General features: G+C 41.5%; 101 protein-coding genes, 1 tRNA gene and 1 pseudogene. 47 read left to right on the top strand and 56 right to left on the bottom strand.

Annotated elements, in window-relative coordinates:
• Positions 1–282: 282 nt before the first annotated feature.
• The gene (gene ftsE, locus H6G86_RS11820) at positions 283–1,029 is read left to right on the top strand and encodes a cell division ATP-binding protein FtsE (RefSeq protein WP_163927653.1); all 747 of its coding nucleotides are present in this window, start codon (positions 283–285) and stop codon (positions 1,027–1,029) included.
• A gap of 49 nt (positions 1,030–1,078) precedes the next feature.
• Here the strand turns inward: ftsE and H6G86_RS11815 are convergent, their stop codons facing one another.
• Together H6G86_RS11815 and H6G86_RS11810 are read right to left on the bottom strand one after the other, a co-directional pair.
• A complete protein-coding gene (locus H6G86_RS11815) occupies positions 1,079–1,876 on the bottom strand; it encodes an armadillo-type fold-containing protein (RefSeq protein ID WP_190934467.1) in 798 nt (265 codons plus the stop codon).
• A gap of 179 nt (positions 1,877–2,055) precedes the next feature.
• The gene (locus tag H6G86_RS11810; protein WP_190934466.1) at positions 2,056–2,640 is read right to left on the bottom strand and encodes a hypothetical protein; all 585 of its coding nucleotides are present in this window, start codon (positions 2,638–2,640) and stop codon (positions 2,056–2,058) included.
• Between the two features lie 506 nt (positions 2,641–3,146).
• On the opposite strand from H6G86_RS11810, the gene H6G86_RS11805 reads away from it, so the two are divergent.
• Entirely contained in the window at positions 3,147–4,043 is an 897-nt protein-coding gene (locus tag H6G86_RS11805; RefSeq protein WP_190934465.1) for an alpha/beta fold hydrolase, read from the top strand.
• A 408-nt stretch (positions 4,044–4,451) separates the two neighbouring features.
• Positions 4,452–6,386, top strand: coding sequence for a type I restriction enzyme HsdR N-terminal domain-containing protein (locus H6G86_RS11800; protein WP_190934464.1), 1,935 nt, complete (start codon positions 4,452–4,454; stop codon positions 6,384–6,386).
• A gap of 2 nt (positions 6,387–6,388) precedes the next feature.
• Here H6G86_RS11800 and H6G86_RS11795 read toward each other — a convergent pair whose 3' ends face one another.
• The 4 genes from H6G86_RS11795 to H6G86_RS11780 all read right to left on the bottom strand — a co-directional run bounded on the left by H6G86_RS11795 (position 6,389) and on the right by H6G86_RS11780 (position 10,324).
• Positions 6,389–6,976 (bottom strand): Uma2 family endonuclease, encoded by a 588-nt coding sequence (locus tag H6G86_RS11795; RefSeq protein WP_190934463.1) that lies wholly within the window; start codon positions 6,974–6,976, stop codon positions 6,389–6,391.
• Between the two features lie 146 nt (positions 6,977–7,122).
• A complete protein-coding gene (locus tag H6G86_RS11790; RefSeq protein WP_190934462.1) occupies positions 7,123–8,331 on the bottom strand; it encodes a PDDEXK-like family protein in 1,209 nt (402 codons plus the stop codon).
• Positions 8,332–8,472: 141 nt separating this feature from the next.
• Positions 8,473–9,093 (bottom strand): pentapeptide repeat-containing protein, encoded by a 621-nt coding sequence (locus tag H6G86_RS11785; RefSeq protein WP_190934539.1) that lies wholly within the window; start codon positions 9,091–9,093, stop codon positions 8,473–8,475.
• Between the two features lie 268 nt (positions 9,094–9,361).
• A complete protein-coding gene (locus tag H6G86_RS11780; protein ID WP_190934461.1) occupies positions 9,362–10,324 on the bottom strand; it encodes an orange carotenoid protein N-terminal domain-containing protein in 963 nt (320 codons plus the stop codon).
• A gap of 721 nt (positions 10,325–11,045) precedes the next feature.
• On the opposite strand from H6G86_RS11780, the gene H6G86_RS11775 reads away from it, so the two are divergent.
• Together H6G86_RS11775 and H6G86_RS11770 are read left to right on the top strand one after the other, a co-directional pair.
• Complete coding sequence (locus H6G86_RS11775) at positions 11,046–11,258, top strand: CAB/ELIP/HLIP family chlorophyll-binding protein (protein ID WP_163929691.1); 213 nt, start codon at positions 11,046–11,048, stop codon at positions 11,256–11,258.
• A 64-nt stretch (positions 11,259–11,322) separates the two neighbouring features.
• Positions 11,323–11,562 carry a hypothetical protein gene (locus tag H6G86_RS11770; RefSeq protein WP_190934460.1) on the top strand — a complete coding sequence of 80 codons (240 nt, stop codon included), beginning with the start codon at positions 11,323–11,325 and terminating at the stop codon, positions 11,560–11,562.
• 822 nt (positions 11,563–12,384) lie between these two features.
• Here H6G86_RS11770 and trpE read toward each other — a convergent pair.
• From trpE to H6G86_RS11755, 3 genes are all read right to left on the bottom strand, one after another.
• Entirely contained in the window at positions 12,385–13,914 is a 1,530-nt protein-coding gene (trpE, locus tag H6G86_RS11765) for an anthranilate synthase component I (RefSeq protein ID WP_190934459.1), read from the bottom strand.
• Positions 13,915–14,109: 195 nt separating this feature from the next.
• Positions 14,110–14,532, bottom strand: coding sequence for a photosystem I reaction center subunit II PsaD (locus H6G86_RS11760; protein ID WP_190934458.1), 423 nt, complete (start codon positions 14,530–14,532; stop codon positions 14,110–14,112).
• Positions 14,533–14,697: 165 nt separating this feature from the next.
• Entirely contained in the window at positions 14,698–16,707 is a 2,010-nt protein-coding gene (locus tag H6G86_RS11755; protein WP_190934457.1) for a DICT sensory domain-containing protein, read from the bottom strand.
• 846 nt (positions 16,708–17,553) lie between these two features.
• Between H6G86_RS11755 and H6G86_RS11750 the strand changes: the two genes are divergently transcribed.
• Positions 17,554–19,836 carry an amylo-alpha-1,6-glucosidase gene (locus H6G86_RS11750; RefSeq protein ID WP_190934456.1) on the top strand — a complete coding sequence of 761 codons (2,283 nt, stop codon included), beginning with the start codon at positions 17,554–17,556 and terminating at the stop codon, positions 19,834–19,836.
• A gap of 211 nt (positions 19,837–20,047) precedes the next feature.
• Here H6G86_RS11750 and H6G86_RS11745 read toward each other — a convergent pair whose 3' ends face one another.
• The 3 genes from H6G86_RS11745 to apcA form a co-directional block, all read right to left on the bottom strand.
• Entirely contained in the window at positions 20,048–22,693 is a 2,646-nt protein-coding gene (locus H6G86_RS11745; RefSeq protein WP_190934455.1) for a cation-translocating P-type ATPase, read from the bottom strand.
• Between the two features lie 100 nt (positions 22,694–22,793).
• Positions 22,794–23,243: a pyridoxamine 5'-phosphate oxidase family protein gene (locus H6G86_RS11740; protein WP_190934454.1), complete on the bottom strand. Its 450-nt coding sequence runs from the start codon at positions 23,241–23,243 to the stop codon at positions 22,794–22,796.
• Positions 23,244–23,592: 349 nt separating this feature from the next.
• Entirely contained in the window at positions 23,593–24,075 is a 483-nt protein-coding gene (gene apcA, locus H6G86_RS11735; protein WP_190934453.1) for an allophycocyanin subunit alpha, read from the bottom strand.
• Positions 24,076–24,836: 761 nt separating this feature from the next.
• Here apcA and mgtA point away from each other — a divergent pair.
• A complete protein-coding gene (gene mgtA, locus H6G86_RS11730; protein ID WP_190934452.1) occupies positions 24,837–27,356 on the top strand; it encodes a magnesium-translocating P-type ATPase in 2,520 nt (839 codons plus the stop codon).
• Positions 27,357–27,482: 126 nt separating this feature from the next.
• On the opposite strand, the gene H6G86_RS11725 is transcribed toward mgtA, so the two are convergent.
• From H6G86_RS11725 to H6G86_RS11715, 3 genes are all read right to left on the bottom strand, one after another.
• The gene (locus tag H6G86_RS11725; protein WP_190934451.1) at positions 27,483–30,002 is read right to left on the bottom strand and encodes a GUN4 domain-containing protein; all 2,520 of its coding nucleotides are present in this window, start codon (positions 30,000–30,002) and stop codon (positions 27,483–27,485) included.
• 537 nt (positions 30,003–30,539) lie between these two features.
• Positions 30,540–30,612: transfer RNA gene (locus H6G86_RS11720), tRNA-Arg, on the bottom strand.
• Between the two features lie 66 nt (positions 30,613–30,678).
• Positions 30,679–31,881, bottom strand: a complete 1,203-nt coding sequence (locus H6G86_RS11715; RefSeq protein WP_190934450.1) for a murein hydrolase activator EnvC family protein — start codon at positions 31,879–31,881, stop codon at positions 30,679–30,681.
• A gap of 530 nt (positions 31,882–32,411) precedes the next feature.
• On the opposite strand from H6G86_RS11715, the gene H6G86_RS11710 reads away from it, so the two are divergent.
• The 3 genes from H6G86_RS11710 to ylqF all read left to right on the top strand — a co-directional run bounded on the left by H6G86_RS11710 (position 32,412) and on the right by ylqF (position 35,405).
• Complete coding sequence (locus H6G86_RS11710; RefSeq protein WP_520449230.1) at positions 32,412–33,992, top strand: NAD(P)H-hydrate dehydratase; 1,581 nt, start codon at positions 32,412–32,414, stop codon at positions 33,990–33,992.
• Between the two features lie 36 nt (positions 33,993–34,028).
• Positions 34,029–34,442 carry a VOC family protein gene (locus H6G86_RS11705; protein ID WP_190934449.1) on the top strand — a complete coding sequence of 138 codons (414 nt, stop codon included), beginning with the start codon at positions 34,029–34,031 and terminating at the stop codon, positions 34,440–34,442.
• Positions 34,443–34,523: 81 nt separating this feature from the next.
• Positions 34,524–35,405 carry a ribosome biogenesis GTPase YlqF gene (gene ylqF, locus H6G86_RS11700; RefSeq protein WP_114081538.1) on the top strand — a complete coding sequence of 294 codons (882 nt, stop codon included), beginning with the start codon at positions 34,524–34,526 and terminating at the stop codon, positions 35,403–35,405.
• A gap of 51 nt (positions 35,406–35,456) precedes the next feature.
• Here the strand turns inward: ylqF and H6G86_RS11695 are convergent, their stop codons facing one another.
• Positions 35,457–36,710: an RNA-guided endonuclease InsQ/TnpB family protein gene (locus H6G86_RS11695; RefSeq protein ID WP_190934448.1), complete on the bottom strand. Its 1,254-nt coding sequence runs from the start codon at positions 36,708–36,710 to the stop codon at positions 35,457–35,459.
• 224 nt (positions 36,711–36,934) lie between these two features.
• Positions 36,935–37,180 carry a site-specific integrase gene (locus tag H6G86_RS11690; protein WP_242064780.1) on the bottom strand — a complete coding sequence of 82 codons (246 nt, stop codon included), beginning with the start codon at positions 37,178–37,180 and terminating at the stop codon, positions 36,935–36,937.
• Positions 37,181–37,229: 49 nt separating this feature from the next.
• On the opposite strand from H6G86_RS11690, the gene H6G86_RS11685 reads away from it, so the two are divergent.
• Positions 37,230–37,859, top strand: coding sequence for a TenA family protein (locus H6G86_RS11685; protein WP_190934447.1), 630 nt, complete (start codon positions 37,230–37,232; stop codon positions 37,857–37,859).
• Positions 37,860–38,666: 807 nt separating this feature from the next.
• Entirely contained in the window at positions 38,667–39,578 is a 912-nt protein-coding gene (locus H6G86_RS11680; RefSeq protein ID WP_190934446.1) for a S1C family serine protease, read from the top strand.
• Positions 39,579–39,616: 38 nt separating this feature from the next.
• Here the strand turns inward: H6G86_RS11680 and H6G86_RS11675 are convergent, their stop codons facing one another.
• Entirely contained in the window at positions 39,617–39,958 is a 342-nt protein-coding gene (locus tag H6G86_RS11675) for a hypothetical protein (protein WP_190934445.1), read from the bottom strand.
• 77 nt (positions 39,959–40,035) lie between these two features.
• Here H6G86_RS11675 and H6G86_RS11670 point away from each other — a divergent pair, with 77 nt between their 5' ends.
• The 3 genes from H6G86_RS11670 (at position 40,036) to H6G86_RS11660 (ending at position 43,382) form a co-directional block, all read left to right on the top strand.
• Positions 40,036–40,872, top strand: coding sequence for a S1C family serine protease (locus H6G86_RS11670; RefSeq protein WP_190934444.1), 837 nt, complete (start codon positions 40,036–40,038; stop codon positions 40,870–40,872).
• Between the two features lie 8 nt (positions 40,873–40,880).
• Positions 40,881–41,501 carry a response regulator transcription factor gene (locus tag H6G86_RS11665; protein WP_199338246.1) on the top strand — a complete coding sequence of 207 codons (621 nt, stop codon included), beginning with the start codon at positions 40,881–40,883 and terminating at the stop codon, positions 41,499–41,501.
• Between the two features lie 246 nt (positions 41,502–41,747).
• Positions 41,748–43,382: an alpha-D-glucose phosphate-specific phosphoglucomutase gene (locus tag H6G86_RS11660; RefSeq protein ID WP_179073111.1), complete on the top strand. Its 1,635-nt coding sequence runs from the start codon at positions 41,748–41,750 to the stop codon at positions 43,380–43,382.
• Positions 43,383–43,617: 235 nt separating this feature from the next.
• Here H6G86_RS11660 and zwf read toward each other — a convergent pair whose 3' ends face one another.
• On the bottom strand, positions 43,618–44,997 hold the full coding sequence (gene zwf / locus H6G86_RS11655) for a glucose-6-phosphate dehydrogenase (protein WP_190934442.1): 1,380 nt from the start codon (positions 44,995–44,997) through the stop codon (positions 43,618–43,620).
• A gap of 34 nt (positions 44,998–45,031) precedes the next feature.
• Here zwf and H6G86_RS11650 point away from each other — a divergent pair, with 34 nt between their 5' ends.
• The 3 genes from H6G86_RS11650 to H6G86_RS39500 all read left to right on the top strand — a co-directional run bounded on the left by H6G86_RS11650 (position 45,032) and on the right by H6G86_RS39500 (position 46,797).
• Positions 45,032–45,220 (top strand): hypothetical protein, encoded by a 189-nt coding sequence (locus H6G86_RS11650; protein WP_190934441.1) that lies wholly within the window; start codon positions 45,032–45,034, stop codon positions 45,218–45,220.
• Between the two features lie 699 nt (positions 45,221–45,919).
• Positions 45,920–46,339, top strand: coding sequence for a hypothetical protein (locus H6G86_RS11645; RefSeq protein ID WP_190934440.1), 420 nt, complete (start codon positions 45,920–45,922; stop codon positions 46,337–46,339).
• A gap of 323 nt (positions 46,340–46,662) precedes the next feature.
• Positions 46,663–46,797: a hypothetical protein gene (locus tag H6G86_RS39500; RefSeq protein WP_256874564.1), complete on the top strand. Its 135-nt coding sequence runs from the start codon at positions 46,663–46,665 to the stop codon at positions 46,795–46,797.
• A gap of 101 nt (positions 46,798–46,898) precedes the next feature.
• On the opposite strand, the gene H6G86_RS11640 is transcribed toward H6G86_RS39500, so the two are convergent.
• The 3 genes from H6G86_RS11640 to H6G86_RS11630 all read right to left on the bottom strand — a co-directional run bounded on the left by H6G86_RS11640 (position 46,899) and on the right by H6G86_RS11630 (position 49,290).
• Positions 46,899–47,465: a hypothetical protein gene (locus H6G86_RS11640; protein WP_190934439.1), complete on the bottom strand. Its 567-nt coding sequence runs from the start codon at positions 47,463–47,465 to the stop codon at positions 46,899–46,901.
• A gap of 127 nt (positions 47,466–47,592) precedes the next feature.
• A complete protein-coding gene (locus H6G86_RS11635) occupies positions 47,593–48,873 on the bottom strand; it encodes an LbetaH domain-containing protein (protein ID WP_190934438.1) in 1,281 nt (426 codons plus the stop codon).
• Between the two features lie 189 nt (positions 48,874–49,062).
• Complete coding sequence (locus H6G86_RS11630; protein ID WP_190934437.1) at positions 49,063–49,290, bottom strand: hypothetical protein; 228 nt, start codon at positions 49,288–49,290, stop codon at positions 49,063–49,065.
• A gap of 599 nt (positions 49,291–49,889) precedes the next feature.
• Here H6G86_RS11630 and H6G86_RS11625 point away from each other — a divergent pair.
• Both H6G86_RS11625 and H6G86_RS11620 read left to right on the top strand, forming a co-directional pair.
• Entirely contained in the window at positions 49,890–50,123 is a 234-nt protein-coding gene (locus H6G86_RS11625) for an EF-hand domain-containing protein (protein ID WP_114081552.1), read from the top strand.
• 46 nt (positions 50,124–50,169) lie between these two features.
• Positions 50,170–50,352: a hypothetical protein gene (locus H6G86_RS11620; protein WP_190934436.1), complete on the top strand. Its 183-nt coding sequence runs from the start codon at positions 50,170–50,172 to the stop codon at positions 50,350–50,352.
• A gap of 162 nt (positions 50,353–50,514) precedes the next feature.
• Here the strand turns inward: H6G86_RS11620 and H6G86_RS11615 are convergent, their stop codons facing one another.
• Both H6G86_RS11615 and H6G86_RS11610 read right to left on the bottom strand, forming a co-directional pair.
• Positions 50,515–50,712, bottom strand: a complete 198-nt coding sequence (locus tag H6G86_RS11615) for an NblA/ycf18 family protein (RefSeq protein ID WP_114081553.1) — start codon at positions 50,710–50,712, stop codon at positions 50,515–50,517.
• Between the two features lie 227 nt (positions 50,713–50,939).
• A complete protein-coding gene (locus tag H6G86_RS11610) occupies positions 50,940–51,218 on the bottom strand; it encodes a hypothetical protein (RefSeq protein ID WP_190934435.1) in 279 nt (92 codons plus the stop codon).
• A gap of 86 nt (positions 51,219–51,304) precedes the next feature.
• Between H6G86_RS11610 and H6G86_RS11605 the strand changes: the two genes are divergently transcribed.
• Entirely contained in the window at positions 51,305–51,811 is a 507-nt protein-coding gene (locus tag H6G86_RS11605; protein WP_190934434.1) for a DUF1993 domain-containing protein, read from the top strand.
• A gap of 284 nt (positions 51,812–52,095) precedes the next feature.
• On the opposite strand, the gene H6G86_RS11600 is transcribed toward H6G86_RS11605, so the two are convergent.
• From H6G86_RS11600 to ilvD, 3 genes are all read right to left on the bottom strand, one after another.
• Positions 52,096–52,617 carry a Rossmann-fold NAD(P)-binding domain-containing protein gene (locus H6G86_RS11600; protein ID WP_242064779.1) on the bottom strand — a complete coding sequence of 174 codons (522 nt, stop codon included), beginning with the start codon at positions 52,615–52,617 and terminating at the stop codon, positions 52,096–52,098.
• A 202-nt stretch (positions 52,618–52,819) separates the two neighbouring features.
• A complete protein-coding gene (locus H6G86_RS11595; RefSeq protein ID WP_369009468.1) occupies positions 52,820–53,014 on the bottom strand; it encodes a VOC family protein in 195 nt (64 codons plus the stop codon).
• Between the two features lie 15 nt (positions 53,015–53,029).
• Positions 53,030–54,718, bottom strand: a complete 1,689-nt coding sequence (ilvD, locus tag H6G86_RS11590; protein WP_190934433.1) for a dihydroxy-acid dehydratase — start codon at positions 54,716–54,718, stop codon at positions 53,030–53,032.
• 105 nt (positions 54,719–54,823) lie between these two features.
• On the opposite strand from ilvD, the gene H6G86_RS11585 reads away from it, so the two are divergent.
• A complete protein-coding gene (locus tag H6G86_RS11585) occupies positions 54,824–55,741 on the top strand; it encodes a LysR family transcriptional regulator (RefSeq protein ID WP_190934432.1) in 918 nt (305 codons plus the stop codon).
• A gap of 108 nt (positions 55,742–55,849) precedes the next feature.
• On the opposite strand, the gene H6G86_RS40155 is transcribed toward H6G86_RS11585, so the two are convergent.
• Positions 55,850–55,951, bottom strand: coding sequence for an IS1/IS1595 family N-terminal zinc-binding domain-containing protein (locus H6G86_RS40155; RefSeq protein WP_520449225.1), 102 nt, complete (start codon positions 55,949–55,951; stop codon positions 55,850–55,852).
• A 43-nt stretch (positions 55,952–55,994) separates the two neighbouring features.
• The gene (locus H6G86_RS11580; RefSeq protein WP_190934431.1) at positions 55,995–56,576 is read right to left on the bottom strand and encodes a hypothetical protein; all 582 of its coding nucleotides are present in this window, start codon (positions 56,574–56,576) and stop codon (positions 55,995–55,997) included.
• 73 nt (positions 56,577–56,649) lie between these two features.
• Here H6G86_RS11580 and H6G86_RS11575 point away from each other — a divergent pair, with 73 nt between their 5' ends.
• Both H6G86_RS11575 and H6G86_RS11570 read left to right on the top strand, forming a co-directional pair.
• Positions 56,650–56,907, top strand: a complete 258-nt coding sequence (locus tag H6G86_RS11575) for a helix-turn-helix domain-containing protein (RefSeq protein ID WP_190934430.1) — start codon at positions 56,650–56,652, stop codon at positions 56,905–56,907.
• 291 nt (positions 56,908–57,198) lie between these two features.
• Complete coding sequence (locus H6G86_RS11570; RefSeq protein WP_190934429.1) at positions 57,199–57,762, top strand: IS630 family transposase; 564 nt, start codon at positions 57,199–57,201, stop codon at positions 57,760–57,762.
• 6 nt (positions 57,763–57,768) lie between these two features.
• On the opposite strand, the gene H6G86_RS11565 is transcribed toward H6G86_RS11570, so the two are convergent.
• Together H6G86_RS11565 and H6G86_RS38625 are read right to left on the bottom strand one after the other, a co-directional pair.
• On the bottom strand, positions 57,769–58,362 hold the full coding sequence (locus H6G86_RS11565) for a hypothetical protein (RefSeq protein ID WP_190934428.1): 594 nt from the start codon (positions 58,360–58,362) through the stop codon (positions 57,769–57,771).
• Positions 58,363–58,644: 282 nt separating this feature from the next.
• Positions 58,645–59,979: a two-partner secretion domain-containing protein gene (locus tag H6G86_RS38625; RefSeq protein ID WP_190934535.1), complete on the bottom strand. Its 1,335-nt coding sequence runs from the start codon at positions 59,977–59,979 to the stop codon at positions 58,645–58,647.
• A gap of 257 nt (positions 59,980–60,236) precedes the next feature.
• On the opposite strand from H6G86_RS38625, the gene H6G86_RS11550 reads away from it, so the two are divergent.
• Positions 60,237–60,575 carry a hypothetical protein gene (locus H6G86_RS11550; protein ID WP_520449223.1) on the top strand — a complete coding sequence of 113 codons (339 nt, stop codon included), beginning with the start codon at positions 60,237–60,239 and terminating at the stop codon, positions 60,573–60,575.
• Between the two features lie 27 nt (positions 60,576–60,602).
• Here H6G86_RS11550 and H6G86_RS11545 read toward each other — a convergent pair whose 3' ends face one another.
• From H6G86_RS11545 to mnmG, 3 genes are read right to left on the bottom strand one after another with little or no spacing between them, the layout of a single operon-like run.
• On the bottom strand, positions 60,603–61,916 hold the full coding sequence (locus H6G86_RS11545) for a hypothetical protein (protein ID WP_190934427.1): 1,314 nt from the start codon (positions 61,914–61,916) through the stop codon (positions 60,603–60,605).
• Between the two features lie 60 nt (positions 61,917–61,976).
• On the bottom strand, positions 61,977–62,099 hold the full coding sequence (locus tag H6G86_RS39490) for a hypothetical protein (protein WP_265578540.1): 123 nt from the start codon (positions 62,097–62,099) through the stop codon (positions 61,977–61,979).
• 47 nt (positions 62,100–62,146) lie between these two features.
• A complete protein-coding gene (mnmG, locus tag H6G86_RS11540; protein WP_190934534.1) occupies positions 62,147–64,069 on the bottom strand; it encodes a tRNA uridine-5-carboxymethylaminomethyl(34) synthesis enzyme MnmG in 1,923 nt (640 codons plus the stop codon).
• 378 nt (positions 64,070–64,447) lie between these two features.
• Here mnmG and H6G86_RS11535 point away from each other — a divergent pair, with 378 nt between their 5' ends.
• The 4 genes from H6G86_RS11535 to H6G86_RS11520 all read left to right on the top strand — a co-directional run bounded on the left by H6G86_RS11535 (position 64,448) and on the right by H6G86_RS11520 (position 68,631).
• Positions 64,448–65,320, top strand: coding sequence for a D-alanyl-D-alanine carboxypeptidase family protein (locus H6G86_RS11535; protein ID WP_190934426.1), 873 nt, complete (start codon positions 64,448–64,450; stop codon positions 65,318–65,320).
• Between the two features lie 103 nt (positions 65,321–65,423).
• Positions 65,424–65,606 (top strand): hypothetical protein, encoded by a 183-nt coding sequence (locus H6G86_RS11530; RefSeq protein ID WP_190934425.1) that lies wholly within the window; start codon positions 65,424–65,426, stop codon positions 65,604–65,606.
• 311 nt (positions 65,607–65,917) lie between these two features.
• The gene (locus H6G86_RS11525) at positions 65,918–67,327 is read left to right on the top strand and encodes an efflux RND transporter periplasmic adaptor subunit (protein ID WP_190934424.1); all 1,410 of its coding nucleotides are present in this window, start codon (positions 65,918–65,920) and stop codon (positions 67,325–67,327) included.
• 98 nt (positions 67,328–67,425) lie between these two features.
• The gene (locus tag H6G86_RS11520; RefSeq protein WP_190934423.1) at positions 67,426–68,631 is read left to right on the top strand and encodes an ABC transporter permease; all 1,206 of its coding nucleotides are present in this window, start codon (positions 67,426–67,428) and stop codon (positions 68,629–68,631) included.
• 46 nt (positions 68,632–68,677) lie between these two features.
• On the opposite strand, the gene H6G86_RS11515 is transcribed toward H6G86_RS11520, so the two are convergent.
• From H6G86_RS11515 to H6G86_RS11500, 4 genes are all read right to left on the bottom strand, one after another.
• Entirely contained in the window at positions 68,678–69,409 is a 732-nt protein-coding gene (locus H6G86_RS11515; protein ID WP_190934422.1) for a SagB/ThcOx family dehydrogenase, read from the bottom strand.
• Between the two features lie 180 nt (positions 69,410–69,589).
• Positions 69,590–70,900: a YcaO-like family protein gene (locus tag H6G86_RS11510; RefSeq protein WP_190934421.1), complete on the bottom strand. Its 1,311-nt coding sequence runs from the start codon at positions 70,898–70,900 to the stop codon at positions 69,590–69,592.
• Positions 70,897–72,024: a TOMM precursor leader peptide-binding protein gene (locus H6G86_RS11505; protein ID WP_190934420.1), complete on the bottom strand. Its 1,128-nt coding sequence runs from the start codon at positions 72,022–72,024 to the stop codon at positions 70,897–70,899. Before H6G86_RS11505 ends, H6G86_RS11510 begins: the two co-directional genes overlap by 4 nt.
• A 352-nt stretch (positions 72,025–72,376) precedes the next feature.
• Positions 72,377–72,754, bottom strand: coding sequence for a hypothetical protein (locus tag H6G86_RS11500; protein ID WP_190934419.1), 378 nt, complete (start codon positions 72,752–72,754; stop codon positions 72,377–72,379).
• An 823-nt stretch (positions 72,755–73,577) separates the two neighbouring features.
• Here H6G86_RS11500 and H6G86_RS11495 point away from each other — a divergent pair.
• The 3 genes and pseudogenes from H6G86_RS11495 to H6G86_RS39975 form a co-directional block, all read left to right on the top strand.
• Positions 73,578–75,395: an ABC transporter ATP-binding protein gene (locus tag H6G86_RS11495; protein ID WP_190934418.1), complete on the top strand. Its 1,818-nt coding sequence runs from the start codon at positions 73,578–73,580 to the stop codon at positions 75,393–75,395.
• Positions 75,396–75,449: 54 nt separating this feature from the next.
• A complete protein-coding gene (locus H6G86_RS39485; protein ID WP_277883579.1) occupies positions 75,450–75,572 on the top strand; it encodes a hypothetical protein in 123 nt (40 codons plus the stop codon).
• A gap of 48 nt (positions 75,573–75,620) precedes the next feature.
• Positions 75,621–75,749, top strand: a pseudogene (locus tag H6G86_RS39975) (hypothetical protein); the annotation flags it as partial.
• A gap of 239 nt (positions 75,750–75,988) precedes the next feature.
• Here H6G86_RS39975 and H6G86_RS11485 read toward each other — a convergent pair.
• A complete protein-coding gene (locus H6G86_RS11485; protein WP_163933060.1) occupies positions 75,989–76,351 on the bottom strand; it encodes a hypothetical protein in 363 nt (120 codons plus the stop codon).
• Between the two features lie 252 nt (positions 76,352–76,603).
• Here H6G86_RS11485 and H6G86_RS11480 point away from each other — a divergent pair, with 252 nt between their 5' ends.
• Both H6G86_RS11480 and H6G86_RS11475 read left to right on the top strand, forming a co-directional pair.
• Positions 76,604–77,659, top strand: coding sequence for a DMT family transporter (locus H6G86_RS11480; RefSeq protein WP_190934417.1), 1,056 nt, complete (start codon positions 76,604–76,606; stop codon positions 77,657–77,659).
• Positions 77,660–77,872: 213 nt separating this feature from the next.
• Positions 77,873–78,532 carry a DUF2996 domain-containing protein gene (locus tag H6G86_RS11475; protein WP_190934416.1) on the top strand — a complete coding sequence of 220 codons (660 nt, stop codon included), beginning with the start codon at positions 77,873–77,875 and terminating at the stop codon, positions 78,530–78,532.
• Between the two features lie 60 nt (positions 78,533–78,592).
• On the opposite strand, the gene H6G86_RS11470 is transcribed toward H6G86_RS11475, so the two are convergent.
• Positions 78,593–79,087: a TM2 domain-containing protein gene (locus H6G86_RS11470; protein ID WP_190934415.1), complete on the bottom strand. Its 495-nt coding sequence runs from the start codon at positions 79,085–79,087 to the stop codon at positions 78,593–78,595.
• 366 nt (positions 79,088–79,453) lie between these two features.
• Here H6G86_RS11470 and acsF point away from each other — a divergent pair, with 366 nt between their 5' ends.
• Both acsF and H6G86_RS11460 read left to right on the top strand, forming a co-directional pair.
• A complete protein-coding gene (acsF, locus tag H6G86_RS11465; protein ID WP_190934414.1) occupies positions 79,454–80,530 on the top strand; it encodes a magnesium-protoporphyrin IX monomethyl ester (oxidative) cyclase in 1,077 nt (358 codons plus the stop codon).
• Positions 80,531–81,007: 477 nt separating this feature from the next.
• Positions 81,008–82,051 carry a RelA/SpoT domain-containing protein gene (locus H6G86_RS11460; RefSeq protein WP_190934413.1) on the top strand — a complete coding sequence of 348 codons (1,044 nt, stop codon included), beginning with the start codon at positions 81,008–81,010 and terminating at the stop codon, positions 82,049–82,051.
• A 473-nt stretch (positions 82,052–82,524) separates the two neighbouring features.
• Here the strand turns inward: H6G86_RS11460 and H6G86_RS11455 are convergent, their stop codons facing one another.
• Entirely contained in the window at positions 82,525–83,397 is an 873-nt protein-coding gene (locus H6G86_RS11455; protein ID WP_190934412.1) for an MBL fold metallo-hydrolase, read from the bottom strand.
• A 230-nt stretch (positions 83,398–83,627) separates the two neighbouring features.
• Between H6G86_RS11455 and H6G86_RS11450 the strand changes: the two genes are divergently transcribed.
• Both H6G86_RS11450 and H6G86_RS11445 read left to right on the top strand, forming a co-directional pair.
• The gene (locus H6G86_RS11450) at positions 83,628–83,894 is read left to right on the top strand and encodes a Precorrin-3B methylase (protein WP_190934533.1); all 267 of its coding nucleotides are present in this window, start codon (positions 83,628–83,630) and stop codon (positions 83,892–83,894) included.
• A 145-nt stretch (positions 83,895–84,039) separates the two neighbouring features.
• Complete coding sequence (locus H6G86_RS11445) at positions 84,040–84,864, top strand: alpha/beta hydrolase (protein ID WP_190934411.1); 825 nt, start codon at positions 84,040–84,042, stop codon at positions 84,862–84,864.
• Between the two features lie 631 nt (positions 84,865–85,495).
• Here the strand turns inward: H6G86_RS11445 and H6G86_RS11440 are convergent.
• From H6G86_RS11440 to rbp, 3 genes are all read right to left on the bottom strand, one after another.
• On the bottom strand, positions 85,496–86,476 hold the full coding sequence (locus H6G86_RS11440; protein ID WP_190934410.1) for an aldo/keto reductase: 981 nt from the start codon (positions 86,474–86,476) through the stop codon (positions 85,496–85,498).
• A gap of 219 nt (positions 86,477–86,695) precedes the next feature.
• A complete protein-coding gene (locus tag H6G86_RS11435) occupies positions 86,696–87,199 on the bottom strand; it encodes a hypothetical protein (protein ID WP_114083333.1) in 504 nt (167 codons plus the stop codon).
• Positions 87,200–87,329: 130 nt separating this feature from the next.
• Positions 87,330–87,632 carry an RNA-binding regulator gene (gene rbp / locus H6G86_RS11430; RefSeq protein ID WP_190934409.1) on the bottom strand — a complete coding sequence of 101 codons (303 nt, stop codon included), beginning with the start codon at positions 87,630–87,632 and terminating at the stop codon, positions 87,330–87,332.
• 398 nt (positions 87,633–88,030) lie between these two features.
• Here rbp and ilvA point away from each other — a divergent pair, with 398 nt between their 5' ends.
• A complete protein-coding gene (gene ilvA, locus H6G86_RS11425; RefSeq protein WP_190934408.1) occupies positions 88,031–89,542 on the top strand; it encodes a threonine ammonia-lyase, biosynthetic in 1,512 nt (503 codons plus the stop codon).
• A 139-nt stretch (positions 89,543–89,681) separates the two neighbouring features.
• Here ilvA and H6G86_RS11420 read toward each other — a convergent pair whose 3' ends face one another.
• The 5 genes from H6G86_RS11420 to H6G86_RS11400 all read right to left on the bottom strand — a co-directional run bounded on the left by H6G86_RS11420 (position 89,682) and on the right by H6G86_RS11400 (position 94,234).
• Positions 89,682–90,707, bottom strand: a complete 1,026-nt coding sequence (locus tag H6G86_RS11420) for a hypothetical protein (protein WP_190934407.1) — start codon at positions 90,705–90,707, stop codon at positions 89,682–89,684.
• A gap of 10 nt (positions 90,708–90,717) precedes the next feature.
• Positions 90,718–90,963, bottom strand: coding sequence for a hypothetical protein (locus H6G86_RS11415; RefSeq protein ID WP_114083336.1), 246 nt, complete (start codon positions 90,961–90,963; stop codon positions 90,718–90,720).
• Positions 90,964–91,172: 209 nt separating this feature from the next.
• Positions 91,173–91,352, bottom strand: coding sequence for a hypothetical protein (locus H6G86_RS11410; protein ID WP_190934406.1), 180 nt, complete (start codon positions 91,350–91,352; stop codon positions 91,173–91,175).
• Between the two features lie 532 nt (positions 91,353–91,884).
• Entirely contained in the window at positions 91,885–92,382 is a 498-nt protein-coding gene (locus tag H6G86_RS11405) for an Hsp20/alpha crystallin family protein (RefSeq protein ID WP_179072362.1), read from the bottom strand.
• A gap of 400 nt (positions 92,383–92,782) precedes the next feature.
• Entirely contained in the window at positions 92,783–94,234 is a 1,452-nt protein-coding gene (locus H6G86_RS11400; protein WP_190934405.1) for a TonB family protein, read from the bottom strand.
• A 342-nt stretch (positions 94,235–94,576) separates the two neighbouring features.
• Between H6G86_RS11400 and H6G86_RS11395 the strand changes: the two genes are divergently transcribed.
• Together H6G86_RS11395 and H6G86_RS11390 are read left to right on the top strand one after the other, a co-directional pair.
• On the top strand, positions 94,577–95,230 hold the full coding sequence (locus H6G86_RS11395; protein WP_114083339.1) for a MotA/TolQ/ExbB proton channel family protein: 654 nt from the start codon (positions 94,577–94,579) through the stop codon (positions 95,228–95,230).
• On the top strand, positions 95,214–95,615 hold the full coding sequence (locus tag H6G86_RS11390; protein ID WP_163935129.1) for an ExbD/TolR family protein: 402 nt from the start codon (positions 95,214–95,216) through the stop codon (positions 95,613–95,615). Before H6G86_RS11395 ends, H6G86_RS11390 begins: the two co-directional genes overlap by 17 nt.
• 166 nt (positions 95,616–95,781) lie before the next feature.
• On the opposite strand, the gene H6G86_RS11385 is transcribed toward H6G86_RS11390, so the two are convergent.
• Positions 95,782–96,546 (bottom strand): thioesterase II family protein, encoded by a 765-nt coding sequence (locus tag H6G86_RS11385; RefSeq protein WP_190934404.1) that lies wholly within the window; start codon positions 96,544–96,546, stop codon positions 95,782–95,784.
• Positions 96,547–96,611: 65 nt separating this feature from the next.
• Here H6G86_RS11385 and H6G86_RS11380 point away from each other — a divergent pair, with 65 nt between their 5' ends.
• The 3 genes from H6G86_RS11380 (at position 96,612) to H6G86_RS11370 (ending at position 99,391) form a co-directional block, all read left to right on the top strand.
• Positions 96,612–98,744, top strand: coding sequence for an NACHT domain-containing protein (locus H6G86_RS11380; RefSeq protein ID WP_190934403.1), 2,133 nt, complete (start codon positions 96,612–96,614; stop codon positions 98,742–98,744).
• A 50-nt stretch (positions 98,745–98,794) separates the two neighbouring features.
• Positions 98,795–99,016 (top strand): type II toxin-antitoxin system HicB family antitoxin, encoded by a 222-nt coding sequence (locus H6G86_RS11375; RefSeq protein WP_190934552.1) that lies wholly within the window; start codon positions 98,795–98,797, stop codon positions 99,014–99,016.
• Positions 99,017–99,232: 216 nt separating this feature from the next.
• The gene (locus H6G86_RS11370; RefSeq protein ID WP_190934402.1) at positions 99,233–99,391 is read left to right on the top strand and encodes a hypothetical protein; all 159 of its coding nucleotides are present in this window, start codon (positions 99,233–99,235) and stop codon (positions 99,389–99,391) included.
• Here H6G86_RS11370 and H6G86_RS11365 read toward each other — a convergent pair.
• On the bottom strand, positions 99,378–99,839 hold the full coding sequence (locus H6G86_RS11365; RefSeq protein ID WP_190934401.1) for a globin domain-containing protein: 462 nt from the start codon (positions 99,837–99,839) through the stop codon (positions 99,378–99,380). The genes H6G86_RS11370 and H6G86_RS11365 overlap by 14 nt on opposite strands.
• A 169-nt stretch (positions 99,840–100,008) precedes the next feature.
• Between H6G86_RS11365 and H6G86_RS11360 the strand changes: the two genes are divergently transcribed.
• The 3 genes from H6G86_RS11360 to miaB all read left to right on the top strand — a co-directional run bounded on the left by H6G86_RS11360 (position 100,009) and on the right by miaB (position 103,536).
• Complete coding sequence (locus H6G86_RS11360) at positions 100,009–101,442, top strand: carotenoid oxygenase family protein (RefSeq protein ID WP_190934400.1); 1,434 nt, start codon at positions 100,009–100,011, stop codon at positions 101,440–101,442.
• A 119-nt stretch (positions 101,443–101,561) separates the two neighbouring features.
• A complete protein-coding gene (locus H6G86_RS11355; RefSeq protein ID WP_190934399.1) occupies positions 101,562–102,143 on the top strand; it encodes a Uma2 family endonuclease in 582 nt (193 codons plus the stop codon).
• Between the two features lie 28 nt (positions 102,144–102,171).
• Positions 102,172–103,536 carry a tRNA (N6-isopentenyl adenosine(37)-C2)-methylthiotransferase MiaB gene (gene miaB / locus H6G86_RS11350; protein ID WP_190934398.1) on the top strand — a complete coding sequence of 455 codons (1,365 nt, stop codon included), beginning with the start codon at positions 102,172–102,174 and terminating at the stop codon, positions 103,534–103,536.
• Between the two features lie 63 nt (positions 103,537–103,599).
• On the opposite strand, the gene H6G86_RS11345 is transcribed toward miaB, so the two are convergent.
• The 5 genes from H6G86_RS11345 to H6G86_RS11325 all read right to left on the bottom strand — a co-directional run bounded on the left by H6G86_RS11345 (position 103,600) and on the right by H6G86_RS11325 (position 115,213).
• Positions 103,600–105,978, bottom strand: coding sequence for a hypothetical protein (locus tag H6G86_RS11345; RefSeq protein ID WP_190934397.1), 2,379 nt, complete (start codon positions 105,976–105,978; stop codon positions 103,600–103,602).
• Positions 105,979–106,151: 173 nt separating this feature from the next.
• Positions 106,152–110,306, bottom strand: a complete 4,155-nt coding sequence (locus tag H6G86_RS11340) for an Ig-like domain-containing protein (RefSeq protein WP_190934396.1) — start codon at positions 110,304–110,306, stop codon at positions 106,152–106,154.
• Positions 110,303–111,853: an isopeptide-forming domain-containing fimbrial protein gene (locus H6G86_RS11335; RefSeq protein WP_190934395.1), complete on the bottom strand. Its 1,551-nt coding sequence runs from the start codon at positions 111,851–111,853 to the stop codon at positions 110,303–110,305. Before H6G86_RS11335 ends, H6G86_RS11340 begins: the two co-directional genes overlap by 4 nt.
• Positions 111,854–111,998: 145 nt before the next feature.
• Positions 111,999–112,562, bottom strand: a complete 564-nt coding sequence (locus H6G86_RS11330; protein ID WP_190934394.1) for a DUF11 domain-containing protein — start codon at positions 112,560–112,562, stop codon at positions 111,999–112,001.
• 170 nt (positions 112,563–112,732) lie between these two features.
• Positions 112,733–115,213 carry a beta strand repeat-containing protein gene (locus tag H6G86_RS11325; protein ID WP_190934393.1) on the bottom strand — a complete coding sequence of 827 codons (2,481 nt, stop codon included), beginning with the start codon at positions 115,211–115,213 and terminating at the stop codon, positions 112,733–112,735.
• Positions 115,214–115,343 lie beyond the last annotated feature (130 nt).

Here is a 115,343-nt window from a genome sequence, read left to right as displayed (position 1 = left end):
TACGCGTAGCGTCTCGCAGAGAAGTATTGGTCATTAGTAAGGACTTTGCGTAACATAAGTTTGTTTCTTTCTAAAAACTTACTTGGTTAAGAGTTTTGCTAGCAGTAGCGGGGCGTTCACTCTGTGTTATTACTTAGTTAATACTGAAGTCTTCAAAAAATTTTAAATTTTCTTTGTTGAATTTTAAATTCCCAGGCAAAACCTGGGAATCCTTATTTTGATAGGCAATGTCACATCTAAGTCGGCAAATTGTTTAGTTGTGGTTATGAGGAAAATTTAACAATGCCAGTATTAACAACTCAAGTTAAAACAGATAAATCCGTTCAGAGAGAGGACTCTGCAACTCAACAGCATGGTAGTAATACTACTGCAAAGGTGACATTGCAATCTGTAAGCAAGACTTATGCTAACGGCACTCACGCCTTGTTGAATGCGAACCTTGAGGTAAAAAAGGGAGAATTTCTGTTTATCACCGGGCCAAGTGGTTCTGGTAAATCAACGCTCTTGAAACTGTTGTATGGCCAGGAGTTGCCTACACAGGGAGAAGTAATTGTTGATGAGTGTAATATAGCGGGTTTACGGGGCGATCGCTTGTCATTATTCCGGCGACGGATTGGCATTGTGTTTCAAGACTACAAACTGATTAGCCAACGAACAGTAGCAGAAAATGTAACTTTTGTGCTGCAAGCTCAAGGGTATACCCGTAAAGAAATTCAACGACGTTTAGAACCAACTTTAAAGCTGGTGGGTTTGCTGAGTAAAGCTGATTGCTTCCCAGATCAACTATCTGGAGGAGAGCAGCAACGGGTGAGTATTGCCCGTGCGATCGTTGGTACACCACCACTACTGTTAGCAGACGAGCCTACTGGAAATCTCGATCCTGATAATTCCTGGCAAGTAATCCAGATTCTTCAGAAGTTAAATTCCTTTGGAGCTACGGTAATTGTTACCACCCATGATGAACAATTGGTACGGCGGTGCAATCATCCAGTAGTGCAAGTTACTAATGGACAGTTGTCTCGAAAATAGTTATTTGTCATTAGTCATTTGCAAAGGACAAAGGACAAATGACAAATAACTAATAAACGTGATGCTTGACTTTTGCTGATACGGGTACAAAAGGTGCTGCTGTTTTCGGGGGTAGCACTTGTAGGCGATCGCCTCCGACCGACCGGAGACCATCGCAAGCTTGTAAACTCTTAAAAGCTGCCTCTCGGATTGCAACTTCTTCCTCTCGACTGAGTAAGAGTTGCAAGCATTCAGCAATTTCTTGCTGTACTGAAGAATCAACTCGCTGACGACTGATGAATTTAGTTAGTTGACGTAGGGCAATCAACCGTTTCAATGGATCTTTGTCTGTTAAATTGACCAACAATCGATCGAGGTAGTCTTCTTCTCGATTTTCATAGAAGTTGACAATTTGCCAGACTAATAAAATCAAAGTTGACAGGGTTCCCACGCCTTGGATAATAGCACCAGCTGCAATCCAGGAACTGTGAGAGTCAACCCAAATTGCAGCGGCCATATAAGTGCTGACAGTAGCAAGACCGCCACTAATGACTGCTAAGACTAATCGGCGATTTGAACTGTTTAAGAATTTATGTATCTTAGACCAGTGCAATTGCCAGTCCCACTTCTGCATTGAGTAAACCAATACCATTACCCCAATGCCCATTAAGAGAGCCAATAGCAGCATCCAGTTCCACAACAACATAGCAACGACAATTGTCAGGAACCCAAGAAAGCCTCCAGGCCCAGAGAAACGCTGAAATGTTTGCTGCTTTGTAGCTCCTTTTGTCTTGAACAATGGATGCGACCAGTTCCAGTTGTGGATCTGGTTGATCAATTGCTGCCAAGAAGACGAAGCCTGTGCCACAGTGTTTACCTACTTGATTACGAAATTACCTATTGTATAAGTTTTACTAGGGAATGAAGAAAAGGTGAAGACCCAAACCACAAGATGCCTGCTTTGCATCGACGGATAGTAGACTAGTACAGCACGGCGGAAATAAAGATACCATTTTAGATGGCTTAGAGCAAGGGCATAAAGGCTTTTTAAAGGCAAAAACGAAAGTTATCAATAGTGAATTGACCATCAAAAGCACAGAAGGTAACGCTATGGATGTTATTCACATTTATAAATAATAAGGTATTGGGGGAAATTGCTGAGTCTGAATTGGCAAGATTAGACCCTGGGAGTGCAGTTTGACCGAGCAGTTGGCGATCGCGATCGTAAGCAGAAAGTACTAGCCGTTGAGAACTTGTGACAAAGGCACTAACCGAGTTAACCGGACGCAAGAAAGTAGCTTCTAAAAATCCGCTTTTGGGCGCTCCCATTAAAACTGTTAGCCCTGAAGAAGCCGGAAATGCTGGATTTGATGGTTGTATTGCTAGAGAATTGTGAAAAATTACTCCCCAACGTTCATACTGGCGCTCTACTGTTTCAAAACACTTCAAGTCTTCTAAGTCTAAAAAGATACAAGTAGGTACAGTAATTCTGGCAGCATCAATGACTGACTCGGCCTGATCCCTGCAAGCTGAAGCTTTAATCTCATTTTGTATATTAAACTTGTCAAGCGCAAATTCAGCGTCTTCAATCGTTGGTAGTTTATTTGATTGAAGAGTAGCCTGCTTTACCATGACATCCCGCCTTACCATTACTTAGATAATAATTAGATTGGTTATACATCAAAAGCAATTTATCTTACATATAGAAGTAGAATAAATAGCCTATTAAAATGAGCGTTTCAACTGTTTTTAACGCTCAAAATTATTTATGAGTTTTTTGATAGATTACCATAAAAACTTATGCTGGATTCAAGCTTTAGTGATACTCGCTACCATAAAAAACCTTGTAATACAGTAATTTCAAGGTTAATTTCCTTTTTATTGGAAAAAAAATCACCAAATCTTTATAACTAATCCAGTAATTTTACATCTGCTTAATCTGACGGTGGTGAGAAGTCTTAGAGCAATTGATTCGCTGATAATAACAATGAGTGGAAGTTTGAACTAAACATCTAAGCATCCAGTGTAACGAAAAAAGACTTGGGGACGCAAAGACAGGAGCAAAATTCTCTCTGCGTGTAACCGCATCACTACTTTCACTTATGCCAACAAATGACTACAGTCAACAAAAAATACTTATGTTTCAACCACAAGGATTTGACCAACGCTCCATAAATACCTCACTAGGTAGAATGGTGTATTATTCTGCTGATGGAGCGCCTTGGCAGAATAATGTAACTGCTAGAGATGATCGGGAAACTTTGGTGTTCTTGCATGGCTTTGGTGGTGGATCTTCTGCTTATGAGTGGTCGAAGGTTTATCCGGCTTTTGCCGCCGAATATCGGGTCATTGCACCCGATTTGATCGGTTGGGGTCGGTCTGAGCATCCGGCACGGAATTATAATATTGAGGATTATTTGACCACGATTCGGGAGTTTTTACAGCAGACTTGTACTGGCCCTGTAACTGCGATCGCTTCTTCTTTGACCGCAGCATTTACAATCCGAGTAGCAGCAGCTCATCCTGATTTATTCAAGGCTTTAATTCTCACCACCCCCGCCGGACTTTCCGACTTTGGCGAAGACTACTCACGTAGTTTTTTTGCCCAGTTAATCAGTGTTCCTGTTGTTGACCGTTTAATTTACAGTACAGGGGTAGCCACCAGTGGGGGTATTCGCAGTTTCTTAGAGCAACGGCAATTTGCTAAGTCTAATCGAGTGTACCAAGAAATTGTAGATGCTTATTTGCAATCCGCCCAGCAGCCTAATGCTGAATATGCAGCACTGTCCTTTGTCCGTGGCGATTTATGCTTTGATTTATCCCTTTTCATTCAAGAATTAACAACTCCCACTGCCATTATTTGGGGACAAAAGTCACAATTTACAGGGCCTTCAATTGGTCGCCGCCTTGCCGAAATTAATCCCCAAGCAATCCGATTTTTTCAAGAGTTGGAAGATGTGGGGTTAACACCACAATTGGAATTGCCGGCAGTCACAATTGGGTTAATTCGCCAATTTTTGCCTTTGCTTAATTAGTGGTTTTTCATTAGTCCTAGCCCTGTCGTATGCGGATTTCCTTTGTGTACTAGCGTACTCCTGCGGAGAAGCAAGCTATGCGTCAGCGTGCCGGAGGCTCTACTCTATAAGGCTGTTGGTCACAATTCACGATGGGTTAAAATCACCAGCCCTAAAACCTTGGTGAGAGTGTTGCTTTCCCAGTTTGCAATACATTGCGGGCTAATAGCTAAAGTGTGTTAAAGCGCACTGAAATTAAATAAATTAATTCGCCAACAGTCTTATTCTATTTGCTCAATCCTTTACATCAAGATGAAGGGTTCATTATAGTATTCAAAATCACGATACTATTCCACCTGAATTGATAAATTGCTAATTATATCAACAAAATAAGGCATAGCAAATTTATACTAGCAGGTAGATTATCTGATGACTATTCCAGAGTCAATTAAAAAATTTATTACATGGATACAAGGTTTTGACCATCGGATTTTACAAAATGAAGATGATGTCAAAGAAAAGTTTATTTTACCAATGCTTCACTATCTCTGTTATCCAGAGAGATGTCGTCGTGAATACCCTTTAACAACATCTAAATCAGGAAAATCTCACAGAAATACCGGAGTTATTCAGGTTTATTATTCAACAGATGATATTAATCAGCAAAATATAAATAACTCACTTATTGCTATTAAAGCAATAGCACCAGATGAAACTAAATTAAATGACTTTCTTCAACAAACTAAAATTTATAGTAATCTTTTTAAATCGCTGTTTTTTATAATCACTAACGGATATCAAATAAAGGTTTTTAAACGGGTTCATTACTATAAAGAAGAGTCTAGTTTTGATCTAAATATAGATATACTAAAAGATAATTATATTGCCTCAGACTTTTATAATAAGCTAAACTTTGAATTAGTTAAAAATATCGATAAAAAAACAAGCAGTTTATTAAATACTAAATATGAATTAATAGAGAGATTTTTAAGACAACATCCAGATTTACAGGATATTTTAGAAAAATGTGATTTTGAGCATTCTACTACAAGGCAAGGCTATCGCTTAGTTGTTGTGAAAAAGAAAGTAGCGATCACATGTAATTTACCTAAAGCTTTTGGAGAGGGTAATTGTGAAATAGAGTTCAGCAGCATCATTTTAAGAGGTCTAAAAATTTACTTAAATCATCAAGATATTTTAAGTCAATTAATGACTGGATTACACACCCAGCCAGATTGGGGATGTCGTCGGTTTTTTAAACAGTTAGATAAAAATACTTTTGAGGTTTATTTAGGTCAAACAACTCTAATTTTATCAGATATAGAAGCAGCAGACTTATGTTTATGTATTGATGGAGTTTGCCAAGAATATAAAAACTTACTACTTAAATTTGAAAATATTTTAGAAACATGGAATTTTAAATTTGTAACCTTTTCAGGACGTAGAGGGTTTATCCTATTTTCTGTAAGACAAGAATTATGGAATCTAATGCAGCAATTTGCTAATGAATTTGATTATATTAAAGGTAAGTCAGAATGGCATTTGTTTCATACAAAAGCTATATCAATTCGAGTGAGTAGAGGAATTCACGATCATACATTTATTTCCCACCAAACTGATATAAATTTATCTTCATTACCTAACAATCATCAAGTTAACGTAATTTATGAACTAAATGATGTTAACTTACAATATATTGATACAGATGAATTTACCTTATGGCAGCAAGATATTGGTTCTTGGGGAACCTGGACGGCTAAATATACTAAACAGTGGTTGTTAGAGAAATATATTCCAAAAGTTATTAACTATTACTCACAAAAGTCTCAAATATCTGAAGCTGAATTTCTAGCAAAAATTACAAATTATACAAATGGTCGTATGCTGATTCAAGAAATTGATAATATCAGAGATTTAGCACCTTATCTTCACGACATTCAATCTTGGCTAAATATATATGTAGAAAATGTTGCTGCCTCTCTGTTGAAATCATATTACCAAGCCTATACAAATTTGGTACGTAACACTGACTCTTCTATAACAGGCATAGACTATATTATAGGAAATTTGCGTAGGATCGAGTGGAAAAATACGCAAGAAGAAATTTATAACAATCGCACAGACTGGAAAAACTTGACTTTTAAATATGCTATTGATTGCTTAGATAAGCAAGTAGCAAGAATAAATAATTGTGAATACGAGAATAGTTTAAAGGCAGATTTAATAACTCGGATATTTATTTGGATTATAGAAAATGGGAAAATATCTTTTTCGCAAGCTCAATTAAATGCTGCTAAACAGGCTTTGCTACCACTTTGGGAACAAAGTCGCTTTGAAATGCGTTATGTTTATCCTAATCGATAAAGCTACATAATTTGCTGTAAATTCAACACAAATCCGGGTAGAATATTTTCTCCTGATAAACTAGCAGGATTGTCTAATATCTCTACATCTTTACCTGGACGATAAATTTCTACTTGCTTGTTTTTCCGGTCAATTAACCAGCCTAATTGAGCGCCATTTTCTATATATTCTTGCATTTTCTCCTGTAAGTCTTTCAACAAATCAGTATGAAAACGCAACTCTACTACAAAATCAGGACAAATTGGGGCAAATTTTTCTTGTTGTTCTGGGGTTAAAGCATTCCACCGCTCAATTTTTACCCAAGAAGCATCGGGAGAACGTTCTGCACCATTGGGTAGAGTGAAGCCAGTTGAGGAGTCAAAAACTTCGCCTAAATTACTCTCAGAGTTCCAAATATCTAGTTGGGTTGTAAGTTTAACGTTACGTCTGCCAGTATCACTACCTGTAGGTGGCATAATTAATAATTCCCCTGATGCTATACGCTCAAATTGATAATCGCGGTTTTTCTGACACATCTCGAAAAATTGATCGTCAGTTAAGTCGATTTTCAACTTGAGTGTAGAAGGTAAAGTGGTTGTAACAGCATTCATAAGCTATCCTGAGCATCTTACTTTCTAGTTTAGTGTTGTGTGGGGTGCGATCGCATCAACATAAGTCGGCTTAGTATATATGCAAAATTGCTAGTATAAATTTTTACTAATTTAGGCTATTCAGGAGCGATCGCTAAACTTTATCTTCAGGATTCAGGATGAACGGAGATATCTTTACAGATTATCTCATCTATATTTGTATTAATTATATTCTCGATAATTACAAAGTCATTTTTAATAAAGTGCCGCCAAAATTCCTCTACTTTATTCATTAATTCCTCAAGATCAGCATCTTCATAATCTTTAGGCTTAAGAATAGGTTTTGTATAAATAGTTGTCCATTGTGCTGTTAAAGGTTTCTTCTTAAAAAGAGGTATATTTTTTTGGGATATTTTATATATTTTTTCGCGTATGGATTTATCCTCATTAGGGCAAATTAGCATTCTTATTATTAACTCTTGAGGAGAATTTTCAAATTGCAAATGCAGATTTAATTTATTGTCTTCCCATCTTTTAGGGATGATGCCTATGTATCCCTTACTCCAAAAATATATAGATATTTCTTTAGAGTCAGTCTCTCGAATTAGTAATTCGTGAATTTTTGTAGCAATTTCTGATTGTAAGTCTGGACGATGCTCAAAAATTAAATCCAGAGCTTGTTGATGCTTAGTGTATATTTTTCGGCAGAGTTTGGCTACTTCTGAATCACTCACAATATGTCTCCTGATTAATATAGAATAATGAGTCATTAATGTGTAAATATCTGTACCAAGTGTAGATTTATGACTTATACAAATGCTATCGATTATCTCAGCTATTTTAGAGTAGTTATATATTCTCCAACTTTTTTGAGAAGGTGGATCACCTATTGGTGTTAAATAAATTAAAATTGCTTGACAATCTTTAAATTCTTCCTTAACAGTCCTTTGATATTTTATTAATTGATCTATACCTTCTCCAGCGTCAATTTTATTTTCTATCGCACATACTAGTTTATTGCGCGGAGAGTGTATGAGGATATCAATATTTTGCCACTCACGTCTAACATCAGTATCTGTAAAATCAGCTATATCTATATCAACTGGACTAACTTTTGTATATTTTTCGTCTGTAGGCTCGTACTCTTCTAACAGCACTCGTTTAAGAAATCGCTTGAGGAAAATATCATCAAGCCTATGGTTTTCAGATGGATTTAACAGAAATGCTAAAAAATTTGAATGACGTAATTCTTGACGTACTACACCAATCGCTTCAAAAATATTAAACTGAGCGAGTTTTGATTCCAGCTTTTCTAAGTCTTCATTCTCAACAATCAAACTTTCTAGCAATGCTCGTTCTGTTGCAGGGGTTGTCATTACTAATGAATTTTTCCTGGGACGACAGTTGTATTGTTCCCATAAATTCAGCAATAATTACTCTTTTAGGACAAAATTAGACAAAAACAGAGGTTTTCGCAAGATCAAAATTTTAAATTTTTAATTAGACCACAGCAACACTCAACCCGCTTCAATTAAGCTTCGTTCAGGTAGCGTGACTCCGTTAAATAAGCAGTGGTGCAGATTGACCCCAGTCAGGTCTACTTCGGTGAAATCAATGTCAATTAAATCCGTTTTACATAAAATAGCTTTGGTGAGACTGGCATGACTCAGGTCTGTGTTGCTCAACTTTGTGCCAGTCAGATTTGCACCACTGAGATTTGCTCCAGCCAAGTTTACACCACTGAGGTTAGCATAGCGCAAGTCTGCTCCAGCTAAGTTTGCACTACTGAGGTCAGCATCATGTAAGTCTGCTAAACGCAGGTCTGCTTTCATCAGGGAAGCCTTATGCAAGTTCACCTTCCTAAGAGTTGCCCGAATCAGATTAGCAGCCTTGAGGTTTGCTAATATCAGATTTGAGCCACTTAGATCGGTTCTCCATAAGATCGCCGCAGTCAAATTTGCTTCAATTAAGTTTGCTCCGCGCAGGTTGGTCTGTGATAAAGTCGCGTTAGCTAAGTTAGATCGATTCAAGTTGATTCCAGCTAAACACACCTCGCTGAGGTTAACTAAGTGCAGGCTTACTTGAGTGAAATTTCTCTCTCCTGCACAATAGCGGTTGAGAAGTTCATTAGCATCCATACAGCCTGCCTTCCACATTTCCATTTTTCACCTGAAAATTACAGTATCTAATCAATAATTTCTGAAAATTCTTCTTATTAAAAGACTTTTAAAACTTCGCACCAAGATTAAAATTATTTAACAATCTTTTACAATATTGCCGATGAGACTGTTTGCTTTCAAAAAGTATTAGAGGAAGCCGTTATCCTGATAAGTTTCTTTTACTTAAGCGTGGTGAGGTGGCTTGCTCTTTCACTCATCCACGCTTAAGCAGTGACTAATCTAGCTTTTACTTACGTACTAGGTTCAGCAGTTCTTTAGGAGAAGCAAGCAAGTCAATCGCTACGAAGAAAATTTTGCCTTGGGGATCGAGCAAAAATCGCCATGCAATATTCATACCCACACTTGCACCGAACCAAGGGGTTTGGACTTTGCCGGTGACTTTAACTTGGGTATAGCCATCTTCTACTGGCTCGGATATACCACGCTCTGGTATCATTTTTAATCCCTGGCATTCTTCACGCATATAAGCGCGGATTGCATCTTGACCAATAATCGGTCTTTCAAAGGGAGGTTGCAAACCACCTTCAGAGGTAAACAGAGCAACAGCAGCATCAAAGTCATTAGCATTCATGTTGTTGATATAGCCAAGCACTGTAGGGTTGTTGATACCTTCAATGGTGACTTTAGTCCGAAATGCTGGTGCTGTGGGTGGAGCCACAGGTTCTGTGACTTTTTTGTAACTACCGGGAGCGTTCGGGTCAAATCCCATGCTCACTACGGTATTGCGGAGAATTGTGATTTGTTGACCTGAATCAGCATTTCTGATTGCTTCTAACACCTCAGCAGCCTTGGGAGAAAGCTTGTAGCCTTCTGGAATAGGAGCAACGATTCCCTGAGCCATCCATTCTCCTAACTGATACCAAAAGCCCAACTTGATGTTTACAGTGAAGGATGCATAAGAACGGCAGAGGGGAGTGTCAGCACGATTAGCTAAATCATACATGACTCGTGTTTGAGCCTCGAAAGGCATCTGCTTAATTTGTTCAAGTAAGCCTTGTGCGAGTACCATGTTAGCTGCTCCGGGAGCGGCAACCGTAATACTTCTACCCATCTCGGTATAAGCAAACCAGAGTAATGCTAGCTGATCTTCAGCATTGAGTTGAGAGAATGATTCGACAACAGTTGGAACAACGTCAGCAACTAGCGTGCCGGGAAAAATACTTTGAGCCGACTTGATGGTAAAAGACATAGCTGATGTTCCCAAAAAAAATTACAGTTCTATCAAATGTGAAAAAACGGAGGGTAAATGCGTTTAGGTGTTACTAAAGGAACTAAGCAGTCTGACCATAGGCCGCCTTAGACATCACTCTATCAAAGGCATAATGATAGTGTTGCCGTTGAGTTTCGATACTCGGCAAAGCACATCGTAGGCTTAACTGCATAGTTATTTAGAAAACCTTGACCAACAGTGCTTTAACGCATTTATGTTGTTTATATTTCTATATGTAAAGAAACATAACAAGTTCGTTACAAATAAGCAATACTTCCTCAGCTATACTTTGATAATTTCTCTTTATGTAAATGATAAGTTTTACTGAAGTCAGGCTAAAGGTAATTAATGCCTTTGTGTGTATTCACTTTTAAGAGCGTAGGCGTAGCGCATCATAGAGATCGCATATCTCTCAATACAGTTCAAAGGGCTACTTGTACAAAATCGTGGGTTTTAAGACGCGATAAATCGCCGTCTCTAAAAGTGTTTTGGTTGTATTGGCATCTCTTTTGTATCAAATTTTACAACCAATTCTTCGCTCAACTATTGTGTCTACACATCGCTTACTTCTCGCATGAAGCCAAAATACCCTATCTGGTTAGTACGGTTCTTACTACCTTTTTTATAGTGTCAAGTACTTGCAAAAAATATTTACAACAAGTTACATTCATTTACACAACACAACAATAAAAAGTAAAAGATGACAAATAAAGGCTTTACTATTAACGAACGCGGTCAACTCAACAGATTTGCGATTGAACCCAAAATTTATATTGATGAAACCCCACGGACAGGCTTCACCGAATATGCCGAAAAACTCAATGGTCGTTTGGCAATGATTGGTTTTATCTCACTCATCGCGTTGGAAGTTTTCACCGGACACGGTTTGATTGGATGGCTAACTAGTTTTTAGAAAAGACACTTCAGATTTACGAATTTTCTCCAGTTGACAAATAAAACAATTTCGAGGCAAACTTATGAAAACTGATTTTGATTACCCCAGAAAAGACTTGATTGGAACAGTCGTTTTTAGACCTGATTTCAACAATTTTGAGACCATCAATGCAAATCAAGCGTGGTCATTGTTTTTTAGTGGCGGTCAAGATGACAAGGGACTGGGACAAGAAATTGAATTCGGCAGATTTTTCACTAATCTCTTAATCGCTATTGGAGTAACTGGAATGCTTTGGGCGATTTATTTCACTAAATTAGGATGAACAAGTTTGTTCATTTTTTTTAGTAACTTCAATGGAGGTCTTGGATTTGGATACCAAGACTTATTTTTGCTTTTCAATAAGTCTAAAAAAGTCTCTTTAGCTTTGGGAAAATTTCGATGTTGATTGGATTTATAAAGCTTCCTAATTTGTCACGGTATTGTGGATATATGGGCTTAGAAGTAGCAGAAATTGTTTCCAAACATCTTGCTGTTCAAAGTAAAACCTATGTAATTCAAAATAGAAGAATATTGATCAATCAACTGTTAAAGTCTGGTCTAGATTCTCATACAGCAAATCGAACTGTTACTGTACTTGTATCAAGTCCGGTTTTACAACTAACCAATAAAAACCAGTTGGCCATTAATTGCAAGCGATAGTAACTATAAAGCCATTACATAACGATATAATTTTTATTTATTTGAATTTGTAGTGTAGCATGTTTGTGTTACACTAAGAATTCTATTGCATTTCTTTCAGATGACTAAATAAGAATTTTAGTTACAGCGTATTTCAGGTAAATGAAGTACACAGGTAGGGGTAATTCATCAATTGCCCCTACGATTGTCTGTACCTCACCCAATACGGTTCGGATAAGCATTTTTCACTTTCCTTGTGGTCTGGGTAAAGGGTAAGGGGTAAAGGGGAAAGGATGTATTCAAAACCTTTTCCCTTTCCCCTTTACCCTTTAACCGAACCGTATTGGTACCTCACCAAGTTGCAATCTGCTGTATCTTGAACACTTGAGCGGACTTTAATTATGAGCCGCAGAACTTCAATTACCTGTTAAAGCTAGGCAAAGTTCCGTTACTACTAGCCCCCAGTTCAACGCAAACAACGAATTGCTTCTAATAAACCTCTAGCTTTATTCAACGTCTCTTCGTATTCTTTTTCTGGCTCAGAATCAGCCACTAAACCTGCACCGGCTTGTACGCTAACCGTCTTGTCATGTACTACCATTGTGCGAATTGCGATCGCAGTATTTAATTGTCCTTCAAAATCGTAATATCCATACACACCAGAATAAACACCGCGCCGACTAGACTCTAACTCGTGGATAATTTCCATCGCCCGAATCTTGGGTGCGCCACTTACCGTACCTGCTGGGAAGCAAGCTTTCAATAAATCCCATGCTGTTTTATCAAGTGCTAATTTACCCACAACATTGCTGACAATGTGCATTACATGGGAGTAGCGCTCAACTACCATTAATTCATCAACTTTGACGCTACCATTTTGACAAACACGCCCCAAATCATTCCGCCCTAAATCTACAAGCATCACGTGTTCGGCAACTTCCTTGGGATCTTCGAGTAAATCTTGAGCGAATGCTGCATCTTCCTGGGAAGTTTTACCGCGTGGACGTGTCCCAGCAATGGGGCGTACTGTTGCTATAACCCCACCATCTGGATCAGTTTCGGCTTTCACCATCACTTCAGGGCTGGAACCAATGATTTGCCAATCTTGGAAGTTAAAGTAAGCCATGTAAGGCGAAGGATTTATCTGACGTAGGGAGCGGTAAAGGCCAAAAGGGTCGCCTATATATGGTGTTGATAGTCGCTGAGAAATTACTACTTGAAAGATATCGCCTGCTTTGATATATTCTTTGGCCTTTTGGACACTGGCACAAAAATCAGGGCGGGTAAAATTACTTTTATACTCCTCTGCCCCTCTGCTCTCCTGCTCCTCTGCCTCTCTGCTTCCTGGCGGTTTCCATTCCAACCGAGTTTTTTCGGGCGATAGGGGAAGAGATAGCTTTTCGAGCATTTGGGTGACGCGATCGCACGCTTGTTGATAGGCTGCGTGTAAATCTACATTGGGGTCACGTAAATCAGCATAAGCGATCGCCCAAATTTTTCGCTTCACCTGGTCAAAAATCAACAGGTGGTCTACCTGCATCCACAAGCCATCAGGGATATTTCGCTCATCTGGTGGATAGATTGGCACGCGCGGCTCAATCCAGTTAATCAATTCATACCCCCAAAACCCAAACAAACCGCCAATCCCTGGCGGTAGCTGTGGTAACTTGACTGGGTGATAAGGCGCTAAACATTCGGCTAAAGTTGCAAAAGGATCGCCTGCAAAAACGACCTGCGAACCATCGCGGTTTAACTGGGTGGTGCGATCGCCCCTTGCTTCCAAAACCCAAAGCGGATCGCAGCCCACTAAACTATAGCGTCCTAGTTTTTCCCCACCTTCTATCGATTCCAACAAAAAGCTATAGGGCTGACCTGCACAGACTTTATACCAAGCAGATACGGGCGTATCTAAGTCCGCTACCCATTCTTGATATACCGGAACAAAGTTGCCTTGTAAAGCTAGCTGAGAAAATTCAGAGAAATCGGGGAATACCATAAAGAGCTAAGAGGTTGGGCATGGGGGAGCCACTGCGTTGCGCGGGTTCCCCGCGTTGTAGCAAGTGGCATCATTGGGCATGGGGCATGAGGCATGGAAAAGAGGCAGGGGGCAGGGAGCAGGGGGTAAAGGAAAAAACTCTTCTCCCTTGCTCCCTGCTCCCTGCTCCGTTGCTTCTTCCCCAGTCCCTAGTTCCTATGCGTCGTGGGTAGCTTTACCACTGAATTTGAGTTGTGATGGATTGGGGTTTTGCCCAATGCTGCGTGGGACATAACGCACTTTTTCACGACCTTCATTCACTTTTTCGGGGAAGACACCATCAGCTGGGTGCAGTAAAGTAGTTTCTCCGTTGGGTAAAATCCGGTAAACTTTGTAGTCTGTGATTTTGAGTTTACGAAGTTGCTGACCGCCCAAAGCGATGCCATATTCTTTCCGAGCTATGTACAGCAGGTTTTCGCCTTTCCGCATAGTAGCAGCACCACCTGTAGGCAGTTCAAATACTTGCTCCTTCGGGCTAGTCCAAGTGATAGCGTACTTTTCTTCAACTTCTGCTTTCTTTAGCAAGCCACCAGTGCTGCCAGCAAATAGCGGGGTTTGTCCAGAGAGTGTTTCTGCCATAAAGATGATTCTCTCAACGTTTTTAGGGAATCCTAACACCGCAACAAGGATCATATTGCGATCGCGTTATAGACTGTAACAGTTTTTAGTCATTTGTTCTTTGTTCTTTGTCATTTGTCCTTCATTAAAACCGATGCCCCATGCCCAATGCCCAATGCCCAATGACTATTTACTCTTGACTTTTGCCCGCTTTTCCTCGTGGCTATTCTGAACAATGGGGATGGTGAAGTGAAACTGGCTACCCTGGTCTTTGCCGGTTGACTCAGCCCAAATTTCTCCGCCCCAGCCATTCACAATTTGACGACAAATTGCCAAACCAAGTCCTGTTCCGCCAGTGGTGCGGCGTAGCGCTCCCTCTTCTTGATAGAAGCGGTCAAAAACTACTTCTAAGCGATTTGGTTCAATGCCGCGTCCAGTGTCAGCCACAGTCACCTCGACCATTTGATGGCTGTTGGAAATGGCTTTAATGGTGATTTCTCCTTGGGGTGGCGTAAATTTACAAGCGTTGTCCATGAGTTTTGCCAGTACCTCTACTAGCCAATCACCATCAGCCCTTACTAGAGGTAGATTTTCGGCAATTTGAGTTTTGACTTGGGGCGGCTTTTCCGTTGAAGAACGCGTGCGATTGCGGCTGAGTGCTAAATCCACACACTCTTGTAAAGTCAGGGATTCTGGATGCCATTGCACTCGCCCGCTTTCCAAGTTGGAAAGCGTGAGGAAATCTTGTACCAATTTTCGCATCCGTTCTGAGTCGGAAAGAGCTGTGTTGAGCATAATTTGCTGCAACTCCAAGGGCATATCCGGCTCACTAGCAAGACTTTCTAGACACACTTGAATGGTGGATAGGGGAGTACGCAGTTCGTGTCCAGTGATGGCTATAAGGTTGCTGCGGGTGCGGTCTAGGGCTTCTAGCTGCTGGTTCAGTTCTTCTAGGTTGGCGTAGGCTTCCGCTTGAATTAGGGCTGCTCCGACTTGGGTGGCGATCGCTTCTACCAAATCCAACTCCCCAGGTTGGCATTCGTGCGGTGGCATTCCACAGTAATGCAACTCTACGATGCCCAACAACCGCCCCTGATAAAAGACTGGTTCCATCAGCCAAGAACGAATGGCAAACTTTTTGGCAATTAAGGAAAGCCCTGGCGAATTGTTCACACGAGGGTCATTGAGCGTATCGCTAATACAAACACCTTCGCCTTGTTGCACGATGTCCTGAAATAGGGAATTTTTCTCTAATTCCCAAGTTTGCCCACGAACCGATAAAATACCGGGATTCAAAAACTCGTGTTCAATTATGGCTTGGTTATCTGTAGCTTGAGCGCGGTAAATTAGACAGCGACAAGCTTCTAGGTGTTGCCCTAATTCTTGTGCTGCCACCTGGAGAACTTCATGAGGGTCGAGCGATCGCCGAATAGCTGTGCTAATTGAGTTGACTAATCGTTCTTTTCGTGCTTGGGCAGCAATGGAACGGTAGGCTTTGTGCAATTTGTACTGACTAGCTTGCAAGTAAGTTACTAAGCGTTGCACAAAGGGATCTGTATCAATGTCACAAGCATATTCGTTGATCTGTTCTGCTCCAGAGTGGCTTCGCGGCTCTCCTATACTAAACCTCTGACGTGCCTCGTTTATTTTACTTGCCAGTTCTGGTCTGTAAACCAAAATCCTGTCTAACAGCAATTCAGCGGCTTTGAGGCTAACTCCCCTTTCCGATGTCCAAACTCCTTCAAATCTTCGCGCTGTGTCTATATCCAGATTAGGGCTTAGTTCTGGTAGTTGCTTGTTTTTGGCAATAGAACCAAGACTTTCCCGGCAAACCAGACAAGTAGCATAATTGTCAGCAATCACTACCAAATGCCACTCTTGACTTAAGCCATCCGTTGGCTCAAAAGCGATCTTTTCGTAGTGTTCCGAACTATTGGCGAAATCCGTTTCTGGAGCAGCTAATACGTATATTTGGTTACTCCGCAAGGCAAGTCGCAGGTAGCGATGAGCTTCTTGGCGGTAGAATCGCTCTCGCTGGAAACTAGCAATTACAAGGGGTTGTGCTAAAGTCGCAGCCAAAACTTGATCTTCCATCGCATGGGAGAGCGCTGTTAGCGAAGCCTTAAAATATAGCTGGGGCCGCAAGTATGGTAGGGACTTTAGCAGATCACTCAGCACAGAAGTCGAAATGCTCATGAATTATTGTTAAACGCTCAACCTCGACAAGATCCACGTCACAGCTGCATTGTACAAATTCCAAGGCACTCTCAAGTTAAATAGAGAGTTGCAATATGTAAAGAACGCTAAAATGCACTTTTCGCCAAAGCAGGCGCAACATTTTGTTACCAAATTGATCTATTTATTGACAACCTACTACGCCCAATATACATTCTTGACTAACTTTGAAATATGCTTGCACAGCTAAAATCTTTCATTACTAAGTACCAGTCACATAATTTTTGTATTGTTTTAACTGCTAAATTCACTAATCTTTACCCACTCAGCACTCTTCATTCAGCATTGATTGATAGTCCACGCCTTGGCGTAGTGCGTCATAATATTTACACTCACTAAATAGAATTTTCTTACCCAAAAACGATTACTGCTACATACCATATAATTTAATCAGTAATGATTGATTAAAATTAATCAATCAATTGAATATGGAAAATTTTTCTAATCTAACGCCAAAGATATTTAAAACAAAATCGTATAATGGTTTAGTCAATAAATGCTAGCTTTACTAATATAACTGGGAACATCGCATTTTTGCTGAGTATACTATATATCTTGTATCTTGAGAAAGTTCGACAACTAAGGACTTATCTAAAAATTCTGAGTTTTCAGTCTTGAGTTTAGACTTATACAATACTTATATAGATTTGGACACTGCTACTTTGTCAACAGTACGTAAAAATTATTTTGGCTAGAATAGCTCAAACAAGTTTTACAAAGAGTCTTTTTTTTGCAAGTTGTGAGGGGTAAAGACCTCTACTCTGAATACCACAAACAATCTACGACCTGTACACGGAACTTTGGCTAATGACACCGGATACGCTAATGACCCCGGAAAAAATTTTCCTGGATGGAAAAACTTTTATTCCTGCTGAACAATTACCTATCCCGGAGTGGCCTTGTGTTGTGAGTGAAAGACCACAACCGACACTGACGGTTAAAGATGATGATTTATTTTTCGTGACAGATACTATCGGGAATATTTCTGGCTGTTCCCTCAGTGATGGTAATCCCAGCATGGGGCTGTTTTGCTGTGATACGAGATTTCTCAATCGCTTAGAGTTGCAAATTGAAGGGCGATCGCCTGTACTTCTCAGTAGTACTGCCGGAAAAGGGTTTTCACTCTCAGTTTTGTGTACTAACCCCAGAATTGACGAACGCCTAAGAGCCGAAACTATCGGAATTCGGCGAGAAATAGTACTCAATGGCGCTCTATTTGAAGAAATAGAAGTATCTAACTACAGCACAACAACTGTCAATTTTGAACTAAGTATCAGCTTCGATGCAGATTTTGTTGATTTATTTGAAGTCCGGGGTTATGACAGAGAAAAACGCGGTAGGCTTTTACGTCTACTAGAACCCACGACTGAAGAAGGAATTGTCGATGGCGTTTCACCATTACCTAAAGACCCATCAACTTTTAGGGAACAATCCTTAACACTTGCCTATCAAGGTTTGGATGGTTCGGTGATGGAATCTCGGATTTTATTCCAGCATCGTCAACCAGACTATTTCAAAGGTTACACTGCGGTTTGGCAGCTAGAGTTGGCTTCTCACGAAACCCAAAAGCTGGGTTATCGGGTGAATATGTTGAAAAATAACCAATCTAGTTCAACCGTAAGCGCCGCCATCACTTTAGGACAGGCGAAAGCTGCTGAGTTGATGGAGGAGCAACACTGGGTACAGCAAATTACCCGCATTAGCTCAGATAAAAGTACTTTCAATCGAGTGATTGAGCGGGCCGAGCAAGATATGTATTTGTTGCGCCAGTCTTTTGGAAAGCATAAGACAGTTTCGGCTGGAGTACCGTGGTTTTCTACACTATTTGGGCGGGATTCGCTGATTACAGCTTCCCAAACCCTGATGTTAAACTCGCAAATCGCCAAAGAAACCCTAATATTACTGGCGACATACCAAGGCAAAATCGACGACGAATGGCGCGAAGAAGAACCGGGTAAGATTTTGCACGAGTTACGTTTGGGAGAAATGGCTCGTTGTCAAGAAATTCCTCACACGCCATACTACGGTACAGTTGATGCGACTCCCCTATGGCTAATGCTGTATGCCGAACATTATGCTTGGACTCACGACCAAGAACTCCTAGAGTTACTTTGGCCAAATGCTTTAGCAGCAATGGACTGGATTGATCGCAATACCAAACAAACCAGTTACCTCAGCTACTACCGTAAATCTAAACGCGGTCTTGCTAACCAAGGTTGGAAAGACTCTGGCGACTGCATTGTCAACCATAAGGGAGAATTAGCTAACGGCCCAATTGCCCTTTGTGAGGTGCAAGCTTATGTCTATGCTGCAAAAATGCGCCTAGCAGAAATAGCGAGGATGAAAAAGCGCCTTGATTTGGCAGATCGTTGGCAAGAAGAAGCTAGAAGTCTCAAGCTTCGTTTTAATCGAGATTTTTGGGTAGAAGACCAGGATTTCTGCGCCTTGGCTTTGGATGGAGATGGTAAACCTGTAGACAGTATTACCTCAAATCCTGGTCATTGTCTCCATTTGGGTCTTTTCACCCACGAAAGAGCCTACAGTGTCGCAGAACGGTTGCGGGCACCAGATATGTTTAATGGTTGGGGCATTCGTACCTTGAGTAGTTTATCACCCGCTTACAATCCAATGGGTTATCACATTGGTTCGGTTTGGCCCCATGATAACGCTCTGATTGCAATGGGATTGCGATCGCTCGGTCTTATCGATCAAGCCTTAGAACTTTTCCAAGGTTTATTCGACATGACCAGTCAGCAGCCTTATGAACGTCCTCCAGAACTCTTCTGCGGCTACGAACGGAACGGTGATAATGCCCCTGTGCAGTATCCAGTTGCTTGCACTCCCCAAGCTTGGGCGACTGGTAGTATCTTCCAACTGCTGCAAATGATGGTCAATTTGGTGCCTGATGCTCAAAATAACTGCTTGCGAATAATCGACCCTGCTTTGCCAGAATCGATAAATCGCCTGTCATTTCACAATTTGCGAGTCGGCCCCACCATTCTCGATTTAGAATTCGAGCGTTCTGGTACAACTACTGCTTGTCGCGTTGCGAAAAAACGGGGCAATTTGCGGGTAGTTATTGAAGCATAGAGCGAGTAGGGAGTGGTAAACGATCTACTCCCTATTTTATGATTGGTGCGTAGGCGTAGCCCGTCGTAGACATCCCTCGTTGAACTTCACTTTTATCTTGCAATACAGTTCAGTTAAGGCTAAAACTATTTGTCAAAGTCTATTTTTTTAACGCTTCAAAAGATTAAAATGTTAATCGAACCGTATTGATAGTATAAGGAAAGTAAATTATTTATAGATTTTCTTGGCTAGGTTTTATTGATTTAGATTGAACAACTCGTTGGGGTCGATTGAGAAACTTTAACTGTTCAAACCAAAGCAGAGCGATCGCCCCACCTCCTAAACAAATTGCTAGGTCGATGGGATGTAAAAAAGAAAAGCTAAACAATTGACGCAAGAACGGAACATACAGCACGAACGCCAGAAAAACCAGTCCCCCACCAACGACCCACCAGAGAGCATTATTGGGAGATTTCAGGATTTTTAGACTGAGGCGTGATGAAGAACTTTCGCTCAAAATTAGGAATAAATTTGCCAAAATCAACGCTGTAAATGTTAAAGCACGGGCATCAAGTTCACCTTGTCGGCGATATAGCGCCACCACAAAGATGGCGAGAGTAATTACCAAAATCCCCACCCCTTGTAGCACTGCCAATCCTAAAGTTTTCCTACCAAATAATGGTTCTTTGGGGTGGCGAGGAGGACGCTGCATTACTGTTGCTTCTGCGGGTTCAGCTTCTAAAACAATGGAGCAAGCTGGATCAATAATTAAATGGAGAAAGGCAACGTGAACAGGAAGCAATACTAATGGCAACTTAAACAACACTGGAATCAAAGACATTCCAGCGATCGGGATGTGAATCGCTAGCAGATATGCCATTGCTTTGCGGAGATTATCAAAAATTCGCCGTCCAAGTTTGACTGCTTCCACGATGGACGAAAAATCATCATCCAATAACACTAACGCCGCCGATTCACGGGCAACATCCGTACCTCGCTGTCCCATTGCAATCCCGATTTGGGCAGATTTGAGAGCAGGGGCATCATTCACACCATCCCCAGTCATAGCAACAACTTCACCCTTAGCTTTCAAAGCATTTACCAACCGCAATTTTTGTTCGGGAACGGCTCGTGCAAAGATATTTGTACTTTGAATACGTTGTTCGAGTTCAGCGTCACTCATCAGATCCAATTCCGCTCCCGTCAGAATGCCTCCCATTTGCATCAATCCAATCTGACGAGCAATAGTTTGAGCCGTTGCGGGATAATCACCCGTAATCATCACCACTCGAATACCTGCGGTATAACATTCTTGAATTGCCGCCGCAACGTTTGGACGTACTGGATCAGACAGTCCTACCAATCCGAGAAATTGAAAAGGAAAGTCATGTTGCTCATCGGGTAAATGATCGGGATTGAGGGACGGATGAGGCGGTAAAAATGGCGGTGGCGCATCAAGAAGAGACGCTTTGGCAACGCCTAACACACGCAAGCCTTGATTGGCCATTTCACTGATTTGGGCTGCCATAATTTTCTGCTGTTGGGGCGTAAAATGACAGAGATCCGCGATCGCTTCCGGCGCTCCTTTCGCTGCAATTTCATACTGCTTACCATCGCCTGACTGCCAAACATGAGACATTGCCAATAGATGGGGTGAGAGGGGATATTCTCGTAACAGTATCCAATCGTCATGCAGATGTTCAGTATGTGCGAGATAGCGATCGCCCAATTCCTTAAATGCTTTCTCCATTGGATCAAAAGGATCTCTTTGGCTCGCCAGAATGCAAAACTCGACTAATTTATGAACTGCTTCGGGGAGCGACTCTCGTGAATGTAATTCCAAATTATATGGATGAGAGTTTTCTGCATGGTTGTATGCAAATAGCTGTTGCACAGCCATCTGATTCAGGGTCAGTGTTCCGGTTTTATCCACACACAGAACCGTTGCAGAACCCAAGGTTTCCACGGCTGAGGCGCGACGAGCTAAGACGTGTTTCTGAGAAATACGCCATGCTCCCAAGGCTAAGAAGATGGTAACAACAACCGGAAATTCGTTTGGCAAAATTGCCATCGCTAGGGTAATACCTGCGAGAAATCCTTTGAGCCAATCTCCTCGCGTGATTCCATAAATAACAACGATCGCCACACACAATAATAAAGCTATGCCAAATAAACGGCTTACCAACCGAGTCATTTCTTGTTGTAGCGGAGTCGGTTCCGGCTTCACTTTTTGCAAAGCGTTGCCAATCTTGCCCATCTCTGTTTGAGCGCCCACCGCTTGAACTTTAGCAATTCCCTGTCCCTGAACCACCAAGGTTCCAGAATATACAAAGGGCAACTCATCTCCCCCTGGACGTGCCATTTCCACGGTACCGGCGGCAGCAACTTTGCGAACAGGTAGGGATTCCCCAGTGAGTAACGACTCATCAGTTGAAAGGTTTGTGCAAGATAGTATCATTGCATCGGCAGATATGCGATCGCCTTCTGCTAGCACTAAGATATCTTCTCGAACGACTTCTCGCCCCGCAATCCGTTTTTGCTGTCCATCCCGAATTACCAAGGCGCGAGGACTGGAGAGATCGCGCAAGGCTTCTAGGGCGTGTTCGGTTTTACCTTCCTGGTAAAGGCTAATTCCTGTGATGAAGAAGACGAAACCCAGCAAAATCAGGGCTTCTTGTAAGTCGCCTAAAATCCAATAAATGATCCCGCCGCCGACCAGCAAGAGGAAGATCGGATCTTGAACGGTTTCCCAAGCGAAGGATAAAATACTGCGAGAGCGAGCCGAGGAAAGTTCATTGTAGCCATCCTGTTTAAGCCGAGCGATCGCCTCTTGCTCAGATAACCCAGCCACGGTATTGAGATCGACGGTCGAAACCATAATTCTGCTTTTTCCTATGAGACATAAAAAACAGATCAATCCACTTGATGTTAAATGCCAAATTTGAGGAAGTCGTGAGGTAACATAAACGGTGCAAAAGTTACCGACTGCTAACTCCATCTGTGGTTCGCCCGGTCATCTCAGTAGGATGGATACAGTAGAGCGCCATCACCTCTGCACGACCCCAGGCATCAATCCAGGTTCGATTAATCGCGGGCGAAAGCGTTGGATTGTTGGTTTTGACAAATTGCATCACGCGATCAATGTCTTGCCCAAGAGTGATGTGTTCGGCAATACCTGTCACAGTAACGCTGCGCCAATGCTTGAGATTGTGGACATCTTCAACTTGCAAACAGACTTCAGGATTCGCATCCATATACTTGGTCTTCATGCCAACCGTAGTAAAGATGTAGATATTTGGCTCTTCAAAATAATAGCGCATAGGTACAACATAAGGATGTCCTTCAATAGCACAACCTAAGTGCCCATATCCTACTTTATGCAAGAGTTCATGTATCTCTTTTTTGCCCATTTCATCTATATCTAACATAGTCATTCTCCAGAATAAATATTTAATTGATTAATCGAGTTACAAATGTCTTGTTAAGATTTTTTATGCTTAGTTTTCTCGTTAGTATTCAGGGGAATGTAATCATTAAAAAATATTAATTTTTAAAATTTACATAACAAAATTAAATGAGGTTTTTGATAATTTTTTAAAATAGCAATACTAAAATATGCCGCAAATACCTGCTTTTCACGACTTAGTTCTTTATTTCTAGGGACTTGACCCAAAATCCGTTGAGCGATCGCAATTGCAGATGATGACTGTTGGCACGCTAAACAGGCAATTCAGCTTTAGTGATAGCGATCGCTCTTTAAGTGATTACTGTTATCTACTAGAGAACACTAATTAGGTAGTCAAAGTAAGTGTTAACAACAGTTGCATCTTCCCCAGACAAAATTGAGGTAGCGATGTTCTTCATAGCACGAACACTTTCGGCAACGGCATCAATTGGAGTACCTAGGGATTTGTACATTTGGCGAACACCAACGACTCCGATCTCCTCAAGTGGCGTTGTATCTCCAGCAGCAACACTGTAAGTGATCAAGCGCAGGTAGTAATCCATATCCCGCAGACAAGTGGCAGTCATCTCTTTGCCGTAAGCATTGCCACCTGGAGAAACAAGGCTTGGACGCTTCTGGAACAGTTCCTTTCCAGCTTCTTTAATAATGCGATCGCGGCTTAGAGTTAAAGCTTGCACAAGGCGTAGACGGCGCTCACCACTGCTAATAAAGTTCTTGATCTGATCCAGTTCTCCAGGACTGAGATAGCGAACTTCGGCATCTGCATTCACAATCATCTTCGTAATAATACTCATTAACAAACTCCTGAAATTAAATTAGGTCTATATGAAACGGTTAAATTATTGACAGCTTGAACTAAAAAAGAGCGGCTTGGACAATTTATCATCCTCAATTGCTTCTCTTTTAGAGAGTTGAGTATCTGTCTCTATTGAGCTTAAGGCTTTTTTCTAAAACAGCTTTTTATGGCATAGTTAATATTCCAGATTTTATAAAGGTAAAAAATTACTCAGTTATGTAGATTAAGCATTAATCTTTTTCCATCAAGAGAGCAAACAATACTTGATTATGAGGTTTATTTTCTACACCGTGACATAGTGTCGTTTGATTTATCGGGTTATTTGTTTGATTACAATATAAAAATTAAGAAAAATTTCCGAGATGAAGTACTTTTTTTGTAGAGCCGTAAATTTTAAAGAGCTTATTATATCAAACTAATGAGATTTTATGGGATAATTGCTTAGGAAAATTACGTTGACCAAATTAGTGAGAGGGATAGCCAATTTTTTGAGGTTAAAACTTTCGTAAAGACTTTTGTTGCATCTTCAGGCTTTTGATTACAATTTATATCGTAATCAATTAATTCACGCAGTAAATCAAACGGTAGTAGGTAGGTTGGCGCAATTAAAGCTAACTTGCAAGGGCTGTTATTGGTCATTAATAAGGACTTTAGGACTATTTAAGTTCCGTAACATAATTTGGTTTATTTCTACCAACTTACTTAGTAGAGAAGCAAGGTTATCTATTCAGGATTTAAAAAAATTGGATACTGACATCTATGCCTCAAGTCATCCCCTCATTTTGGAGCCTACCTGCTGAACAGGTATTAGATCAGCTCAAGAGTAGCCACCAGGGTTTGAGTCGCCAAGAGGCGCAGCAACGGCTCACTCAATATGGTGCAAACGGTCTGAAGCAGAAGCGAGAGTCATCCACACTACTCCTGTTGCTGAACCAGTTTAAGAGTCCGATTATTTTGATTTTAATGGCGGCTGCGATTCTCTCCAGTTTTCTTGGAGATGTCATTGATACTATTATTATTCTGACGATCGTACTAATTAGTGGGCTATTAGGATTTTGGCAAGAGCGAGGTGCTAGAGATGCCGTAACGAAGCTACTGGCTTTAGTGCAAGTAAAAGCCACAGTTTTGAGAGATGGTCAATCTCAAGAAATCTCTAATGAAGAGGTGGTTCCAGGTGACATTGTGTTGCTTGCTGCTGGCGATAGTATCCCTGGTGACTGCCTGATTTTAGAGTCGAAGGATCTGTCAGTCAATGAAGCAGCACTTACGGGAGAAACCTATCCTGCTGACAAACTAAGTGGCGTATTGCCGAACGAAGTTGGACTCAGCCAGCGAACAAACACCCTTTATATGGGTACTAACGCAATCAGTGGTACAGCGAAAGCGGTTGTGGTGCAGACCGGAAAGCAGACTGAATTTGGCAAGGTATCAGAACGCCTGAAACTCAGACCGCCCGAAACCGAATTTGAAAGGGGACTGGGCAAGTTTGGCTATTTTCTCATGGAAGTGACGTTGATTTTAGTTGTTCTAATTTTTGTCGCCAACGTCTACTTGCAACGCCCTGTTTTACAATCTTTTCTATTCTCCCTAGCGCTTGCAGTCGGTCTGACTCCCCAATTGTTGCCCGCGATCGTTAGCGTTAACTTGGCTCGCGGTGCTAAACAAATGGCGAAAAAGCAGGTGATTGTGAAACGACTGTCCGCAATTGAAAATTTTGGCAGCATGAACGTGTTTTGTACAGATAAAACGGGCACGCTGACGGAAGGAGAAGTGAAAATTCACGCTGCGGTTGATGTGGGGGGGAAAGAGAGCGATCGCGTTTTGCTTTATGCTTATTTAAATGCTGCGTCTGAATCAGGCTATGTAAATCCCATCGATGCCGCAATTCGTCAGCACAAGCAATTTGACATTTCTGCTTATCAGAAACTAGATGAAGTACCTTATGATTTCAACCGTAAACGCCTCAGCATTCTGTTGAAGAAAGATAATAGGAATCTGATTGTCAGCAAAGGTGCGCTAAAGGCAATTCTTGATGTTTGCTCAACCGTCGAAACTGGTGACGGAAAGACAATTGACATTGCTATACAGCAAGACAAGATTCAACAACGGGCAGAGGAACTTGGTAGTGAAGGGTTTCGGGTCTTAGGAGTAGCTTACCGCAACTGCGATCGCAATTCCTTCACCAAAGACGATGAAACAAACATGACGTTTTTGGGTTATCTTGCTCTTTTCGATCCACCAAAAGCAGATATTGCTGATACGCTCAAAGATTTGGGACTACTTGGAGTTACCACAAAAATGATCACGGGCGATAGTCGAGCGGTTGCCATCAGTATCATTGAACAGGTGGGATTACCAAAACCAAAGGTTTTAACTGGTGGCGAATTGCAAGAGCTTTCTGATGAAGCCCTAATGCATCGTGTTGGCAAAATAAATGTCTTTGCTGAGGTTGAGCCAAATCAAAAAGAGCGGATCATCATTGCGCTGAAAAAAACCGGAAATGTAGTCGGTTATCTTGGCGATGGCATTAACGATGCCTCAGCGCTTCATGCTGCCGATGTGGGTATTTCTGTTGAGAGTGCGGTTGACGTAGCCAAAGAAGCCGCAGACATCGTGTTGATGCAAAAAGACCTAAATGTTTTGGTCGAAGGCGTGAAAGAAGGACGGGTAACGTTTGCCAATACGCTCAAATACGTGTTTATGGCAACAAGTGCTAATTTCGGCAATATGTTTAGCATGGCAGGTATTTCTCTGGTTCTACCCTTCTTACCCTTGCTACCTAGCCAAATTTTGCTCACAAACCTGTTGACAGATTTCCCAGAAATGACGATCGCAACCGATCGCGTAGACCGGGAAATGGTCAACAAACCCCGGCGGATGAACATCACATTTATCCGTAACTTTATGGTGGTGTTTGGGTTGCTGAGTTCAGTCTTTGATTACCTCACCTTTGCGGCACTCCTATTGCTGCTGCACGCCAACTCAGCGCAATTTAGAACCGGTTGGTTTATGGAATCAGTGATTTCTGCATCTATGATTGTGCTGGTAATTCGCACACGGCAATCTATCCTCACGAGCAAGCCAGGAAAGTACTTATTGACGGCAACGATCGCGATCGCCATTGCTACCCTCCTGATTCCTTATACTCCAGTTGCGAGTTTACTAGGGTTCCAACCTTTACCCATTGAATTCCTTTTGGTGCTGGCAGCAATTGTGGGACTTTATATCATCTGTGCAGAAAACGTTAAACGGATTTTTTATCAACACGTCCAGTCTTAACCAAAGAAAGCGTAGCTGTTGCAGAATCAGCCTATCTGAGTAGAAATAGCCTAGACAATAATTGTCAATCGAAATATAAAAAACGAGCGAAGAGGGATTTTAACCCCAGACCCACCTAGAGAATAATTACTGTTTTGAAATATTGCCAATACCACTAGCTTCTAAATGGTAAAAAAGAGTAATCAATCTGTCCCTTCTATTTTCAAACCAGACATCATTAATACCTGCCCACAAACAACTAGGAAGATGTCCTCTTAGTGCAATGTCAATATAATAATGAAAATCGTCTGAATTACGCCAGAAGTAGTTACCATCCTTATTACGGGTTCTCCATCCTACTGATACTCCAAATTTATCTCGTATTTCACCATTAAATTCTTTAGTTCCACCTAAACTTTGATAAATTTCTTTTTGTACAGAAAATCCAAATTTCCCTTGACTGTAATTTAGCCAAAGCTTATCAATTGTATTTAAATCTATAGCTGGTATTTTAACAATTTGTTCATTATTCAACTCTGTATATGCTCTAGCATCCTTCACAATTATATTAAGTCTTTTATCATGATTAGTAACTGCCAAACACATGAGTTTTGCTGTTTCTATATCAGCTTCTCTCCATTTATTGTCTGCTAATAGTTTCTTCAAATTACTATAATCTACACCAACAGATGATTGCATCAATGCTATAAATCTTTCATCATTTTTTAGGTTATCAAATCTCGGACTAACTGTTATTGCTTTTTGTGAATTTTCTGGATTTAATATTATGGCTTCTTTTATATTTTCTAGAGCAATTTCTAAATCACTCATACATATCATACAGGCAGGTTTCTGTATAAAAAACTGATATATTTCAAGACTAAAAGAATAGATTGATATAGCTATATCACAAATTTCAATTGCTTCTTGGTATCTTTCTAATTTATAAAGAGAAAAGCTTTTTGCAGACAAGATATTAAAAGTGTTATAACCTTTAGAAATAGCATTATTACATAGTAAAAGTACAGTCTCATGTTGTTCTAGATGATATCCTAGAAGCATTATTTTACTTTCCAAAGGCATAATAAGTTCACTATTAATTTTAAGAGATTCATCAAAGGCATGAATTGCTTCTTCATACTTACCTAATAACACTAAAGCCCAACCTTTATTGCACCAAGCTCCGTAATAATGGGGATTTAAGCTGACAGCTTTATCGTAACAATGAATAGCTTCTATAAGATTTTTACTTTCTATTCCTTGTCTATTAAGTTCTTCTGCTTGTATAAAATATTGATATTTAATAAGATTTATTTTATATAAACTATTAATTAACTTAGAAATATCCTCATAACAATTTTGGAATAGAATTTTGAATTCCTCATTTAGTTTTGTTTTTGCTATATCATATTTGTTAATAATTTCCTCCACTCTCTTTTGTTCCTTATTACCAGCAAACCACCCTCCAACAGCACCACCAATTACACCCCCTAATCCTGGTATAATAAGATTACCAATTACGCCCCCTACAATTACTTCTGTAAATTTAATTCTTCCTGTAAGACCATCTACGGCTCCTTCTACGGCTCCTTTAAAGAAGGCTTTTAACTCGTTTGTTTCTTCAGGAAAATTAAAATTTAAAACTTCCTGTATAGCTTTTTCCATCTGTTTAATTGCATTTTTTAGATTAGAAAACCTATAATTTGAAATATCATAAAATATTCTTTCTACTTGGTTTATATCTAAAGTGAGACAGAACTTATCTTCTAATGTTCTTACAATTTGCTTTTCTATTTGCCTTATGGACAGCTTGATATCTTCTTCTAGAGTATAAATATTAAACGGATTCACTATCCCATGAATTGTATTTTCTTCTTCTTCAGCTTTGAACCTAACTGATAGAGGTTCATATATTCTATTTTGTAGAAATTCGTAATATAGATAGTTTGATAATTTGACAGAATCTACATTTTCAATTTGACTGAAGCTTGCATTTATCATATCTTTTACTTCAGTCTCGTTAATTGAGACTAAAGCTAAAGATTCTACTGTTTTTTCTGAGCTGTTAGTTAGTAAATTATAGTTAATTTCTTGATGCCATCCTGGAAATTCTTCATTAGTTTGTTTGCCATATACTATTAATTTATTAATAGATTCGATGGTTAACTTTTTCAATTCATTAATTAGTATTGAGACTATTAATTCTTGATTTATAGCTTCTTGTCCTTCCAGCATTACTCGCAAGCAACTATCTTTTAAATTTACTTTTGCTATAACGCCTTGATTTTTTAAGCACTGATTTATCACAATAGTTATTGATTGAATATCACCAGATTTAGCCATTTTAAATAGTTCTTGTCCTAGTGCTTCTACTAAATCAAACAATTCATGCCAATCAAAAAATACTTCTCCCGGTCGTTTTCCATAAACTTTAATAGTTTTGATTGCAGTAGCACCCAAGTTTGTGAAAGACTTACGGAAGTATTCAACTATAATGTGTTGTGGCGGCAATTGAATTGCTTCTATAAGAATTTGTAAGCAGTTATCTTTTAAATCAACTTGAGCAATGATACCTTTAGGCTCAAGTTGTCTGTTTATTATAGTCGCAATAGCTTTTGGATTGCCTTGTTTAGCAAGTTGCAGTATATTAGGTTCTGGTTGTGCCATAACACCTTCTTTCTAGGTAGTAAATGCCTTATATCTTATTTTTTCCAGTTGCAGTCGTTAAATAACGCATGGAAAGTAGAAATTAGACATTTTCTAACAGTTATGCCTTCTTATTAATTAGGAGTCCCGTTTCCTTTAGATTCCCTAGCAAGCATAAAAAGTTCGATGAAAATATACTCAAGTATGTAAGGTATGCAACTTTTTGCACACTAAAGTACATACCTATAAACATAGGTGATAGCACTCTAATGCAGAGACAGCACCACTATAAAATCAACCTGAAGCACAAAATTTAAAAAAAGTCAAGTTTGGTATTAATTATATTAAATATTTTCTAGCAAGTTCTTAGGAATTATCAGAGACAGGTTTTATAAATTAATTATAAGCAAAAATTATATTAACAAGTCTAACCTATAAATTTTCTGTATTGCAGCTATCCGTCGCAATTCTGTCTCATAGGGTAGATTGGTTTTATCCCGTGATAGAAAACTGAGATAAAATAACCTCTCGATTTTGTGGTTAGTCTTGTAAAGGTAACGAGCGCGGAGGGATTTGAACCCCCGACCCACAGAACCGGAATCTGTTGCTCTATCCACTGAGCCACGCGCCCTTAATCTTCCTCATGATAGCACGTCTATGATAAAATTTTCGGCCTAGAAAAACTTGGTTTATAAGTTCACAGATAATTAGCTGGGTCTACTGGTGTACCATTCCGACGGACTTCAAAGTGGAGGTGGGGCCCAGTTGAGAAACCTGTGGAACCCACAGCACCAATCGCTTGTCCGCGTTCAACGGCTTGTCCTTCAGAAACATACAACTCGCTGGTATGTCCATAGAGTGTAGTAATGCCATTGCCGTGGTCAATAATTACCGCTCTGCCATAACCACCATACCACCCAGCAAAAATCACTCTGCCTGAATCGGCTGCCCGAATTTTACTACCATAGCTAGCGGCAAAATCTAACCCGGCATGAAAGCGACGATAGCCAAGGATTGGATGTATCCGCCAGCCGAAGGGACTACTAGTAGAAGCGTCGCTAGGATATGCCATTACACCGGTTCCTCGAATGATCGCAGTCCGGCTGTTGGTTTTTGTTTGCGCCTCTTCTGTTGCTCTGGCTTCTCCTACCTTTTGTTGAATCAAGACTTCCAGATTTTTGGATTCCCTCTCTAGCTGGTTTTGGGCTGCTTCCAAGGCTAGGCGATCGCTATTGAGGCGTTGAATCAATTCTGATTGTGACTCCGCCTGAGTTTGATAACCGACTTTTTGTGCCAGTAATTGCTCACGAATCAAGGCAATTTCGTTTTTTTGTTGTTCTATGCCCGTTTTTTGTTGATTTATCAGGTTTGCTTGGGCGTTGAGTTTCACCAAAATTTGCTCGTCTGCCTGATACACTAATTTCAACTGATGACGACGACTGATAAAATCGCTGATATTTTCACTTTGGAGCAAAACTGCCCAGCCAACAGATGCAGGCGATCGCTGGAGATAACGCAATCGTGCTACTGTTGCTATTTGCCGCTCCTCGTAGGAACGTTGTGCTACAGCTAAATCAGTTTCCAACTGCTGGAGGCGTTGGGTGGCGAGTTGTAATCGAGATTCGCTCTCGTGAATATAGCTATCTGTAGTTTGCAGATTTTGCTTTAAACCAGTGAGGTGTTTTTGGGCCTCTTGTTGGAGATTTGTTAAGCGATTGCGATCGTTAACCACACTCTGACGCTGCTGGTTCATTTGTTGCTGCTGTTGTCGCAGAGTATCAATAGACCCTGCGGAAGTTGCGTGTACTGGAATTAATGACAAACAAATCCACAAGATACAGCAAAATACAAGAAATAAACAGCCAAAAATCAGATTTTTACCTAGAAATCGCGCTCTCATAGCGTGAGCCTAACTAAAACGATGCCTTCAAACACTATGAGGATTATTCCCAAAATTTGATTCACCCACTCCATGTATCAAATTGATCTGCCAAGTTGTAACACAAAGATTCTTGCTATGTCAGCATTGAACAGGTAAACCTAGTAGCCCTAGATCACAAAGACGCGATTTATCGCGTCTCTTGCCTTAACCGAACCGTATTGAGAGTATGCCTACCATCGCACCTACATTCATCGCATCAATGTATTTGCTGATGGAACTTGGGGATTACTGGGAGGAGTAATTACAGCGCTAGGGATACATGGATTAGTCACGGTTAAGGATTGTCCAAGAGATGAATTAACCACAGAGGCGCAGAGAACACAGAGTGAGGAGAGATAGAAAAGATTTTGGCGTTAGTTTTGAGATATTTTTTGATGGGGAAGTCCTTTAGAGATAATTGTGTGAAATCTGCTAAAGTTCAATTAACCTAAAACTTATAACTTAGCACGGGCTAAATATCCCGCGATCGCTAATAGGACTTAGGGCTGATGCAAAGGCAAGAAAAAATTTCACAAGTGATAGTGACTGCTGGGCAGATGCGCGATATTGAAGATCGGATCTTTGCAGCAGGAATGCCTGTAGTCGCTTTAATGGAAAAGGTGGCGGGATTAGTTGCCCGTCGGATTCAAGAGATCCCCCCAATTCCTCGTAAAAAGGGGTTGCCGCAAGCGGTGGGATCTCGTGTTGGAATTCTTGTCGGCCCTGGTCATAATGGTGGGGATGCTTTAGTAGTAGCCCGTGAATTACACTTTCGTGGGTATGAGGTTTGGATTTATTCTCCTTTCTCTAAGTTTAAGGAATTAACTTCGCACCACTTGCAGTATGCTCAGAGTTTGGGCATTCCAATTTATCAAACAATTGAGCAACTGCCAGATTCTGATTTGTTGATTGATGGCTTGTTTGGGTTTGGTTTAGAAAGAAACCTGACTGATCCTATTGCCTCTGCAATTAATCAGCTAAATGAATTGTCTGTGCCGATTTATAGCATCGATTTACCTTCAGGTTTACACACCGATACTGGCGTTGTATTAGGAACTGCCATTCGCGCCACTCACACTTTTTGCTTAGGTTTATGGAAACTAGCTTTCTTCCAAGATCGGGCGCTGGAATATGTTGGCAAAGCTGAGTTAATCGATTTTGATATTCCTTTAGCTGATGTAGAAGCTGTTCTCAAAGATGCACCCAGCATTAAACGTATTACACCAGCAACGGCACTCGCTACTTTGCCCTTACCTCGCCCACCTGTTACCCACAAATATAAAGAAGGACATTTACTCCTGATTTGCGGTTCGCGGCGCTATGCTGGTGGAGCAATTTTAACTGGTTTGGGTGCTAGGGCTAGTGGTGTGGGGATGCTTTCTATTGCTGTGCCCGAATCGCTAAAATCTCTTTTAGTGTCGCACTTGCCAGAAGCGCTAATCATCGGTTGTCCAGAGACGGAAAGTGGAGCGATCGCTCAATTGCAATTACCCGAAAAAACCGATCTGACTTCCTTTAATGCGATCGCTTGTGGCCCAGGTTTAACACGAGATGCTACTCCCATTGTCCAAGAGGTCATAGAAAGCGATCACCCTTTGATTCTCGATGCCGATGGTTTAAATATTTTGGCACAAATGGGAGCGATCGCTACTTTAAAAAAACGTCTTGCCGTAACCGTACTCACACCCCACACTGGCGAATTCCAGCGATTGTTTCCTGATGTCACCGATGCTAAACATGACACAGTTAAAGCAGCACAGGAAGCAGCCTTACAAAGTGGGGCGGTGGTGTTATTGAAAGGGGCGAGAACTGCGATCGCAAACCCTCAAGGTGGCATTTGGATGATTACTGAAAGCACACCCGCTCTGGCACGTGGAGGTAGTGGTGACGTATTAACTGGGCTACTAGGTGGATTGTTGGCACAAGCCGCAACTAAACAGATTTCTGTAGAAGATATTGTGGCAACTGCCGCTTGGTGGCATTCACAAGCTGGGATTTTAGCAGCCCAAGAGCGTACTGAATTGGGTGTAGATGCGTTTACGTTGACACAATATTTGCTCAAAGTTCTCAGTTTAGTTACCATACCTTAGCCAAAATAAGATGTTGGGATAAGGCAATAGGCAAATATGGTTTTCGAGTACACTAAGGCATTTGTCACCATAGGATCGGTTAATTTTGATAAATTAGTAGATTTTTATACTAAACTTCTGGAGCAAAAAGCAGTTATTTTGATTCCGAATGTCTATGCTGAGTTTAATTTAGTTGGTATGCGATTAGGTATTTTTAAACCCAAGAAGACAAACGAATCGGAATTTGAAGCGATGTCTAACGACAGCTCACTTGGTGTCTACGCCAAAAGTAAGATAAGTTTGTGTTTAGAAGTGAGTAACTTAAAAGATGCGATCGCTCACATAACAGCTTTAGGCTATCCTCCACCAGGAAATGTTTCCACTGCTTCTCACGGCAGAGAAATTTATGCCTATGACCCTGATGGCAATCGTCTGATTTTACATCAAGCTGCTACTACAGAGAGTCATTAGTCATTGGTCATTAGTCATTGGTTTTGGACAAATGACAAAGGACAAAGGACAAATAACAAAGGATAAAGGACAAATAAAAAAATGGCTATAACTCAAAACTATAGATTAAACGTAATTCAATGGTATCCAGGTCACATTGCGAAAGCGGAAAAGAAGCTAAAAGAACAGCTTAAGCGCGTAGATGTGGTATTTGAGGTACGAGATGCCCGAATTCCCTTAGCGACTCATCATCCCCAAATAGGTGAGTGGGTAGAGGGTAAGACACGGGTATTGATACTTAACCGAGTAGATATGATTACGCCGCAAATGCGATCGCTGTGGATAGATTGGTTTAAACGTCAAGGGGAAGTCCCTTATTTTACCAACGCTCAACATGGTAAAGGTATAGCAGAAGTGGCGCGGGCAGCGCAAGCGGCTGGAGTAGAACTCAATCAAAGAAGAAGCGATCGCGGAATGTTACCTCGTCCAGTCCGGGCTGTGGTAATTGGTTTTCCCAATGTTGGTAAATCAGCTTTGATTAACCGCCTTTTAGGACGGCGAGTAGTGGAAAGTGCAGCCCGTCCTGGGGTAACTCGCCAATTGCGCTGGGTGCGAATTTCTGAACATTTGGAATTGTTAGATGCTCCTGGTGTCATCCCTCTAAGGTTGGAAGACCAAGACGCAGCATTGAAACTAGCCATTTGTGATGATATCGGCGAAGCATCTTACGATAATCAGCTAGTAGCAGCAGCCTTAGTGGATTTATTCAACTACTTGGAAGCTGTAACTACAGATTTGTTACCGAGGAAACCATTACAGTCCCGCTACCAACTCGATTCGACCTCAGACACCGGGGATACTTATCTACATGCTTTAGCAGAGCATCGTTACAAAGGTGATGTAGAGCGTGCTGCAAGGCAACTTTTAACAGATTTTCGTAAGGGGTTATTAGGTGAAATGAGTTTAGAATTGCCACCCAACTAGATTAAAACGATTTTTAGCCCATTTTTGAGTAGCAGGTGAGTAGCATGTGAACTACCCCAACTTACCGAGTACGGTTGAAGTTGGGGCTTCTGTAATCACGGGAGAGTGCCTAAACTTAGACTTTCGCCCAAGAATAGGACTTACCTCTCCTCCTACAGCAGAGACGGCTGAACCTTCCGCCTTTATTATTCTGATGCCTTCTGCTCTAATGTTCTGCGCGGCGTTCGCGTCACGCGAATGATGAGTGCCGCAGTGTGGACAAGTCCATTCACGGACATCCAACGGCATCTCACCTATTTGATAGAAACAATTAGAGCAGAGTTTGGAACTAGGGAACCATCTATCAATCTCAACCAACTTTCCACCTCTGCGTTCTAGCTTATAAGCTAAAAAGTTAGTGAATGTTCCCCACCCTACATCAGATATTGATTTCGCCAATTTATGATTACGAACCATGCCTCTGACATTAAGATTCTCTACTATGACAGCTTGGCTATCGCTGACCAACTTGTAACTAAGTTTATGTAGGAAATCTTTCCTTGAGTTACTAACTCGCTCGTAGACTTTGGCAACAACTTTTCTATATATATTTCTTGACTTGCTCCCTTTAACTTTACGTGCTAATTTTTTTTGCTTACGTTTTAGATTTTTCTCGTGTTTGGCAAGGTGCTTGGGATTATCGTAAATGGATACCTTTTCGCCGTCAGTGACGACAGCAAAGTGTTTCAAACCTAGATCAATCCCATATATCTTACCTTCTGAAATAACTAGATTTTCGCCAACTCCAGTCGGAGACGCTACGCGAACAATCTCAGTCAAGATGGATGCAAGGTACTTACCTGATGGCGTTTTGCTCACAGTAACAGTTTTGATTTTCCCCTCAATAGGTCTGTGTATTTTGGCTTTGACTATCCCAATATTTCCAGGGAGTTTGACATTACCATCTACAATCTTGACGTTTTGAGGGTATTGGATAGACTGTTTGCCATGCTTAGATTTGAATTTGGGAAAACCAGCACGTTTCTCAAAAAAGTTCTTATATGCAGTGGTTAGATTGAGTGTTATAGCCTGTAAAACTTGGCTATAACACTCAGATAACCATATTGTCTCTTCAGCTTTTTTGAGTGCAGGGAGAAATGCGTTGAGTGCAGCACGTCCAAGCCCCTTACCCGTCTCTAAATAATTCTCAATTGACTTATTTAGGGCATAATTCCACCACCACCTAGCACACCCAAAAGTTTGAGCTAGTTGATTTTGCTGTTCATCTGACGGATATAAACGGACTTGTACAACCTTGTGTAACACTCAGCACCACCTCCTTGATGTGCTTACTTTAACATAAATACATATTGCGGTAAAGTACTTAAACAAAATAATTAGGGATTCGTCATACATCTGAAATTTGTTTTTGCTTGATGCAAAAAAATCAATTCCAGATGCAATCCTCATCCCCCGCTTCCTATCCCCACCTTATGAGTACATTGTTCGCGTTAGCGTCTCGCAGAGAAGGTGGAGACTTCCGCGACACGTTAAAAATCTGGACATTCAGCCTTGGTGACATCTGGGTGACAGTAGTACCGCAAAACTGTTTGGACGTTATCGCCGATCCAGTAGGCTACCTTTTCCGGCGATGCCCCAAATGCGATCGCCCAAGTAGCGAAGGTATGCCGAGTGCTATAAGCCTTTAGGTAGGGAACAACTTTCAGAAGATCAAAACAGGACAGAGCCACCGCCGAGTAAATATAGCTACGCCACGCTGCCCGAACAGAAATCAAACCGGACTCCTATACCATTAAATAACAGTTGACAAATGACTTTTAACAAATGGCTTTATCTAACGAATTATGGGCAGCAAATCAAGACTTAGCCCAAGCTTGCCTAAAGCATCCTTTCGTTCAAGGTATTGGCAATGGTATTCTTGAGCAGGTAAAATTTGCCTACTACGTGGGGCAAGATGTTTTTTTCTTAGAAGCTTTTGCGCGGACGTACAGTATCGCCGCAGCTAAAGCACCAGACTGGTTAGGTTTTACCACATTTCATAACTTAGCGAGTTCAGTTTTAGAAGAACTACGGCTGCATAGTAGCTATGCTTCCCAGTGGGGAGTGAATTTACATTCTGTTGAAGCTGGCTATGCCACCCGCCGCTATACTGATTTTTTGTTAGCAACTGCTTGGGGTGGAGATGTGGGTTTGACTGCTGTGGCGATGTCTCCTTGTATGCGTTTGTATGGTTTCTTGGGAAAACGGTTGGCTCTTCATGGTATTCCTAATCATCAATATGCAGACTGGATTCGTACTTACAGCAGCACAGACTTTCAATCACTAATAAAACAATTAGAAACTTTAGTTGAGAATTATGCTACTAACAATGCTGTAGTGAATTCAACCTACCGTTATGCGATGTTTTGTGAGCATGAATTTTTTCAAGCTGCGTGGATTTCTGCTAATAAATAAGTAATTATATAGGACTCATATTTGATTTTTGAAAAAACTCCGTATAACTCAAAAAGAGTATAAGAGGATGTTTGAAAAGTCCTCTTCTCGGTAGTGAAAAGTTCTAGATCCCCCTAAATCCCCCTTAAAAAGACGTGTGTTCGACAAGTCTTATTTGACCTCTCCCCCAGCCCCTCTCCGACGCGGACAGGGGAGCAAAAAGCGGAATTTTTCTTGCTCCTCCCTTTCCGTTTCGGAGAGGGAGGCTGGGAGGGAGGGGTTCATCGAACTCACGTTAAAAAGGGGAACTTTGATTCCGATTCCCCCCTTTTTAAGGGGGGTTAGAGGGGGGATCAATAAGTACCTAAAATCACAGCTAACCACTTTTCAAACATCCTCTAAGGGAACTCCAATCAATAATTGAATATTTTTTTATTCCCCAAGCATTATTAGAGAATAAGCAGCCTATAGCGCAATACAGTACTTGTAGAGACGGCGATTTATCGCGTCTCAAAACCCACGATTTCGTACACAAATAGCGCTTAACCCAAGCGTATTGGTCTATAGCGCTTTAACCTACGTAACTAGGATTGGCGTAGGTGTGTAGCCCGCACTTTCTCTACAAGACGCTGCGCGTAGCTTGCTTCCACGTTCGCGTAGCGTCCCGTGGAGAAGTAACCCGCCGCAGGCATCGCTCTTTAGGAAAAACTTTTTAGTTTACCGATCCTAGCCATTTTTCTAGGATGAGTTCTCCCCATTTTTCCGATGTCATCTGTGTTGAGAAAAGGACACGATATGAACATCTAAGAATGTTTTTGGAAAAATCTTATGTCTTCATTAATGGCTTTGTCCAACAGTTTAGCTGACACCGTAGAAAAAGCTGGAAGTGCTGTGGTTGCTGTGAATGGGGGTACTCGTGTTTCCCCAAGTGGTATTCACTGGCGTAATGGCATCATTGTTACCTCTGATGAGTCTCTCCAGCGCTATGACGACATCACAATCACTCTATCAAATGGTAGTACTGTACCAGCAACACTTGTTGGTCATGACTCTAGCACCGATATAGCTGTTTTTAAACTAGAAAATTTAGAAATATCTGTGGCAAAAGTTGGCGATGCTAAAATGCTCAAAGTTGGTCATCTGGTGTTAGGACTGGCGAGAGGTAGCGAAGGTGATTTAAGGGCGGCGATGGGTGCAGTGAGTGTAGTTAGCGGTGCATGGCGCAGCATGAATGGCGGAAATATTGACCAATTTATCCGCCCAGACATCACCCTTTACTCTGGTTTTGCAGGTGGGCCACTCGTAGATGCTGCTGGTTTTGTGGTAGGTATGAATACATCGGGGCGGCGTGGTACTGCTCTGACTATTCCCAGCGCTACAGTCGATCGCGTGGTTGACCAATTGGTAGCAAAAGGACGCATTTCAAAAGGCTACTTGGGTGTAGGAATGCAACCTGTACGTTTACCAAATAACCTGAAAACTGCTCTCAATTTAACTTCTGCAACTGGGGTAATTGTCGTTAATGTTGAGTCTTCTGGGCCTGCTGATAATGCAGGTGTGTTGCTTGGCGATGTTTTGGTAAGGTTCGATGGCGTAACTGTGGGCGATACAGGTGATGTGTTGGCGCTGCTCAATAGTAGCGATCGCATTGGTAAAACTATCAACCTGCAAGTTGTCCGGGGTGGAGTGTTAATTGAGTTAGCGATCGCAGTTGGCGAACGACCTACTAAGGAAGAATAATCCCAATTAGGGATGGGTTTAACTAGCTGTGTCAAAATTTATCTAAATTTTCTATCCATTCGAGCCTCTGAACTCGGAACTTCAACCTTTTTACTCGAACGTTGAGCCTCTAAACTCGGAACTTCGACCTTTTTGCTCGGACGTTGAGCCTCTGAACTCGAAACTTCGACCTTTTTACTCGGACGTTGAGCCTCTGAACTCGAAACTTCGACCTTTTTACTCGGACGTTGAGCCTCTGAACTCGGAACTTCAACCTTTTTGCTCGAACGTTGAGCCTCTGAACTCAGAACTTCGACCTTTTTGCTCGAACATTGAGCCTCTGAACTCAGAACTGTCAAAATTTGCTTTCCAAAGTTGGGTTGACTGATATTTTGCAGCATTCTCAATTATCCCAACCCGACTAAAAACAATTGTCAGCCAACAGATTCTACTTTGACATGGGGAAAAATTGTATAACATGGCAAACACAACATTAACTAATATCGCTGCTGAATTAACAGAGGTAGCTGCTAAACTACGCCTACGCACTGTCAAAGTGAAAAGTGGCTCTCTAGGAATCGGTTCCGGTGTCATTTGGCAATCTGACGGGCTAATTATCACTAATGCCCATGTTGCAACCAGCAACCGTGCAACTGTGGAATTGGCAGATGGCAGAGTATTTGATGCGGTGCGTACACAGTTTGATCCACAGCAGGATTTAGCAGCGCTGAAAATTGTCGCCACTGATTTAACTGCTGCAAGCATTGGCAATTCTGAGGCGCTACGAGTAGGTGAATTAGTCTTGGCGGTGGGTAATCCCTTTGCTGACAGTGGTGCTGTGACAACTGGAATTATCTATGCAAATAATTCGCGGGCTGTTATGGCTGATTTGCAACTATATCCTGGAAACTCTGGGGGGCCACTTGCCGATTGTCTCGGTCAAGTTGTGGGAATTAATACGATGATTGTTAATGGTTTAGCTGTGGCAGTTCCCAGCAATACCGTTGAGCGTTTTTTACAGGGAAATAGTCGTCCGCAACTAGGAGTCACGCTGCAACCTGTGCTTTTAGGTAGGCGTAGCTTGGGTTTATTGGTGTTGTCAATTTTACCTGGCAGCATTGCGGAAACTGCTGATGTGCAAATCGGCGATATTTTAATTGGAGTTTCGGGGCGATTATTCACTAGCGTGAATGATTTAACTAAATATCTCCATGACAGTAAAGGATCTGTGCCGCTACAACTCCTACGCGGTGGGCAACAATTAGTGATTTATGTTGCGGTGCAGTCTGGAAAAACTGCTGTGGAGGCGACGTGATTCGGGTAATGGTAGTTGCCACTTCTCCTGTTGTGCGGGCAGGGTTATCAGCTGTGGTGACTACCAATCCTCGGCTGACGGTTGTGGGGAGTGCATCCGATTTGGATGAATTGGCAAGGGAAGTTGGTCAATTACAACCAGATGTGGTGCTGGTAGATTTGAGTAGTAACCTTCAACAATCGGTGTGGGAAAAATTGCTGCTTATTCAAGAACAGCAATACCCATTAGGAACGATCGCCATTATTGAGGAACTCGATAGCATCGACTTAGAGACGGCGTTACGTTCTGGTATCCGGGGGATATTGCCCAGTACTAGCACAGAGTCAGAAATTGTCGCTGCTGTGGAAGCGATCGCTTTTGGTTTGGTGGTGCTGCACCCGGATGCTATAGAATTACTGTCTATTCGAGAAAAAGTGGTGGCGAATCCTGTACAAACATTGACACCACGCGAGATAGAAGTTTTAGGTATGCTTGGTTCTGGGTTGGGGAATAAAGCGATCGCTAAACGGTTGCAGATTTCTGAGCATACCGTCAAATTTCATCTCTCATCTATTTTTCAAAAGCTCAGTGTCTCCAGCCGTACCGAGGCTGTTGCTGTGGGTGTGCGACTGGGTTTGATTATGCTGTGATTACAATACTTGTAGGTTAAAGGGAAAAGGGTAAGGGGAAAAGGAGTGGAACGCTTGATATATAAAGTTTTTTCCCTTTTAACCTTTTCCCTTTCCCCCAAAACCTGACAAGTATTGTAACCCCACCTCTAAAAAGTTAAATCAGGGATTTACGCCTGCCATTCGGTACATGATACGTGGCAATTTTTTGTAACAAACTTATGTAAAGCTGTAAAAAGAAAATGCCTTGTTAAATAAACAGTATCTATGAACATACGTAAAGTCTCTACTACTCCCTTAAGCGACCAAAAGCCTGGTACTTCTGGGCTGCGGAAATCAGTTAAGGTTTTTCAGCAGCCCCACTACCTGGAAAATTTTATCCAATCCATCTTCGATTCTGTGGGGGACTTGCACTCTCAAACTTTAGTCTTGGGTGGTGATGGTCGTTATTACAATCGCCAAGCTATTCAAATCATTTTGAAAATGGCTGCGGCCAATGGCATTGGGCGGATTAAAGTTGGTCAATGGGGAATTTTGTCTACTCCTGCGACTTCCGCGATTATTCGCAAGTATCAAGCTATTGGTGGCATCATCTTGTCTGCTAGCCATAATCCGGGCGGGCCAAATGGTGACTTTGGCGTGAAATATAACATTAGCAATGGTGGCCCAGCACCGGAAAAGGTGACAGAGGCGATCTACGATCGCAGTAAAGTCATTGATAGCTACCAAATTCTGGAAGCACCAGATGTAGATTTAGAAACTTTAGGTGAGTCACATTTGGGAGAGACGGTAGTTGAGGTAATTGACTCCGTACAGGATTATCAAGAGTTAATGGAATCCCTGTTTGATTTTGAACGGATTCAGCAACTGTTGACAAGAGGAAATTTTCGGTTCAGCATTGATGCCTTGCACGCCGTAGCTGGCCCTTATGCCCATGCCATTTTTGAGCAACGTTTGGGCGCACCAGTGGGAACTGTGCAAAATGGTACACCCCTGGAAGACTTTGGGGGCGGACATCCTGACCCAAATCTAGTTTATGCTCATGATTTGGTGGATATTTTGTACGGAGAGAATGCGCCAGATTTTGGGGCAGCTTTTGATGGAGATGGCGATCGCAATATGATCTTAGGGCGTAAGTTCTTTGTCACCCCTAGCGATAGTCTTGCAGTGTTAGCCGCAAACGCCAAGCTAGTCCCTGGTTATAGTGAGGGTTTAGCCGGGGTAGCGCGATCGATGCCTACTAGCCAAGCAGTAGATCGAGTTGCGGCTCAGATTGGGATTAAATCTTACGAAACACCCACTGGCTGGAAGTTTTTCGGCAATCTCTTAGACGCGGGTAAAGCAACTCTCTGCGGTGAAGAAAGTTTTGGTACCGGTTCTAACCATATCCGCGAAAAAGATGGGCTATGGGCTGTGCTGTTTTGGCTGAATATCCTAGCAGTCCGGCAACAATCTGTTGAGCAGATTGTACGGGAACACTGGCAGACTTATGGACGCAATTATTACTCCCGCCATGACTATGAAGAGATACAGACAGAGCAAGGCAACACTTTAATAGAAAGACTGCGTTCTTTATTGCCAAATCTCAAAGGCAAGCAATTCGGAAACTATCAAGTTGAATACAGTGATGACTTTAGTTATACCGACCCTGTTGATGGCAGCATTAGCGAGCAACAAGGTGTTCGCATTGGCTTTACCGATGGCTCCCGCATTGTAGTGCGACTTTCTGGTACGGGGACTCAAGGTGCAACCCTAAGAGTTTATCTAGAAAGCTACGAGCCAGATCCCGCCAAACATGATCTCGATCCACAGCAAGCACTTGCTTCTTTAATCACTATTATCCAAGATATCGCCCAGATCCGCGAACTGACAGGACGGGAACAGCCAACCGTGATTACCTAATACTTTGCTCCCGCTAGTTTTGAGGTTTGTAGTAAGGACTAAAGTTCTTACTACGAACTTGCTTACCATTGCCATTAATTGGTGAAGCCCCGATATTATATTGTCAAGTCTGTGAGTAATATATCCCAATACAGTTCAGATAAGACCAAAACACTTGTAGAGACGGCGATTTATCGCGTCTCAAAAACCCAAAATTTTTGCCAATAGCCCTTAACGAACCGTATTGTAATATATCCTACTCTTTAGCTAGGGGATTATACCAATCATCCATTGGCGAGAGCAGTTTATCTGACTCAGGTGGGCCCCATGTATTTGGCTCATACTCGTAAACGGGTGTAACATTATCGAGAATTGGCTGGACAATCCGCCATTCCTCTTCTACCGTATCTTCGCGTACAAACAAGGTAGGATCGCCCCGCATGGCATCACCCAATAAACGCTCATAGGGTTCCATCTCGTCCCCACCTCCGTAAAAGGCCAGGAGTTCAACCGCAGAGCCGCTCATATCTTCTCCAGGGATTTTAGTGCGAGCGCCTAATCCCACAATTACCTCTGGGTCTAGTAAAAAACGAACATAATTAGCGTTTTCTTTTCTTCCTTCCTGGAACACATTTAAAGGTGGACACTTGAGTTTGACCATCACCTCAGTAGTTTTAACAGGTAATTTCTTCCCAGCCCGGATGTAGATGGGAACTCCTGACCACCGCCACGTATTAATAAATAACCGCACGGCAACAAATGTTTCTACTTGAGAGTCAGGAGAAACACCTTCTTCGTTGCGGTAATCAGAAAATTGACCGCGAATAATATCATCGGGTTGCAGTGAAGGTATAGCTTTGAGAATACGTTCTTTTTCATCCCGAATGGAATCGGGAGCAGTACTGGCGGGAGCATCCATGCACACTGAAGCCAATACTTGCAGCATGTGGTTTTCCACCACATCCCGAATTGCACCAGTCTCTTCATAGAAGCGCCCCCTTCCTTGAATGCCAAAGTCCTCTGCCATCACAATCTGGATGCTTTCAACATAGTTGCGATTCCAGATAGGTTCAAGAAAAGAGTTGCCAAACCGAAAATAGAGTAAATTCAGCAGTGGTTCTTTGCCCAGGTAATGGTCGATGCGATAGATAGATGATTCGGGAAAAACTGATGCCAGAATTTGATTTAACTCGCGTGCCGATTCCAAATCCCGTCCAAATGGTTTTTCAATTACCACCCGCGCATTTTTAGCACAGCCTGATTCACCCAATCCTGAGACTACTTGTGCAAACAAGCTCGGTGGAATTGCCAAATAGTAGAGGGGATGAGTGGCATCACCAAGGGCTTGACGTAATTTTTCGTAAGTTTCTGGTTTGTTGTAGTCACCAGCAACGTACTGGAGTAGACCAGAAAGTTTCTCAAATGCAGCTTGATCTATACCACCATTATGTTCTAGGCTATCACGTGCCCTTTCCCTAAGTTGATCCGTCGTCCAAGGTCGTCCGGCAACCCCAATTACTGGGACATTAAGATTGCCCCGCCGTACCATTGCCTGAAGGCTGGGAAAGATTTTCTTGTAGGCCAAGTCACCTGTTGCCCCAAAAAATACCAGTGCGTCTGAATCAGGAGTTCCCATGACTAACCTCTCTAAGAATTAGCTTTTTAAAGTTGTGACTTCTGAATTCTTGCTTGTGGATTCTTTTGCAATTGGTATCAGAAAGCGCGACACTGATCAGAATTATACTCAGGGATTTCCGGAAAATAAATCATACCAATTTGGGATTTTAGATGAAAAATCTTTGCAACTTCTCAAAAATCTTAAAAATAACACTCCGGTAGATAGAAGAGACAGCCAATAGAATGTGCGGCATTACGATGAGGAATTTCTAAGAAATATTTAACAAGAGTTTTAGCATTAGCTTAAACTTATATATCAAAAATTGAATTTGACTTTTTAGAAGAAATTACTTTTTTTTCTTGATAAACATACTTTTATAGACTCGAATCTTGAGTTATTTTAGTACTAATGAATAGTGATTCAGCTTCAGAAATACTTCATTTATTTTATTTATCATTTCACTAAATTTTACAATTATCTATATAATTCTAAAATTTTTCTTAGTTTTTATTAGTAAATTAAGGTGCGTTTTCCCTATGGTGTACATCAGTCTAAAAGAGCTAGCAAACCGAATCTTGACCTAAGATTTCCCACCAACACGCCATTTATCGCTCCAATAGCCCACATCAGCAGCACTTTTGGTAATCACTCGTGAGAATCAATTGAAGAGGCCATGACTACGCTCCACCTAGCGAAGCGATCGCTCTTTGAGGAAAAACTTTTTGGTTTACTGTTTTTTAGCTAATGTGTCAGTTTAATTATTGTCCACTCAGTAAATGCAACAGGCTTTGGGCTAAAATTACGTTTTAGTGTGTGTAATTATCCAAATATCCTTATTTTAGATAACATTGCTATTGTCTAAAAATTAGATATATGAGGATTAGCGATCGCACTGAAATTTGATTGTTCACCAATCGTAAGATTTTTAGAGGGTACTACCATGCAATATCTGCTAAAACGCGCATTCCTACCTGGCTTGATGGCTGCTACTTTAGCTGGTACTAGCTTAATCCCGATTCAAACTGCTTCTGCTGATGACCGAGTTATTAATAATGCAGCCATTGGAGCCGGTGCAGGTGTATTAAGTGGAGTTGTAACAAATTGTGGTTCCGTATTAGACAATGCTTTTAAAGGTGCTGCTGCTGGTGCTGCTGTTAATGCTGCCAATGGTGCAAGAAGCAACAGAGCCAGAAGAAGAAACGGACGTTTACCTGTTCAAGATATCGCTGTAGGTGCTGGTGCTGGTGTATTGGCAGGTGCAATTTCTGGTGGTTGTAGAACTACCTGGAAAAATGGTGTCAATGGTGCTGCTGCTGGTGCTGCGGTTAATTTATTAGATAGAAGACCCAGAAGAAGATAAGAAGATCAGCAACAACCAGAAGATTAACGAGAGTTCGTTTCCTCCATGTCCTGTTCTCCCTATGGGGGAAATTGGTCAGAGGACTGTTGTTGTATTTCACCCGCAATTCATATCACATCTCACCCGGAGGGGAGTGTGATATGAATTGCGGTTTCAGCTAAATATTCAAGCGACCCTGGAGTAAACATTAGATACGTTTGCCCTACTACGGCTAGAGAGATCGCTGCTACTGTTTTTGATTCTTTCTGATAGGCGCAGAAACTGACCCCGTTTTTAATTGGAGTAGGCGCTGAGTCAGGTCGGATTGAGTCAGCAAATGTAATATGGCTGGAGTACAACAAGGACAAAACAATGGTTCAAGGGGAAGCATGACTATTACTGTCTCAGATTTGTATATTGAGTTAGGCATTCATGGTGTATGTACTAACGACACCAGTATATGTGACGAACTAATTTAAGGGACTCTTATCAATCTTCTCGTTTTTCATGATGAGTTTAACGATTAGAAAAACTCACTCCCGGTGCGATCGTTAGTAACACAACCACTATCACAGGTGTTTTAGGTACCATTCAATTCAGAAGTAGTAGTTGCACCGACTGCCATTACTTGAGACCATTCACTGACGCGGTTGTTATCTAAGACGGCTCGCACTCGATAACCAAGCTGAATTTTATGCATTAGCAAGATCAAATCACGGTTGAGTAATCCTTGTGATTTTTCGTTTTCATTAGATGCAGCTTGTATACGAAAGCAGCGATCGCTTTGTCGTTTCAACTTGGGAGACTTGCCTTCCATCAGCACCGTTTGCAGTTCGTATGCTTCAGCTTCAGGATATGCTTCCCAGCAAAGTTGCCAGTAAGTCGACCAGCGAATTAACTGGGCTGGTAATTCCTCGACTTCATCCGACAATGTAGACACAAGTCGGGTGACTGAAGGTTGTACGACTTGAGGCTGACTGGAGGTGATATCAGCAGTTACAGGGTTTATAAATCCTAGTTGCCCAACCTTCTGTGCAGCTATAGATGAACCATCATCAACAATTACTATCAGCCCGAATATCAAAGTTAACAGCAGCACCAATCGTAGGCATTGTAATTGCACTAACGACAAGATTTTCAGATTCATAATTATGCAAAAGTTAATTGCTTAGGCACAAGCCAAGAAAAAAGATACCAGCCGTCATAAAAGAGAGCCATGCTACACAATGAGCAGCTAAGAACACGGCTGGTATAGGACTGAAAGCGGTCTCCCTTTACCACTCGACAGGTAGAATGATGCTGCCGTTGTCGGCATAGATTGTTCGAGAACGGATCTCTGTTCTGGGAGCTACTGTAGAATTGAAGACTGCGCTTCTTTGCCCAAGTGCTGAGTCGTTGCCGATGCTGGCGCGGAAGATAACGGAGTTTGGCCCTAGCCCGACGTTATTACCTACGCTAGTCTCAGGGCCATTAGCAACGCCATTGACAACCTGCCTACCGCCATGAACCAAAGCGCGAGGCCCATAACCAATTCCATTACCAAGAGTCAAACTAGTTGTTTCTAAAGCGTGAAAGACAACATCGTTTGCCATCCCAGCAATTGACCCAACATTAAAAGGTTCACCTTCATCAGCACGCAGCGAAATTCTATTACCTATTTTGTTGTTGAGGTTGTCAAAAGAATCTTGCAGAACAATATTACCGATGATGCGGTTACGGAAGTTTGGATCACTAGTCAGAATTCCACCTATCTTCGGCCGACCTCCAGAGTTAAAAGAGGTGGCAGGAGCATAATTTATCCCTTGTACGCTTGTCAAGTCTGCTCTGGCTAAGTCTGTATAACCTTTGGCAAAGGCTTCATTGACTTCAATAATGCCTTCCATTAATGCAACGTCGGCTTGGGTCAGGTTTGCCACTTTCCCCAAACTGCCGCTAGTAGCTTCAAAGTTATTTGTGACGTTTTTACCCGGTAGCACAACTTTCCCAGCAGGTAAGGTAACACCAGGGCCAACCCGCGAGAGAAAGTTAACTACAGTGTTTTTTTCTATAGTTGCACCATCTATTTCGCAGTTGAAGCTGAGAAATGTCTCTGGAATATCGTTGTTGAACTGAGCATTGGTAATCGGGTTGGTAAAAGGCCCTGTTGAACCTTGAATACCAACTTTGGCTGCACCTTTGATAGTGGTCATGTGTGCCATAATGACTCGTGACCCAATCTGCACTCCCGTCCCCGAAGCTGTAATTTTCACTTGGTCTTGGACATTAGAATCTTCTGCAATGCTAATGGGAGCAGTAGTAGCGTCTAACTCGGCAAATGGTGCAACAAAGACTTTTTCGCCCAAGCTAATATTTGTTGGATTTCTAATTGTTGCAGTTGGGTCAATGAAACTAGCTGACTCTGAAGGTGCTGTGCTTGGACATACAGGTAGGTTATTCACCGTTGGATTACAAACCCCACCAGCAGCAACTGCGGGTTGTTTATGTATTTGTGTACCAATGACAAACGCTAGGATAATTGCAACTAAGGCGCTAAAAATTGGGCGAGGTTTGAACATGGAAAGAAAACTCCTCACGTTTTTGGAATATTTGGCTATGGGATAATCTGCGCTCTTCAAGCAAGAGATATAGTCAAGCAATTGCCTACAGTTGGCGAAACGCGATCGCAACCGCAGGAATTACTAAAAAATTACATTGCAAAATTCTTTATTTAGGCTCTTTCTCTGTTTGAGTATGAGAAATGCGGGTTAACCACCCCAATAACCTGCCAATTTGAAGACTACTTGCAAGATAGATGATAATAAGGAGTTCAAAAGTGGAACTGTAACTATCGTTGTTGCCCCAGCAACCGCCTCATTGTAGACACTTTGCCAAGCTTCTGGCCCGCTAGTAGATTGTCCATGAACTTGTGTACTAACGGCTAACGTTAAGCCAAGCGCAGCTAAACCAACTAGTATTGTGCGACGTTTCAACATTATTTCTTGATACCTAATAGTTCGCCAAATTTATTGGGTAAGGTAAAGCGAAAAGGTACAGGACATACTTAAACTTTTCGGTTTACCTAACCTAATAACTTTCAAATTTAATTTAATCAAGTACAAATTGCTACATCCAGCAATTAACAGTTCATTGTAGCCTTATTTGCTGTTTAACACTAGAGTTTTAGATATTGAAAAAATTTATGGAAATAATAAAAATAGTAATTAAATTGATAATGGAAAACTGTGTTTACAGGATAGTTTTTTAATTTAAAAAGTCATCTACCTTAAGGAATAAAATTAGATTAATTTTTGCTAGTAAATGGCACTTCCTCCACTGTCTTAAGTCAAGTGACTTCCGTGCTGTTCAACGAGTTTCTTGTGAATCATCTGTTAATTGCCGTGTTTGGGAGACATTAAATCTTTTGTTACTCAACGGTCGATACGGTGTAACCCCTGTAACCCACAGCGTACACCCGATCTAAGCCCCAGGGGTAGCCGTTTCTACGTCTAAAGATACAAGTTTATTTAATTTTGAGAGATTAATCAGAGATTAATGAGATATTAAGTTGAAAAACTAATTCAGATAGAAACTTATGACAACCGAGCAAGAGCTTCAATCTCTTTTTAATACCTTAGATAGCGATCAAGACGGCAAAGTATCCATTAATGATCTTTTTTTAAGTCCTGGCTTAAGTGCAATCGTCTCATCCGAAACAAATACCACTAGTCCCCAGGAATTACTAGTAAATTATGATTCAGACGAAGACGGTAGTATTACTTTTGAAGAGTTAAAGGAAGCAGTTGAGAAAGCAAATAATTTAACCTAGCAACCTAATTCCTAACACCTAATACCCAAAAATCCTGAAGCTGAAATTGCAGCAAGGTTTGCACAGTGCTGGTCAGTTTTACCAACAGCTAGTCTCCACAATAGGCTCGGCTGTTGGCATTGCTGATTTTGAGCCTTACTGGAACGCATACCTGGGGCAGTGGCAGATTTGGGTTAACTTTAGGAGCGGGTGTACGTCTATGGTGTGCAATTGGTTGGTGGTGGTGTAGGTAACAGTAGTACACTATTCCATCAAAACTGTTACTGTGAGTCAGTTATTGTACAGTTTCCTCTTTTGGAAGCAAATAATCTCTATTGCCTTGCCCTTGAAAAAGACAATTGTGTGTTCGTTATCTTCTGAGTCGCTTAAAGTAACGGGAGCAAGGTTTGTTTTAGCCCAAGATTGAACCTGAATCAACTTCCCACTGATGTTTGAGCAATTCTTGGTAAGTCTTTTCCCTTATCATCATCTGCTGATACAGCATCAGCAAAAACTCTTGAGCTTGTTCACGGGACATCTGCTGCACTTGATCAGAGAAAGTTCTAAGGCTAAATTCTTGTTCTAAAGATAATTCAATGGGTTGATTCATCGCTTTTATTACCTACTCTTTTATTTGAGTTTGCTTATGTAAGCAAATATTGCTTTATATAAATAAATATTACGATGGCTTTACAAAAATTAGAGGGGTGTAAACCGTACCGACGTAGGTTAAAAATGCCGTATCTGCTGCTGAAAACCTTGATATCACTCCATTGTGGCAACTCAAGTAAAAATCTAAGTTCTAAAGTTTCTTACTTTTAGGTTTTTAAAGCATTTTTAGCCTCTGCTTGCGGCTGGCGATCGCCTACGGCGGGCGAAACAGCACCATCGCTGTTGGAGAAGATGGGCAATACTTTGGGCAAAAGTGGTGAGCGTCGCGGCGTGATGCTGGAGTTTGAGAATGTGAATATGACAAATTTGCTCAACTGGTGACAGATGCGCCACATTGGAATGAATGGATGGCGTGAGAAAGGGGCGATGAAAGATCGTCCAGAGTTGTATGAGTTCGTTCAAAACATTCAGTATCTTTGGATCTGTGACTAAATTTGGTTCCATATTCTTTGACACAACATCACAGTCAATACCCCCTAATATTAGATGGGCGGCTCAAAGTCGTTTGAACTTTTTCTGGAGAAATTTCAATGACCATTTCAATGTACCAAGCTTTAATACCCGTGTCTATTCGCACACTGAATAACCTTACAAACATTCTTGAAAAAGGTGCTGCTTATGCTGAAACTAAAAAAATAGATCCTTCTGTGTTGATTAATAGTCGTCTATCCCCAGATATGTTTCCATTATCAAAACAAGTGCAAATTGCCTCTGACATAGTAAATAGAGGTGCCGCACGGTTAGCTCTTATAGAACCACCTAAATTCGAGGACAATGAAACTACATTTCCTCAACTTATTGACCGCATTCAAAAAACTATCTCTCATTTAAATACGTTTAAACCTGAACAAATTAACGGTTCAGAAGAAAGAGAAATTACCCTACAAATGCGTGACAATACTCTCTCTTTTGAAGGAATGCCATATCTGTTCTATTTTGTTTTACCAAATCTTTATTTTCATGTCACAACAGCATATAACATTCTCAGACACTGCGGTGTCGAACTTGGCAAACAGGACTTCCTTGGTCAGCCTTAATTAGAACAATATCTAACGTAATTTTTTCGAGAATGTCCGATCTTGCTTGGGTTAGTAAAAAATAGATTTCTTGACTTCTTGGCATTGTGGGGAAAAGTTTTTTCTTCTTCAACATTTCCCTTCTCTCTTTCTCGATAATTACACTGGCTTGAATCTTGCCGATTAATTAGTAAAATCTAATACTATAGGACTAAGAGCTTGCCCCAGACTCCCCATACCAACAATTCCCAGTGTTCGGTTTGCTAATCCCACGCCGTATAGATCAATACGGTTCAGTTAAGGCTTTACTCTTTGTCAAAGTGAATTTTTTTAACGAACCGCAAAGGACGCAAAGGACACGAAGGAAGAGAAGAAATAGAAGAAAAAATGCTTAACTGAACTGTATTGCCGTATAGATGGGGCCGCCAACCTGCAAACGTGCCTTGACGAATTAAGCGATCGCCTGGCAACATCTGACGGGCTAACCCGATGATCAGTCCAATGGTCAACTCAGCTGTTGGCACAGCCAATAAGCTAGGGACGATGGTGAACCAAACACCTTGACGAGTGCAGGCATCAACATCAAAGTTATCGTAGCCTTTCAATGCTCCGGCGATAATCTTCAATTTTGGACAAGCTTTCAGAAACGCCTCATCGATTTGATCTGGCATAAAAACCATCAAGGCTTCAGCGTCCTGCGCCAACTGGAGAATTTCTTCACGCGGTAAAGTCTCTCTAGTTGGATTTGCAACTACCTCACAATACTCACTTAAGTTTGTAATAATTTCTGGATGAACCCAGTGGGTAATTACAACTTTAGGTTTCATCAGCAACCCCCTAGTCACCGTAAGGCGGAATTAAAAATTAAAAATTAAAAACGTTTTTTACTCACTGTATCAAAGCCAATGTGTTGACAATTAAGGCTTGATTGAACTAAGGAGTCTCTTAATTCTGTTGTGATTTGAACAAGAAAGGGAGAGGTTGTCCACTTTCTTGTTCAAGTCATACTTACCTAGTTGGGATGCCAAGTTAGACTTCTTCTTTGCTGTCAAACAAGACTTTAATTCGTTCTTCGATCTCTTCGGATGAAACATCCTCTTGATGAGTCGCAATCCACCAATAATTTCCGTTTGGGTCTTTCACAGCCGCATGGCGATCGCCCCAAAATTCATCATTTGGCTGCATCATTGAGGTAGCACCCGCTTTGAGAGCATTGTCATAAATTACCCGAATCTATTATCATTTGAACAAATCTAAATCTGTGACTGCACCGATACTGCTAGAAGATACTAATTTGGCATATTTCGCCAACACGCCCTTGGTGTAACGTGGTGCAGGAGGTTGCCAATTAGCACGACGACGGGCTAATTCTGATTCAGATATATTCAACTGCAATAAACGAGCCGGTGCATCAATAGTAATACTATCGCCTTCTTCTACAAGCGCGATCGCACCACCAACTGCTGCTTCTGGTGCAACATGACCAACCACCATACCGTAAGTACCGCCAGAAAAGCGCCCGTCGGTAATTAATCCTACCGCATCACCCAAACCAGCCCCGATAATTGCCGAAGTGGGAGCCAACATTTCTCGCATTCCAGGGCCACCCTTGGGACCTTCGTAGCGGATAACCAAAATATCACCAGCTTGAATTTTACCCGCCAAAATTGCATCTAAAGAGGCTTCTTCTGATTCAAATACCCGTGCAGGCCCGGTAATTACTGGTTTTTTCACCCCGGTAATTTTAGCGACAGCCCCTTCCGTTGCCAGATTACCTCTGAGGATGGCTAAGTGTCCTTGAGCATACATTGGGTTATTCCAAGTCCGAATCACATCTTGATTGGCAGATGGTTGTTCGGGGATGTCTGCTAATATCTCTGCAATGGTTTGACCGCTAATGGTGAGGCAATCACCATGTAATAAGCCATGCACAAGTAACATCTTCATAACTTGGGGAATGCCACCAGCTTTGTGCAAATCTGTAGCGACATATTTACCACTGGGTTTTAAATCACACAAAACGGGAACACGGGCGCGGATTGTCTCAAAGTCATCCAAGGTTAACTCTACATTCGCAGCACGAGCGATCGCTAAAAAATGCAATACGGCATTGGTCGAACCACCGACTGCCATAATCACAGAGATGGCATTCTCTATAGATTTGCGGGTGATAATTTGCCGGGGCAAGATTTGCTTCTTGATGGCTTCGACTAACACATGAGCTGATTTTTCGGTGCTGTCAGCTTTTTCGGCATCTTCGGCTGCCATTGTCGAAGAATAGGGCAAACTCATTCCCATCGCTTCAAATGCTGAAGACATGGTATTGGCTGTGAACATTCCTCCGCAGGAACCGGCACCAGGACAAGCGCGACTTTCGACTTCTAATAATTCCTTGTCGTCAATTTTTCCGGCGCTATATTGACCAACTGCTTCAAAAGAACTGACAACGGTTAAATCGCGTCCGTTGTAGTGACCGGGTTTAATTGTGCCACCGTAAACGAATATTGCAGGGATATTCATCCGAGCGATCGCTAACATTGCCCCTGGCATATTTTTATCACAACCACCAATGGCTAGTACACCATCCATACTTTGTCCGGTACAGGCGGTTTCAATGGAATCGGCGATGACTTCCCGCGATACGAGGGAATATTTCATCCCTTCGGTTCCCATCGAAATCCCATCGCTAATGGTAATCGTGCCGAACATTTGCGGCATCGCTCCGGCGGTTTTAATCCCAATTTCTGCCCTTTGCGCCAGTTGATTGATTCCCATATTGCAGGGGGTGATGGTGCTGTAACCGTTGGCTATACCGACAATGGCTTTGTTGAAATCTTCATCTTTAAAACCAACTGCACGCAGCATGGCTCGATTTGGCGATCGCTGCACTCCTTGCGTTACAACTTGGCTTTTCAAATTATCCGACATAGTTACATCATCCTCTGACTTGCATGTATGAGTATGATAGGTAGCATTTTTTGGGATGTCCAATATATATTTATGAGTATTTAAGACTTATAAAATATCAAAACTATGGAACTGCGACACCTGCGCTACTTCATTGCTGTAGCTGAGGAACTGCACTTTACTAGAGCAGCAGAGCGACTTCACATCGCTCAACCTCCCTTAAGCCAGCAAATTCAGCAGCTAGAAGCATCCCTTGGGGTAGAACTTTTTCAACGCAAAACTAAACGCCAGGTGCAGCTAACGGAAGCCGGACAAGTATTTTTGCAAGAAGCTTATCAGTTGTTCGCTCAACTGGAAAAAGCAATTGATCTGACTCAACGGACAGGTAGGGGTAAGAAAGGACAACTACGAGTGGGTTTCACCAGCTTGGTAACTTACGATTTGCTGCCTGTGATTTTGCGATGGTTTCGAGAACAGTTTTTAGAGGTAGAGTTAGTATTGCAAGAATTAACGACAACTCAGCAAGAACAAGCGCTATTCAATCGCCGCATCCATGTAGGTTTTGCCCATCCACCTTTAGAAGACAACACTCTCAATCAAGAATGTATTCAGCAAGAAGGACTAATCTTAGCTTTGCTAGAAACTCATTTCTTAGCCAGACAAGAAAATATTTCAGTGCGATCGCTCTTGAACGAAAATTTTATTATGTTCCCCCGCCATTTGGGCCCCGGACTTTACGATCAAATCCTGAGTCTTTGCCAGCAAGGAAATTTCAGCCCAAAAGTGACTCAGGAAGCAATCCAAATGCAGACAATCATCGGGCTAGTGTCAGCGGGAATGGGGATTGCGATCGTACCGTCTTCTTTGCAAAATCTTCAAAGGGCTGGTGTAGTTTATCGCACTTTAGAAGAAAAAACACCATTAGTAGAAACGGCTGTAGTGTGGCGACAAGAGAATATGACACCTGTTTTACGGGAGTTTCTACAAATTGTCAGAAGTGTCTGTGGTGAATTAATCAGTGAAAAAGGCGATCACCTTCATTAGATTGCTTTGATGTAACAAAGCTGTGGTGAAGATTGGTAATTACGGTTTTTCCAGATAGAAGATTGCACAAAAATCTCAGGGTAAGCGCATATAAATTTGTATCATAAGCTACAGATAATTTTGCATAATTTTAACACATATGTAGTTTTGTTTACCACGTTGCCGCCCATTCTTACGAATATGGGTTGATTCACACTTTGGACATTTCATAGTGATCGCCCTAATTCATATTTCTATTCTGCAACGCCAAAATTCAACTTGCAGGGAACTGTGCTAGGAGGTCTTTGCCGTCAATAATGGTACTAGTGAAGGTGAAACTACGGTTAGCTTGGTAGCGTGGGTCTGACTTAACGATAGCCATGAACTCGCGATGTCCCTGTTTTGTTCTACCTACTTGACAGCCAGCGCTCCATCTTCCTACGTCGGACTTAGGATTATCACCTCCCCAATGTTGATTAATGCCAAAATGACCTGAGTCAATGGAGTCACCTGCATCGCGCGTGCCTGACCGATTTGCATCACGATGGACAGTGACCGAACCACCAGTTTGCACAAGAGCTTCATGGGGAGAAGCCTGTCCGTGAGTTCCTACCTGCCATGCGGTGTATTGCCCGAAGGCGATAATCGCCGCACCTTTGGAGTTCAAGGGATTGTACGTATAGTACTTACCAGGGTTTGTTGTGGCTTCCCAACAGCCAATCATTTTAGACTTGCCGTCTTTAAACTCAATCACGATACGGAGGTCGTTCCAGACATTGAGGGCGTTGTTATTGAGCGTTCCGTCCGGATTCATGCCTTCGATGTAGATAATATAGCGGTTCTCAGTTGGGTGCAATATATAGCGGTTCCTGCTTGAGTGAAATACAGTATGGGAGAATGGAGTATATTAACGTCCAAGTACTTAGGGAATGAAACCTTACTCTTGTGATCTCCGCCAAAAAGTGATCAATGCATATAACAATCAAGAAGGCTCTCAACGACAATTGGCAATAAGATTTAGTGTCAGCTTGAGTTTCGTTCAAAGTTTACTGAGACGATATCGTAGCAGTGGGACAGTTGAGCCAAAGCCTCATGGTGGAGGTCAAATATCAAAGCTCAATAATGAGCATCTGGCATTTGTAGGGTTATTAGTTGAGTCAAATAATGATGCAATACTTGTCGGTTAAAGGGGAAAGGGGAAGGGGAAAAGGGAAATAAAAAACCTTTAACCCTTACCCTTTAACCTTTTCCCCAAACCAAATTCTGAGTTGAAAATGCAAAACCCGAGTAGTATTGAATAATGATTCTACTTTGGTGGAATTGTGCGTTAGCGAAGCTTACCGAAGGTATCGCTTAGAACAACAGACTCAAGTAAAGATAAGCCGTTCCTCAATGGGCAGAATCACCCAAAAGCTGAATCTGACACGCAAAAAAAAACATTACACGCGAGTGAAAAGTATACAGAACGGGTGTAAAAATTGAGGGCAGAGTATTGGACAATCATCGGAGAAGTAAACTTAGCAGACTTAGTATTTATCGATGAAGCTGGAGTAAATATTGCTATGACCAGACGCTTCGCTCGTTCGCCTCAAGGCAGTCGTGCTTATGGTCATTGTCCTGACGGCCGGGGAAAAAATGTGACGATGATTGGAGCGATGTCAACTGAAGGCATTATTGCTGCGATGACTTTTACTGGTGGTACTAATGCATCGGCGTTTGAAACCTATGTTACTCAAGTTTTAGTTCCTAGCCTTTGGCCAGGTGCAACTGTTGTTATGGATAACTTCAGTTCTCATAAAGTTACAGGTATCCGCGAAGCCATTGAATCTGTGGGAGCAAAATTGGTTTATTTGTCTCCCTACTCTCCAGATTTTTCACCAATTGAAAACTGCTGGTCAAAAGTGAAAGAATTTTTACGTTCGCAAGCGGCTCGAACCTATCAAGAGCTAGATGAGGCCATTACAAATGCCTTAGAAGCTGTGACTAAAAAGGACATTATTGGATGGTTCACCCACTGCTGTTACTATATTGCACCCAACTGAGAACCGCTATATAAGGGATAGTTTGTCGCTAGCATTGATTGTGATATTTCCTGCAATTTTTGAACTATTACCATCAGTATTTATTTCAGATTTATTATCAATAACAAAGCTTTTAGGCGTATATTTATCGCCAACGAATATGCTTCCAAAATTTCCCTTACTAGATATATTACTGGCATTTATAAGGGATATTTGGTTACTAGCATCAATGCTGATATTTCCTGCTTTTTTTAAACCATTATCATCAGTATTTATTTCTGAATTATCAATAATAACGCTCTTAGGGTTATCTATATCATTAAGACTAATCAATACTAATTTAAAAGTTTCCCGTAATATTTTATCATTAATACCAATCAATAGTAATCCATTATTTCCCTGACTCAATATTTTGCTGCCGTTAAGAAGGGATATTTTGTCACTAGCATTAATCATGATACCTCCTGCCTCATCTGAACCATTACTATTTGTATTTATTTCCGATTTATCAATAATAATGTTTTGAGGCATATATATCTTATTAGGATCAACATCAATTTTTGTTTCTACATAATCCTCATTATCATCATTAGTCGATATTTTGAGATTAATACCAATCAATAGTAATCCATTATTACCCTGACTAGATATTTTGCTGCCGTTGAGAAGAGATATTTTGTCACTAGCATTAATTATGATATATCCTGCATAGCCGACAGCATTCTTGTTAGTGGTATTTAATTGAGAATCATTTAAATCAAATGAACCTTTCGTAGAATTAATGGTGATGTTATTATTATATTTTTCGATATCATTATTACTAATGGCTTCTATACTGCTATTAAAAACAGATATATCTCCTAACGCTTGAATCGTGATACTTCCAGCAGTTCCGTTGGGAGCTTAAGATTTAATATCCGCCTTTATATCAATTCCTGCTTCCTTACTATTCAGGTCAATATTACCACCATTGCCATTAACGCTATCATTTACATTAGATAACAGCGGATTCTGAATCAAGATATTCTGATTTGCTAGCAGCCTAATATTACCAGCTTTGAGATTAGGTAGTACAAATTCATTAATACTAGTATCAATTTTCCCCTTAGTTGTAATATCATCCCGCGAATCAATAGTGACATCACCATAAGTAATGATTTCTCCTGTTGTAATATTACCCAGCAATTTATTGGGATGATACTGATTAGTTATAAGTATCTGTCCACTGTTATATTCAGAGCCTGAAGTATTATCAATACTACCTTTAATGGTAATATTTGCATTTGTTGGTTCATTGGTTGTATTAGGATTTTGCCCATTGAATCCAATCGGCAGATTGGGTGTAAATCCTGGAGTTCCAATATCATTGGAATTTATCCCTGCTCTGATATCGAGTTTTGGTGTAGCGCTACCATCAATATTTATATTTTTTCCATCCGACAGCGTGATGGTTTCTTTAATAGAATTGCTTGTGCTGTCTACATCATTGATTGTAACGTCACCCGAAATATTGACACTCCCACCCGCCAGAATGTGCAAAGATGCCCCTTCGTAACTATCAAAACTCACATCTCCAGTAGCGCGAATTACTAGATCATAAGGACTAAACAGATTACCTAAATTGCCATTCAACTGTTCAATTCTAAAATTACCCCCAGCCCAGTAATGTGCATCGCCGCCAATGGTGTTTTCAGACTGCAACACCATATTGCCACCAGAGAAAAAACCACTATTGGGGTTATTTAAAGCAAAAATATCTACTTTCTGATTACCCTGCGTCAGCAAATTCCCACCCGCAGCCGCAATGAAGGGATTACTTGCACTATCTCTTACTTTTAAAGTATCCTGTGCCTGTAAGATTAAATCACCACCAGCCTGGAGTGTTCCCTGTAAATCTAGATTTCCTGCACTCAGCGTCAAATCCTTTCCTGTTACCAAATTTCCTTGATTAGTAATACTTGCCGTTTGCTTTAAACCATATTGCACACCCACAGGTACACTCATTGTTAACAGTAGCGGCGCTTGAGGATTAGTAGCACTAAATTCACTACTATCAGAAAACTGAAAACTGTTAGCTGTGGTAGCCAGGAATGAACCTTGAATATCTAGCTGGGCATTTGGCCCAAAAATAATGCCATTGGGATTGAGCAAAAATAGATTAGCTGCACCATTTACGCCCAAAGTACCCAAAATATTAGAGGCGTTACCGCCAGTAACTCGACTAAAAATATTAGCAATGCCCGTAGGGTTGGCACTGACATTTCTTACGTAAGATACTTAAATTATTGCAACTTCTACTTTGAATAAATGGTAAATTTTTTAGGCTAAATTTAAATCCCAAGCAAGCAGTAGTAGCAGTTACGGTATCTGAAACCGCAGAGTTAGGGAAGGCGCTAGAGCAATTAGGGCTAAGTAATTCTCGTCCCGTTTTAGTGATTGTAGAGGGCACTAGTCAGATTAGCGAATTTGACTTTTTGCGTATCCAAAGCCTATTTGTGAAAATCTTAGCCCCAATTGCCGAAAGCTTGGGGGCTTATGTAGTAACCCAAGTTGCTAGTTACTCTGATGGGCGATCGCTTTGGGACAATGAAACTGGCATGATGTGCGATATTTACTTACCCCAAAAAAATGGGAATTTTGGTGGTATTGTTTGGTCAAGTTCTAACTACAATCGAGATGCTGCACGAGCTATTCTCAAGTCGATTACTAATCAAAAGCTGGTACGGGCAGTCTTTTTCAACGATCAACAGCTAATTAAAGAGAGACTTTGTGTGTCTCTAAATGGTCACGACAATCATATTCATTTTGAAATTAACCCACCAGTCAGGAGCTAATTGTTGATGAGTTAGATGCCTTGGATTTTACAACTTCTGCCCTGTGTAAATGGATCGCACTTCACCATTGCGGCGGATGACAGCTTCGCCATTACTAACCTCTACCAGTGTCCAACCGCTTTGGCCAATGCTTTCACCCATATTGATGCGGCGAGTCACGCCGTCAATTTTAAACAAAGCGGCAGATTTGTTACCTAACTCTAGCAATCCTTCGAGAGTATTACTCGGGGCAACTGCGATCGCAGTTGCCGGATATACTTGTTCCTGGGTAATAGTTGGTTCTGACTCTGGCGCAAGTGCTGCACGTAATGGAACCACTGGTAATGCAGGTAGAGGCTTGGGTGTTTGCCGCACGGTAATCGGTGCAGTTCGTCCAGCTACAGGTTTAAGTTCTGCTCGTACAGCCGCCGCTAACATATTGACAGTTACAGGCTTGGCAGCTTGTCGCACCGTATTTAGGGCACTTTTCACCACATTAGGTTGAGATGCCTGCAATGCATTGGCAACTTGTGGTAGAAGTGCGGGACTACCAGGAATTGCTGGCAGCGCATAGCGCATTGGCGACGGTGCTTGATAAACGGGAACATAGATCCGCTCAACAACACTTCCAGAACGGTTAGGGGCTGGTGGTGTATTATTTGCCAGAAGTGGAAATGGTGGTAAATTCCCACTTGTTTGCCCGTTACCAAGGGCTATTTGATTAGTATTTGTCTGACTGGAGAATCCCGAACTGAAAGATTTTTGATTGCTTTTTAATTCTTGCTTGTCTATAACTGCCAGCGCTCCCAGCATATAATCAACCAAATCTGCCTCAATTTCTGTTTTTCCAGGCAATTGTGACTGCGTTTGCGGTGCTAGAAGAGCTTGCTGGGTTAAGTTGGGATTTAAAAGATATACGACTCCAGACTGCACTAGATAGAGAATACCAGCGATCGCCACGCCTAAAGTTGTTCCGACAATCAGCAGTTTGCCCAAAGTCCGGCTGCTTTTTTGACGCTTTCTAATAACTGGTTTAATGGTGGCGTTATCAAAGACAACGGTACTCAAGTGCTTGTTATTATTTTGAGTAACTGACTGTCCGTTTGGTAAGATAATCTGCGGTATCGTAACTGTTTGCAGAGGCACGTATTCTGGAGGCGAGTGGCGTTGAGCTTTGTTCTGCCTACCATGCCTAACGGTTTGAGAAGGCAGATTATCACTAACATCCAGAATGTAGTCGATATCGGCAAAGAGTTCATCCATGAGACCATCAGCATAGTTTTCTATCGACCAAGGCTCGTTGGCGATTAAGTCTTCTGATGGTTCTGGTACTATGAGACGGGTACTGGCTTCTTGTAACATAGACGTTCTGGGTTATTGCTAGGACGAGGAAACGCCGCGCCTACTGCCTGGGAGTTAGGATTACAGATGAGATATCCAATCCGCCGTCTTATTGAGACGAGTTGGTTGAGCGTTGGTATTAAAATCAACTTTAATCTGGGGATTGTTGATGATAGCAGTACTAATAGTTATGTCATCTATCATACCAATCTCCCTCCCTACTACTATACTCAGTCTTTATCAAGTTTGTGTTAAGCTAACGCTGGAAAGCCATGCTGGCTCTTGGTTTTACGCAATTCTAAATATAATAATAAAGCGTTAATATCGGCTGGGTTTACACCACCGATACGTGCAGCTTGACCAAGAGTGAGTGGTTTTACGTGAGTCAGCTTTTCCCGCGCCTCTTTGGAAAGGGTATCAATTGTTGTATAATCCAAGTCCGCAGGTAATTGGCGGTGGGCTTGACGGGCAATTTGGTCAATCTGATTTTGTTGCCTAGCAAGATAGCCATAATACTTGATATCAATTTCTGCGCCTTCTTTCTCGGCGCGGTTGAGGTTGGGGTTTCCTAGTCCGAACCTGTCGAGGTCAACGTAATGGAATCCCGGACGGCGCAGTAAGTCGTTGAGGGTAATTGAACCTTTGATTGCTTGTTGGGTATCAGATGCGATCGCTATTCCCATTTCATCATGTTCTTTGACTCGTGTAGCTTGCAATCTTTGTTTTTCTGTGATAATGTTCGCTTGTTTTTGGGTAAATAGATCCCATCTGCGATCGTCAATTAAACCAATTTCTCGTCCCAAGGTTGTCAAACGTTGGTCGGCATTGTCAGAACGCAATAATAAGCGGTACTCTGACCTACTGGTAAGCATCCGGTAAGGTTCCCGTAAATCCTTGGTACACAGGTCATCAACTAGCGTTCCAATGTAACTTTGCTCACGGGCAAATACAATCATTTCTTGAGAACTAACAAATCGAGCGGCGTTAATTCCTGCTACCAGCCCTTGGGCTGCGGCTTCTTCATAACCTGTCGTGCCGTTAATCTGCCCAGCACAAAATAGTCCAGCAACCTTTTTGGTCATCAGTGTGGGGTAACATTGAGTTGCAGGTAAATAGTCATATTCCACAGCATAAGCCGGACGCAGCATCACACATTTTTCTAAACCGGGGAGAGTCCGCAACATTTGCAACTGCAAATTTTCGGGCAACCCTGTAGAAAATCCTTGGATATAAAGTTCGGGTATATCTCGTCCTTCTGGTTCAATAAAAATTTGATGGCTTTCCTTATCAGCAAAGCGCACAATTTTATCTTCAATACTGGGACAATAACGCGGCCCTTTAGCTTCTACCCAACCGCCATAAACTGGCGACAGGTGCAAATTATCTTGAATTAGACGATGGGTTTCGGTGGTGGTGCGGGTAATGTAGCAGGGTATCTGTTCCCGTTCGACCCATGCCTCTGGGTCGAAGCTAAACCAGCGCACATTCTCATCTCCTGGCTGGATTAGCATTTTACTATAATCCACCGATCGCTTGTCTACCCGTGCTGGGGTTCCAGTTTTGAGTCTTCCGGTTTCAAATCCCAGGCGATTTAAGGTTTGTGTCAATCCCTCAGCCGCAAATTCCCCAGCGCGTCCGGCTGGCATTGATTTGTTGCCAACCCAGATTTTGCCCCCCAGGAAAGTGCCAGTTGTCAAGATGACAGCTTTACATTGGAACCCTACACCAAAATAAGTTTCTACGCCGATGACTTCATCATTAGCACCCAGCACCAAATCTGTCACCATACTTTCGCGGATTGTCAAGTTTTCTTGGTTCTCGACAATATTCTTCATCACTGCTGCATATTCGCGCTTGTCCGTCTGGGCGCGTAATGCCCAAACGGCAGGCCCCCGTGAAGAGTTGAGGATACGTTTTTGCAGGTAGGTGCGGTCTGCTACTTTACCTATTTCCCCACCGAGTGCATCTACCTCATGAGTCAACTGAGATTTGGCCGGGCCACCCACTGCTGGATTACAGGGTTGCCAAGCGATTCTATCCAAGTTGAGCGTCAATAACAGGGTACGACAACCGAGGCGTGCAGAGGCCAGAGCCGCTTCGCAACCGGAGTGACCTGCACCGACGACTATGACATCAAAAGCGTCTTGGAATTGAACGGAATTGTGCATGGTCATACTTACAGGATCGGCAAGCTTAGAGTTCTTTTCAATTTTAGCTGTTCCAGTGGTTTCATGGATGTAACTTTCTAATAAAAAAGTTATCAAATTTACTAGTACCCAATCAGAGACAAGTTTCTATTTTTAAACTTGAGTATTCAATAAAAAATATTATATTTTTTAAAATTTGTGACAACATTCCGGTTTGTTTGTCACAACTATTGTTCACATAGCTAGTAATTAGCACGAATTGTTTTCTTGCTGATATATTAAATACTTTTCTTAAATCTATGAAAATATAGTTTGGCTCTAATAAATTGTTCTAATTTATCAACAATAGATATTTAAACAAGGCTGTTGCATTTACCTTTGAATCAACTAATTAATTATTTAAAAATGAAACTCACCATCAAAAAGCATAAAGATATTACTAGATTTATTAGAAAGGCAAGTTTCATCAGTATAGTTATCGGAATGATTTTTGTTTTAGTAGCTAGTAATGAGATTACCCACCACCAATTTACTAGAACTTCCCAACCATTAAATGTATGCTCTCCAACTGTTTCATCACCTTGTATAGAGACCTCTAAAGAGATAACACCAAAACCATTTATTCCCAACCCAGAATTAAATAGTAAACAGCGTTTTTTATCTGCGATTAGCCAGAAATTACCTACAATTCCCCAGACTGGTACTTATGAATATACTTTGCTGCGAGCTTATGGTGCAGTTTTTGTAAATCAAGATTTCGGAATTAAACTGCCGCCAAAAGATATCTTTGCTAATGAACAAGAAACCCAAGAATTTCAAGCTACTTTAACAATGGGTCATGTTGATGGCACAAACGATTGTTATTTACAAAAATCGGCGGCTGACGCTCTAAATAAAGCGCGGTTTCAACAACATATACCACTAAAATCTGGTTATGGCTCTGGTGATTGTACTCGCACTTTCAACACGAATTTAAGATTTTGGCAAAAATATGCTAACAATCAAATTTTGGCAAAAGTTCAACAGGGCAAAGAAACAAAAATTCTTGGTTTAGTTGCACCTCCCGGAACTTCACAACATCTTTGGGGATTAGCCATTGATTTGCGGGTAGGTAGTAAAGAACAAAGAAAAGCTCTTAATCAAAATGGTTGGTTTCAAACTGTAGAAAATGATGTTCCACATTGGACTTATGTGGGTTTAACTGAAGATAATTTACCTTTATTTGGTTTTAACAAACAAGTTATTAGAGGCATTACTTATTGGATTACACCACTTTAATTGTTAGATAGCATGAAAACTTGGGAATACTAACCTACAAGATTTATTATTAGGAATTTAGCTATGCCCAATGAAGCTGCTAACCAGGAGCAAAACTTCCTAATTGATTTATTATTTATTAAGAGCAACTTATAAAAATCAGGAAGTATATACAATTCTGCAACATAACTTAAGTAAACTCAACGATGATTTAGCTTTAATGTTGCGAAAATGGGTAAGCGATCGCTTTGCGAAAGAACCTGCCATTGCTATTAATTTAGCTAGAGCCATGTTTACCAAAAAGTAACTATTGCACCAATATGTAAATCTTTGCAGACAGATGTACTGCAATAGGTAGATTTTTGGATAACCGAAAGTTGGAATTTCAGCTTATTAAAATACAACCAGAGAATAATTTAAATAAGAAATAGATTGTTTATAAGTAATAGCAGAGATTTAATAATTTTTTAGACAAATTTAAGGCAAAATTATGTCAGACAAAATTGCCAATAAGGCTGAAGTGCTGACAGAAATATATACTGAAAAACAGCAAGTTCTAAGTGAGTGGGGTTGCTATGGTAGCTGGGGCTATCTATTGCGCCATTAAAAACATTAATTTTGGTTTCTAGTAAATTTTTTATTATTGATACTTTATTTATACAAGACTTATCAGGAGTTAATTTTAGTGACTACATCAAACTGTATAATCGGATGAAGAAATTTAGTCCTTGGATTTTCGGTATCTTGTTAGCCAGCACCTTGGGAAGTATGGCGACAGTTTACTGGAAAACTCAAGAAACTTCCTCCCAGCCAGATTTAACTAGTCAAACTATCTTAGTGCAAACTAAAGATTGGGTAGTGCAGATTCAAGCTAATGGCGTGGTGCAAGCATTACAAAAAATCAATCTTAGCCCAGAAGATTCTGGACGCATTGCTAAATTGTATGTGAATGAAGGTGATCGCGTCCAAAAAGGACAAATTATTGCCCTTATGGATAGTGAAAGATTACAAGCACAGGTAAATCAGTATCAAGCATCACTAAATAAAGCTGTGGCTGATTTGAAACAAAAAGTTGCTGGCACTCGACAAGAAGACATTGCTGAATCTAAAGCTAGAGTTGCTTCCGCAGAAGCATTTGTAGCTGCATCTCAAACTCGATTGAATCGAGCAATCGTAGAGATGCAACGCAATCAAGTGTTGGTGCAAGAGGGTGCTATTTCCCGCAATGCCTTTGAAGAGTTTGTCACTAAAGCACAAGAAGCTAGAGCTAACTTAGAAGCAGAACTAGCACGGCTCAAAGAACAACGTGAAAGTTTGAAGAAAGCCAAAAATGGATTACGTCCCGAGGAAATTGCCCAAGCTGAAGCCGAGGTAGCACAGGCTAAAGCTCAGTTAGTTTTTTATCGAAGTCAGTTGAATAATGCTATCATCCGTGCCCCATTTGCGGGAATTATTACCCGTCGCTTTGCCCAAGAAGGGGATTTTGTTACACCTACCACATCAGCTTCTAATACTGAAGGTGCAACCTCGACCTCAATTGCTGAACTCTCTAGTGGCTTAGAAATTGAAGCCAGAATTCCTGAAGCTAGCATTGCCAAAATCAATCGCGGTCAGTTTGTAGATATTCAAACAGACACCTATCCTAATGAAACCTTCAAAGGAAAAGTAAGTCTAATTGCACCAAGAGCAGTGCAGGAAAACAATATCACTTTTTTTCGAGTTAAGGTAGTTTTATCGAATGGGCAAGACAAGTTGAAATCAGGAATGAATGTACGCCTGACATTCCACAGTCAGACTATTAAGAATGCTCTAGTAATTCCTCTGGCGGCTGTAACAACTCAGCCCAATGGTCAAACCGGGGTATATGTTATTGATAGTCAAAATGCTGCCAGTTTCCAACCAGTGAAAGTAAGTGCTACTAGTGGTGATCAAGTGCAAGTTTTGGCAGGACTTCAGAAAGGCGATCGCGTGTTAATGTCTCCCCCCAGTACAGAAAAAATTGAAGGTGTAGATAAAATTGGATTTTAGAATAGCCGAATCTTCAATTGGTACTGATATTTTTCGATCATTCAACAATATTTCCCTAGTTGTAATTATCGACTCAGAACTACGAATTACGAATTATTATGAATTTACTAGAAAGTACACAAATGGCAGTCAAAACATTGGCTGCGAATAAGCTCCGTAGCATGTTGACCATGCTTGGTATTATCATTGGCAATGCCTCTGTGATTACAATGATCGCTATTGGGCAAGGGGCGCAAAAATTTACGCAAGAAAAGTTGGAGTCTCTGGGGCCAAATCAACTATCAGTGTTCGCTGGTGGCGATAATCTAGAGGGGTTAAGCTCTGATGTGCCTTCACTGTTCTTGGCAGATGCTCAAGCGATCGCAACTATGGCTCCCGCCGTCCGAGAAGTTGCCCCGCAAATTAGCAGCAACTTGCAATTATCGCGTCAGGGACGCATCAGTAAAGTTAATGTTACAGGTACAACGCCAGGAATTCTTTATGTCCGCAATCTCCAGGTACATCAAGGCCGTTTTTTTGACCCTATCGAGCTAAATCAAAATTCTCAGGTGGTGATTTTAGGGCCAGTAGTTGCGCGGAAACTTTTTGGTAATGAAAATCCCATCGGTCAGTTACTACAGATGAATAACTTGAGTTTTCAAGTTATTGGGATTATGCAAGCTAAAGGTGCATTTATGGGGAATAACCCTGATGATATAGCTTACGTGCCAATTAGTACTATGGCAGATCAGCTAGTCGGTAGGCGATCGCCTAATGGTATTCCCATCGACTACTTAGAACTGTCAGCAAAAAATCAAGATAGCATTCGCGCAGCGGCATTTCAAACAATTAATATTCTGACACGCAGACGGGGCAGAAAAGATTTCACAGTTGCCGCCAATAAGTCAGTCCAAGACTTGATCAATCAAGTGACGATAAATTTAAGTTTAGTCTTGGCGGCGATCGCTGGTATATCTTTATTCGTTGGTGGAATTGGCATCATGAACATTATGCTAGTGTCTGTCACCGAACGTACCCAAGAAATTGGACTACGCAAAGCAATAGGCGCAACAGAAAAAGCAATTCTTACCCAATTCTTAATTGAGGCGATTATCCTGTCCGTAGCAGGCGGTTTAGTCGGAACTGGTATTGGCGTTAGTGGCGCACTTATAGTTGCTATGTTCTCCCCCTTACAACCATCAGTACCAATAGGAGCCATATTTCTCACAGCTAGCATTTCTGGTAGCATTGGTCTAATCTTTGGTGTAGCGCCAGCTAGAAAAGCAGCACGACTCGATCCTATAGCTGCATTAAGAGGTATTTAAGTCAACGAAGAGGCAAGGGGAAGGGGGTAGGGAACTTGGCGCACCACTACTTCTTCGCAGTACCGACGGCAACACAATAAAGTGCCGCATGGCGTTTCCCATCAATACCCAACATGGCGTTCAGACTCATATCATAGAATCCACCTATGCACAGACTATCCAGCCCCAATTGCACAGCCATTAGACATATATTTTCAGCTTGATGACCAGTTTCCAAAAGTGCAAAACGGTAGCCACGCGCACCGTATTTGCACATTGAGCGCATAAAAACAGATGTGAACAGAAACAGAGCATTGGCATTTACAATGTAATCCTGCTGCAATAAAGATTCTACAAAGTCTGTTGGCACTGCATCATTCACCCGATGTAAGCCATGACCGCGTGGTTCGTAGTGATATAGTCCATCTGCTAAACCTTCTACCGCTTGTGTCGATACAAAAATCTCAATCGGATAAAGTCCTCCCGCAGACGGTGAGTTTCGGGCTTCATAGGTATAACCATCTGTTTGACGCAGCCCATTGAGACCGCATCCTGCATCAAGCAACTGAGCTAATGTAATCATTGGCATGATCGACTTATCAAACGATCGCACAGAAGACCGTCGCTCTAACAGCTTACTCAGCAGGTTATCGTGTGGTGCTTTTGGAAGTTCTAGAAAAGGAGCCTCCGGCATATACCGCAGTTCAGTAGCTGGAACACGTTTGACAGAACTTTTAGGTACTGGGGAGTTCAAATGATACAACAGAGCTAACTCCAGTGGCTCATTGGCTGTGTACATTACGCTAATTTCCTCGTTTTAAGCCAATTTAAAAAATGGGAGTTGCTGATCATGGGATGATTTAGCCAAATTTGGAAGGATTTATCAATGCTTTTACCTGCCAATTCATCCCGCATTTATGCAACGCCAAAAAATGATTGCGACAAGAAAGTAATTCCTAATCCAAAATCTAAAATCGTATTAAGCCATAGGATGTGGACACGGATTTAGATCATCTGCGGTACGTCGCTCACCGTAACCTAACCTTTCTGGTACCTTGAACAACCGCCGAGTTCCCAATGGCTCTAGTCCATAGCCAAAATATATTGGGACTAGTTCACTGGCTAAAGTCCGCACTACTCGAAAACCGAGCGACTCAATATCAGGGGTTGTAATTTCCACTAAATAAGGTTCAACACCCACTGAATGCAACCTGGCAATGACCGATTGCAATTTTTCTACCTCTACTGAAGATGCATAAGTTGGTAAATCTTCAACCGTTAGGTATTGGTCATGCTCCAACAAAAATGCCAACTCGCGTAGCCGAGCCGTTTTGTAGAAAAAAGCGCTGTGATCGTCTAAATTCTGCACATCTTCATATTTATTGAGATTAATCCCAGTGCCGCTAGCCATGCGTTCTATATCACCAAAACGGGCTTGGCAAACTTCAAAAATTGCCTTACGAAGCGCAGTTGATCCATCGAGATGGCATCCTAGACCAGTTGCAACAGCTGGACTTTTACCTGAACGGTCAATTAACATTGCCATCACAACTGGGATTTGAATATCAGTAATCAAATAGAACGTAACTAGCTCAATGCCAAATCGGGCGTAGTGGCTTAAAATTTCCGTCTCAATTCCTGGACGGTGAGCGAAATAAATGCGTGGGGCCGGTAGGCGGTTTAACCATGTAATTATAAAAGCATCGCGCTCAATCAACTCGCACAAGCCACTGTAAGCAGCAAACTCAAGAGTTGGGCCACTAGCCATACCATTAGAAGTGACCGGTAAAATATAATCTCCTGGTAGATTGCTATCCCAGTCGAAATAAACCATAAATGCTGGAACTAAAACCTGTAGGTTGCTTGCTAGAGAAAGAGCAGGTATCCACGAAGTCTGCGTTGCCGGATCGAAAGGTGAATATGGAAAATTGGGGTCAGAGTATTGTTTGTCAGAAAAAGAGAAAAAAGTTGGAGGATGGACGGCGCAATGACTTAATTCTGCGTAGCTACTGACAATCAGTTGCCGATAATCTATAATACCACCACAGTAGCGCTCTACTGCTTCGCCAACTGCACCAAAAATTGCTTGTTCATCAGTCATGCCCCTACCTACGCCGTAGCGTAAATCATCCTGCTGTTTGCGAAGCTGGAAATTTGCTAATTCGGCTTGCCACAAAACTGGTAGATCAAACTCTGTATAAGGCTTGGTAAATCTATCAATGGCTCGGATGATTCCCGTATGCGGGCTAACTAAATCGCGCCAGCGTGGACTAGCGATCGCTGCATTCACTTTGTTTTCTCCTGTCCTGAGCAATGTGGACAACCAGGTTTCTTCAGCACAACGTTGTGAGTCAGCTTTGTGCTGAGCAAGTCTAGATGCAGTAATTTACCGTCAGTGGCGATTGGCAAACCGAGCAACATCTTCACTGTTTCAAGAGCCAGATAACTACCAACCAACATCTGCGCGATCGGTAAGTTTTCTCGCAAACGCGGTTGAGAACGCCGTTCTCGGTCGAGAAACTGCTCAATAGCGAATTCCGCCTCTGGAAGCTTGGCACAGGCAATAGACCGCATCCGATAGCAAAGATAGCAAGGGCCATCCTGAGAAAAGACTAGTGGCCCAAAAGTTCCTTCAACACCAACTGCGCCACCTGGTAGCAATGGGCGCTGCATCTTCAGGCATAGTCTGTTCAGGCGATAAGCGAGATTGACAGATACGGCATCGGTGGCGACAATCACCAGATCAACGTCCTCAAGCAAAGCATTTACTGTTTCGTCGTTAGTTAAAGGATCTGTCACAGTTTCAGTTTGGGTTACTTTTGCGATCGCCTCGATTTGTCGAGCTGCTTCCACACCTCGAAAAGCACCTATTTGATTAAAGACTGAGCCTGACATCATCGGGAAATCAGACGGAAATGTGCAGACATCATCACATAGGCGGAGAAAACCGATACCAGCACTAGCCAAATTAATTGCAGCTATCAACCCTGAACCTCCGAGTCCAAAAACAGCAATCCTCGCGTTCGCTAAGTGCTTCTGGGCATCTTTTTGCTTAAAGCCTAGCTCATGATAGAGGCTGATTTGAGGAAGTAAATATGCATGACTATCTAAATCAACTGGATCTTCCAGCAACTCATCTACTAAGCGATTGTCAATCAAAAACTCTAAACATTGATTTAGTGAAGAATCTGTCAACTTTTCGCAAATTGCTGCCCGGATTTCTCCTATTGTTCGGGAACCATCTAATAAAGGTAAAACAATTTTTTCTACATCATGCAGTGCTTGACCCTTCACTGTCAGGGTTCGCCGCCTCGTATTGAATATCATAGTTTCTTCGCCATTGCAATCTGACCGCATAATGTGAACGACAACGTGTTCTAGTAGACGCAGGCGTTGAGCATCATTTAATTTCATAGGCTTTGTTTTATTATCCCAAGCTCCATCCAAGAAATAGAAAAATCTGAAAACTCGGTTGTATCTAAAAATATTTAGGAATTACGCACAGCTAATCAAAAATGAACCACAGAGGACGCAGAGGTCACAGAGGAATGAGAGTTTGAGAGGATTTTTGCGTAAGTCCTGATATTGAGAAAATGAAAAAACCCTGCTTTTGCAACTATAAAAGTGATGAATGTAAAAAAACTGAATGTAAAAAAACAGCTTAAAAGACAGGGTTACTCTAACTTTTAAAGCCAGATATTGTGGCTCTAAACTTAAAAAACTTGGTTTCTAAAATTACGGAATTGCTGTTCTATTTCCAGGTTATTTAGTATCCAAAACCGACCTCATCGGTGTCGTCTAGCACACCTGATATTGTTCCACCTTCAGCAACTCGACATCCACATCCCCGACATCCACATCCCCGACATCCGCATCCTCGACATCCGCATCCCCTACATCCGCATCCCCTACATCCGACACATCCCTTACATCCGACACATCCGACACATCCGACACATCCGACACATCCACCGCAATTAGCAAACCATCTTTGACTAGTCTCAGATTCAAACATTCCTGGCATTGCTAACTTTTCTAAAGCTGCAATTTCCTCATCGGACAACAGCAGTTGTTCGAGTTTGTCTGCTTTGTCTTGTAAACGCATATCTATTGTTTGTTGGGTCAGTGTTTTTTCTGCAAGCATGGTTACTTACTCCTTTCAAATTAAATTCATTAGCCTGTTTTTAAATCTGCATTCGAGTCAGTCAAAAGCTGTAATGAGCTTCATGTATCAATCAGCTTTCACGGAAGAAATGATGTTGGAGCTAGCGAATGTAAAGTATGCTCAAAAAATGAGATGGCGGTTAATGTCTAATCATCATTCACATCCGCTTATAGTTAAACAAAAACACTCAGTCTTTTCTTCAGAATCTTAACTAATCCACAAAAGATCAAAATCACTTCTTGGCAAGTTAAGGAAAATATTAACTAGGACAATACAGTTTGATTAAAATTTTAATCATTTAAAGATCCTTCCAACCCTGAATAAAAAAGACTTATAATTTATGTACCTCCTTTTTTAGGAGTTCGCTACAGGGATGGATATCTCGACGTAATTGTATTGTCTCATGGAATTTATCTTCCCTAAAACCTCGTCTTTGAGAATGCTTTTGCTACTGTTAGCGTCACATTCTCTTTTTTTGATCATCTAACTCTTATAACATTATCTTTTTCTAGAGTTTTTTATTCATACCTAAGTTATATTGTTTTTAGTCTTGATAGTAATATTTTTATTTCTTAAGTAGGATTATCTTTATTTTGGATAGCGCCTAATATTACTTTCTGCATTGGTTACTGATGCAGAAAAGCTAGAGAGACTTTAAAATAAAAAGCATACTGACAGTAAAAACCCATTTTGTAATAGCGCTGATAGCGAATTTTAAGTTAGGGGAATATATAAGATAGGTTTTAAATACTGGCATAAAGCTTATTTACTTTACACTCGAATAAAAAATCAGGTTTAACTGATGAGCGATTTAAGAGTTTGGCTTGCAGGCTACACTAAAGCTTTATTTCGTTCTTTACCTTTATTATGGACAGCAGCACCCAGAGAAATAGTCTTGTTGATTGCTGTCACGGTATTACAAGGTTTTCTTCCTGCCATAAGTGTTTGGATAACCAAGCTAGTGGTAGATACTGTAGCAACAGCCTTAATATCTGGTAGAGAATTAGGTTATGCAACTCTTGCCCCTTTGGTAGCAGGATGGGTTGGAGCTTTGCTACTAGAATCACTGCTGTATCCTTGGGTATTGGCACTGCAAGGAAATCTCAATGACAAGTTAACGGCTCACATTAGCTTATTATTAATGCGGAAAGCTGATACTTTTTCAGATTTGAGCCGTTTTGAAGATTCTCTGTTCTATGATGAGCTACAACTGTTGCAACAACAAGTTGGCTATAAACCACTGAATTTACTGGAAAATTTGGTTGAATCAGGTCGATCTTTAGTGACCTTAATAGTGATAGTTGGGTTACTAGTTCCTCTAGCTTTTTGGATACCACTGGTGATAGTGATCGCAACTATACCTCAGATAGTGGTTTCTTCTCAGTATGGCAAAGCTATTTGGCTAAATTTATTTGAGAACAGTCCCCAAGCTCGAAGAATGGAATATTACACTTCGGTGATGCTTACTGATACCTATGCCAAAGAAATCAGGTTATTTAAGCTAGGTTCCTTTTTTATCGAGCGTTATCTGCAAGCATTTCAGTCTTTACATCAATCTATGCGCTATCTGAGGGACAAGCAAGCATTTTGGTCGTCTAGTCTAGCTATCCTCAGCACTTTGGGAAATGGTTTTTCTTTCTACTGGGTGGTACAGAAAGCTTTTAAAGGAGAATTCAGTCCAGGCAGTGTACTTTTATTTGTACAGTCATTGACTTACTTCCAGAATAACCTTGAAAGATTGGTGGCTAATTGGCTGGATCTGTTTGAAAATATTCTCTACATGCAACAGTTTTTCAATTTTCTTGACAGTCCAATCCCCATGCTACTGAGCGTACCTGGAGAAAAAGTACCTACTCCGATTCGTTCAGGTATTACTTTTGAAAAAGTTGATTTTTACTATCCAGATGGTAGATTAGCACTCCAAGATATTTCTTTTACCCTTTTCCCTGGACAAACAGTAGCCATAGTAGGAGAAAATGGTGCAGGGAAAACTACTTTAGTCAAGCTGTTAACCAGGCTATACGATCCAACGCAAGGATGTATTCTAGTCGATGGTATAGACCTCAGAAATTTAAATTTAGAGCAATGGCGGCAGCAAATTGCTGGAGTTTTTCAAGACTTTGGTCACTATGCGCTGACGCTGGGGGAAAATATTGCTTTAGGAAACCTAGCTGCTCTAGAGCATCCAGATATTCTCAAATACGCGATTGAAAAAGCCGATATTGTCAAACTAGTCGATCATTTTCCTACAAAGGAGGCTACACCACTGGGCAAGCAGTTTGGCGGTACAGAACTTTCTGGAGGCCAATGGCAAAAGTTAGCTCTAGCTCGTGCTTTTATCCGCCAAGAAGCCCAGGTTTTGCTATTGGATGAGCCTACTGCTGCACTCGACCCCCGCAGTGAGTGTGATCTTTACCTTCGCTTTATTGAGCTAGCTGAGGGCAAAACTACGATCTTGATTACCCATCGACTGGCTTCAGTGCGTATAGCTGACCGAATCTTAGTTCTCAAATCTGGTCATTTAATTGAGGATGGTACTCATCAAGAACTTTTACAGCGTGGAGGCGAATATACCGCACTATGGAATATGCAGGCAAAACAGTATGGCATTTCTCATTAACACTCGTAATTCTTCAGATATCTAAATTTAGGGTTGCCAGTGAGGAGACAGTATATGCAATTCTGTTTTTTGATTGCAAGAACGAATGATGCTGTTAAATATAATGCGATCGCTAGCCCAAAAATTCTGTTGATTAGCCCGATTTTTAGCATATTTTTAAGTACTATTGCTGATTGACAAAATCTCTATAAGCTTAACCTCTCACGATGGGCGCTACTACGCTATTTCGGCTACGGCAAAGGGATCACTTTTTATAGCTGGACGAGTGACCAATTCTCCCAGTACGGATCAAAAGCGGTTCTAACGACTGTCAGAGAAGCAACCTATGTCCTTTTCCAGGGGACGAAGAGTTGAAACACATCTGGTCTAGACCCCTTGTTCAAGAGTTCTAGATCGTAGATGCAAAGCAGTTTCTTGTCAGACATCGCAACCTAAATAAATGTCAGAACTTACGCAAAAATAGCCAAAACATTGATTTTCAGGTAGGACAATTAATGAATTGCGCCTACCGCGTGTAGTTTTGCGTAAGTCCTAGATGTAATCCAATTGCTGCTCTGGTCTTAGCAAATATTAATTAGAAAATGGATTTAGTATTACTTCACTTCGCTGGGTTCAAACTTTGTCACCTTACCTTTCTTAATCGCTACAATCACATCGTAGTGTGAACAGTAAGCGAATGTGACATTATTAGCTTTGTTGTAAAGGTTAACTACATGACCTGCACCACCTACCTGGATACCGATTGGCTCCAAGTCAGCAAAAAAGAAACGACGTAGTTGATCACCACTACCAATCTGACCCTTACTTTTAGTAAGCAAATCTAGTTTCTGTGTTACAGACAATTCTTCGGCTGCCGATGCCTGCACTAATGACGGATTGATCGCTTTTAATGGTACGTCCCAAACTGTGAAAAAACCAACCAAAGCAAAACTTGTAAGTAAGGGTGCGAGTTTCATTTGTGACTCTCTTTTCTGTTTTATCCTGAACATCCCAAGCATCTCAGGTGGGAGTGAGAACTTATTGAAACTAAGCCACTATTTTCATGAATTTATCCTTTGAGAAAATTTAGTTGATTCTCAGCACTTTCTCAGGCAATGATGGTAACTCAAAGTCACAGCATAATTTAAGTATTTTCTCAACAAAACCTCATTCTGAACTGCGTGACGGCAACTTATAATGAGCAATGCTTTTATTGCAGTCGTGTTATTGTGACTAGGCCCAAAAGACCACATCGCTTAATTCATAGAGTTTCAGGACAAACATATCTCTGGCTAGCAATGCTAATTTTTGCAGCATCTGGCGCAGTTACCCGAAGGCTAACAGAAATCGGTGCTGAACATTTTATTGGGGAGCGTAATCCGATTTCTTTATGTAATGTTTTATTTGTGGGAAACCTTTGCGCCTTGATACTTTTGCTCCTCATCTATGGGCGACAGTGGAACAAAGCCACTTTGAAGCAACTCTCAAGGACGGATTGGGTCAGTTTAACAGCAGTCGCTATTTTATCGGGAGCGTTAGCCCCTGGCTTAATTTTCCAGGCACTTTCAGTCACAGGGGTAAATAATGTCATCTTGGTAGGACGTTTGGAACCGCCTCTAACTCTGGCTTTGTCAGTCTGGTTATTGAGGGAACGGGTAAATATTTGGGAATTTATCGGAGCGATCGCAGCGTTTGTCGGTGTTATCCTAACTATCATCCTTCAACCTCCAACAGAAGCCATGATGAATATGGGAGGTTTCAATTTAGGCATAGGGGAACTTTTAGCAGCAGTAGGATCTATAGCTGGAAGCGCTTCTACAATTATTGGTAAGAAATATCTTTCACAGATCCCTTTGGGAATCTATAGCATCTTTCGGACTGCACTAGGAACCATAATTTTTTTCTTCATTGCTTTAGTCCTCTATGGCAAAGATCATTTTGCTGATGTCCTCTCACCGTTCTTATGGCAATGGATGTTTCTCTACGGTGGGTTAATTGTGGTGCTAGGCCAGTCTTTTTTGATTAAAGGCTTGAAAACTTCTACTGTATCTACGGCTTCCTTAATTGGCTCATTTGGCCCAATTGTGGGCATCTTAGCAGCCTATTTAATTTTGGGTGAAGCCCCTACCTTGCCTCAATATATTGGCGGTAGCGTGATTTTAGTAGGCATATTTCTGAGCCAAGTTGGTAATTGGCGTAAGACTTCTAGCATTGCATCTGGCAAAGTGAGTTCGATTCCGGCACAGCAACAGGTAGAAACTGATATGGGATTCAAGGGGATTTGAATGAGGCGGAAGGATTTTGGATTGAACAATCTAAAATCTAAAATTGAAGGGGTAGGGAATAGAAGGCAAGAAAGCTTATACCCTATGCCTTTGCGTTATTTTTAACTGTACAGTTATTACTGCCTTGCTGCACTAGTATGTCAAAATAAAAATACCCGATACATCAAGGTGAGCGATCGCTCCCAAAGCTAGATTAAAGGATTGACCTGAGCAATGGCAGACCAAACCAATCACAATCAAGCGGGAGAAGTAGCTCCCAGCACTGTTGACAAGCAAGCTCCCAGTGTAGCTGAAGAACACGCTCCGAGTACAGACTCACCTGAAGCCACAGACCTTCCTACTGCCAACGCGCCAGATCCAAACGCTGCTAAACCAACCGCGACACCCCCCAAGCGAGAAAAACCCGCAGCCGCTGCTAAAGCCGCAGTAGGCGAAAAACCCGCCGCAGCCGCAGAAGAAAAACCCGCAGCTAAAGCCGCCAAAAAAGAAAAAGCCCCATCTGTTGAAGACAAGCCATTTGTAGAGTTTATTGAGCAAGACTACTTGCCAGCTTTACAAAAAGCGATCGCTCAAAAAGGTGTGCAAGATTTACAGGTGTCTTTTGCCAAGCAGAAAGTGCCAATTACTGGTTTTGAATCTGCTGAAGAATGCTGGCAAATTACTGGCAGTTGGAAAGAAATCGGTTTGCGTCAGTTTAACCTTTATTTCCCCGAAGAAGATATTCAAGGGAAAAAGGGATTTTCCTGTAATGAAGGCAAAAAACCTAGCACTCTTGAGTCCTTCTTAATCGATGAGCGCAAAATTACTCTCGACTTGCTAGTATTTGGCTTAGTTCAGCGCTTGGACGGTCAAAAGTGGCTAGGTATAAATTAGTCATTGGTCATTAGTCATTAGTCATTGGTTTTTAACAAAGGACAAAGGACAAATGACAATTTAAAGTTCGTGGAAATGGTAGATAACGGCTCCAGTATTGGGGTCGTTATCTATTTTTACATAACCTGATTTGTACATCTCATTGAGAGTAGCTTCCACTTCTGCAAAGCTAGCTCCCGTGAACTTCACGCCTTGAGTGACAGTTAAAATACCACCTTTGCTTTCCGCCGCTTCAATCAGTTTAATCATCAGTTGGTTGCCTGTTGGAGGGTGGACTTGAGAGGCTACCACTGCTTGATTCAACGGCACTCCAAAGGGAGATACACCTGCTTTTAGTCTCAGCTTGTGTTCGTATTCGTCAACCATGCCAGGGATGAGAATCAAATCCACAGTCTGTCCTATATAAAACAAACCAAAAGTACACAGCCACAGCAAACCCGTGCCTATCTTGCCATTGTATAAGCGGTGCAGTCCCCCTAATCCGAAAAATCCAACTGCACACAAGATGTAAGAGACAAGAAGTCGGTCTTTATGCTGATTGTTTTCAAGATTCATCTTGTTTTCAACCCTTTGGATTTGCTCTTGTTGTCTAAAATGGGTTTTCTATGTTGTAGTAGCAACTACAGAAAATTACCGATATTATGGCGATTTAAAATACAAAAAATGCGTGCTACTCCACTTGATTAAAACCCTGCTAATCACCGAACTACGTTTATTTGACTACTAATTTGCGATTTTTGATTCCGTAAATATTGAATGATTGTTGCAACTCTTAATCTTTTACTTATAAATTTCTCACCCGCACCTTGGTAGACTAAACTTTATACAATTGGATTATTGTGGGCTGTTACGCCTTGCCAGAGCTTTAACCTTGGCTTTCTGGTCTAATTAAGATAATAAAGACGAAAGAGCAATCAAGACATGGTAGATTCCCTTAAAAAACCAGGCTTTGAAGAAATCCGGCCAGGGATTAAAGTCCCGGCAAAAGAAACCCTGTTAACACCTCGGTTTTATACTACCGATTTTGATGAAATGGCGCGGATGGATATCTCCGTCAATGAAGACGAGTTACAAGCCATTCTCGAAGAGTTCCGCACTGACTACAACCGCCATCACTTTGTTCGGGATGCCGAGTTTGACCAATCCTGGGATCATATTGACGGGGAAACTCGCAAATTGTTCGTTGAGTTTCTAGAACGTTCTTGTACAGCAGAGTTTTCCGGCTTTTTGCTGTATAAAGAACTTGGCCGTCGCTTGAAAGGAAAAAGCCCCGTCTTGGCAGAGTGTTTTAACCTGATGTCACGGGATGAAGCACGTCACGCTGGCTTTTTGAACAAAGCTTTGTCGGACTTTAATCTGTCCCTAGATTTAGGGTTTTTGACTAAGAGTCGCAGTTATACCTTCTTTAAACCGAAATTCATCTTTTACGCTACTTATCTTTCTGAAAAGATCGGTTATTGGCGCTATATCACCATTTATCGCCATTTAGAAGCACATCCCGAAGACCGGGTTTATCCAATCTTCCGGTTCTTTGAAAACTGGTGTCAAGATGAAAACCGCCACGGCGATTTCTTTGATGCCATCATGAAATCCCAGCCACAAATATTGAATGATTGGAAAGCACGGCTGTGGAGTCGGTTCTTCCTGTTGTCGGTATTTGCGACAATGTATCTCAATGACATCCAACGCAAGGACTTTTATGCCACCTTGGGATTGGATGCAAGAGAATACGACATTCATGTAATTCAGAAGACTAACGAAAACGCCGGTCGCGTGTTCCCGCTAATGCTGGATGTAGAGAATCCTGAGTTTTATCAGCGATTGGATACTTGTATCAGCAATAACGAGAAGCTGGGTGCGATCGCTAATTCCAACACTCCCAAATTCCTGCAATTCTTCCAAAAACTGCCACTTTACATCTCCAATGGCTGGCAGTTATTACGGCTGTACCTGATGAAACCGATTGATACTGTTTCTGCTCAAGGGGCAGTTCGTTAATTTATCACAGGTTTGCGAAAGCTTTAGTGGTTCTGCTGATTGCAGAGCCACTTTTTTTTAGAGGTTAGCCGATTAGTACTGCGATCGCTAATTTGCTAGCAGGCAAAAATCGGATTTGATGAAAAAATTAATTTAATAACTTTGTCTTTTTAGTATGCTGTTATTCCCAATCTGCCTTTGTCTACAAATATTCAAAGTTCTTTCAATATTGCGGTAGTTTCGCTTTTTGAATGACTTTCAGGCATGACGGAACAAAAATTATTTTTATAGTATAAACCTATCAAACTTAAAAATTATGTACAACTGTAGTTACTATGTATATGCATAAATACTAGTTATATCAAAGACTATAGTAATTCTAAACGTAATAGCTGATGAACTTAGATGAAAATAAAAAGTTACATTAAATTATTTACGACAAAGTTGTATTAAAGTATATTGGATGTCTACCTTGACTATAAAATATACAACAAAAATATGACTTGGGTTGAACCAAAATCTAGCAAGAAAGCAGTAAGCAGAGCAGGCGATAAATTAATAAATTCGGATTCATCTGAAGAAGAAAATCTAGAAGCATTAGATATTGTCAGCAACTGGAGGTCATCATATACGTTTACTTTACATATTATTGCAAGTTTATTAAGGTCTAAGGTCAAAAATGTTGAGAAAAATGCAATAATTACCCAAAGATTAAAGCGTATTCCATCAATACTAGGAAAACTCAAACGCCTTCCTAATATGAGATTACACACAATGCAGGATATTGGAGGATGTAGAGTAGTTTTATCAGATGTAAAAAAAGTACATACTTTAAGAGACTTACTATTAAATAGCAAAACAAAAAATGAATTGATAAAACAAAATGATTATATCGAAAATCCTAAACCTTCAGGATATAGAGGGATACATTTAATTTATAAATACAAAGGTAAAAAAGATAATATATATAATGGGTATACAATTGAAATACAAGTAAGAACAAAGATACAGCACTCATGGGCTACAGCAGTAGAAGTTGCAGGAACATTCTTAAAACAATCTTTAAAATCAGGAGAAGGTTCTGAAAAATGGTTACATTTTTTTGAGTTAGTAAGCTTACTTTTGGCATTTCTAGAAAATTGTTTACCAGAAAATATAACCAACGAAAGGTTAAAGAAAATTAAGGAAGAAGTAAATATATTAGTAGCAGAATTAGAAGTATTTAAAAAGCTCCAAGCATTTTCAGTTTCAACTCATCTAATAACGGATAATGGAAAGAGTGATGTTTGTGGTTATTTTCTGATTTTACTTAATATTGATAAACAAGATGTTCAGATATGGTCTTACAAAGAAAAGTACCGTTTTCAAGCAACCGAAGACTATAATAGTTTTGAGAAAAAATACAAAGACACAAAAGAGGTAGATATTGTATTAGTTAACGCCAAATCAATAAAGACATTAAAAAAAGCATATCCAAATTATTTTGCTGATTCTAAAGAGTTTTTAGACAAACTTAAGGAGGTTCTAGCAAAAGAAATATAGCAGCATTTATCAGGGGTAGTTTTATCTTACCAATTAACCACTTCCCACTCCTAAATTACTAAAGTTAATTCCATCTTGTTTGCTCTTAGTAGATTAGTAAGTATTGATACAACATTCATTACGAAACAGGAGTGATTGTAAAGTGACGTAGTACATTTAAATTGAAAGTGTTACCGCAATTGCTTTCTTTATCACTCCTATAAAAGTATTCCCAAATAAGTACTACGCTGTAACACTCAAGACCTGTTTACAAGTGCTATTGCATCAGTAATGAATAACAATAAATCAGAATAATTTTTGATAAAGTCTTAGTCTATAGCGTTTCCTAGTCTAGTGAAGTACAGTAACAATACTGAGTAAAGCAGCCTTGGATATCTTTTAAAGACACTTTATTAAAAGCTGAAACTCATAGGCGCATCTCAGCCGAACCTTGAAAACCCTATAATTCTGTTGAGATGCGTTGAGTTTTTGAGCTAATTGAAAGCTGTTGAACGCGAATTGTCTTCTTGCAATTGCAAATTATCTTGGTCAGCAAAAGTTTTAAACTCGATCGCATCATGGCTGCAAAAGAGGCGCACTTCACTACTGTGGTCGAGCAATAATGCACGCAACTTATCTTGATTAGAAAGTCTAGCCTTGCGGTCTACCTCCATAAACCATTGGTAGGCACGCAAACCAGGTGTGCAAACTCGTTTAGGAGAGCCAATTTCTTGTCGGTAAAAGTAAGCATCGCCTGCGTGTAAAAGCCAGCTTTCGGATGTCTCAATAGCGACACCTGCATGACCACGTGTGTGACCAACGAGCGGTATCAGGAGAATTTCGGGCGGTAATCCTTCGAGATTACGTACTGCCTCAAAGCCAAACCAAGGTTCACCACCAGCCGAATAATACTTCCAATTTTTTACTTCATCCCACTGACCAGGGCGGTAACGTCGAGATGAGACAAAGCCCTGCCGTTCCCGCGCTGCTTCAATCTCACTGAGCATTACATGCACAGTTGCTTCAGGAAAATCTTCCAACCCGCCTGCATGGTCAAAATCGAGGTGAGTAAGGACTATGTGACGGACATCGCGCGGGTTTAAACCAAGCTGCTCAATAGCCGCAACCGCCGTGTATTTTTGTTCAAACTTGATGCGATTTAAATTCATGAAGAAGTGGCTGAGTCTTGATAATGGCGCTTGAATATCGCGCTGACCGAAGCCTGTATCTATAAGAACAAGTCCCTGATTTGTCTCGATAAGCAGACAGTGACAGACCAGACAGGCTGTTAGCCCACGGCTAAAACCGTCGAAGAGTGCCCCACCAATTGGGCACATACAACCGCAATTAAGATGATGAATACGCATAAATGATCCTACCGAGCATTAATCTCTTTTAAAGATGAAAAAAGATGAATAATCACCATACTTAGGAGTGAACAAATTTATGTTTTCACAGAATTTGATTGCTGAGTTAGTTTTGCTGTCTGTGTCTAAAGTTTAATGAAATCGATTTGCGGGTTGGACTTGTTTAAGTTGTAATTGTGGGAATGAGTCTGACTCGCTACGATCGCATTAGAAATTTATCGCATCTGAGTATGGCAAAGCAGGACGCTTCACTCACAGGAGAAGCGCTAATTAAGGAAGTCTGCCGGCGGATTCGGGTAGCCCGCAGCTATTGGGATGCTCACAATAACGCTGCTTGTCGGGGTGAACGCGATCGCGCATTAGCCCTTTACAATACATTGAGTAAGGAACAAAAAGATCAGATTCCGCAAGTGTTGCGGGTATGGCTGCGCTATCGTAGTGAGAAGTATTTTGGCGCACACCGAACACCGCCTAAATCAGCACGAAAATCAAAATAGTCTTTACTGGGTTTTTAGATAGGGGCAATATGCGGGTACTCTGTTGGAGAACTCGTAAAGTATTGCCCGTACAGCGTGTGGTTTTGCGTAAGTTCTATAAATAAATCATTGATGGTTGGAACGAAGGGAAATAAAAATAAAAACAATGGAAAAACAGCAACTTATAAAATTGCTAATTGGTGATTTGACTTTGCAAAGACTGCTTAAATCTTTTATTTTTATTTATATATTTTTTGCTGGATATGTATATTTCAGGGCAGATAGTATGATTTTTCTGTCTCGTCCTTCTAGTTATCAGGATAATCCAGAAATTATTAAATTAAAAAGTGGAGAAAATACAAATATCTCAGCTAGATATTTATTAAACAATCAAGCTAATTACACTATTCTTTATGCTCATGGTAATTCTGAAGATTTAGGAGATATTAAACAGATCCTAGAAAAATTACACGCATGGGGTTTTAGTGTCTTTGCTTATGATTATCGTGGTTATGGTACGAGTCAAGGAAAAGCGACAGAAAGCCACGCATACGAAGATATTAATAGCGCTTACAATTATTTGACCGAAAATCTAAAAATACCACCTAAAAGAATTATAGTTTTGGGGCGTTCGGTTGGTGGCGGTTCTGCGGTAAACTTAGCAATGCGAAAACCGATAGCTGGTTTAATTCTTGAAAGTTCGTTTATTTCTGCTTTTCAAGTAATAGTACCTTTTAGGATTTTACCTTTTGACAAATTTCCCAATCTGGAGAATATCAAAAAAGTAAAATGTCCGATACTAGTGATTCATGGTGAAGCGGATGATATAATTCCTTTTGCTCATGGAGAAAAATTGTTTAATGCTGCAATATCGCCAAAGCTTTATTTGTGGATTAAAGAAGCAAATCATAATGATTTATTCTGGGTAGCTGAAAACAAATATCAGAAAGCTTTGCAACAATTTACTAATCTTGTAAAGGAAAATCAGTAAATTATCTCCTCATTCTATTCTCCTTTAACCCTCCTTAATCACTTCGTCATCATAAAATTTAAACCCCTTAGTAATTATTGTTTATTTACTTAAATAATCGATTACAACTTTAGTTTACATAAAAAAAGTCCGCTTTCGCGGACTGTGGACATTGGATAAGGTTAAGTTGTCACCAAGAGTGTCTACAAGATGTTAGACTCAATATTCATTCTTTCCTAGTACACTTTAAAATTCAAGTTCTTCAGAGCAAACTTTAGGACATAACTCATTGATTTAAGTCTTTAAAAAAAGTTATCTGAAAATATATTCTACGGGATTTTAATTATAGAGCCATACAGTTCAGATAAGACCAAAACACTTGTAGAGACGGCCATTTATCGCGTCTTAAAACCCACGGTTTTGTACAAGTGGTGCTTAACTGAAGCGCTGTATGTATCTAGTTTATATAAAAGCTATTCTTGATAATATACTTATTAAAAGTATACATTATAATCTAAAAATAGTAATTTGTATTACTAGTTAATCAGACATAATTAAGATATTTATGTCTGGATTTATATAAAAATCAAGTATTTTTATTTTCAGACTTAAACCAGGTTTTTACAAATTTAAATTAAGTAACGTTGAAATTTCACTTAGTTTGAAAGATATTTTGTACCATTTTCTTGCCTACATTCGCCGCCGCTTTATCTAACTCTGCAATCTCGCTGACGTTTAATTGCCAACCTAACGCACCAATATTCTCTCTTGCCTGTTCTACACTTTTTGCTCCAGGGATGGGAATGGTTTCTTTACAGATGCACCAATTAATTGCTACCTGTGACATGGTTTTGTTTCTGAATTGTGCCACCTCTCGCAAACATCCCAAAAGCGATCGCATTCCTGGTAATATCTGCCTAAACAGTAGACCTCGAATACCTTTAGGCAAAGGGCCTTGCTCAGAGTATTTTCCTGTCAGTAGTCCCAAACCTAGAGGGCTGTAGGCAATCAATTTAATTCCCAACTCATCACAAAGGTCTTTAAGCCCTAATTGGGTGACAGGATATGTAGATAACAAAGAGTATTGAACTTGCAGAGTAGTAATAGGAACACCTCGTTCAGCAAGCTTTTTCTGCACTTGCTTAAGCCGTTTAGGCCCATAATTGGACAGTCCTACCCCCTTAACCAGTCCTTGCTCATATAAATCGGCAAGACCATCTAACAGCCCTACCTCTTGCCAAGGGGCGTAATTTGCTGTTGACCAGTGCATCTGTACCAAATCTACGTTTTTTCCTAGGCGTTTGGCAGATGACTTGCAAGCCTTTACCATTGATTGACGTGTCCATCTCCACGGGTAAGCAGCCAGCTTAGTCGCAATACAAATATTTTCTTTGTTTGAACCTATATATTCTCGGTTGAATCGTCCCAGCAGTAACTCACTTCGACCATTCAATTTCCCAGTTCCGTAAGAATCACCCGTATCAAATAAAGTCACACCGTTGTTTACGCAAAGGTTAAACACCGCTTGCAACTGGTCATCCATACTTTCGTCATATCCCCAAAGCAGTTGGTTGCCCCAGGCCCAAGTCCCACAGCCCATGTTTGGGAGGGAGAGTTTTTGGAGAGTCTGCATGTTTGCTCTCTGTAGATTGCCTTATTAATTATCAGGCATTAACGCACGAGTAGCATGATTAGCTGATAAATGAGGAGAATCTTCTAGCAGTCGTGCAACCTTGTCTATTTTTTTTAAGTTGACAAATATTTTGGACATTCACCAAAGTAGATTCGCTACTTTTGTATTAGATAATATATATTTTTAGTTACTTTTAACTAGCAACTTAATCACTAAATATTAAGATATTGTCGAATTTGCAAGAAGCCTAGCTTTCTGAGTCCAAGCGTTATTAAAAAACCCAACCTCTGGCACTTCTAATTCAAATGAATGAGGTGGTGATTGTAGCAATAAGGACGAACCTTTATCATGAGCCTCCACTAAATTAACTATCCAGGGAAGAAAGTCTAAGATTTCTTTTGGTAGCACAGTTAATTCAAAGTCCCACATCAAATTAAGACCTCGGCAGACTTGTCCTTTTCTGAACGTCGCCACTCTCCCAGCACTCTTGTTTATAGCCAGTCGAAGAATGAACGGACGGAATGGGACAAATTCATCAGGTGCGGTATAAGCGTATACATTTACATAGTTCAGTCTTTCCCTACGATCCATCCAAGATGCGATCGGGGAATTACTACTATAAGATGTACCAGTTACGATTACCGGCATATTCATAGAAGCAGCGAAGTTAGAGTAGAACTTATGCCTTAGTTCGCTAACAATATGTTTAGCTTCTGGGTTCATGGCTGCTACACCTATTACAAAAACGATACCTACGGAAAGCCAGGCTAATAAAAATCAACAGAAGCACAAAAAAAGGCAGACGGCCTTGTCTGCCCTCAAGACTTTAGAGCTAAATTCTTAGCTTTAGACCTTAATAACGGCGAGAGGAACCACCATCACCACCCCTTCTACCGCCAGAAGAACCTCCATCAGTCTTGGGTTTAGCTTTATTCACTTTTAAGCTTCTACCCATCCAATCAGCATTATCAAGGGCTTCAATTGCTGCTGTTTCTTGTGCGTCTGATTCCATTTCTACAAAGCCGAAACCTCTCATGCGACCTGTTTCTCGGTCGATAGGTAATTGAACATTTTTTACCGTTCCGTATTCTGCAAAAACGTGGCGGAGGTCATCTTCTTTAACCTCATAAGATAGATTACCAACGTAAATTGACATACAATATCTCCAGAATCAGAGGGTGCAGAGATTTAGATGCGGAGAGGTCTGTAATACAAGTATCTATAAAAACAAACTACACAGCCGAATTTAATCTTCTATCGATACTTTATCATAAATTGAAAACTTATGTTCATAAGCAACATTATACTTATTTGTTGAGCTAAATATCTGGACGGTTGGCGAAACTCTTTTAAAATGAACCTACCAGCGATCGCACTAAATTTGAAGCCATTAAAAAAACTCAATTACTGATACTCATTTCTATTCCCAAAGGATTAGTAATATTGAAATTTTATTCACTCAAAATTACAAAAGATGGAATTAAATAAAACCAGTGCGATCGCTTGTAACGTAAAATTAGTTTTCATCCGGCATTTGCTAACACCTTGACACCCATGTATTGCGACTACCTTATCCAAATCCTGACTGCCCGTGTATATGATGTTGCCCAAGAAACACCACTGGAGTATGCACCAAATTTGTCTGCGCGGTTGAATAATCAACTCCTGTTGAAACGTGAGGATATGCAGTCAGTATTTTCCTTTAAACTGCGGGGTGCTTATAACAAAATGGTGCAACTAGCACCAGATATCTTGGCACAGGGTGTAATTGCAGCGTCTGCGGGCAACCATGCTCAAGGAGTCGCCCTTGCAGCCAATCGTTTGGGAACCAAAGCAATTATCGTCATGCCAATAACTACACCTCAAGTCAAGGTGGACGCAGTGAGAATGAGGGGCGGAGCAGTCGTGTTACATGGAAACACCTACGACGATGCTTATAGCTATGCCCGTGAATTAGAAGTGGAAAAAGGTTTGACCTTTATTCATCCCTTTGACGACCCTCATGTAATTGCTGGGCAGGGAACCATCGGGATGGAAATTTTACGACAATATCAGCAGCCCATCCATGCAATTTTTGTCGCAATTGGAGGTGGCGGATTGATTTCTGGGATTGGGGCTTATGTAAAACGATTGCGTCCTGAAATCAAGATTATTGGTGTTGAACCAGTAGATGCTGATGCGATGTCTCAATCGCTAAAAGCCGGACATCGGGTGCGTTTGTCTCAAGTGGGGTTATTTGCTGATGGCGTGGCGGTGCGAGAAGTAGGTGAAGAAACCTTCCGTTTATGTCAGCAGTATGTAGATGAAATCATTTTGGTGGATACTGATGATACTTGTGCTGCGATTAAAGACGTGTTTGAGGATACGCGATCAATTTTAGAGCCAGCCGGTGCATTAGCGATCGCAGCTGCCAAAGCCTACGCAGAACGAGAACAAATTGAGGGACAAACCTTAATTGCCGTAGCCTGTGGTGCAAACATGAATTTTGATCGTCTCCGGTTTGTGGCAGAACGGGCCCAGTTAGGCGAACGTCGGGAAGCAATCTTTGCAGTCACAATTCCTGAAGAACGGGGAAGTATTCGCCAGTTTTGTGAATGTATTGGCAACCGTAATCTTACGGAGTTTAATTATCGCATTGCTGATGAAAAAACAGCCCATATTTTTGTAGGTGTGCAAATTCAAAACCGTGCTGATGCTGCAAAGATGGTAGAAACCTTTGAAGCTCAAGGATTTGAAACTCTTGATTTAACAGACGACGAACTAACTAAATTACATCTGCGGCACATGGTGGGTGGGCACTCTCCCCTTGCTCATAATGAATTACTTTACCGTTTTGAGTTTCCCGAACGTCCCGGCGCATTGATGAAATTTGTAACTTCCATGAGTCCCGACTGGAATATTAGCCTTTTTCACTACCGCAACAACGGCGCAGACTACGGACGAATTGTCGTTGGTATCCAGGTTCCTCCCCACGAGATGGAAGAGTGGCAAGCTTTTCTCGATAACCTGGGCTATCGCTATTGGGATGAAAACAAGAATCCCGCATACAAGCTGTTTTTGGGATAGGCGAGGAATGGGGAATGGGGAATGGGGAGGAAAGATGATTACTTTGAGCTTTGAACTCGGAACTTCGACTTCTGAATACAAAGCATAAAGCGCCAAGCTTAGAACTTACTATTCCCAATTCCCAATCCCCAATGCCCATTTAACGAGCCTTCGATATCAAATTGGAGTCCCAAGTATAGAAGCCGATTTCGTTAGGAACCCTAGAGAATCTACCTGTCCGATAGCCTCTAGATAATTCATTCAAAACCTTATTTTTGATCTCTCTAATTTGCTGAGAATCTAGTTCTCCATAAATCCCGGCGATGACTTCAGCAACGCTGAAAACTTTACCTGGATTTTCTTCAAATAGAGAGGTGAGAGCATCAATTAAGAATTGACCCTCAAAGGCTTTGAGCATCGGTACTGTTTTTGACGGGGGTACAAAAGGCTTCTTATTTTTGTTTCTAGAAGCACCATTGCGTTTACTTGGGGCTACCAAATTTAAATCCAGAGTATAACAACCTGGCTCATCGGGAATAGTTACCCAGTAATTCCTTTCTCTACCTTGGGTGAGGGAAGATTGAACCCTACCTTTAACTACTTTGAATAAATTGGAATCTAACTCTCCATAAAGCGATCGCACGATAAAATCGATATGACAGACAGTGCCTATCTGCTCTTGCAATAGCTGTTTAATGGCTTCCATTCGGGAGATAGCGTGATTGTACTGGGGTAGCATCGGGATTTCTGCCACCCTCGTTGAACTATCGTTGTTCTCTGAGGCTATCTTTGCATCTGGCGATGTAGTTGGAAGTTTTCTTTCTTTTGTATCAACAGCAGCAGAAAAGGAATTATCGATCTCAACCTTATCCGAGTCTGTGGGTTCTGACTGTAGAGACTCCACCAAGTTGATTTCGTCCATGTCATCAAGAGGTGATAAAAACCGCAGAGAGCCTTCTGGGGATACATTTGAGGTTTCATCAGCCGCCGTCAGTCTTGATATCTGCTTGTTGGGATCAGAAAAAGACCAGTTAGACAACAACGCTTCTACATGATCGAGTTGCGATCGCGCCTGCACAAAAAGGCGTTCATACTCTTCCGTGAGGCGAGCATAATAGTCTCGTAATTCCAACAATGGAGAGAGAAAAGTGCCCGGAGGTGGTTCTAATTGTCCATTTTGAGTCATAAGGCTTCAATCAATTTAAATCGATGTCACTTTTGTAAGACATTGGTCTGGGTTTTGCTTTCTGAGATGTTGGCTGAGATTTCTTAGGTGCTTGGGGAGGGCGACATCTCTCGCAATATAAAGGTCGAGGCCCGAACGTCTCGCGTTTTGTCAGATCGTTACACTCTTTACAGACAAACTGGAAAACACGAGTATGAATCTGTCTTTTGTGCGCCCTGACAGTGTATTCTCTAACATCAATGAATTTACTTGCCATAATCAGGATTGTGAATTGCCTTCGGATCAACGTCCTATCAATATAGCTATTCAAGCAAATCAAACTGCATCAGTGTGTGTTTATGTAGAAGTTTTATTCAAATCAGTGAATTTGACATTAAACATAAAGTACAGATGAGCAACTTGAGAGTTAGCCATTGACTATCATCTCAGCATATAGTTGATGATGAGGAAAAACTACCACCATTTCTATGATGCTTGATTGTGAATACAATTCCCACTGCCTATTACTAGCTGCTGTTGCCTAACGTGATGCACTTTCGATACAAATAGGTAGTCTTTAACTAAAGCACAATCTGTCTCAATCATGCCAGTTTTGTAAGTTGAAAAGCACATATCGGAATAATCTTGCCAAGAAAAGGTAAGCATAAGCTAGTAGTTCGCTTTCGTGACGAAAGCGGGGTAAAGGGTAAGGGGGAAGGGGGAAAGGTTTTAAATCCCTTACCCTTTACCCAGACCTCACAAGCGCATTTTTGGGTTGGCAGACTACTAGTGTGGCTGGATAAGATTACACTTCGACAAGAGTTTCTTAAAGACCTTTTAGAGGTGCTTTAATAGACTGTGAATTAAATCTTACCAGAGTATCCTTCAGTCCCTGATTTTGATTCATCTGGATGCAGAAACGATTTTCATCGACTTCATCAGGGAAATTGAGCATAGGGGAGTACAAGATTATTCGCTTCTACTTTTATTAATGGAAAAATCAAGTTATTACCAGTGTGTATAATTGCCAATTATATAAAGTAGACCACTTTTAAGCCCTCTTCCCCATAGTAGATGGGTGACGAGTAGCAAAGCAATTTATGTATAAAGAAGAACCACCTCCCGTTTTTTAGAAGGCGGTTCTCACAGCTAATCAAAATATAAGAGAAAGTCCAAGACTCCCGAATGTTGAATTGAATTAACCAAGATTGACTTTGACGGCTTTGTGTTTTTCTGATTCCGCTTTCGGCAAAGTTAACTGGAGAATACCATTTTTGTACTCAGCTTGCACTTTGTCATTTTGAATTTGGGAAGGTAATGGGATTACCCTCTGAAATTTCCCATAACGAAATTCAGACCGAGTAATACCGTTTTCTTCACTCTTGGTTTCAGTTTTACGCTCACCGGTAATCGAAATTGATTCGGGAGTTGCTTCTACATTGATATCTTTTGCTTCTAGACCAGGTACTTCTAGTTTCAAGCGAATTGCATCATCAGTTTCTTCTAGTTCAGCAGCAGGACTAAATATAAATCCAGACCTCTCACCACCATTAGTAGTTGGCATCAATCTGTCAAATAAACGATTCATTTGCCTCTGCAAGGTGTCGATTTCTCGGAATGGTTCCCAAGATTCAGTATCCCGAAATGGTTCTAAACGTTCACTATCCCGGAATGGGTTCCAACGCATCAGTGCCATAACTATCACCTCTAAGATGAACTATTTAGTCTTAGGAGGCTCAATCTCAAGCTTCTTAGCTTACGAACAGCTGAGCTGATAAAATGGGTTGTTAAGCAATCTTAAATTGCATGAAGCCAAATCTCAAGCTTCCTAGTTATTAGACTAAATCAACCTTCAAGTTGAGCAGGTTCGGTTTTATAGCAATGTGCGATCGCAATAACCGTACCTGCTGAAATGCTCACAAAAAATCAGGAATTTCTACATCCTTCTAGAGACGTAACACTTCCAATACTTTTCGGTTAAGGGGGAAAGGGGAAAGGGAAAGGGTTTGAATTTCCCTTTCCCCTTTAACCTTTCCCCAGACCAAAAGAGAGATTATTGGGTTTATCCGAAAAGTATTGGTAACACTTCTACATCTCTACTCCTGACTTGTAGCAGGCGGTGCAGCAGGTTGCGATTGGGGTTGTTGGCGTAAACGGCGCAACGAGTCCCGCAACTTGTTCTGGTTAGCGTTATCTCTTCGCCGCCTATTTGCGGTTGGTTGTGGCTTTTGTGATGAATCGTTAGCCGTTTGCTCACGCCGGATACGGCGTAAAGACTCTCTAGCATTTCCTTGAGTGCGAGTTGTGCTAGCATTACTTTCCCCTGTTTGAGGTTCCAATCGTCTACTAAATCCAGATATTGCTGGCCTTGTGGATCTAGCTTCATTAGGTGAAGGTGTCAACTCTCTACGCCTACGTTTTGGAGCTTCTTCCGTGGAATTAGCAGCCGTTGTCTGTTGGGTTCTCTCTTCTGCTTCTCTTTGTCTTTTCCGTTCTTGAACTTGGCGCGATCGCCGTGAACCTTGTATGGCAAATTCAGTGGCTATTGATACTCCCTGTCTACCACCTTCTGCGGGTTTTAATTTCCAGTCACGCGCCTGTCTTATGGTTTCTTCATCCAAATCGCGGTTTCCACTGGAGCGAGCAATCCGCACATTAGTAACATTGCCTTGTGAGTCAGTATCAACAGCTACTTCTACTCTACCTTCAACTCCTCGCCGTCTTGCTGCTTCTGGATATTTGGCATTACATTCACGGCAGGCTGCACGACCATTACCATTACCTGAACTGTTAATTTTTGGAGGTGTTGATGCTGTTGGCGCTGTTGCTACTGGCAGACGATTTTCTGTTTGATTACCAGTACCTGAGCCAACACCACTACCATTACCTGAGCCAACACCACTACCATTACCTGAACCAACACCACTACCAGTGCCTGAGCCAACACCACTGCCAATGCCACCGCCAGTGCCAGTGCCAGTTCCTCCACCAGCGCCAGTACCGCTGCTTGTACCTACAGCAATACCACTACCTGAGCCTAAACCAACACCAGAGCCGCCACCGCCACCGCCACCACTCTGAGGAGCAACAGTTGTCACAGGGACGAATGGCTTCGGAGCAATTTCCCTATTTACTGGCTGTGGGTTTTGAGTTGTTTGTTGTGGTTGTTGTTGAACTGGCTGTGGGTTTTGAATAGTTTGTTGCGGTTGTTGAACTGGTTGAATTGTCGATCTTTCAATCAATTCTTGTACTGGTTTTTGTATTTGTGGAGTTTCTATAGATTGTTTTTGAACAACTTCAGGTTCTTTTTTGGGTTCTTCTGGAATTTTTTCAAGCGGTTTTTCTGCTTCCACAGCCGGAGAATCCATGATCGCCACCTCTATCGCTTCATCTTCTCCTGTAGGCACTCTCGTCAAATAATTACTTATGCCTGATGACAGTACGCCGATATGCAGCGCCAGTGAACCTATCAGACTGTAAGTCAGAAAAGACTTGAGAGCCTCAACTTCTTTGGAACGTTGCTCGACAGTAATGCCAGAAAAACTCATAGCTATTGCTACCTATTCTCACTAATTTAGCCATCTTAGAATGCAAGGTTACAAATATCAAGTCAAAAATTAAAATTAATTGCGATCGCCTTACGGAACCCTTCACTAGCAAAAACATCTTTTAAAACCACCAATATCATGGTATTTGAACAAAATTAATTTTTGTTTCAATCCAATTAATTTTTTTTATGCAAAGCAAACGAACAATTAAATAAAAATCATGATGGCTACATTTGAAAAAGTTATCATTATATTTTATATTTTATTGAGAAAAAGTTTCAGCTTTGAACTAGATTCTGGTAGTCTAATTTTGTATTGTGGATGATGTTATAGAGGCACTACATGGGAATTCAGAATTTGTTTGCAGCAGGCGGTGTGGTCATGTGGCCCCTGTTGGCGTTTTCGGTATTGGGTGTGGCACTGATCATCGAGCGGATCAGGTTTTGGGTACGGATTAATCAGCGTCAAAACCGTGTGGTGCGAGAGGTTTTGAATCTCTACCGTCTTGATAATGTTGTCGGCGCAATGGATAAACTTCAGAAAAACGCAGATTTACCATTGGCACGGATTTTTCTTGCGGCTTTAGAATTGGAAGAGCCAAATCCAGAGGAATTTCGTTTGGCATTAGAAAGCGAAGCTCAGGCTGAGATACCTGTACTCAAACGTTTCCAAAACATTTTTGAGACAATTATCGGGCTAGCACCATTATTAGGTCTTCTCGGTACTGTGTTAGGATTGATTGCCTCCTTTGCCTCCCTAAACCTTGGTGATGTGGGAGGTACTAAAACAACTGGCGTTACATCTGGGATTAGTGAAGCTTTGGTATCAACCGCATCAGGATTGATCGTTGCTATTTTTACACTCTTGTTTGCTAATACCTTCCGGGGATTGTACCAAAGGCAAATTGCACTAATTCAGGAGTATGGAGGACAGTTAGAATTACTCTACCGCCGTCGTTATGAAAGAGGAGAAAAAACGTATGCGTCTACCAGATGAGCCAGAACTTCCATTACAGATCAACATCGTGCCGATGATTGATGTGATTTTTGCAATTTTGACATTTTTTATCATGTCAACTCTGTTTTTAACCCGCTCAGAAGGTTTACCAGTAAATTTACCGAAGGCTAGCACAGCAAAACAACAGCAAGTTCCAACTAGAATTACGATTACGGTAGATGACAAAGAACAGGTAAGTCTGAACCGGAAACCAATTGCAGTTGATGATGTGACAGAACAAGTACGTGCTTTAGTTGGTTCTAACCCAGACGTGTTGGTGATTATTAATGCTGATGAGAAAGTTGATTATGGTCGAGTAGTAGCGGTGATGGATCGGGTTCGTAAAGTTGAAGGGGCAAAGTTAGCGATCGCTACGCAAAAGTAAAAAGTAGAAATATTGTACATCACAAGTTCAGAGAGTCAGGAAAATTCGATATTCTGACTCCTAACTCCTTTTTCTCTAATAGACATCTGGTGAAATTAAATATGCGTTACCCAGAACCCTTGTAGAGACGTAGCATTGCTACGTCTCTACTTTTTCACTCATATCTCTAATGGTTATTACGCATCTGCAATTCTTGATATATAAGTTTAAGTAATAATTCTTGGTGTGAATGAATGAAAAAGTGGTCGCCGTTGAACTCATGTAATGAGAAAGCAGCGATTGTCTGTTCTCGCCATGCTTGCAAAGCTTCATGACTAACATCTTGGTCTTGCAAACCACCAACAATAGTAATAGGACACTCCAATGGCTGCTTTGGAGTGTAAATATAAGTTTCTAGAACTGCAAAATCTGCCCGCAAAATCGGAAGAAATATCTGCATTAGTTCCTCGCTTTCTAGCACTGCTTTGGGTGTACCGTTAAGGCTGCGTAGCTCGTCCTGCAAATCATGGTCTGAGAGAATATGCAGGGGTGGTTTTATTGGTGGCAATTGCGGAGCGCGACGAGCAGAGATGAAGAGGTGGAAGGGAGTAAGATTATACTGAGAGCGAAGTAGACGGGTCAACTCAAAGCTAACTAATCCGCCCATACTATGACCGAAGAAAGCGAATGGTTTGTCTAAGTATGGTAACAAAACTGGAGCGATCGCTTCCACAAGAGGTTCTAATCGCGTCAAGGGTGCTGACTGAATCTGCCTTCCCCGTCCCGGATATTCCACAGCACAGACTTCGACATTACTAGGTAGATTATTAGGCCAAGTGCGAAAAATTGCCGCGCTACCACCAGCGTAGGGGAAGCAGAATAAACGCAAGTTTGCTTGCGGATTTGGTTGCGGACAGATAACCCAGGAATTGAAGCTTGGTGTAGTTGTCATAAGAGAGCTTAGAGTTGGATAATACAACTTTGCTTTAATTTTTAAACATATTCACTGATAATCTTATGACAGGAATAGAATCTTTCGCCGCACAAGCCGTTAGCGGTTTAGCAGTTCCGATTTTCCAAATCCTTTGGGGAGGTGGCGGTAAGGTTCTAGGAATATTTGGTAAAACCCTGGACGAAAAAACTAGGGAGATAATTTTTGCTGCATCAAAACAATATGTGCAGAAATACGAAGAACGGCATGGCATTCTCAAAGTATTGGGAATGCGTGAACCTGTGAAATTGGAATCGGTCTATACAGCAGTACAGTTTTTAGATGATGATGCTATCCGTAGTTTTGAATCTATTGAGAATTTAGAAAAAGTCTATCGCCAAGCCACAAGTCGAGGATTTCAATCTCACGATGGTAAAAAACAAGCAGGAATTAAAGTTGCTAATAATAAACAATATCTGATGGTGCTGGGTGGGCCTGGTGCAGGAAAGTCTACATTTGTGCGGAAGATGGGACTAGAAACGCTCAAAGGTAAAAAAGGAGGGTTTAAACACGCCTGCATTCCAGTTTTTATCGAATTGAAAAGGTTTGCATCTGGCAATATCGATATTAAAGCATTTATTACTGAAGAGTTTCGGATTTGTGGCTTTCCATTACCAGATAAATTTACAGTTAAAGCTTTAGAAGAAGGTAAATTACTAATTTTGCTGGATGGGTTAGATGAAGTACCAACAAAAAATTTGACTGAGGCAATTAGCGAAATTCAAAATTTTGTTGACAAGTACGATAAAAATCGTTTTATTGCTTCCTGTCGCACGGCGGCTTATCGCAGCAGTTTTCGCCGCTTTAGCGATGTGGGAATGGCAGATTTTGACGACGATCAAATTCAGCAATTTATTGATAACTGGTTTCATTGTGAAGCAGACAAACAGGCGAAGACAGGCGAGAAATGCTGGGAGTTATTGCAAAAACCAGAACATGAAGCTGCAAAAGAGTTGGCGCACACACCTTTATTGCTGACATTTCTGTGTTTAGTTTATGACCGTTCCCAAAGTTTTCCAGATAATCGCAGTGTTCTTTACCGGAAGGCACTGCGGATATTGCTAGAAGAATGGGCATCAGAAAAGCGAATTCTCAGAGATGAGATTTATCAAGGACTGCATACAGAATTAGAAGAGTTATTACTATCAGAGATTGCTTATACAGGTTTTGAGTTTGACAGACTATTCTTTTCTGGGCGTGATATTGTTCAGCAAATTAAAACATTCTTAGCAAGTAATCTGAATGCACCTCAGCATTTAAATGGAGAATCAGTACTGGATGCGATCGCTGTTCAACAAGGAATTTTAGTAGAACGAGCCGAGGATGTCTTTTCTTTCTCTCATCTGACTCTACAAGAATATTTAACAGCACAATATATTGATGACCATCGGCAAGTTGAGAAATTAGTTATTGAACACCTAATAGATAGACGCTGGAAAGAGGTGTTTTTGTTAGTAGCTGGGTTAATGCGTAGTGGTGTAGATGATTGGCTGTTGTTGATGGAAAAGGAAGCGCAAAAGTATATTAATACATCGAAGTTACAAGCTTTATTAAACTGGGCAGAGCAGGTAACAGTTGGATCGCCAGGAGATTTTAAACCTGTGGGTAAACGTGCATTTGCGATGGAGATCGCTAACATCATTGCCTATGCCAATGCTATTGCTAACCCCAATGCTATTATATATGCCGATCCTATACCCTATTCAAATGCAATGGTTTATGCTAATGCCATCGCCATCAATAACGCCATCACCATCGATAACGTCTTCGCATACTCTATCGCTATTGTTGAAGCTAGTAATGGTACTATTGGCGATGCTATCCAATACACTTACAATCTTGAGAAATTAAAAATATTCAATAACATCAAATTTACTGTGCTGATTGCCCAAATGGAAGCACTGAAAGCAAAAGCTCCCGATGAGCAACAATTAAAAGAAGTACTTGAGGCATTTGTTGAGCGTCTCCAAGAAACTTTACTTAATGCTTTCAATCTCACCCTAGAAATGATCGATTTATCTAAGGCAGAAGCGGAAGCATTCGGCAATTATCTTTACGCTAATTATCTCATCATCCAGTGTAAACAAGCAGCAGTGCGGGTGTCGCCCCAAACCTGGGAAGCGATTGAGGCGCGGATGTTGTTGGTTCCAGGTAGTTAAGCAACAATAGGAAAATGAAAACATAGCTAGAGAAACGCTCTATAAGTTTATTGCAACAGGCTAAAGATACAAAAACTCAAACCTTTACAGCAATCTTGCACTGGGAAGAGGATGTTTATGTAGCTGAATATCCAGAGGTGGGAACCGCCAGCCAAGGAGAGACGATAGAAGAAGCGATCAAAATTATACATAACTTACGCATTGAAAACCTGAAACCTCGATCCCCCCTAACCCCCCTTTTTAAAGGGCAGGATCTTAAAAGCCCCATTTAAAAAGGGGGTTGGGGGATCTCTTGTGCGTAAGTCCTACTATATTTAGAAGAGTTTTTGCTTGCTGAAGTCGCTACGCTAAAAGCTTTCATTAGCAAAATTAAAGTCGTTGTTAATACAACTTAAGCTGTTGTTATAAACGCTCAAGCTGTAGTTACTACAACTCCAGTTCTTATAAGTAAAATTGAAGCTGTTGTTAATACAACTTAAGCTGTTGTTATGAATGCTCAAGCCGTAGTTACTACAACTCCAGTTGTGATAAGTAAAATTGAAGCTGTTGTTATAAATGCTCAAACTGTAACTATAAACGTTGAAGTTGTTGTAACAAACCCTCAAGCTGTTATTATGACACCAAGTTTTATCGTTAGGAATGCATAAGCTGTGGTTTTTTCTCTTCACCCACATATATATCATGTTCTCTGTGAATGAACACTTCAGACAATGCCTGATAAGCTTCAGTCCAAGCCGCCATCACTTCTTCTGTAGCTGCTTCCCCTAAAACATCTTTCATAGCTTGCAGTAAACTTTCTCCAACAATAGGATATTGCTCTGGTGTAACATGAGTCTGCACATGACGATGGGCAATCTTCTCTACCATCGACTTTAAAGCAGGCAAATTATCAATTTGGTTAGCATAGCTATAAACTGCTGTTGCTAATCTCGCAGGTTGAGAACCATCTGCTTGAGCAGACATACTAAATTGTTCTTTGATTTCTGGATGATTTTGAAACATAATTTCATACATCCGAGTTGTGATTTGCTGACCGTTCTTTTTCAAAACAGGTGCAGTAGATTTGACGATATCTATTGTTTGTTGGCTAACCATAGTTTTTGGAACCACTTAGAATCTTGATTGACTTCACTTTAGTGATTATTCCTATTGGTTACTATGAGCTAGCTCAGTTAACGAGTAATATCATTTAAAAAACTGCAACAAAGATGAAAATGTAAGAATGCAGGTATGTAAATCGATAATTTATCAACCAAAATTTGATATGCATACCATTGAGAAAAAGTCAACTAAAAAAACCTGGGCAGGTGCGATCGCAGAACCAGCAAAAGAATTTCCCTCTACGCAACTACCAATTATCTCTGGCAAAATCCCAGATGGTTTGCGTGGCACACTTTACCGCAATGGTCCCGCACGGCTAGGACGCGGTGGCCTTCGCGTGGGACACTGGTTTGATGGAGATGGAGCAATTCTGGCTGTAAATTTTACTGATGCAGTTGCAACGGGGGTTTATCGCTACGTGCAAACCTCTGGCTATCAAGAAGAAGCCGCAGCAGGTAAACTACTCTACGGCAATTATGGCATGACTGCACCGGGGCCAATTTGGAATCAATGGCAAAAGCCCCTCAAAAATGCTGCCAACACTTCGGTGCTAGCACTTCCAGATAAACTTTTGGCACTGTGGGAAGGTGGTAAACCCCACGCCCTCGATTTACAAACTTTAGAAACTTGGGGTGAAGATGATTTAGGGGGATTAGCTAAAGGATTAAGCTATTCCGCACATTATAAGCGTGACGAGCAAACAGGGGAGATTTTTAACTTTGGCATCAGCCCTGGACAAAAAGCGACGCTTAATATTTACAAAAGCGATTCGACTGGCCGGATTATCCAACAAGCCGCATACCAGCTAGATGGTATACCATTGGTGCATGATTTTGTTTTAGCAGGACAGTATCTTGTATTTTTCATTCCGCCGGTGCGGTTAAGTATTTTAGCTCTGCTAATAGGGATAAACAACTATAGTGATTCGCTAGAGTGGCAACCTAAATTAGGAACTCAGATTTTAGTTTTTGACAGAGAAACCTTATCTGTGGTGAGTCGTGGAGAAACCGAACCTTGGTTTCAATGGCATTTTGCTAATGGTTATGTAGATGCTAGCGGTTCAGTGATTGTAGATATTGCCCGTTATGAAGATTTTCAAACTAACCAATATCTCAAGGAAGTAGCTACAGGTAAGACTCACACTCCAGCTAAAACTACACTAACGCGAGTTCATTTACATCCCCAAACTGGCGAAGTTACGTCAATTCAGCAATTATTAAACAGACATTGTGAATTTCCCAATGTACCACAGCAAAACGTGGGGCTAGCTTCTCGGTACACATATATGTCAACATTCCGTTCAGAAACAGATATTAGCCAAGAAGTAGTAAATGCGATCGCTCGTTTTGATCACAAGACCGAAACCCTCACCGAAGCAGACTTTGGAGAAAACCGTTATCCTTCAGAACCCATCCATGCCCAAAATACCCAAAATCCTGCACAAAGTTGGGTACTAACCGTTGTCTACGATGGTAATTCTCATAGTAGCGAAGTTTGGATATTTGATAGCGATCGCCTGGATGCCGAACCCGTTTGCAAACTAGGATTACCCAGCGTCATCCCCCACAGCTTCCACGGCACCTGGAACCCAGCCTAACAAACCCTCTGCGTTACCTCTGCGTTAAAAAACAACGTTACAGTAAAAACGAATAGCATTGATCGGACTTAATCGCATCTGGTCAATGCAAAATCAAAAATACCAAAAAATATTGCCCTATGCAATTACAAGAAAAACGCCATTATTCTCCCACAGAATACCTAGAACTAGAAGTCATTTCCGAGTATCGTCATGAATATATAGATGGTCAAATTATACCCATGACAGGTGGAACACCAAATCACAACCAAATAGCTCTTAATCTAAGTGCAACCCTCAATTTTGCTTTGAAGCGACAACCTTATCGAGTATTCATAGCTGATCAACGTCTATGGATTCCCAAAAAGCAAATTCATACATATCCTGATGTAATGGTTGTTGCAGGTTCATTAGAATTTTCTGAGGGACGTACAGATACAATTACTAATCCCTTAGTGATTTGTGAAGTGTTATCCAAATCTACCAGAAGCTATGACCTAGATGAAAAATTTGCGGCTTATCGCACCATCCCCAGTTTTCAGGAATATGTTCTCATCGATCAATACAAAAATCATGTAGACCAGTATTCTAAGACTGACGAAAATAAATGGATTTTCTCAGAGTATGAAGAAGAGAGTAGTATCTTAACACTATCCTCGATTCAATTTCAAATCCCTCTATCAGATATTTATGATAAAGTTGACTTTGAGGCTAAAGAATAACCTCACTCTAACTGGTTAACTAAGCAACATGACCACTTCTAAACGCCACTACCACATCACTACCTTCGGTTGTCAGATGAATAAAGCTGACTCAGAGCGCATGGCTGGCGTTTTGGAAGACATGGGCTTTGAATGGTCAGAAGATCCGAATAATGCAGATGTAATTCTCTACAATACCTGCACAATTCGGGATAATGCCGAGCAAAAAGTATATTCCTACCTCGGCAGACAAGCGAAGCGTAAACATGAGCAGCCTGATTTAACCCTCATCGTTGCAGGTTGTGTTGCCCAGCAAGAAGGTGAAGCGCTATTGCGGCGAGTTCCAGAATTAGACTTGGTAATGGGGCCACAACACGCCAATCGCCTCAAAGATTTGCTGGAGTCGGTGTTTGACGGCAACCAAGTTGTGGCAACCGAGTCTGTTCATATTATTGAAGATATCACCCAACCGCGACGGGATAGTAAAGTCACAGCTTGGGTAAATGTAATTTACGGCTGTAACGAACGCTGCACCTATTGCGTAGTTCCCAATGTGCGTGGTATTGAACAATCTCGCACACCGTCAGCGATCCGGGCTGAAATGGAAGAATTAGGACGGCAAGGTTACAAGGAAATTACTCTACTTGGTCAAAATATTGACGCTTACGGTAGAGATTTACCAGGAACAACACCAGAAGGTCGGCATCTGCACAACTTCACAGATTTACTTTATTACGTCCATGATGTGCCGGTAATTGAAAGATTAAGATTTGCTACTAGCCATCCCCGTTATTTTACAGAGAGATTAATTAAGGCTTGCGCTGAGTTACCCAAAGTCTGCAAACACTTCCACATTCCCTTTCAATCTGGAGATAATGAACTTTTGAAGGCGATGGCGCGGGGTTATACCCATGAAAAATATCGCCGGATTATCGATACCATTCGGCGGTATATGCCAGATGCTTCCATTAGTGCTGATGCGATTGTCGGTTTTCCTGGGGAGACAGAAGCACAGTTTGAAAATACCCTGAAACTGGTGGAAGATATTGGCTTTGATATGTTGAATACAGCAGCATATTCACCGCGCCCAGGGACACCTGCTGCTTTGTGGGACAATCAACTAAGTGAAGAAGTTAAAAGCGATCGCCTCCAAAGGCTCAATCATCTAGGAAACTTGAAAGTAGCCGAGCGATCGCAACGTTACTTTGGACGTATCGAAGAAGTTTTAGTAGAAGACCAAAATCCTAAAGATCAAACCCAGGTGATGGGACGCACTGATGGTAATCGTCTGACATTCTTCAGTGGGGACATTAAAGAGTTGAAAGGACAGTTAGTGAAGGTAAAAATTACCGAAGTTCGCCCTTTTAGCCTCACAGGTGAACCAGTTGAAGTGAGACAAGCCATACCAGTATAAAAAAGAGAGAAAAGGTTAAGGCGGAAAAGGAACCTCATATTTAACCTTTTTTCTTTCTCAAAGCTATTTCACCTTAGCGCGGAAGCGGACAAAACCATAAAAATCTTTGACTAGATTGGGTAAATCTGGACTTCGCGTAATATTTACCACCACCGCTCCATTGATGTTAGCACCGCAGTATGATGGGACTGTCTCGTTAGCAGGATAAAAGCGTCCGCGATCGCCATCTTGGGTATTAGTCAAATAAACCGTAGGAGTGCTAGAACCAAGCGCAAGAGCAATACCTTGATCTGCTCCTGATAAACCACCATCATTAGGAGTCAGACCATTAAAGGCAGTGGGAATAAAAGTAGTATTGACAGGAACTAAATCACAAATTTGGACACTAGTTGCATTACCTAGACCATTGGAAAGTAAGTAGATAGTGTACTCTAACTCATCTCCTGGTTTGACTATCCCAGCGTTAATCAATCCGCGTAAGTAATTAGTGGGCCATGTGTTACTGCTATCATCATCAGTGTCACGAGGAGATGCTACGTAGTTGGCAGCATTAGGAGAAACGTCGCTGCGACCATCTACAATGCTAGTTAAATTCTGGCTGTTAATCCGGGTGATGCGTTTCACTAAAATTAACTGAGGTTTGCCAGCTGATAACGCAGTTAATGGCATAGTTACCGTAGCAGGTGTGGGATCTTCCTTACCTGCTTTGTCTATTGCGGCTACTGTAAAAGTGATGGTTGTAGCACCATCTATATTCGGATCTACTGTTAGTTTCGTCGGATCATAATTAGTAATCACTTGATTCGCTGTCACAGCTACACTGTTGTAGTACAGTGTCCCATTAGTTGGCAGACTAACAATCTTGAAACTGTTGCCAGAACTAAGGTTCCCATCTTCCGGGTCAGTGCCTGATAGTGTTGGAACTTGTACAGTATTGGTTCCCCCTGGATTTGTTGTTGTAGATCCAGTGACATTATTAGTATTGGGCAACTGCTCAATTCCAAAGTCCTTACTAGAGATGTTTGTAGCAGTATTAAAAGTAGCTGTCGTGAGTGGGCTAGTGTTGACCCAGTTAGATGGGAGGGATGGCGCAGGGGCAGTATTACTTACAGTGCCAGCAGTTGTACTTAAAATAATTTTAACGTTACTTTGATTGAAGGGAACATCAAGAAAAGTATAAGTACCATCTGCGGCGACAGGTGTTGTTTTTAAGACCTTATTATTAGAATCTACGAGAATAGCATTTAATAACCCACCTGCATTGGTGCCAGTTTCCGAACCAGTATTGATATTAGTAAAAGTATTGTTAGCGCTATTATCGGCATCATCCCAAACCTTACCGCTCAGAAAATCATCATCATAGATTGTGTAGCTGGAAGCGATCGTTGGGGAACCACCACAAGTCGTTGTTGAACTGGTGAAAAAACTAGATGAAGTTTGTATGGTGAATACGATTGTCCTCACACCTTGAGGAACGTTATTATTAATGACAGTAAAAGGAATGGTAAAGACACTAGTACCATCACTGCCGTCGTAGTTGCCCGCAGGGATAGTAATATTAAAAGTGGATGTGCCTGATGTTGTATTGTAGTCTGTACCCAAAACGGCTGTACCAGAAACGGAAATCGGAACACTTATCCCCCCAGTTGGCACTAAACCAACAATCCTAAGTTTAGGTGGGTTAGTAGTAGGGGTAGTTTCCGATTCTGCTGCACCACCTGAACTGGCTGTGAACTCAAGCACCGGTTTACCGGCAAATTGCACTTCATCAAGGAAGTTGCCTATAGTAGCTCCACCCGCTGCGGAAAAGGCTTTGAATCCTACATCTTGATTGCTACTGGCACCAGAATAATTCACACTCCCAGAGTAACGCACCCAGCCATTTCCTGCGGATGATTGGGAAATCGAACCTGCACCATTGCCTGCGACAGGTGGATTTGTAGCTCCACTGTTAGTTGTTGAGAAAGTACCAAAAATACTTGTACCAATTAAAAATTGGGCAACATCTCTGGTGGTTGAACTATTCCGCCCACGGTGTAAAAGAGAGAACGTGATCGTCTCATTTTGAATTAGGCATAGATTTTGATATAACGAAGCGTTTTCCTCAGCATTTAACTCAGCAAATTGATTCCCTGCATTGGTCGCTGTATTAACACTATTAAATCCTGTTGTCCAAATCTCAATAATTTTACCGGCTTGTCCGTATATGCCAACTGGACAAGACCTTGTTCCTTGCCTTGAACTATGGCTTGTTGTCCAACCAGTGATAAAGCTTTCGTCCACTTGTATATAACATGAAGTACCAAAAGCAGGTGACTCAAAGCCGGGATTTAAGAACGATCGCTGGATATATTGAGCTTGCGCTACTGTAGGTTGAAGTACTAATGTCGCACCGAGCAATCCCCAGCTAAAAATATTAAAATTTTGCCATAAGTTCTTCATTAGTAAATCACCATAAAACAACCTTTAAAAAATGCTGATTAGTCTAACCATAATCATCAATGAGGGCTGATTCACCTCAAACAAATCTTCAGTCTCTAGCTTTCCCGAAATCGTAAATAATCTACCATTTGTATTCAGATTGATAGTGGTAGTGTTTTTATTAAATAGTTGTTTTATATTTCACGCTTTTGCATCCCCTTCGTTGCAGCCTTGAGTTTACCAACCAAAGTATTCATTGCAGATTCTTGTGGCTGACGAGGCACTGGTTTTTGCTGTCCAAAGCCATCAAATAATTCGTTGAGTTTGACGCTGACACCCAAATATGCGCCGCCTGCGGAACGTGTTCCTGAGAAATCTCGGTCATCAACTTTACCAAATACATATCCAGCAGAAACACGCAGGTTAGGCGTGAGATAATAGCCTGTTTCTACAACAAAGCCTGTTTCGCTGTAGCTAGACTGACTAATTACACGAGCCTCACCCACCAAATCCCAGCTATATCCCAAACGATAGGTAGCGCGTAATTGACCCAGATTTACTGTATTTGTACCAGCTAAATCGCTGGCTATGTAAGAAGTGCTGTTACGCAAGGCATACTTACCATAGAATTCCCATTGCCAGTTAGGAGCATAAATAGCTTCTAAAGCAAAAGTATGGTCTTCGGAACCCGTACCACTACCTAAGAGGATGGTGTCAGGGATAGTTGATGGATTTTTGCGATATTCATAACGCAATAAGGCATTAAATTTATCGCTATTGGGATCGCGATAAGCTAGTCCCAGCTTTAAGGTAGCTGTATCACCCAGTCCTGAAAGCTTTTGATTGGAAGAACCAGCTTGTTGATAACGTACCAAGGCTGTGAGAGCCGGAGAAATTTTACCCGCAGCACCTGCGGTAATTACTGTATTGCTACCACCAGAAGAAGAACGATGTTCGTAACGGGCACTGGCTTGAAACTGCGGATTATCAGAGTATTCCAGCCCCACACTGTAGCTATCACCACCATCAAATCCGATCGCAGATGCTGATTGACCAAAGGCGAAGGGCTGGGCATATTGTTGACCTGCCGCAGTCCGTCCGAAGAAGTTGCCAAATACGTGTTCGTAAGCAACATTCAGCCGCAATCCCGAAGCAATAGTCCAACGGTTATTTAGACCAATCGCCCCTTGGGTAGTCATTTCATTCGCACCACCCAAAATTGAGTAACGACCTGTCAAGGTAGTATCCGAACCGAGTTTGTGTTCACCGTTCACACTCAAGCTGGTGATGGAATTACCCGAATATTGACCACTAGTGTAAAACTGTTGGGCCAGACTGATATTTACACCAGGAATTGCTGCCCAATTCAGCCCGAAGATGGTACGGTCAGGGTAAACACTATCTTTTTGGGAAGATAAACTGATTTCATTTTGGGCTTGGAAAGTCAGATTTTTAGCAATAGGAACTGTAAAACGCGATCGCAATTGATCAGAAGTACCACTGAGGGCGCTGTCGGGAATGCGGTCTTCCCGATGACGATGAATCCAATCCAAATCAATAATGGCACTACCCAGACGTTGTTGAATCCCGGCGGAAATTGTCGTTAAGGAATTATCAACTTTACTACCAGGTATCGACTCATAGCGGGGTGCAAACAGTTCTTCAAAGGTATCTAAGGGTTGGGGAGCAATGCCAAAATTGTCTTCGTGGTCATACTGCGCCCTGACGTTTGTAGTTGAAGTGAGTTTAGCTGTAACCTGCGCTCCATAACGGGTTTGTCCTGGGACGAAGCTGATAGTGGCATTATTGGCAAAACCTGTATCAGCAAAGCGATAATAGGCACGACCTTGAATCCCATTAGTAATTTGTCCCTCAGCTTCCAACCGATACGCTTCACCACTAACCTTTCCTACAACATCAGAATCATTAGTGGAATGGGCATATTCTGCAATTAACCTACCTTGATTACCCAAAGAAATCAGCGCATCTGCACCATAAAGTTGAAAGTCACGCACTCCCTGATTTTCTTGGACATAAGTTGCTCCTATCCAACTTTCCTGGTTAAGTTTGCGAGAAAGGTTATATTGCAAACGACCAGCATATATATTGCTATCAGAATCTTCACTGTCATATTGATAGCTAACAACAATCCGGCGTACCAATACTTGTCCGGTTTGATCGATATCGGTACGAAGCATGGGTTCGCGGAATAATAAAGTACCGCGATCGTAGTCGATTTCATAGTCTGGGCCACGATTAAGCTGTTTCCGTTCTAGTACAGTCCCAGGACGATTGAGTTCTTCTAACTCAATAAAGACATTTTCACTACCTGGTTGTAATATTCTGCGAGAGAGGAAGTAATAACCACTAGTGCCATCGGGAGCAATGGTATCTCGTTGAAAAGCTTCTAAGTGGTTGCCATACAAACCTGTAACTTGTAGGTTCCCTAAGTTGTAGTTAGCCTTAAAACCGTGAAGTTGACGGGTGATAGAAGTAAATTGCTGCGATCGCCGCGCAAATTCTTCTGTGTTGTAGTCACCCCACATAACATAATCAGGATCGGCTCCGGGGACACCAGTTGTACGCTCCAAACGCACATATAGGCTGTCAATGGAAGGAGCAACGACATCAACTCGCGAGCTATCGCCGTAGACAGGATAATTTTGCTCGCTGGATTGGTAAGTTCTAAACAGGCGATTATCGCAGTTGCAATCTTCATTGAGGTTACGAGAACTGTTGTATGCGCCTGTAAACAACCATTCTCCGATCGCACCAGTGGCAAATATCGCCGAGTGGAAATCTAATTGCGTTCTGTTATCTTTGTCAGGCGGCAGAAAATCACGGAAACTACCGTAATAATCTGTACCTCTAGCGCCCAAACGTAAATCTATTACGCCAGTAACCAGACTCGGACGCAGTGATGTTTCAAATTGTAGTTGCGTAAAGGCTTCTAAATTATTAGCGATGGCGCGAATGGTGACAGTTTGGGCTTTGAGTTGCGATCGCAACTTAGCCGTAAATTGCCCCGCTTTCGCCTCTACTTGAAATCCGGGTTGATCAGGTTTGAAGTCTTTCCCAACAAACTCCCCAGCAGTAGGTATCAAAGTGATAACAGCATCACGATTAGAGCGATTACCACTTGCATCAATCAGTTGACCCTTGATTGTAGCTGTAGAACGTCCATCCGCCGGGATACGAGACTCAACAGTTTCTAAGGTTATTTGCTGTGGCGCTCCCCGGACTACGACTTGCACCGTTACAGGGGGTTCTGTCCCTCCTACTACTTGTGCAGAGATGGTGTTATTACCTTCTTTTAACGAAACACCATACCATGTCTGCGTTACTAAATTAGTATTGGCATCGCTTTCTGTCCGTCCAATTGAGGAAGGATCTACTAATACACCATTAGACCGTAATTCTACTGTGATTCCAACGGGGAATTGCACAATCACTGTGGTAGCAGGAACATCCACAATGTTGTTAGCCGTTGGCATCAGGAATTTTATTCCTGTGGAAATGGGGGAAGTGGGGGGAATTTTCTGGTTTTCCTCAATTACTCCAGCTATTTTGCGTAAGCCTCTAGGTAATTGAGCAGAAAACGCTGGTTGAAATCCTTGTATTTCCCTTGGAGAACCTTGAAGCTCTATTTTTGTGTCTTTGCGTCCTTCATTCTTGATGACTGCTAGTTTACCTAAGTCTCTGGGTAAATCAACAGAAGTTGCTGGTTGAAACGTTTGTATTTCCGTTTCGCTTGGCTGAAGATCTGAAATTAAAGTATTAGTTGAAGGAAGTTCAAAAGGTAAAAGTTGCCTGTCAGAACTTCCCAAAGTATGGGGAGAACTTGAATCCATGCTTTTTTCAGCAACTTTATTCCAATCCGCTTGATCCTCATCCTGGTTTTTCACATTATTTGGAAAAACCAAACCTCTAGCTCCCTTCTCTTGTAGGTACCTACCGTGTACACGCAAATCGGAGTTACTTTGAGATCCGGGTTTTACCCCCCTTAATCCCCCCTTGGAAAGGGGGGAAAGAAAATCTAGTTCCCTCCCCTTTCCAAGGGGAGGGTTAGGGTGGGGTAATTCGATAACTTGTGTATACAGCGTAGCTTGTAAAGACGGGGGAGAATTCAAAGCCTCTCCCGTTTTAAAAGAGAGGTTTTCTAGATCCCTTGAAAAGTCAGCATTTTCAACACCCTTGTCTGCTTGTGAAGGCGAATCGGGGAAAAAAAGATTTTCATTTGTAGGTTCTGCTTTAACTATGGCAGGATACAAAACGAGGCTGAGAGCTACTGGCATCACCCCCATCATCTTCAGGTTGAAAATAGTTGTATGGTGCAGTCTGGGTTTCATTTTTTGACTGGCTCCTGGAAGGCGGGGGTGACAGCGAAATTCATACGTACCAAGCCACCAGGTTCTAAACGCACTAAGCGAGATTGGCTATTCCGTTCACGGAATTTTTGGTTGGGAGCTAGGGTGTAACCTGGTACACTGCTGAGGTCTAGTACGCCTGTATGACTTCCTGGTAAGACATTAGCTAAGGAGAACAAACCATTTGGATCGGTGGTGATGCGGTTTCCGTCCTCCAAAAAAATCACTGCATTGGGGACTCCAGGCTCACCAGGTTGTTGTTCACCATCAAAGTTTTTATCAATAAACACGCGACCGATAATCGTGCCACAATCAGAAACGATTCCTGGACGAATTTTTAACTGGTGCGTTGCTGGGCCATCCTTGGTGCTAAAACGGTTATCAGCTCGTTGAGCATTCACGATCGCACTATTGCGACCGTTACCACGCACAGCATCGGCTGTTAGTTGAGCCGCGTAAGCAATATTCAGAGTTTTTCCCGTAGGAACTGTTACATCTGTGCGGAATGTCACCGTGTTTCCATTGCGTTCTGAGGTGATAGTAATTGCCTGACCATCTAACTCACCCCGCACAGATTTAGGTAAAAATTGGAATCCTAAAGGTAAGTTGTCAGTGACAAATATATTATTCAAACCAGCATCAGCAAGGTTTTTTACCGAGATTCGGTAGATTACCGTATCTCCAGGTTCGGCGGTAGCGCGATCGCCTGTTTTGACAATCTGCAACTGATTGGCTTGGCACAGATTTGTGGTGAATTCAAAGGCTAATAAGTCCAGTCCTACTACTTCTGCATTCGGAACCAAGACAACCGTTTGCTCTACCCTAGTCTCACCTGTAAGAGTAATTGGTTGACCATCCAGGGAACTAGCGATATATCGCACAATATTATTACCTTGTGTGCCAGTGGTACCAACGATTTCAATCTTGATCCGCCGTTGCTTGTAGATAGAATTTGGCGGTGGATTAACTACGAAAATATAAGTTCTACCTGGATCAGTTTGACCCTTATTCGGATCGAGTAGGAAATTGTAGACACCCGCAGGGTTATTCGTAACGAAGTAGGGGTTACTATTCTCCGTATTTGGCGACTTACCGCCAGGAACGTTGTTATTAGGAATATCGGGTAACTCTGTTCGAGTCAAAGAAAGCAAACCGCCTAATTCTGTACCTGTTGGGTCGCTAGGGTTAGATTCGTATACGCCAACTGAAAAACCTGTATAGTCAGGCAAAATAGTACCAGCACAACCTAATATCCGCCCTAATGGATCGACTAATGGGCTAGGACTAACATTAAGCTGAATAGAAGTTCCATCATATTTTTGATTATTAGCAGAGTCTGTATAAGTATAAGTAGCTTGATTTATTAATGGCAAAGACGCACCCCGATTGTTAGTCTGTTGTGCGATCGCTGGTATAGATATAGTAGTTTGCAAAAAACTCCCCAGAAGAACAGTAGCTGTTAACCTTTGATACCAGCTACTCCTATAAGTAATTTGTTTTTTCTTTTGAGGACGGCTCACTGAACACATCTCCTCTGGAATGCCACTTTTTTTGTTGATAAAAGCACTTGTTTATCTATCGAAGATCCCTCCGATTCTCCTTATAAAGCACGTTGTTTTTCGCTCTTGACTCCCAAAAAAGTCGCTACAGGCGAGTGATATCAGGCATAACGAATCAGCGAACTTGGACTTGATAAATAGCTTTAACCGTTTTCTTGGCCGGAACTGATGGCACTTGCAAACGGATGTGGGTGTAAACATTCGCTGGTGCTGGTTTTGTTTCCACTTTCCCGTCAGGAAGAGTAACTTTAACAGTGGGATTTTCGACAAAGCTGCGTCCGCCATCAATGCTGTAGGTTACTTTAGTCTCATTAGTGGTGATCGCAGATTTCAGTACGTATACCATTCCTTTAGGAATAGGTTGATTGAGAATCAAATTCTTTACGGGGCGATCGCTCTTATTTTCGCCACTTAATGTATATCGCAACACATCTCCTGGTTGCACCACAGCTTGACCTTTTAAAGGTTGCCATGTCTTACTTTGCTTACCTTGCTGATCCTGTGCTATCACTTGCTTCTCAGCTTCTAAGCGCAATTGTATTTGCCCTTGAGTTTTGACATTTTGGGCAACAGCACTGGTAGAATGCCATAGAGAAGCGATTCCTGGCACTTGACTAACAAATGGCACTGTAGCAATAAGTGCGAACGCTCCTAAACTTGCAAAAGAAAAACGCTTCATATTAATAACCTCAAAAAACTTTCATAATGCCGATTGCTGATTTATCTTTCCCTGTTTTCGCTGGGGAACAATCATTTTGTAGTTGGCACTTTAGGATTAAAGCACCAGCTACAAATACAGATGTGCTATACACCCCTCTTTGCAAATAAAGAGGGGTGAAATCAAACTATCTAGTTAACCTTGCGTTGGAAGATAAATGTTCTTTGAACACCAGGTGCAATCTGTCCAGTGGCAGTATTTACATACTTTGTGACATCACTGTTTAGCGTGGTTCCGGTTTGGTCGATGCTAGAGTTAGTAGCTGGATTACCATTGAAGAACTGGATCGTTGAAGCCCCAGAATCCTTTGCTGAACCAACAATGTTGCTAGTATCAATTTGAGTGTTATTGTCATTGTCTAGCGCCCAGTTGTTGCCCCCTGCTGTACCATCTTCAGTAATCACAACTTTGTCAGCGTTCAAAATCACGTTACCAGTTCCAGATTGAACATCAGAAATATTTGTGTATTGAATTTGGTACTCAATAATGTTTCCTGGAGCAGGATTCTTCGGAGTGATACTGAATGTGCCATCAGTCCCTTGCACTGCTGGCCCACTTCCTTGTAGAACTCGTGACATTTTCAACAGTTTTAAGAAGCCAGTGTAGACGCGATCGATGGAGATGTTGTTGACTTCACCAGAATCCACTACACCATTATTATTAGTGTCAATGAAAGCTGTAATGGGTACTGGGAAGCCCTTACCAATATCAGTCGATAGTTGCGTACCAGGTGGTAAGTCAACTTCTACACCATAATTAACAATGCCACCAGCAAGAACACCAGAGACTTTAATTGGTGTATTACCGTTTGCGATGGTAAAAACACCAGTAGCACTATTGTAGGTATAAACAGCAGATTGACTATTATAGCTAACAGTCACCTTTGTATTATTTGGCAAATCTGTAAATGTTGCTGGTGCGGTTGGCACTATTGTGATGTCGTTAGTGGCAGTACCGTTGTTCTTAATTGTGTTAGTGAAGCCAACTGATTGTGGGTCAAGTGTACTACCAGGTGCTGTGTTAGGAGGAACAAAGGAAGATTTGTTGGTGAAGTCATCGTTGGTTAAACCCGATGGCCCAGTAGCATCCGGTGCATTATTCGGCCCATTTAAAACTGAGTTCGCCTGGGCAACTGAAACAGTATAAACGTTGACATTTCCTGTAACAGAATTAGCAGCTTGGTTGTTATTGCCTGTGTCAACATTACCGGGAGTAGTGGGATAATAACCAAGGTCAGGTGTAGTAGGAAAGGCTCCAGTAGAGGGGTTGATGTTATCTGGATTTTGATCACCTGAATCGTCGAAGAGTAGGGGGCTATTTGGATCGCCAGCAGTTTTACCAAAAACTTGAGCTATGTTGTTAACATTTGTCGCTGTCGTTCCTGTGATTCCAGTGGTCGTTACTTGTACTGTAAAGCCTGTAACGGTTGTCCCAGTGGCAACTGAAGAGATAGAGCTAGGATTGTTAATAAAACCAACCCGTCTAACTACACCGCTTGTTACTTGAGTTTTGTCAGTTTTCCACAGAGCCTGATCAGCATTTATAGTTGCAGGATCTTCGCCAGCATAAACCACTATCCACCCTGAAGGAGCGGTTGGAGTCCCATTAAGAGTTGTGGATGCTGGAAGTGCATCAGAAACTAAGATGCGAGTAACTGTACTATTATCTACATTGATACTTGTACCAGCTAAAGCTGCGGGTGTAAGCCCCCGATTGGTTACGTCATTGCTCTCAACTCGCAAGCTTAAACCATAAGTCAGTACATCATCATTGAGTACGGAAGTATTACCAGGGTTGTAGGCTGTCCGAGTTTTGAGTATTGTGGCTAGAGCAACGGTTTTAACAGTGTTACCCACTTGAATTTGCTGGGTAATACTAGATTCTCGTGTACCGTTAACTGGTGCGCCAGGAACTTCCCCACCACCTGCGTTATCAGCGTTATCTACAGTGTAAACGTCACCACCATCGGGATTACGCGGTTGGTTTTGGGCATCCCCAGGAGTATTACCAAGGGTAACTTTAATTACGTCACCGGATTGAGCGCCAGTTTGTACAGTCACTGGCACACGCACCAACACAGTACCACTAACCGGAATTGAGGCTGTATCTACACCACCGGCTGTTACATTTGTCCAAGTTGTACCACCGTCAGTACTGTATTGCAGTGTGCCACTAGCTGGTGTTACCCCATTTTTATCAGGAGGAAGTACACCAGAAACTGTACCAGGCCCTGTTGTTGTTGCTTGGTTGGGAATATGGAATTTGGTGGGGTCGTTACCTACGTTGGTTAGGGTGTAGGTGTAAGTTAGTAAGTCGTTAACTCCAACAGCACCACCATTATTATCTGTAACACCAGAGGCAGTGACGGTGATCCCAGCAACTTCTGCCACAGTGACGGTTACAGTATTAGAAGTGGCATTTATAGTTGTCCCTGGCGCGTTGGGATCTTCGTAGGTAGCAGTCGCCGTGTTACTGATAGATTGACCACCAGCTGTGCCGTCAGCTAGTACAGGTGCAATAAATTGGAAAAGGCTGCTAGTTAATAATGCTGTTGCTACTAGAGATTGATAGCATTGGCGCTGCTTGTTGACAGATTTTTTTCGGTTTACCATGAAAGTAGCTTATTTATTTGCTGAACTTGTAAGTAGGACAGGGTGAAAAAACCAAATTGTGTAAAGATAAGTAAATACACATAATGTATCTACCACGGTAACAGGTATATGGGCAGCCGTTTAAGGGTAT

Source organism: Nostoc sp. FACHB-133, from assembly GCF_014698055.1.
Lineage (GTDB): Bacteria > Cyanobacteriota > Cyanobacteriia > Cyanobacteriales > Nostocaceae > Nostoc.
Note: the sequence above shows the minus strand (reverse complement) of the source record. Positions and strands in the feature narration are given on the sequence as shown.

Excerpts from the sequence above, each read along its gene's own strand:
- ftsE (WP_163927653.1), top strand. The coding sequence starts at position 283 with ATGCCAGTATTAACAACTCAAGTTAAAACAGATAAATCCGTTCAGAGA.
- H6G86_RS11810 (WP_190934466.1), bottom strand. The coding sequence starts at position 2,640 with ATGGTAAAGCAGGCTACTCTTCAATCAAATAAACTACCAACGATTGAA.
- H6G86_RS11805 (WP_190934465.1), top strand. The coding sequence starts at position 3,147 with ATGTTTCAACCACAAGGATTTGACCAACGCTCCATAAATACCTCACTA.
- H6G86_RS11800 (WP_190934464.1), top strand. The coding sequence starts at position 4,452 with ATGACTATTCCAGAGTCAATTAAAAAATTTATTACATGGATACAAGGT.
- H6G86_RS11795 (WP_190934463.1), bottom strand. The coding sequence starts at position 6,976 with ATGAATGCTGTTACAACCACTTTACCTTCTACACTCAAGTTGAAAATC.
- H6G86_RS11790 (WP_190934462.1), bottom strand. The coding sequence starts at position 8,331 with ATGACAACCCCTGCAACAGAACGAGCATTGCTAGAAAGTTTGATTGTT.
- H6G86_RS11785 (WP_190934539.1), bottom strand. The coding sequence starts at position 9,093 with ATGGATGCTAATGAACTTCTCAACCGCTATTGTGCAGGAGAGAGAAAT.
- H6G86_RS11780 (WP_190934461.1), bottom strand. The coding sequence starts at position 10,324 with ATGTCTTTTACCATCAAGTCGGCTCAAAGTATTTTTCCCGGCACGCTA.
- H6G86_RS11775 (WP_163929691.1), top strand. The coding sequence starts at position 11,046 with ATGACAAATAAAGGCTTTACTATTAACGAACGCGGTCAACTCAACAGA.
- H6G86_RS11770 (WP_190934460.1), top strand. The coding sequence starts at position 11,323 with ATGAAAACTGATTTTGATTACCCCAGAAAAGACTTGATTGGAACAGTC.
- trpE (WP_190934459.1), bottom strand. The coding sequence starts at position 13,914 with ATGGTATTCCCCGATTTCTCTGAATTTTCTCAGCTAGCTTTACAAGGC.
- H6G86_RS11760 (WP_190934458.1), bottom strand. The coding sequence starts at position 14,532 with ATGGCAGAAACACTCTCTGGACAAACCCCGCTATTTGCTGGCAGCACT.
- H6G86_RS11755 (WP_190934457.1), bottom strand. The coding sequence starts at position 16,707 with ATGAGCATTTCGACTTCTGTGCTGAGTGATCTGCTAAAGTCCCTACCA.
- H6G86_RS11750 (WP_190934456.1), top strand. The coding sequence starts at position 17,554 with ATGACACCGGATACGCTAATGACCCCGGAAAAAATTTTCCTGGATGGA.
- H6G86_RS11745 (WP_190934455.1), bottom strand. The coding sequence starts at position 22,693 with ATGGTTTCGACCGTCGATCTCAATACCGTGGCTGGGTTATCTGAGCAA.
- H6G86_RS11740 (WP_190934454.1), bottom strand. The coding sequence starts at position 23,243 with ATGTTAGATATAGATGAAATGGGCAAAAAAGAGATACATGAACTCTTG.
- apcA (WP_190934453.1), bottom strand. The coding sequence starts at position 24,075 with ATGAGTATTATTACGAAGATGATTGTGAATGCAGATGCCGAAGTTCGC.
- mgtA (WP_190934452.1), top strand. The coding sequence starts at position 24,837 with ATGCCTCAAGTCATCCCCTCATTTTGGAGCCTACCTGCTGAACAGGTA.
- H6G86_RS11725 (WP_190934451.1), bottom strand. The coding sequence starts at position 30,002 with ATGGCACAACCAGAACCTAATATACTGCAACTTGCTAAACAAGGCAAT.
- H6G86_RS11715 (WP_190934450.1), bottom strand. The coding sequence starts at position 31,881 with ATGAGAGCGCGATTTCTAGGTAAAAATCTGATTTTTGGCTGTTTATTT.
- H6G86_RS11710 (WP_520449230.1), top strand. The coding sequence starts at position 32,412 with ATGCAAAGGCAAGAAAAAATTTCACAAGTGATAGTGACTGCTGGGCAG.
- H6G86_RS11705 (WP_190934449.1), top strand. The coding sequence starts at position 34,029 with ATGGTTTTCGAGTACACTAAGGCATTTGTCACCATAGGATCGGTTAAT.
- ylqF (WP_114081538.1), top strand. The coding sequence starts at position 34,524 with ATGGCTATAACTCAAAACTATAGATTAAACGTAATTCAATGGTATCCA.
- H6G86_RS11685 (WP_190934447.1), top strand. The coding sequence starts at position 37,230 with ATGGCTTTATCTAACGAATTATGGGCAGCAAATCAAGACTTAGCCCAA.
- H6G86_RS11680 (WP_190934446.1), top strand. The coding sequence starts at position 38,667 with ATGTCTTCATTAATGGCTTTGTCCAACAGTTTAGCTGACACCGTAGAA.
- H6G86_RS11675 (WP_190934445.1), bottom strand. The coding sequence starts at position 39,958 with ATGCTGCAAAATATCAGTCAACCCAACTTTGGAAAGCAAATTTTGACA.
- H6G86_RS11670 (WP_190934444.1), top strand. The coding sequence starts at position 40,036 with ATGGCAAACACAACATTAACTAATATCGCTGCTGAATTAACAGAGGTA.
- H6G86_RS11665 (WP_199338246.1), top strand. The coding sequence starts at position 40,881 with ATGGTAGTTGCCACTTCTCCTGTTGTGCGGGCAGGGTTATCAGCTGTG.
- H6G86_RS11660 (WP_179073111.1), top strand. The coding sequence starts at position 41,748 with ATGAACATACGTAAAGTCTCTACTACTCCCTTAAGCGACCAAAAGCCT.
- zwf (WP_190934442.1), bottom strand. The coding sequence starts at position 44,997 with ATGGGAACTCCTGATTCAGACGCACTGGTATTTTTTGGGGCAACAGGT.
- H6G86_RS11645 (WP_190934440.1), top strand. The coding sequence starts at position 45,920 with ATGCAATATCTGCTAAAACGCGCATTCCTACCTGGCTTGATGGCTGCT.
- H6G86_RS39500 (WP_256874564.1), top strand. The coding sequence starts at position 46,663 with ATGGCTGGAGTACAACAAGGACAAAACAATGGTTCAAGGGGAAGCATG.
- H6G86_RS11640 (WP_190934439.1), bottom strand. The coding sequence starts at position 47,465 with ATGAATCTGAAAATCTTGTCGTTAGTGCAATTACAATGCCTACGATTG.
- H6G86_RS11635 (WP_190934438.1), bottom strand. The coding sequence starts at position 48,873 with ATGTTCAAACCTCGCCCAATTTTTAGCGCCTTAGTTGCAATTATCCTA.
- H6G86_RS11630 (WP_190934437.1), bottom strand. The coding sequence starts at position 49,290 with ATGTTGAAACGTCGCACAATACTAGTTGGTTTAGCTGCGCTTGGCTTA.
- H6G86_RS11625 (WP_114081552.1), top strand. The coding sequence starts at position 49,890 with ATGACAACCGAGCAAGAGCTTCAATCTCTTTTTAATACCTTAGATAGC.
- H6G86_RS11615 (WP_114081553.1), bottom strand. The coding sequence starts at position 50,712 with ATGAATCAACCCATTGAATTATCTTTAGAACAAGAATTTAGCCTTAGA.
- H6G86_RS11610 (WP_190934435.1), bottom strand. The coding sequence starts at position 51,218 with ATGGAACCAAATTTAGTCACAGATCCAAAGATACTGAATGTTTTGAAC.
- H6G86_RS11605 (WP_190934434.1), top strand. The coding sequence starts at position 51,305 with ATGACCATTTCAATGTACCAAGCTTTAATACCCGTGTCTATTCGCACA.
- H6G86_RS11600 (WP_242064779.1), bottom strand. The coding sequence starts at position 52,617 with ATGAAACCTAAAGTTGTAATTACCCACTGGGTTCATCCAGAAATTATT.
- ilvD (WP_190934433.1), bottom strand. The coding sequence starts at position 54,718 with ATGTCGGATAATTTGAAAAGCCAAGTTGTAACGCAAGGAGTGCAGCGA.
- H6G86_RS11585 (WP_190934432.1), top strand. The coding sequence starts at position 54,824 with ATGGAACTGCGACACCTGCGCTACTTCATTGCTGTAGCTGAGGAACTG.
- H6G86_RS40155 (WP_520449225.1), bottom strand. The coding sequence starts at position 55,951 with ATGAAATGTCCAAAGTGTGAATCAACCCATATTCGTAAGAATGGGCGG.
- H6G86_RS11575 (WP_190934430.1), top strand. The coding sequence starts at position 56,650 with ATGAAACCTTACTCTTGTGATCTCCGCCAAAAAGTGATCAATGCATAT.
- H6G86_RS11545 (WP_190934427.1), bottom strand. The coding sequence starts at position 61,916 with ATGTTACAAGAAGCCAGTACCCGTCTCATAGTACCAGAACCATCAGAA.
- H6G86_RS39490 (WP_265578540.1), bottom strand. The coding sequence starts at position 62,099 with ATGATAGATGACATAACTATTAGTACTGCTATCATCAACAATCCCCAG.
- mnmG (WP_190934534.1), bottom strand. The coding sequence starts at position 64,069 with ATGACCATGCACAATTCCGTTCAATTCCAAGACGCTTTTGATGTCATA.
- H6G86_RS11535 (WP_190934426.1), top strand. The coding sequence starts at position 64,448 with ATGAAACTCACCATCAAAAAGCATAAAGATATTACTAGATTTATTAGA.
- H6G86_RS11520 (WP_190934423.1), top strand. The coding sequence starts at position 67,426 with ATGAATTTACTAGAAAGTACACAAATGGCAGTCAAAACATTGGCTGCG.
- H6G86_RS11515 (WP_190934422.1), bottom strand. The coding sequence starts at position 69,409 with ATGTACACAGCCAATGAGCCACTGGAGTTAGCTCTGTTGTATCATTTG.
- H6G86_RS11505 (WP_190934420.1), bottom strand. The coding sequence starts at position 72,024 with ATGAAATTAAATGATGCTCAACGCCTGCGTCTACTAGAACACGTTGTC.
- H6G86_RS11500 (WP_190934419.1), bottom strand. The coding sequence starts at position 72,754 with ATGCTTGCAGAAAAAACACTGACCCAACAAACAATAGATATGCGTTTA.
- H6G86_RS11495 (WP_190934418.1), top strand. The coding sequence starts at position 73,578 with ATGAGCGATTTAAGAGTTTGGCTTGCAGGCTACACTAAAGCTTTATTT.
- H6G86_RS39485 (WP_277883579.1), top strand. The coding sequence starts at position 75,450 with ATGCAATTCTGTTTTTTGATTGCAAGAACGAATGATGCTGTTAAATAT.
- H6G86_RS11485 (WP_163933060.1), bottom strand. The coding sequence starts at position 76,351 with ATGAAACTCGCACCCTTACTTACAAGTTTTGCTTTGGTTGGTTTTTTC.
- H6G86_RS11475 (WP_190934416.1), top strand. The coding sequence starts at position 77,873 with ATGGCAGACCAAACCAATCACAATCAAGCGGGAGAAGTAGCTCCCAGC.
- H6G86_RS11470 (WP_190934415.1), bottom strand. The coding sequence starts at position 79,087 with ATGAATCTTGAAAACAATCAGCATAAAGACCGACTTCTTGTCTCTTAC.
- acsF (WP_190934414.1), top strand. The coding sequence starts at position 79,454 with ATGGTAGATTCCCTTAAAAAACCAGGCTTTGAAGAAATCCGGCCAGGG.
- H6G86_RS11460 (WP_190934413.1), top strand. The coding sequence starts at position 81,008 with ATGACTTGGGTTGAACCAAAATCTAGCAAGAAAGCAGTAAGCAGAGCA.
- H6G86_RS11455 (WP_190934412.1), bottom strand. The coding sequence starts at position 83,397 with ATGCGTATTCATCATCTTAATTGCGGTTGTATGTGCCCAATTGGTGGG.
- H6G86_RS11450 (WP_190934533.1), top strand. The coding sequence starts at position 83,628 with ATGGCAAAGCAGGACGCTTCACTCACAGGAGAAGCGCTAATTAAGGAA.
- H6G86_RS11445 (WP_190934411.1), top strand. The coding sequence starts at position 84,040 with ATGGAAAAACAGCAACTTATAAAATTGCTAATTGGTGATTTGACTTTG.
- H6G86_RS11440 (WP_190934410.1), bottom strand. The coding sequence starts at position 86,476 with ATGCAGACTCTCCAAAAACTCTCCCTCCCAAACATGGGCTGTGGGACT.
- H6G86_RS11435 (WP_114083333.1), bottom strand. The coding sequence starts at position 87,199 with ATGAACCCAGAAGCTAAACATATTGTTAGCGAACTAAGGCATAAGTTC.
- rbp (WP_190934409.1), bottom strand. The coding sequence starts at position 87,632 with ATGTCAATTTACGTTGGTAATCTATCTTATGAGGTTAAAGAAGATGAC.
- ilvA (WP_190934408.1), top strand. The coding sequence starts at position 88,031 with ATGTATTGCGACTACCTTATCCAAATCCTGACTGCCCGTGTATATGAT.
- H6G86_RS11420 (WP_190934407.1), bottom strand. The coding sequence starts at position 90,707 with ATGACTCAAAATGGACAATTAGAACCACCTCCGGGCACTTTTCTCTCT.
- H6G86_RS11415 (WP_114083336.1), bottom strand. The coding sequence starts at position 90,963 with ATGGCAAGTAAATTCATTGATGTTAGAGAATACACTGTCAGGGCGCAC.
- H6G86_RS11410 (WP_190934406.1), bottom strand. The coding sequence starts at position 91,352 with ATGCTTACCTTTTCTTGGCAAGATTATTCCGATATGTGCTTTTCAACT.
- H6G86_RS11405 (WP_179072362.1), bottom strand. The coding sequence starts at position 92,382 with ATGGCACTGATGCGTTGGAACCCATTCCGGGATAGTGAACGTTTAGAA.
- H6G86_RS11400 (WP_190934405.1), bottom strand. The coding sequence starts at position 94,234 with ATGAGTTTTTCTGGCATTACTGTCGAGCAACGTTCCAAAGAAGTTGAG.
- H6G86_RS11395 (WP_114083339.1), top strand. The coding sequence starts at position 94,577 with ATGGGAATTCAGAATTTGTTTGCAGCAGGCGGTGTGGTCATGTGGCCC.
- H6G86_RS11390 (WP_163935129.1), top strand. The coding sequence starts at position 95,214 with ATGCGTCTACCAGATGAGCCAGAACTTCCATTACAGATCAACATCGTG.
- H6G86_RS11385 (WP_190934404.1), bottom strand. The coding sequence starts at position 96,546 with ATGACAACTACACCAAGCTTCAATTCCTGGGTTATCTGTCCGCAACCA.
- H6G86_RS11380 (WP_190934403.1), top strand. The coding sequence starts at position 96,612 with ATGACAGGAATAGAATCTTTCGCCGCACAAGCCGTTAGCGGTTTAGCA.
- H6G86_RS11370 (WP_190934402.1), top strand. The coding sequence starts at position 99,233 with ATGAATGCTCAAGCCGTAGTTACTACAACTCCAGTTGTGATAAGTAAA.
- H6G86_RS11365 (WP_190934401.1), bottom strand. The coding sequence starts at position 99,839 with ATGGTTAGCCAACAAACAATAGATATCGTCAAATCTACTGCACCTGTT.
- H6G86_RS11360 (WP_190934400.1), top strand. The coding sequence starts at position 100,009 with ATGCATACCATTGAGAAAAAGTCAACTAAAAAAACCTGGGCAGGTGCG.
- H6G86_RS11355 (WP_190934399.1), top strand. The coding sequence starts at position 101,562 with ATGCAATTACAAGAAAAACGCCATTATTCTCCCACAGAATACCTAGAA.
- miaB (WP_190934398.1), top strand. The coding sequence starts at position 102,172 with ATGACCACTTCTAAACGCCACTACCACATCACTACCTTCGGTTGTCAG.
- H6G86_RS11345 (WP_190934397.1), bottom strand. The coding sequence starts at position 105,978 with ATGAAGAACTTATGGCAAAATTTTAATATTTTTAGCTGGGGATTGCTC.
- H6G86_RS11340 (WP_190934396.1), bottom strand. The coding sequence starts at position 110,306 with ATGAAACCCAGACTGCACCATACAACTATTTTCAACCTGAAGATGATG.
- H6G86_RS11335 (WP_190934395.1), bottom strand. The coding sequence starts at position 111,853 with ATGTGTTCAGTGAGCCGTCCTCAAAAGAAAAAACAAATTACTTATAGG.
- H6G86_RS11330 (WP_190934394.1), bottom strand. The coding sequence starts at position 112,562 with ATGAAGCGTTTTTCTTTTGCAAGTTTAGGAGCGTTCGCACTTATTGCT.
- H6G86_RS11325 (WP_190934393.1), bottom strand. The coding sequence starts at position 115,213 with ATGGTAAACCGAAAAAAATCTGTCAACAAGCAGCGCCAATGCTATCAA.